The 115,343-nt window shown below is 28.6% G+C and carries 92 protein-coding genes, 21 tRNA genes and 3 riboswitches (1 of these 116 running past the window's edge); of the genes, 14 read left to right on the top strand and 99 right to left on the bottom strand.

Annotated elements, in window-relative coordinates; translation table 11 throughout:
- The 8 genes from lonB to carA form a co-directional block, all read right to left on the bottom strand.
- Positions 1-1,064: the 5' portion of an ATP-dependent protease LonB gene (gene lonB / locus OW763_RS08850; RefSeq protein ID WP_268040745.1), read on the bottom strand. Its footprint begins 616 nt before the window's first position; 1,064 of the gene's 1,680 nt are visible here — the first part of the coding sequence; its start codon is at positions 1,062-1,064; the stop codon falls past the left edge of the window.
- A gap of 128 nt (positions 1,065-1,192) precedes the next feature.
- Positions 1,193-2,485: an ATP-dependent Clp protease ATP-binding subunit ClpX gene (gene clpX, locus OW763_RS08845; RefSeq protein WP_268040744.1), complete on the bottom strand. Its 1,293-nt coding sequence runs from the start codon at positions 2,483-2,485 to the stop codon at positions 1,193-1,195.
- A 19-nt stretch (positions 2,486-2,504) separates the two neighbouring features.
- Positions 2,505-3,089: an ATP-dependent Clp endopeptidase proteolytic subunit ClpP gene (clpP, locus tag OW763_RS08840; RefSeq protein ID WP_268040743.1), complete on the bottom strand. Its 585-nt coding sequence runs from the start codon at positions 3,087-3,089 to the stop codon at positions 2,505-2,507.
- A gap of 138 nt (positions 3,090-3,227) precedes the next feature.
- On the bottom strand, positions 3,228-4,520 hold the full coding sequence (gene tig / locus OW763_RS08835; protein WP_268040742.1) for a trigger factor: 1,293 nt from the start codon (positions 4,518-4,520) through the stop codon (positions 3,228-3,230).
- A 155-nt stretch (positions 4,521-4,675) separates the two neighbouring features.
- The gene (locus tag OW763_RS08830) at positions 4,676-5,458 is read right to left on the bottom strand and encodes a sugar phosphate isomerase/epimerase family protein (protein ID WP_268040741.1); all 783 of its coding nucleotides are present in this window, start codon (positions 5,456-5,458) and stop codon (positions 4,676-4,678) included.
- A 127-nt stretch (positions 5,459-5,585) separates the two neighbouring features.
- Positions 5,586-6,422 carry a hypothetical protein gene (locus tag OW763_RS08825; RefSeq protein WP_268040740.1) on the bottom strand — a complete coding sequence of 279 codons (837 nt, stop codon included), beginning with the start codon at positions 6,420-6,422 and terminating at the stop codon, positions 5,586-5,588.
- Between the two features lie 202 nt (positions 6,423-6,624).
- On the bottom strand, positions 6,625-9,816 hold the full coding sequence (gene carB, locus OW763_RS08820) for a carbamoyl-phosphate synthase (glutamine-hydrolyzing) large subunit (RefSeq protein WP_268040739.1): 3,192 nt from the start codon (positions 9,814-9,816) through the stop codon (positions 6,625-6,627).
- A 23-nt stretch (positions 9,817-9,839) separates the two neighbouring features.
- Positions 9,840-10,925 (bottom strand): glutamine-hydrolyzing carbamoyl-phosphate synthase small subunit, encoded by a 1,086-nt coding sequence (carA, locus tag OW763_RS08815; protein WP_268040738.1) that lies wholly within the window; start codon positions 10,923-10,925, stop codon positions 9,840-9,842.
- A 796-nt stretch (positions 10,926-11,721) separates the two neighbouring features.
- Here carA and pflB point away from each other — a divergent pair.
- A complete protein-coding gene (pflB, locus tag OW763_RS08810; protein WP_268040737.1) occupies positions 11,722-13,968 on the top strand; it encodes a formate C-acetyltransferase in 2,247 nt (748 codons plus the stop codon).
- A gap of 36 nt (positions 13,969-14,004) precedes the next feature.
- On the opposite strand, the gene pyrE is transcribed toward pflB, so the two are convergent.
- From pyrE to OW763_RS08700, 22 genes are all read right to left on the bottom strand, one after another.
- Positions 14,005-14,580: an orotate phosphoribosyltransferase gene (gene pyrE / locus OW763_RS08805; RefSeq protein WP_268040736.1), complete on the bottom strand. Its 576-nt coding sequence runs from the start codon at positions 14,578-14,580 to the stop codon at positions 14,005-14,007.
- 15 nt (positions 14,581-14,595) lie between these two features.
- Positions 14,596-15,492: a dihydroorotate dehydrogenase gene (locus OW763_RS08800; protein ID WP_268040735.1), complete on the bottom strand. Its 897-nt coding sequence runs from the start codon at positions 15,490-15,492 to the stop codon at positions 14,596-14,598.
- Positions 15,485-16,219: a dihydroorotate dehydrogenase electron transfer subunit gene (locus OW763_RS08795; RefSeq protein WP_272507391.1), complete on the bottom strand. Its 735-nt coding sequence runs from the start codon at positions 16,217-16,219 to the stop codon at positions 15,485-15,487. The genes OW763_RS08800 and OW763_RS08795 overlap by 8 nt, the downstream gene beginning before the upstream one ends.
- Before the next feature lie 40 nt (positions 16,220-16,259).
- On the bottom strand, positions 16,260-17,111 hold the full coding sequence (gene pyrF, locus OW763_RS08790) for an orotidine-5'-phosphate decarboxylase (protein ID WP_268040734.1): 852 nt from the start codon (positions 17,109-17,111) through the stop codon (positions 16,260-16,262).
- Between the two features lie 29 nt (positions 17,112-17,140).
- Entirely contained in the window at positions 17,141-18,328 is a 1,188-nt protein-coding gene (locus OW763_RS08785) for a dihydroorotase (protein WP_268040733.1), read from the bottom strand.
- Between the two features lie 61 nt (positions 18,329-18,389).
- The gene (locus OW763_RS08780; protein ID WP_268040732.1) at positions 18,390-18,809 is read right to left on the bottom strand and encodes an aspartate carbamoyltransferase regulatory subunit; all 420 of its coding nucleotides are present in this window, start codon (positions 18,807-18,809) and stop codon (positions 18,390-18,392) included.
- Complete coding sequence (pyrB, locus tag OW763_RS08775) at positions 18,809-19,735, bottom strand: aspartate carbamoyltransferase (RefSeq protein ID WP_268040731.1); 927 nt, start codon at positions 19,733-19,735, stop codon at positions 18,809-18,811. Before pyrB ends, OW763_RS08780 begins: the two co-directional genes overlap by 1 nt.
- Before the next feature lie 390 nt (positions 19,736-20,125).
- Complete coding sequence (locus OW763_RS08770; RefSeq protein ID WP_268040730.1) at positions 20,126-21,508, bottom strand: GntP family permease; 1,383 nt, start codon at positions 21,506-21,508, stop codon at positions 20,126-20,128.
- A 109-nt stretch (positions 21,509-21,617) separates the two neighbouring features.
- Positions 21,618-23,165 (bottom strand): acyl CoA:acetate/3-ketoacid CoA transferase, encoded by a 1,548-nt coding sequence (locus OW763_RS08765; RefSeq protein ID WP_272507388.1) that lies wholly within the window; start codon positions 23,163-23,165, stop codon positions 21,618-21,620.
- Positions 23,166-23,607: 442 nt separating this feature from the next.
- Positions 23,608-24,987, bottom strand: a complete 1,380-nt coding sequence (locus OW763_RS08760) for a GntP family permease (protein WP_268040729.1) — start codon at positions 24,985-24,987, stop codon at positions 23,608-23,610.
- A gap of 103 nt (positions 24,988-25,090) precedes the next feature.
- The gene (locus tag OW763_RS08755) at positions 25,091-26,638 is read right to left on the bottom strand and encodes an acyl CoA:acetate/3-ketoacid CoA transferase (RefSeq protein ID WP_272507385.1); all 1,548 of its coding nucleotides are present in this window, start codon (positions 26,636-26,638) and stop codon (positions 25,091-25,093) included.
- Positions 26,639-27,010: 372 nt separating this feature from the next.
- Positions 27,011-27,436, bottom strand: a complete 426-nt coding sequence (locus OW763_RS08750) for a MaoC family dehydratase (protein ID WP_268040728.1) — start codon at positions 27,434-27,436, stop codon at positions 27,011-27,013.
- Between the two features lie 289 nt (positions 27,437-27,725).
- Positions 27,726-29,105 carry a GntP family permease gene (locus tag OW763_RS08745; RefSeq protein ID WP_268041071.1) on the bottom strand — a complete coding sequence of 460 codons (1,380 nt, stop codon included), beginning with the start codon at positions 29,103-29,105 and terminating at the stop codon, positions 27,726-27,728.
- Positions 29,106-29,148: 43 nt separating this feature from the next.
- Positions 29,149-30,696 carry an acyl CoA:acetate/3-ketoacid CoA transferase gene (locus OW763_RS08740; RefSeq protein ID WP_272507384.1) on the bottom strand — a complete coding sequence of 516 codons (1,548 nt, stop codon included), beginning with the start codon at positions 30,694-30,696 and terminating at the stop codon, positions 29,149-29,151.
- 302 nt (positions 30,697-30,998) lie between these two features.
- Complete coding sequence (locus tag OW763_RS08735; protein ID WP_268040727.1) at positions 30,999-32,753, bottom strand: sigma 54-interacting transcriptional regulator; 1,755 nt, start codon at positions 32,751-32,753, stop codon at positions 30,999-31,001.
- 149 nt (positions 32,754-32,902) lie between these two features.
- On the bottom strand, positions 32,903-33,328 hold the full coding sequence (locus tag OW763_RS08730) for a MaoC family dehydratase (RefSeq protein WP_268040726.1): 426 nt from the start codon (positions 33,326-33,328) through the stop codon (positions 32,903-32,905).
- Positions 33,329-33,537: 209 nt separating this feature from the next.
- Positions 33,538-34,473 (bottom strand): ABC transporter permease, encoded by a 936-nt coding sequence (locus OW763_RS08725; protein WP_268040725.1) that lies wholly within the window; start codon positions 34,471-34,473, stop codon positions 33,538-33,540.
- The gene (locus OW763_RS08720; protein WP_268040724.1) at positions 34,473-35,549 is read right to left on the bottom strand and encodes an ABC transporter permease; all 1,077 of its coding nucleotides are present in this window, start codon (positions 35,547-35,549) and stop codon (positions 34,473-34,475) included. The genes OW763_RS08725 and OW763_RS08720 overlap by 1 nt, the downstream gene beginning before the upstream one ends.
- Entirely contained in the window at positions 35,542-37,074 is a 1,533-nt protein-coding gene (locus OW763_RS08715; protein WP_268040723.1) for an ABC transporter ATP-binding protein, read from the bottom strand. The genes OW763_RS08720 and OW763_RS08715 overlap by 8 nt, the downstream gene beginning before the upstream one ends.
- Positions 37,061-38,176: a BMP family ABC transporter substrate-binding protein gene (locus OW763_RS08710; protein ID WP_268040722.1), complete on the bottom strand. Its 1,116-nt coding sequence runs from the start codon at positions 38,174-38,176 to the stop codon at positions 37,061-37,063. The genes OW763_RS08715 and OW763_RS08710 overlap by 14 nt, the downstream gene beginning before the upstream one ends.
- 91 nt (positions 38,177-38,267) lie before the next feature.
- On the bottom strand, positions 38,268-39,545 hold the full coding sequence (gene guaD, locus OW763_RS08705) for a guanine deaminase (protein ID WP_268040721.1): 1,278 nt from the start codon (positions 39,543-39,545) through the stop codon (positions 38,268-38,270).
- An 11-nt stretch (positions 39,546-39,556) separates the two neighbouring features.
- Positions 39,557-40,129 (bottom strand): xanthine phosphoribosyltransferase, encoded by a 573-nt coding sequence (locus OW763_RS08700; RefSeq protein WP_268040720.1) that lies wholly within the window; start codon positions 40,127-40,129, stop codon positions 39,557-39,559.
- A 127-nt stretch (positions 40,130-40,256) separates the two neighbouring features.
- A riboswitch (purine riboswitch) is annotated at positions 40,257-40,358 on the bottom strand.
- Between the two features lie 215 nt (positions 40,359-40,573).
- On the opposite strand from OW763_RS08700, the gene OW763_RS08695 reads away from it, so the two are divergent.
- The gene (locus OW763_RS08695) at positions 40,574-40,753 is read left to right on the top strand and encodes an alpha/beta-type small acid-soluble spore protein (protein WP_268040719.1); all 180 of its coding nucleotides are present in this window, start codon (positions 40,574-40,576) and stop codon (positions 40,751-40,753) included.
- A 104-nt stretch (positions 40,754-40,857) separates the two neighbouring features.
- Here OW763_RS08695 and OW763_RS08690 read toward each other — a convergent pair.
- The 23 genes from OW763_RS08690 to OW763_RS08580 all read right to left on the bottom strand — a co-directional run bounded on the left by OW763_RS08690 (position 40,858) and on the right by OW763_RS08580 (position 43,842).
- Positions 40,858-40,934, bottom strand: a tRNA-Arg gene (locus OW763_RS08690).
- 21 nt (positions 40,935-40,955) lie between these two features.
- Positions 40,956-41,029 (bottom strand) — tRNA-Gly (locus tag OW763_RS08685).
- An 18-nt stretch (positions 41,030-41,047) separates the two neighbouring features.
- Positions 41,048-41,123: transfer RNA gene (locus tag OW763_RS08680), tRNA-Lys, on the bottom strand.
- Between the two features lie 3 nt (positions 41,124-41,126).
- Positions 41,127-41,201 (bottom strand) — tRNA-Gln (locus OW763_RS08675).
- A gap of 7 nt (positions 41,202-41,208) precedes the next feature.
- Positions 41,209-41,284, bottom strand: a tRNA-His gene (locus tag OW763_RS08670).
- A 4-nt stretch (positions 41,285-41,288) separates the two neighbouring features.
- Positions 41,289-41,364, bottom strand: a tRNA-Lys gene (locus tag OW763_RS08665).
- Positions 41,365-41,372: 8 nt separating this feature from the next.
- Positions 41,373-41,449, bottom strand: a tRNA-Arg gene (locus tag OW763_RS08660).
- A 5-nt stretch (positions 41,450-41,454) separates the two neighbouring features.
- Positions 41,455-41,528 (bottom strand) — tRNA-Gly (locus OW763_RS08655).
- A gap of 6 nt (positions 41,529-41,534) precedes the next feature.
- Positions 41,535-41,609: transfer RNA gene (locus OW763_RS08650), tRNA-Gly, on the bottom strand.
- An 8-nt stretch (positions 41,610-41,617) separates the two neighbouring features.
- Positions 41,618-41,693: transfer RNA gene (locus OW763_RS08645), tRNA-Pro, on the bottom strand.
- 16 nt (positions 41,694-41,709) lie between these two features.
- Positions 41,710-41,785: transfer RNA gene (locus OW763_RS08640), tRNA-Lys, on the bottom strand.
- Positions 41,786-41,793: 8 nt separating this feature from the next.
- A tRNA-Arg gene (locus tag OW763_RS08635) sits at positions 41,794-41,870 on the bottom strand.
- A 6-nt stretch (positions 41,871-41,876) separates the two neighbouring features.
- Positions 41,877-41,950, bottom strand: a tRNA-Gly gene (locus OW763_RS08630).
- Positions 41,951-41,956: 6 nt separating this feature from the next.
- A tRNA-Gly gene (locus tag OW763_RS08625) sits at positions 41,957-42,031 on the bottom strand.
- A gap of 5 nt (positions 42,032-42,036) precedes the next feature.
- Positions 42,037-42,120 (bottom strand) — tRNA-Leu (locus tag OW763_RS08620).
- Between the two features lie 17 nt (positions 42,121-42,137).
- Positions 42,138-42,213, bottom strand: a tRNA-Lys gene (locus OW763_RS08615).
- A gap of 3 nt (positions 42,214-42,216) precedes the next feature.
- Positions 42,217-42,291: transfer RNA gene (locus OW763_RS08610), tRNA-Gln, on the bottom strand.
- A gap of 7 nt (positions 42,292-42,298) precedes the next feature.
- Positions 42,299-42,374, bottom strand: a tRNA-His gene (locus OW763_RS08605).
- Positions 42,375-42,378: 4 nt separating this feature from the next.
- A tRNA-Arg gene (locus tag OW763_RS08600) sits at positions 42,379-42,455 on the bottom strand.
- A 6-nt stretch (positions 42,456-42,461) separates the two neighbouring features.
- Positions 42,462-42,535 (bottom strand) — tRNA-Gly (locus OW763_RS08595).
- Between the two features lie 4 nt (positions 42,536-42,539).
- Positions 42,540-42,615, bottom strand: a tRNA-Pro gene (locus OW763_RS08590).
- A gap of 147 nt (positions 42,616-42,762) precedes the next feature.
- Positions 42,763-43,233 carry a metallophosphoesterase gene (locus tag OW763_RS08585; RefSeq protein WP_268040718.1) on the bottom strand — a complete coding sequence of 157 codons (471 nt, stop codon included), beginning with the start codon at positions 43,231-43,233 and terminating at the stop codon, positions 42,763-42,765.
- Between the two features lie 12 nt (positions 43,234-43,245).
- Positions 43,246-43,842, bottom strand: coding sequence for an XTP/dITP diphosphatase (locus OW763_RS08580; RefSeq protein WP_268040717.1), 597 nt, complete (start codon positions 43,840-43,842; stop codon positions 43,246-43,248).
- A 214-nt stretch (positions 43,843-44,056) separates the two neighbouring features.
- On the opposite strand from OW763_RS08580, the gene OW763_RS08575 reads away from it, so the two are divergent.
- Positions 44,057-45,454, top strand: a complete 1,398-nt coding sequence (locus OW763_RS08575; protein ID WP_268040716.1) for a hypothetical protein — start codon at positions 44,057-44,059, stop codon at positions 45,452-45,454.
- A gap of 275 nt (positions 45,455-45,729) precedes the next feature.
- Here OW763_RS08575 and OW763_RS08570 read toward each other — a convergent pair whose 3' ends face one another.
- From OW763_RS08570 to OW763_RS08545, 6 genes are all read right to left on the bottom strand, one after another.
- On the bottom strand, positions 45,730-47,313 hold the full coding sequence (locus tag OW763_RS08570) for a peptide ABC transporter substrate-binding protein (protein WP_268040715.1): 1,584 nt from the start codon (positions 47,311-47,313) through the stop codon (positions 45,730-45,732).
- A 205-nt stretch (positions 47,314-47,518) separates the two neighbouring features.
- The gene (locus tag OW763_RS08565; RefSeq protein WP_268040714.1) at positions 47,519-48,001 is read right to left on the bottom strand and encodes a hypothetical protein; all 483 of its coding nucleotides are present in this window, start codon (positions 47,999-48,001) and stop codon (positions 47,519-47,521) included.
- 100 nt (positions 48,002-48,101) lie between these two features.
- Complete coding sequence (locus OW763_RS08560; RefSeq protein ID WP_268040713.1) at positions 48,102-48,365, bottom strand: hypothetical protein; 264 nt, start codon at positions 48,363-48,365, stop codon at positions 48,102-48,104.
- A gap of 22 nt (positions 48,366-48,387) precedes the next feature.
- The gene (ligA, locus tag OW763_RS08555; protein ID WP_268040712.1) at positions 48,388-50,391 is read right to left on the bottom strand and encodes an NAD-dependent DNA ligase LigA; all 2,004 of its coding nucleotides are present in this window, start codon (positions 50,389-50,391) and stop codon (positions 48,388-48,390) included.
- Positions 50,392-50,456: 65 nt separating this feature from the next.
- Positions 50,457-52,733, bottom strand: a complete 2,277-nt coding sequence (gene pcrA, locus OW763_RS08550) for a DNA helicase PcrA (RefSeq protein ID WP_268040711.1) — start codon at positions 52,731-52,733, stop codon at positions 50,457-50,459.
- A 29-nt stretch (positions 52,734-52,762) separates the two neighbouring features.
- Positions 52,763-53,062, bottom strand: coding sequence for a YerC/YecD family TrpR-related protein (locus tag OW763_RS08545; RefSeq protein ID WP_268040710.1), 300 nt, complete (start codon positions 53,060-53,062; stop codon positions 52,763-52,765).
- A 275-nt stretch (positions 53,063-53,337) separates the two neighbouring features.
- On the opposite strand from OW763_RS08545, the gene OW763_RS08540 reads away from it, so the two are divergent.
- The 4 genes from OW763_RS08540 to OW763_RS08525 all read left to right on the top strand — a co-directional run bounded on the left by OW763_RS08540 (position 53,338) and on the right by OW763_RS08525 (position 56,181).
- A complete protein-coding gene (locus tag OW763_RS08540; RefSeq protein ID WP_268040709.1) occupies positions 53,338-53,613 on the top strand; it encodes a hypothetical protein in 276 nt (91 codons plus the stop codon).
- A gap of 22 nt (positions 53,614-53,635) precedes the next feature.
- On the top strand, positions 53,636-54,583 hold the full coding sequence (locus OW763_RS08535; protein WP_268040708.1) for a polysaccharide deacetylase family protein: 948 nt from the start codon (positions 53,636-53,638) through the stop codon (positions 54,581-54,583).
- 115 nt (positions 54,584-54,698) lie between these two features.
- A complete protein-coding gene (locus tag OW763_RS08530) occupies positions 54,699-55,505 on the top strand; it encodes an amino acid ABC transporter substrate-binding protein (RefSeq protein ID WP_268040707.1) in 807 nt (268 codons plus the stop codon).
- Between the two features lie 28 nt (positions 55,506-55,533).
- Positions 55,534-56,181, top strand: a complete 648-nt coding sequence (locus OW763_RS08525) for an amino acid ABC transporter permease (RefSeq protein ID WP_268040706.1) — start codon at positions 55,534-55,536, stop codon at positions 56,179-56,181.
- Positions 56,182-56,441: 260 nt separating this feature from the next.
- Here the strand turns inward: OW763_RS08525 and OW763_RS08520 are convergent, their stop codons facing one another.
- Together OW763_RS08520 and OW763_RS08515 are read right to left on the bottom strand one after the other, a co-directional pair.
- Positions 56,442-57,158: a pseudouridine synthase gene (locus tag OW763_RS08520; protein WP_268040705.1), complete on the bottom strand. Its 717-nt coding sequence runs from the start codon at positions 57,156-57,158 to the stop codon at positions 56,442-56,444.
- A 110-nt stretch (positions 57,159-57,268) separates the two neighbouring features.
- Complete coding sequence (locus OW763_RS08515; RefSeq protein ID WP_268040704.1) at positions 57,269-59,344, bottom strand: triple tyrosine motif-containing protein; 2,076 nt, start codon at positions 59,342-59,344, stop codon at positions 57,269-57,271.
- Positions 59,345-59,497: 153 nt separating this feature from the next.
- Here OW763_RS08515 and pulA point away from each other — a divergent pair, with 153 nt between their 5' ends.
- Positions 59,498-61,642, top strand: a complete 2,145-nt coding sequence (pulA, locus tag OW763_RS08510) for a type I pullulanase (RefSeq protein ID WP_268040703.1) — start codon at positions 59,498-59,500, stop codon at positions 61,640-61,642.
- Positions 61,643-61,672: 30 nt separating this feature from the next.
- On the opposite strand, the gene OW763_RS16905 is transcribed toward pulA, so the two are convergent.
- Entirely contained in the window at positions 61,673-62,323 is a 651-nt protein-coding gene (locus tag OW763_RS16905; protein WP_268040702.1) for a phosphatase PAP2 family protein, read from the bottom strand.
- 3 nt (positions 62,324-62,326) lie between these two features.
- Complete coding sequence (locus tag OW763_RS08500; RefSeq protein ID WP_268040701.1) at positions 62,327-62,767, bottom strand: YaiI/YqxD family protein; 441 nt, start codon at positions 62,765-62,767, stop codon at positions 62,327-62,329.
- A 172-nt stretch (positions 62,768-62,939) separates the two neighbouring features.
- Here OW763_RS08500 and OW763_RS08495 point away from each other — a divergent pair, with 172 nt between their 5' ends.
- Positions 62,940-65,336 carry a YcdB/YcdC domain-containing protein gene (locus OW763_RS08495; protein WP_268040700.1) on the top strand — a complete coding sequence of 799 codons (2,397 nt, stop codon included), beginning with the start codon at positions 62,940-62,942 and terminating at the stop codon, positions 65,334-65,336.
- A gap of 118 nt (positions 65,337-65,454) precedes the next feature.
- On the opposite strand, the gene OW763_RS08490 is transcribed toward OW763_RS08495, so the two are convergent.
- The 3 genes from OW763_RS08490 to OW763_RS08480 all read right to left on the bottom strand — a co-directional run bounded on the left by OW763_RS08490 (position 65,455) and on the right by OW763_RS08480 (position 69,223).
- A complete protein-coding gene (locus OW763_RS08490) occupies positions 65,455-66,807 on the bottom strand; it encodes a glucose-6-phosphate isomerase (RefSeq protein ID WP_268040699.1) in 1,353 nt (450 codons plus the stop codon).
- A gap of 336 nt (positions 66,808-67,143) precedes the next feature.
- Entirely contained in the window at positions 67,144-67,956 is an 813-nt protein-coding gene (locus tag OW763_RS08485; protein ID WP_268040698.1) for an alpha/beta fold hydrolase, read from the bottom strand.
- A gap of 70 nt (positions 67,957-68,026) precedes the next feature.
- Entirely contained in the window at positions 68,027-69,223 is a 1,197-nt protein-coding gene (locus tag OW763_RS08480) for a hypothetical protein (RefSeq protein WP_268040697.1), read from the bottom strand.
- Positions 69,224-69,399: 176 nt separating this feature from the next.
- Between OW763_RS08480 and galU the strand changes: the two genes are divergently transcribed.
- Complete coding sequence (gene galU, locus OW763_RS08475; RefSeq protein ID WP_268040696.1) at positions 69,400-70,275, top strand: UTP--glucose-1-phosphate uridylyltransferase GalU; 876 nt, start codon at positions 69,400-69,402, stop codon at positions 70,273-70,275.
- Between the two features lie 29 nt (positions 70,276-70,304).
- On the opposite strand, the gene OW763_RS08470 is transcribed toward galU, so the two are convergent.
- The 20 genes from OW763_RS08470 to OW763_RS08375 form a co-directional block, all read right to left on the bottom strand.
- The gene (locus OW763_RS08470) at positions 70,305-70,802 is read right to left on the bottom strand and encodes a VanZ family protein (RefSeq protein WP_268040695.1); all 498 of its coding nucleotides are present in this window, start codon (positions 70,800-70,802) and stop codon (positions 70,305-70,307) included.
- A gap of 341 nt (positions 70,803-71,143) precedes the next feature.
- On the bottom strand, positions 71,144-72,130 hold the full coding sequence (galE, locus tag OW763_RS08465) for a UDP-glucose 4-epimerase GalE (protein WP_268040694.1): 987 nt from the start codon (positions 72,128-72,130) through the stop codon (positions 71,144-71,146).
- Positions 72,131-72,154: 24 nt separating this feature from the next.
- A complete protein-coding gene (locus OW763_RS08460) occupies positions 72,155-72,397 on the bottom strand; it encodes a hypothetical protein (protein WP_268040693.1) in 243 nt (80 codons plus the stop codon).
- 277 nt (positions 72,398-72,674) lie between these two features.
- Entirely contained in the window at positions 72,675-73,718 is a 1,044-nt protein-coding gene (locus OW763_RS08455; RefSeq protein WP_268040692.1) for a DUF1015 family protein, read from the bottom strand.
- Positions 73,719-73,848: 130 nt separating this feature from the next.
- Positions 73,849-74,805 (bottom strand): ornithine cyclodeaminase, encoded by a 957-nt coding sequence (locus OW763_RS08450; protein WP_268040691.1) that lies wholly within the window; start codon positions 74,803-74,805, stop codon positions 73,849-73,851.
- A 40-nt stretch (positions 74,806-74,845) separates the two neighbouring features.
- Positions 74,846-76,669, bottom strand: coding sequence for an aminotransferase class I/II-fold pyridoxal phosphate-dependent enzyme (locus tag OW763_RS08445; RefSeq protein ID WP_336296888.1), 1,824 nt, complete (start codon positions 76,667-76,669; stop codon positions 74,846-74,848).
- Between the two features lie 179 nt (positions 76,670-76,848).
- The gene (locus tag OW763_RS08440) at positions 76,849-77,673 is read right to left on the bottom strand and encodes a LicD family protein (RefSeq protein WP_268040690.1); all 825 of its coding nucleotides are present in this window, start codon (positions 77,671-77,673) and stop codon (positions 76,849-76,851) included.
- 4 nt (positions 77,674-77,677) lie between these two features.
- Positions 77,678-79,141 carry an oligosaccharide flippase family protein gene (locus tag OW763_RS08435; protein WP_268040689.1) on the bottom strand — a complete coding sequence of 488 codons (1,464 nt, stop codon included), beginning with the start codon at positions 79,139-79,141 and terminating at the stop codon, positions 77,678-77,680.
- 342 nt (positions 79,142-79,483) lie between these two features.
- Positions 79,484-80,890, bottom strand: coding sequence for an O-antigen polymerase (locus tag OW763_RS08430; RefSeq protein WP_268040688.1), 1,407 nt, complete (start codon positions 80,888-80,890; stop codon positions 79,484-79,486).
- Positions 80,891-80,950: 60 nt separating this feature from the next.
- Positions 80,951-82,036, bottom strand: coding sequence for a glycosyltransferase family 4 protein (locus tag OW763_RS08425; RefSeq protein WP_268040686.1), 1,086 nt, complete (start codon positions 82,034-82,036; stop codon positions 80,951-80,953).
- A gap of 26 nt (positions 82,037-82,062) precedes the next feature.
- Positions 82,063-83,271: a glycosyltransferase family 4 protein gene (locus OW763_RS08420; RefSeq protein ID WP_268040685.1), complete on the bottom strand. Its 1,209-nt coding sequence runs from the start codon at positions 83,269-83,271 to the stop codon at positions 82,063-82,065.
- 7 nt (positions 83,272-83,278) lie between these two features.
- Entirely contained in the window at positions 83,279-84,403 is a 1,125-nt protein-coding gene (gene wecB / locus OW763_RS08415; protein ID WP_268040684.1) for a non-hydrolyzing UDP-N-acetylglucosamine 2-epimerase, read from the bottom strand.
- Between the two features lie 3 nt (positions 84,404-84,406).
- Positions 84,407-85,516, bottom strand: coding sequence for a capsular polysaccharide biosynthesis protein CapF (locus OW763_RS08410; protein WP_268040683.1), 1,110 nt, complete (start codon positions 85,514-85,516; stop codon positions 84,407-84,409).
- Between the two features lie 36 nt (positions 85,517-85,552).
- On the bottom strand, positions 85,553-86,596 hold the full coding sequence (locus tag OW763_RS08405) for a polysaccharide biosynthesis protein (RefSeq protein WP_268040681.1): 1,044 nt from the start codon (positions 86,594-86,596) through the stop codon (positions 85,553-85,555).
- Positions 86,597-86,938: 342 nt separating this feature from the next.
- Complete coding sequence (locus tag OW763_RS08400) at positions 86,939-87,598, bottom strand: sugar transferase (RefSeq protein ID WP_268040680.1); 660 nt, start codon at positions 87,596-87,598, stop codon at positions 86,939-86,941.
- A 195-nt stretch (positions 87,599-87,793) separates the two neighbouring features.
- A riboswitch (cyclic di-GMP riboswitch) is annotated at positions 87,794-87,876 on the bottom strand.
- 241 nt (positions 87,877-88,117) lie between these two features.
- Positions 88,118-88,825 carry a tyrosine-protein phosphatase gene (locus tag OW763_RS08395; protein ID WP_268041068.1) on the bottom strand — a complete coding sequence of 236 codons (708 nt, stop codon included), beginning with the start codon at positions 88,823-88,825 and terminating at the stop codon, positions 88,118-88,120.
- 28 nt (positions 88,826-88,853) lie between these two features.
- The gene (locus tag OW763_RS08390) at positions 88,854-89,609 is read right to left on the bottom strand and encodes a CpsD/CapB family tyrosine-protein kinase (protein ID WP_268040679.1); all 756 of its coding nucleotides are present in this window, start codon (positions 89,607-89,609) and stop codon (positions 88,854-88,856) included.
- 15 nt (positions 89,610-89,624) lie between these two features.
- Positions 89,625-90,314 (bottom strand): YveK family protein, encoded by a 690-nt coding sequence (locus tag OW763_RS08385; protein WP_268040678.1) that lies wholly within the window; start codon positions 90,312-90,314, stop codon positions 89,625-89,627.
- Between the two features lie 48 nt (positions 90,315-90,362).
- Complete coding sequence (locus OW763_RS08380) at positions 90,363-91,223, bottom strand: hypothetical protein (RefSeq protein ID WP_268040677.1); 861 nt, start codon at positions 91,221-91,223, stop codon at positions 90,363-90,365.
- Between the two features lie 113 nt (positions 91,224-91,336).
- Positions 91,337-93,889: a hypothetical protein gene (locus OW763_RS08375; protein WP_268040676.1), complete on the bottom strand. Its 2,553-nt coding sequence runs from the start codon at positions 93,887-93,889 to the stop codon at positions 91,337-91,339.
- Between the two features lie 220 nt (positions 93,890-94,109).
- On the opposite strand from OW763_RS08375, the gene galT reads away from it, so the two are divergent.
- Positions 94,110-95,075, top strand: coding sequence for a galactose-1-phosphate uridylyltransferase (galT, locus tag OW763_RS08370; protein WP_268040675.1), 966 nt, complete (start codon positions 94,110-94,112; stop codon positions 95,073-95,075).
- A 120-nt stretch (positions 95,076-95,195) separates the two neighbouring features.
- Here galT and guaA read toward each other — a convergent pair whose 3' ends face one another.
- Positions 95,196-96,728, bottom strand: coding sequence for a glutamine-hydrolyzing GMP synthase (gene guaA, locus OW763_RS08365; protein WP_268040674.1), 1,533 nt, complete (start codon positions 96,726-96,728; stop codon positions 95,196-95,198).
- 130 nt (positions 96,729-96,858) lie between these two features.
- Positions 96,859-98,313: an IMP dehydrogenase gene (gene guaB, locus OW763_RS08360; protein WP_268040673.1), complete on the bottom strand. Its 1,455-nt coding sequence runs from the start codon at positions 98,311-98,313 to the stop codon at positions 96,859-96,861.
- Positions 98,314-98,460: 147 nt separating this feature from the next.
- Positions 98,461-98,558, bottom strand: a riboswitch (purine riboswitch).
- Positions 98,559-98,757: 199 nt separating this feature from the next.
- Here guaB and OW763_RS08355 point away from each other — a divergent pair.
- On the top strand, positions 98,758-99,501 hold the full coding sequence (locus OW763_RS08355; RefSeq protein ID WP_268040672.1) for a tRNA lysidine(34) synthetase: 744 nt from the start codon (positions 98,758-98,760) through the stop codon (positions 99,499-99,501).
- 111 nt (positions 99,502-99,612) lie between these two features.
- Here OW763_RS08355 and groL read toward each other — a convergent pair whose 3' ends face one another.
- Both groL and groES read right to left on the bottom strand, forming a co-directional pair.
- Positions 99,613-101,247: a chaperonin GroEL gene (gene groL, locus OW763_RS08350; RefSeq protein ID WP_268040671.1), complete on the bottom strand. Its 1,635-nt coding sequence runs from the start codon at positions 101,245-101,247 to the stop codon at positions 99,613-99,615.
- 127 nt (positions 101,248-101,374) lie between these two features.
- Complete coding sequence (groES, locus tag OW763_RS08345; protein ID WP_268040670.1) at positions 101,375-101,659, bottom strand: co-chaperone GroES; 285 nt, start codon at positions 101,657-101,659, stop codon at positions 101,375-101,377.
- 352 nt (positions 101,660-102,011) lie between these two features.
- On the opposite strand from groES, the gene OW763_RS16980 reads away from it, so the two are divergent.
- Positions 102,012-102,668: a TIGR01906 family membrane protein gene (locus tag OW763_RS16980; protein ID WP_418921800.1), complete on the top strand. Its 657-nt coding sequence runs from the start codon at positions 102,012-102,014 to the stop codon at positions 102,666-102,668.
- Here OW763_RS16980 and OW763_RS08340 read toward each other — a convergent pair.
- From OW763_RS08340 to OW763_RS08330, 3 genes are all read right to left on the bottom strand, one after another.
- Complete coding sequence (locus tag OW763_RS08340) at positions 102,653-103,360, bottom strand: TVP38/TMEM64 family protein (protein WP_268040669.1); 708 nt, start codon at positions 103,358-103,360, stop codon at positions 102,653-102,655. The genes OW763_RS16980 and OW763_RS08340 overlap by 16 nt on opposite strands.
- Positions 103,361-103,504: 144 nt before the next feature.
- Positions 103,505-104,992, bottom strand: a complete 1,488-nt coding sequence (locus tag OW763_RS08335) for a 4Fe-4S dicluster domain-containing protein (RefSeq protein ID WP_268040668.1) — start codon at positions 104,990-104,992, stop codon at positions 103,505-103,507.
- Between the two features lie 249 nt (positions 104,993-105,241).
- The gene (locus OW763_RS08330) at positions 105,242-106,120 is read right to left on the bottom strand and encodes a DNA-3-methyladenine glycosylase family protein (RefSeq protein WP_268040667.1); all 879 of its coding nucleotides are present in this window, start codon (positions 106,118-106,120) and stop codon (positions 105,242-105,244) included.
- Between the two features lie 199 nt (positions 106,121-106,319).
- Between OW763_RS08330 and OW763_RS08325 the strand changes: the two genes are divergently transcribed.
- A complete protein-coding gene (locus OW763_RS08325) occupies positions 106,320-106,832 on the top strand; it encodes an NUDIX hydrolase (RefSeq protein ID WP_268040666.1) in 513 nt (170 codons plus the stop codon).
- 97 nt (positions 106,833-106,929) lie between these two features.
- Here OW763_RS08325 and gltA read toward each other — a convergent pair whose 3' ends face one another.
- The 6 genes from gltA to OW763_RS08295 all read right to left on the bottom strand — a co-directional run.
- Complete coding sequence (gltA, locus tag OW763_RS08320) at positions 106,930-108,315, bottom strand: NADPH-dependent glutamate synthase (RefSeq protein WP_268040665.1); 1,386 nt, start codon at positions 108,313-108,315, stop codon at positions 106,930-106,932.
- Positions 108,315-109,220, bottom strand: coding sequence for a sulfide/dihydroorotate dehydrogenase-like FAD/NAD-binding protein (locus OW763_RS08315; protein ID WP_268040664.1), 906 nt, complete (start codon positions 109,218-109,220; stop codon positions 108,315-108,317). The genes gltA and OW763_RS08315 overlap by 1 nt, the downstream gene beginning before the upstream one ends.
- A 257-nt stretch (positions 109,221-109,477) precedes the next feature.
- A complete protein-coding gene (locus tag OW763_RS08310; RefSeq protein WP_268040663.1) occupies positions 109,478-110,866 on the bottom strand; it encodes a GntP family permease in 1,389 nt (462 codons plus the stop codon).
- A gap of 451 nt (positions 110,867-111,317) precedes the next feature.
- Positions 111,318-112,865 carry an acyl CoA:acetate/3-ketoacid CoA transferase gene (locus tag OW763_RS08305; protein ID WP_268040662.1) on the bottom strand — a complete coding sequence of 516 codons (1,548 nt, stop codon included), beginning with the start codon at positions 112,863-112,865 and terminating at the stop codon, positions 111,318-111,320.
- 296 nt (positions 112,866-113,161) lie between these two features.
- On the bottom strand, positions 113,162-114,868 hold the full coding sequence (locus OW763_RS08300; RefSeq protein ID WP_268040661.1) for a sigma 54-interacting transcriptional regulator: 1,707 nt from the start codon (positions 114,866-114,868) through the stop codon (positions 113,162-113,164).
- A 197-nt stretch (positions 114,869-115,065) separates the two neighbouring features.
- Positions 115,066-115,343, bottom strand: a 278-nt coding sequence (locus tag OW763_RS08295) for an electron transfer flavoprotein subunit alpha/FixB family protein (RefSeq protein WP_268040660.1), incomplete at its 5' end; no start/stop codon positions are given.

Below are 115,343 nucleotides of genomic sequence, written 5' to 3'. Positions count from 1 at the left end.
ACATAACCAACTTGTGGATGTTCAGGTATATTTTTTTCAGGTCTTGGAGAATATTGCCCATTTTCTATTATCCATTCTACATCTTCAACCTTTATAATATCTCTATTGTCATTTAATGCTATTCCTGATGCAAGCTGCACTAAACTAACAGCTTCTCTACCATTACTTGCATATTTTCCTACCAATTTTTTAGCTTTTTCTTCTATATTAAAACATATCTTATTTATTGCATTTTTAGCTATTTTTTCAACTTCATCCTCAAGCAATGCTCTGAAAAATATTTCTACAGCTCTAGATCTTATTGCTGGACATATTTCTTCTGGATTTTTAGTAGTAGCACCTATTAGCCTAAAATCAGCTGGTAACCCATTATCAAAAACTTCCTTTATATATGCTGGCATATTAGGATCTTCTGAATTATAGTACGCACTATCTAAAAATACTTTTCTATCCTCCATCACTTTTAAAAGTTTATTCATCTCTATAGGATGCAATTCTCCAATTTCATCGATAAATAGTACTCCACCATGAGCTTTAGTAACTGCACCTAATTTAGGCTGTGGTATACCTGCTGTACCTAGCGGACCTGCTCCTTGATAAATAGGATCATGCACAGATCCTATTAATGGGTCAGCAATTCCTCTATCATCAAATCTTACAGTAGTTGCATCTATTTCAATAAACTTAGAATCGTTATTAAATGGTGAATCTTTTCTTTTTTGGGCATCTTTTAATACAAGTCTTGCTGCTGCAGTTTTCCCTACTCCCGGTGGTCCGTATATTATTACATGTTGAGGGTTAGGACCACATATTGCAGCTTGAAGTGCTTTTATCCCTTTTTCTTGACCTATAATTTCTTCAAATGTAGTTGGTCTACTTTTTTCCGTAAGTGGTTCTGTCAATTTTATATTTTTCATTTTTGCTAACTTATCCATTTCTTTCTTACTTTCTTTATTTATAACCATTTTATTATTACTTTGCCCTTTAAGAGCATTAAAAAAATAAAGTCCCATTATAATAGTAACAACTAAACTTACTAAACTTAATGTAGAACTTGTCATCATAAACTATCATCTCCTTCTATATAAAATTAGAAAATTATTCATTCTTCATCTTATATTTTGTTCAATTGGAAATAATATATTCTTATTTTTAAATTTTAAACTAAAAAAACACCCTAATCGGGTGTTTTTTATGCTGTTTCAGTTTCTCTTTTTTTTCTTTTACCTTTTGTTGTATTTATAGTTGGTCTTACTCCACCTTCTGCTAAAACTGTTTCTGGTTGCTTTGTTTTAACAGTTTCTTCGTTAATTATAACTTTTGCAATTTCTGTTTTTGAAGGTAAGTCAAACATTATATCTCTCATTATATCTTCAATTATAGCTCTAAGTCCTCTAGCACCTGTTTTTCTATCTATGGCTTGATCTGCAATAGCTTTTAAAGCTTCATCTTTAAACTCTAATTCAACATCATCCATTAACAATAGTTTTTGATATTGCTTTACAAGCGCATTTTTAGGTTCTTTTAATATTCTAACTAATGCTTCATTATTTAATGACTTAAGAGTTACAACTATAGGTAATCTTCCTACAAATTCAGGAATCAAACCAAATTTAAGTAAATCTTCTGGTAATATAGCTTTTAAAACTTCACCTATATCTTTTTCTTTTTTAGATTGTATTTCAGAACCAAATCCTAGTGTGCTTTTTCTAGTTCTTCCTTCAATAATCTTTTCTACTCCGCCAAAAGCACCACCACAAATAAATAATATATTTGAAGTATTTATTTGTATAAATTCCTGATGAGGATGTTTTCTTCCACCTTGTGGTGGAACAGATGCTATAGTTCCTTCAAGTATTTTTAATAAAGCTTGTTGAACTCCTTCTCCTGAAACATCTCTTGTTATTGATGGATTCTCAGATTTTCTAGCAATCTTATCTATTTCATCAATATAGATTATTCCTCTTTCTGCTCTTTCTATATCATAATCTGCATTTTGAATTAACTTTAAAAGTATATTTTCTACATCTTCTCCAACATAACCTGCCTCAGTTAAAGTAGTAGCATCCGCAATAGCAAATGGTACATTAAGTAGTTTTGCTAAAGTCTGTGCAAGTAAAGTTTTTCCTGAACCAGTTGGTCCCAAAAGAAGTATATTACTTTTTTGAAGTTCCACATCCTCTACATTAACTGTTGAATTAATTCTTTTATAATGGTTATACACAGCAACAGCTAATGACCTTTTGGCTCTGTCTTGACCTATTACATATTGATCAAGATAATTCTTTATTTCATTTGGTTTTGGAAGTGAACTAAGATCTACTTCAGTATTTTCTTCAAATTCATCAGTAATTATCTCTGAACATAATTCAATACATTCATCACATATATACACTCCCGGTCCAGCAATCAGCCTTCTAACCTGTTCTTGACTTTTTCCACAGAATGAACACTTTAATTGTTTCTTATCTTCATATTTAGACATTACTACACCTCACTAAGGTTTATTTCTTTCTCGTTATAACATCATCGATTAATCCATATTCTTTAGCTTCTACAGCTTCCATAAAATTATCTCTTTCAACATCTTTTTTTATTTTTTCTAGAGATTTTCCTGTTCTTTCACTTAAAATTCTATTTAATTTATCTTTAATTCTTAATATCCTTTTAGCATGTATATCTATATCTGTAGCTTGACCTTGAAATCCTCCAAGTGGTTGATGTATCATTATTTCACTATTAGGGAGAGCGAATCTTTTACCCGCTGCACCTGCTGTTAAAAGGAATGCACCCATTGAAGCAGCCATACCTACGCATATAGTAGAAACATCTGGCTTAATATACTGCATAGTATCATATATAGCCATTCCTGCTGTAATTGAGCCACCAGGACTGTTTATATATAAGTATATGTCTTTATCAGGATCTTCTGCCTCTAAAAATAATAATTGTGCAACAATTAAGCTAGCTGTAGTATCATTTACTTCTTCTCCTAAAAATACTATTCTATCTTTTAATAGTCTTGAATAAATATCATAAGACCTTTCTCCTCTATTAGTTTGCTCAACTACCATTGGTACTAAACTCATTTTCTCTCCTCCTTATTCAAATAATATTTCTATTATGATTATCACCTAGTATTTAATATGCTATTCATATTGAATATAATTCATTGTAAAATTAATTGCCAGAAATATTTCTGGCAATTAATTTTTGTACTTACAATATTATGCTATTTCCTTACTACTTTCAACTAAAAGTTTTACAGCCTTATCATTAACTACTTGAACTCTTAGATAATCTTTTTGAGCTTTAAGTATACTATCAACCATTTTTTCTGGTTCATTACTTCCATATTGAGTTGCTATTTCAGTTGCTTTAGATTTTAATTCTTCATCATCAGCTTCTATATTTTCTTCTTTAACTACTTTTTCTATAACTAACTCAGTTTTAACTCTTTTTTCAGCAGTTTCTTTCATATACTCTCTAACTTTTTCTTCTGAGCTATTTGTATATTGATAATATGTGTCAATATCTAATCCTTGATATTTTAATCTCATTTCTAAATCTTTAACCATATTATCTACTTCTTTATCTATCATAGCTTTTGGAATATCAACTTCTGTTTTTTCACAAACCGCTTCAAGAACAGCTTCTTCATATTCAGCTTTTTCTTTTGCTTTATTTGCTTCATCTAATTTCTTTCTTGTATCAGCTTTAAATTCATCCATAGTATCAAATTCAGATATTTCTTTTATGAATTCATCATCTAATTTTGGTAATTCTTTTACCTTTATTTCTTTAATAGTAACTTTAAATACTGCTGGTTTTCCATTTAGTTCTTCTCTTCCATACTTTTCTGGGAAATTTACATTAACTTCTTTTTCATCTCCAGCTTTTAATCCTATTAGTTGATCTTCGAAGTTATCAATGAATGTGCTTGAACCTATTTCTAATGAATAGTTTTCTCCTTCTCCACCTTCAAATACTTCTCCATCTATAAATCCTTTGAAATCTATAACTGCTAAATCACCTTTTTCAATAGTTCCATCTTCTTTAGTGATAATTCTTGCATTTTTTTCTTGCATAGCTTTTAATTGCTTTTCAACATCTTCATCTTGTACAGTATATGAAGTTTTTTTAACTTCTAAACCTTTATATTCATTAAGTTTCACTTCAGGCTTAACTGTTACTTCAGCTGTGTATATAAATTCTTTACCTGTTTCTATTTGTACTATGTCTATTTTTGGATAATCAACTGGTGTTATATTATGTTCTTCTATAGCGTTTGGATATGTATCTTCACAGCAATAATTTATTGCATCTTCATAGAAAACTCCTTCTCCATAATATCTTTTAATTATGTTCATTGGTGCTTTCCCTTTTCTAAATCCAGGAATGTTAAATCTTTTTACATTTTTTTTATATGCTTTTTTCAAAGCTTCATTAAATTTTTCTTTTTCAACTGTTATTTCTAGTTTAATAACATTATTTTCTACATTTTCCATTTTAGTGTTCATTATGTTTTTTCCTCCCAATCACCGTAAATACTTATTTTAACTTCATATATTATAACATACATATTTAATTTTTTACAAACATATATACATATTTTTTTCTAATTAAATTATATACTAAAAAATTTATATTACAATATATTTTCAGAAAAAAGTATTTATGGATTTTTTTTTAGCAATTTTACACTTTTTAGAATTTCATTGTAATTAGAATAGTTATCACTATAAACCTCTATTATACCCATACCTTTATACTTTACTTCTTTTAAATCCGAAAAAATTTTTTTATAATTCACATCTCCTGTTCCCGGTAAAAGACATTGGTTTTTATCGTCTCTATCATTTATATGAAAGTTAACTATATTCTCATTCATTACCTTTATATATTCTTCAATAGGTATTCCAGCCTTATAGGCCTGTTTTATATCTAACGTAAAATTCAATGGATATTTACACCGTTCCTGAAGCATTTCCAAAAAACTAATTTGAGATGACATACACCAAGATACATTTTCTTGAGCAAGCTTTATTCCTATTTCTGAAGATATGTATATCAATTCATTATATATCTCTATTATAAATTCATCATTTAAAAATCTAGTATCAATTTTTCTTATTCCATGAAAAGTATAATATTTTGCACCTAGCTTTTTACCAGCCAAACAAACTTGTTTAAAATACTTAATCATATCATTTCTTCTTCTTTTATAATTATCAAAAATATAGGGTTCAAAAAAAGTAGAAAATGCATGAACTGAATTAATACCAAAGTTATTCTTTTCCTTTTCATATAAAAGCCTATCGACAAACTTCTCACTAAATTCACTAGGACAATTGAAAAAAATTTCTCCTTTATCAAATCCCAAATCTTTCATTAATTTTATACTATCTTCTAAATATACTTGTGGATAAAAACATGCTGATGAAATACCAATTTCCACTGTATTAAAACCACCTTTTATTAAGTTTAGTCGTGATGACACACTAACACTAACTCAACTGCACATGTACGTCTTTTGCATATGCATGTCAACTAATATTACCATATTATTAAAAATTCTAAAACAATTACTTAATTATTTTAATTTGTCCGTCCACTATAACTTCCAAGCCATCTTTTGTAATATTTCCATATTCAATTTGTTTTCCAAAAATCTCTTTTGATGATGATTCAAGATACTGCTCATGTTTGTTAGCACTTATAGTATACTTCCAAATAAACCTTTCCTCTTTTTTATTAAACCAAGGTAATTGAGAAAAATATATTATATTATCATCATCTAAAAATTTAGGATAACTATTCCATATATAATTTGGATTAATTTTTAACCTATCACCTTTTGGAAATACAGTTCCTTTACTAGATATGTACTGTTTTTTTGTAATATCAGTTTTACTACCCTTTTCATCAATAAGTATCATATTTTGCGTATTTTTTTCTATAAGTACTACCTTGTTTTTAGACGGACTTATACTATACTGAATATTTTTAGGATTAACATCTTCATAATTTTTTTTTCCATTATTCATTATAAATATAAGATTAATTTCTTCACCATTAGAAAGCTTTATACTCATTGTCTCTTGTTTTACTTTTTCTTTTATTTCTCCTTTTACTTCTTCTTTTTTTACATTATCCAGTTTACTCTCTTTTTCTTCATTAATATTTTTTTCTTCATTTTCTGAATTTGGAGCTTCATTATTTTTTAATTTAATTATTTTTTCAGAAATTTTTTCTATTTCTGATTTAAAACCTTGAGCAATATTTTTTCCAATATTTTTATTAAACAGTAAAACATAAGTAACCCCAATTATGATTACAGCTACAATCAAAATTCTTCTTCTTTTCTTTCTTTTTCTCATTTTTTCATCATAACCCTTACTAAATATACTTGGTTTTGACATTATCTCACCTCCTAAATTAAATTTAAATTTTGAATATTTTGATGTTTCAAGATAAATATATAGATCAATATGTACTAAATAATCTTTAATGTTCTCATACACACTACTATTCTCTACTTTTATACAAATATTATTATACAAAAAAAGACTTAAGAATTCAAAATTCTTAAGTCTTTTTTTTATTACATATAATTTATATCTACTATTCAGTAAAATAGCAGTTTAAAGACCTGTATTCAATATTTTCATTATCCCTAACAAGCCTTATAGTCTTTAAAAATATTTTTGCAGTATCTATACAAGTGAAAACTGGTATTTTAAATTCAGCTGCTTTTCTTCTGATCTTAAATCCTAAACTAATAGGATTATTTCCCTTAGTTGGAGTATTAATTATTAAATTAATTTTTTCTTCATTTATAAACTTAAACAATTCATCATTTTCTAATATATCACATTCAATATCACTTTCTTTTAAAACTTTACCAGTACCTTTTGATGCATATATTTTAAAGCCTAAATCGTAATATTGTTTTATTATATCTATACCTTCTACTTTATCAACATCCTTAAGTGAAACATATACGGATCCAGTTGTTCTAATATCCATACCTGCTGCTACAAAACCTTTATATATTGCTTTGTTTAAATCATAGTCAACTCCTAAAACTTCTCCTGTAGACTTCATTTCTGGTCCTAAATAGGTATCTACATCTGCAAGTTTTTCATTTGAAAATACCGGAACTTTAACAGCATGTAGCTTACTCTTTTTGTTAAGTCCTGTTCCATAATTCATATCTTTTAATTTATTTCCTAACATAGTTTGTACAGCTATATTAACCATTGGTATTCCAGTAACCTTACTTAATATAGGAACCGTTCTTGACGCTCTTGGATTCACTTCAATTACATAAAGTTCTTTTCCATCAAAAACATATTGAATATTTACAAGTCCAACTGTTTCTAAAGCTTTTGCTATTTTTTTAGTAGTTTCTACTAATTTATTAACTGTATCATCGGTTAGAGTTACATAAGGATATACTGTAATACTATCTCCTGAATGTACTCCCGTTCTTTCGATATGCTCCATAATACCTGGTATTAAAATATCTTCTCCATCAGCTATAGCATCTACTTCTATTTCAGTACCTCTAACATATTTATCTATAAGTATAGTATGCTCGTTGCTTAAACTTATAGCTTCCTTCATATATTTTTCTAGAGCTATTTTATCATATATTACTTCCATAGCACGTCCACCTATTACATAAGACGGTCTTACAATAACAGGATATCCTAATTTCTCCACAACTTCATAGGCTTCTTCTATATTTTCAGCAGAATGTCCTGTAGGTGTCTTTATATTTAATTTTTCAAGTAACTTTCTAAATTTTTCTCTATCTTCTGCGAGGTCTATTGATTCAAAGCTAGTTCCAAGTATATTAATACCTCTTTCAGATAACTTTTCTGCTAAATTAATAGATGTTTGGCCTCCAAATTGAAGTATAACTCCTTTAGGTTTTTCTTTTCTAATAACACTCATAACATCATCAATATACAGTGGCTCAAAATAAAGTTTGTCTGAAGTATCAAAATCAGTACTTACTGTTTCTGGGTTATTATTAACCATAATCGATTCGTAACCAGCTTTATTTATAGCCCAAGCTCCATGTACACAACAATAATCAAATTCTATTCCTTGACCTATTCTAATTGGTCCAGAACCTACCACCATTATTTTTTCATTGTCTGATACTATATTTTCATCTTCACTTTCATAACATGAATAATAATAAGGAGTTTGTGCTTCAAATTCCCCACTGCAAGTGTCAACCATTTTATAAACTGGATAAATATCTTTTATCTTTTTTACAGCCTCTATTTGTCTAACTTCTACATTTGATAATTTACTTATTTGTTCATCTGTAAATCCTAACGTACTTGCCTCGCAAATAAGTTCATCATCAACAACTTTCATTTCTAATCTTTTCTCTATTTTAACAATCTTATTTATTCCATTTAAAAACCACTTATCAATTTTAGTGATTTCATGAATTTCATCTATAGATATTCCTCTTCTTAATGCTTCCGATATAGCGAAGAGCCTTTCATCATCTTGCATTTTGATTTTTGATATTAGTTGTTCATTTGTAAGACTCTCTCCATTATTAAGCCTTAACCCAACAATGTTGCTTTCAAGACATGTTATAGCTTTTATAAATGCACTTTCAAAGTTTCTATCTATAGCCATAACTTCTCCTGTAGCTTTCATTTGAGTTCCAAGTCTTCTTTCTGCTGTATTAAACTTATCAAAAGGCCATTTAGGCATTTTAACCACAACATAATCTAAAGCTGGTTCAAAGCAAGCACTTGAACTTTTTGTTACATAGTTTTTAAGCTCGTCTAAGCTATAACCCATAGCAATTTTAGCTGATATTTTAGCTATTGGATAACCTGCTGCCTTAGATGCTAAAGCACTTGAACGACTAACTCTTGGATTAACTTCTATAACTATATATTTCTTGCTATCAGGATCTAGTGCAAATTGTATATTACATCCACCTTCTATTTTTAAGTTTCTTATAATCTTAAGTGCAGAGTTTCTAAGCATATGGTATTCACTATCTCTTAAAGTTTGAGAAGGTGCTACAACTATACTATCTCCTGTATGAACACCTACTGGATCTATATTTTCCATATTACATACTATAATACAGTTATCTTTTTTATCTCTTATAACTTCATATTCAAGCTCTTTCCATCCTGCTACACTTTGTTCTAATAATATTTGATTTATAGGACTCATTTTTAATCCTAGTTCACATATTTCCCAGTATTCTTCTGTAGTCTCCGCTATTCCTCCACCTGTTCCACCTAGAGTATAAGCAGGTCTTATTATAATTGGAAGTCCATTTTTTTCTAAAAATTCTTTACACTGTTCCATATTTACTGCAATTGTACTTTCTGGAATTGGTTCATCTATTTCTAGCATTAATTCTTTAAAACTCTCTCTGTCTTCAGCTTTTTTTATTGATTCACTGTTAATTCCTAAAAGCTTAACTTCATATTTATCTAATATTCCTTTTTCTTGTAATCCCATTGCTAGATTTAATGCAGTTTGTCCTCCAAATCCAGCAAGTATTCCATCCGGTCTTTCTTGTTCAATTATTTTTTCTACAACCTCTACTTTTAGCGGCTCAATATAAACTTTATCTGCCATATTCATATCAGTCATTATTGTAGCAGGATTACTATTTACTAAAATAGTTTCTACTCCTTCTTCTTTTATAGCTTTACAAGCTTGCGTTCCTGAATAATCAAATTCAGCTGCTTGTCCTATTATTATTGGTCCAGAACCTAAAATTATAACTTTTTTTAAATTTTTATCTAATGCCATAGTTTTACCTCCTAAGTTTTATACTATATTGCTTGTTCTTCGATACTGTTATCCATATTAGAAATAAATTTATCAAACAAATATGCTGAATCTATCGGTCCTGGTGCTCCTTCTGGGTGAAACTGTACCGAAAATACTGGTAAAAACTTGTGCTTCATTCCCTCTACTGTATCATCATTTAAGTTTGTATGAGTAATTATTATATCTTTATTTTTTATACTGTCTCTATCTACAGCATATCCGTGATTTTGAGATGTTATATATGCCTTATCCTTTTCTATATCATACACTCCATGATTGCCACCTCTGTGTCCAAACTTCATTTTATAAGTATTACCGCCCAAAGCAAGTGCAATTATCTGATGACCTAAACAAATTCCAAAAGTAGTCTTATATTTAATTAGCTGTTTAACCGTTTCTACAACTTCTGGAACATCTTTTGGATCTCCTGGTCCATTGCTTAACATTATTCCATCAGGATTAATCTCCATTATCTTTTTTAAACTAGTATTATAGGGAACTACTGTTATATCACATCCCCTATTTTTTAAATTTTCTATTATGTTTGCTTTTGCTCCAAAATCCATTAAAACCACTTTATGTCCTTTTCCTTTTATGTTATATATTTTTTCCGTACTAACTTCCTGAACGTAATTTTTACTAGAATCATAATTTTTAATATATTGTTCCAACTCTGAAATTGTTAAATTTTCAGTTGTAATTACGCATTTCATAGTACCTGAATTTCTTATCTTCTTAGTTATACTTCTTGTATCCAAACCCTGTACTCCAACAATACCCATTTCTTCTAACATTGAACTTAAAGTTTTTTCATTCATAAAATTTGATGGACTTTCACATATTGATTTAACTATAAGTCCCTTTGCATATATTTTTTTAGATTCATTTTCTGTTTTATTAACTCCATAATTTCCAATTAAAGGATAAGTCATATTTATAATTTGTCCTGCATATGAAGGATCCGTAACTATTTCTTGGTATCCTGTCATTGAAGTATTAAAAACCAACTCACCTACAGATGTACCTCTTTTTCCAAATCCCTTACCATTAAAAATTGTTCCATCTTCAAGATATACTGTAGCATTCATTTTATACTACCTCCTTATAATTACAAATATATTCATACCAATTAATTTTATGCATATTTTGTGTATAAATAAATACGGCATTTTCATTTTCCAATATCATTATCCTTGTTTTATAATATTTAACCAAGCTTTTTATTGCTGTATTTATTTTATTTTTATACATTTTGTTTTATATTTATACACAGGTTATCATTTTAAAATTTTATTGTCAATAGCATATATGCACAAAAAAACCTTCTGCTTAAGAGCGCAGAAGGTTTTTATAATCTATTATCTGATTATTAATTACCTTTTCAGCCTCTCTGGACCAAATTAAAGGTACGAACATATTCAATTTTTAAATTTATTTTTGTTAATAATAATAAAAAAACTTCTGTCTAGAGTACAGAAGAATACTGCAATATTTATAAAACTATAATATATAGTCTATAATCATTTACCAGTACCTTATTAGTCTCTCGGACTACTTTAAAGGATTAATGCATTTATTTTGTTTTTACAATTGTATCAAAAATAAATACACATGTCAATGTTTATAGTTTATAATTTAAAAGATTATAAATTATAAACTCTTTATTATTAAATTAAATTTTTCTTAAAATACCGAACATTCAAATTTATTATTATTGTAATATACGTCATGTTTCGTAAGTTTAATATTTTTTTTAAAAAAACATTAACTTTTTTGACTTTTTATCGTATAATCTAAATATAATAACTTATAAGAGTGTACCATATTTTTATGGCTATTACTATTATACTTAAATTTAAAGTTATATAACAAGGAGGTTTTTTAATGTTGAAACATTGGGAAGAATTTAATATTGGCAATTGGACAGAAAACATAGATGTAAGAAATTTTATACAAAAAAACTATTGTTTATATGAAGGTAATGAAAGCTTTTTAACAATTCCCACAGAAAAAACAAAAAAAATATGGAATAAAACACATTCTTTAATTATTGAAGAAATAAAAAAAGGCGTACTTGATATTGAAACAGAAAGTTTTTCAGGAATAGATAAATTTCCACCTGCGTACTTAGACAAAGAAAATGAAGTAATTGTAGGTTTTCAATCTGATACCCCTTTTAAGCGTCTTGCTAATCCATATGGTGGTATGAGAATGGTTGAACAATCTCTAAAAGAATATGGATATGAACTAAAAAAAGGATTGAAAGAAACCTTTAATGAATTTAGAAAAACTCATAACCAAGGTGTTTTTGATGCTTATACACACGAAACAAGAACAGCTCGACACGTTGGATTATTAAGTGGTCTACCTGATGCTTACGGAAGAGGAAGAATAATTGGAGACTATAGAAGAATAGCTTTATATGGAATGGACTTTTTAATAAAACAAAAACATGAAGATTTTAAAAATTTAAAGGGACCTGCTACAGAAGAAATGATAAGACTTCGCGAAGAAGTTTCTGAACAAATAGAAGCTATGAAAAAACTTAAAAATTTAGCAGCTTCTTATAATATAGATATAAGTGAACCAGCTAAAAACGCAAAAGAGGCAGTTCAATTTTTATATTTCGGTTATTTGGCTGGAGCTAAAGAAAACAATGGTGCTGCAATGTCTCTTGGTAGAAACTGTACATTTATAGATATTTACATTGAAAGAGACTTGAAAAACAGTATCATAACTGAAGAAGAAGCTCAAGAAATAATAGATCAATTTGTAATAAAATTAAGATCTATAAGACATTTAAGAACTCCTGAATATAACGAATTATTTGCTGGAGATCCTAACTGGATAACAGAAGCAATTGGTGGAATAAGTATTAATGGAAAACCACTAGTTACAAAAACCGCTTTTAGACTTTTACACACTTTGACTAATTTAGGTCCAGGTCCTGAACCAAACATGACAGTATTATGGTCAGAAAAGCTTCCTGAAAACTTCAAAAAGTATTGTGCTAAAATGTCTATTAAAACTGATTCAATTCAATATGAAAATGATGATATAATGAGACCTATATATGGTGATGACTATGCTATAGCTTGCTGTGTATCAGCAATGCAAGTAGGTAAACAAATGCAGTTCTTCGGTGCACGTACCAACCTTGCTAAAGCACTACTTTATGCAATAAATATGGGTATTGATGAAATGAAAAGAGAAGATGATGGTAGTTTAATAACAGTTGTACCTGAAATACCTGAAATTAAAGATGAAATTTTAGATTATGATAAAATCAAAGAAAATTATTGGAAAGTTTTAGAATACGTAGCTGATCTATATGTTAACACAATGAATACTATCCATTATATGCATGATAAATATGCATATGAAGCAAGTCAAATGTGTCTGCATGATACTAAAGTCCATATATTTATGGCATTTGGTATAGCTGGATTATCTTGCGCTGCTGATTCTTTAAGTGCAATTAAATATGCTAAAGTTAAACCTATAAGAAATGAAGAGGGAATTGCAATAGATTTTGAAATTGAAGGTGATTATCCTAAATTCGGAAATGATGATGATAGAGTTGACGATATAGCAGTAGAATTAGTTAAAAAAGTTTCATCTGAACTAAAGAAACATCCTACTTATAGAAATGCTGAACATACTTTATCAGCTTTAACTATAACCTCAAATGTAGTTTATGGTAAAAAAACCGGTTCAACTCCTGATGGAAGAAAAAAAGGTGAGCCATTAGCTCCTGGAGCTAATCCAATGCATGGAAGAGATATTAACGGTGCTCTAGCTTCACTTAATTCAGTTGCTAAAATTCCTTATAGAGACTGGTGTCAAGACGGTGTATCAAATACATTCTCAATTGTACCAGATGCACTTGGTAAGAATGATGAAACTAGAATAATAAATCTTGTAAATATTTTAGATGGCTATTTCTCTCAAAGTGCATTCCATTTGAATGTTAATGTGCTAAATCCTGAAACCTTAATGGATGCTATGGAAAATCCAGACAAATACCCAACTCTTACAATAAGAGTATCAGGTTATGCTGTACACTTTAACCGACTTACAAGAGAGCAACAGCTTGAAGTTATCAAAAGAACATTCCACAATAATATATAAAAAAAAGTGCCAAAAGGCACTTTTTTTTATATATTATTATTTTATCTTTCTGCTTCCTGGTTTTACATATTCTAATCCTTGCTTACACAATGGACATTCTTCAACATTATAGCTCTTTACCTCAAGTTCTACAGCACTGTATATTGGATATTCAAAATCCGCTCCATTTCTTCTATCTGTTATACAGCAAACACCTATTACTTCTCCACCTAATTCCTTTATTACTTCTGCTGTTTCAAGAGATGACTTTCCAGTAGTTACAACATCTTCTGTTATTAACACTTTTTGACCTGGCTTTATTTCAAATCCTCTTCTTAATGCCATTTTTCCATCTACTCTTTCAGTAAAAATTGCAGGTTTATTTAATTGTCTTCCAAGTTCATAAGCAACAATCACTCCGCCCATTGCCGGTCCTAATACTATATCAACATCTAAATTCTTAACTTTTTCTGCTACTACACTTAATACCTTCTCTGCTTTTTCTGGATATTGCAATAATTTAGCACATTGACAATACTTATCACTATGTCTTCCTGAAGATAATAAGAAATGCCCTTCTAATAATGCCCCTACTTCTTTTAATATTTCTGTTACATTTATGTTATTTGCCATGTTTTATTCCTCCTCTTATAGTATTCCTTTTATTTCACTAATATTTTTAATTCCTTCTTCTTTCATAAAGCTTTGAATTCCATTAATAATATCAAGACAAATATCTGGTTTTATAAAATTTGCAGTTCCTACTTGCACAGCATGTGCTCCTGCCATTATAAATTCTATTGCATCTTCTGCACTGCTTATTCCACCAATTCCTACTACAGGTATATCTACTTCTTTACACACCTCATATACCATTCTTAAAGCAATAGGTTTGATAGCTGGTCCAGAAAGTCCAGCAGATATATTATTAAACACAGATTTTCTCTTTTTTATATCTATCGCCATAGCTTTAAAGGTATTTACCATAGAAATAGAATCTGCTCCAGCTTCACAGCATTTACATGCCATATCAACTATATTCTCTGCATTTGGTGATAACTTCACCATAAGTGGCTTTGAACAAACCTTTTTCACTTCAGATACAACTTTATATGCTATATCTGACTTTATGCCAAAAGCCATTCCTCCATGTTTAACATTTGGACAAGAAATGTTGAGTTCTACTATATCTACATCTATATTATTTAATTTTTCTATTCCTAGTAAATAATCTTCTATAGTACCTCCACCTAAATTAGCAATTATTGCTGTATCCAACTGTTTCATTTTTTTAAATTCATTGTTAATAAAATTATCAACTCCAGGATTTTGTAACCCTACACTATTCATAATTCCGCTAGCAGTTTCGTGTATTCTTATTCCATCATTTCCTTCTTTCTTATTTATGGTAAGACCTTTTGTACAAATTCCACCAAGTTTTGATACATCAAATAATTGTCCATATTCATCTCCAAAACCAAAGGTGCCTGATGCAGCAATAACAGGATTTTTTAACTCTACTCCGCATAAGTTCACACTAATCATTAAAAATCAAATCCCTTCCATCAAAAACTGGTCCATCTTTACATGTTCTTTTATTACCATCTTTAGTTTTACAAGTACATACAAGACAGGCTCCAATTCCACAAGCCATCCTGTTCTCCATTGAAACATATACTGGAACATCTTTTTCTTTACACATATTGATAACTCTTTCCATCATAGGTTCTGGTCCACAACCTATAACCAAATCGTATTTCTCAGGTTGTAACAACTCAGTTATATAACCTTTATGTCCAATATCTCCCATTTCTGTGGATATCTTGACTTCATTTACATTTTTTTCCACATTATCCACAGAATAATCCACAGCTTTAAACCCTGCATATAAATCTATATCACAATCTTTAAGATTTTTTATCAAATAATGCATAGGAGCAATTCCAATTCCCCCTGATACAACAGCAATCTTTCCTTTAATTTTTTCAACATCAAATCCATTCCCTAAAGGTCCCATAATTTGAACTTCATCTTCTTTTTTTAATTTACTTAAAAGATTTGTACCTTTTCCAACAACAGCATATAAAAATGTTATTCCATTTTCATTTAACTCATGTACACTAATAGGTCTAGGAAGAACAAGACCATCTTCCCAACATTTTAGCATATAAAACTGTCCAGATTTAGCTTCAAATTCTCCTTTTACCGTAAGCTTAAATATACCCGGAGAAATTTCTATATTTTCAACAACTCTCTCTTGTGAACATATCATCCGTATTCCACCTCAATCTCTTTTAGTTTGAAATTTAAACTTATCTCAACGCTTTCTGCATCTTTATAACTTCTGCTCTAGCACACTCATCAAATCTTTCTGCACCATTTTCGTATTTTTTATAAGCTAAAAGAATTCCTCTTGAAGAATTTACAATTCCTCCATTACCTTCTTTTAAATAAACCTTAGCTTCTTCTGCCCCTCCGCCTTGAGCTCCAAAACCAGGTATTAAGAAAAATGTTTTATCAAATTTATTTCGTATTTCTTTTCCATCTATAGCAGTAGTACATCCAACTACTCCACCTATAGAAGTGTATCCACACTTACCTGTAACTTCTTCTCCAAGCTTTTGAACCTTTTCACCTACAACTTCATAAACTTTTCTTTTAGCATTACTTTCAATATATTCAAAATCCTTCGAGCCTTTATTTGAAGTTCTTATCAAAACGAAAAGTCCTTTTTCTTTATTCTTAATATAATCCATATATGGTTCTATGCTATCCATTCCCATATATGGGTTTACTGTTATAAAATCAGTTTCAAAATCTCCTTCAAAATGAGCTTTTGCATACATTTCTGCTGTTTTAGAGATATCACCTCTTTTAACATCCGAAATAGCTATACTTCCTAATTTTCTTACATATTCTAATGTTCTTTTATATGCCATTAATCCTTTTATTCCATATGCTTCGTAATATGCTATTTGAACTTTATAACATGCTGTATGCTCTATTGTTGCATCTACTATTTTTTTATTAAATTCAAAAATAGCATCTTCTATGTTAATAAATTTATCTAAAAACCACTTAGGAATATACTCTAAAGAAGTATCCAACCCAACACAAACGTTCCCTTTATTTTCAACCACTTCATATAATTTATCTATTATCATTCATATCCCACCTTATTAGTTAATCTCATCTATTTGCTATATACAGTTTTTCCACCTTTTATTGTCATCAAAATTTCTCCATAAACCTTTTTTTTATTAAAAGGACTATTTTTTCCTTTTGATACAAATTCCTCTGAGCTTATGATGTACTCTTTTTCTAAATCTACTAGAACTAAATCCGCATCATATCCAATAGCAATCTGTCCTTTACTAACTCCCATAATTTCTGCTGGTCTTTTAGACATCAATTCTGATAATCTACTTAATAATATATTTTCTTTTTTTACAAGCTTTGTATAACACACCGAAAAAGATGTTTCTATACCCGATATTCCAGGTGAACCTTTTATTTTATCTTCATAGGTATGTGGCGCATGATCTGTAGCAATAACATCTACAAACCCTTCTTTAATACTCTTAATTAGAAACTCTACATCTTCTTTATTTCTTATTGGAGGATTAACTCTGTATTCCACATCATCTTCTGTTAAAGCCAAATGATGCGGCGTTACCTCACACGTTACACTAGCTCCTTGTTTTTTAGCTTCAATAACATCATGCATAGCCTCTTTTGTACTAACATGTGCCATATGAAGTTCACATCCTGTAAATTTAGCAAGTGATATATCTCTCCAAGTCATCATGTTTTCTGCCATTCTCATATCAATGTTGCTCATTTCTGGATTCTCTGCATGAGATATTACTATTAAGTTTTTATCTTTTGCCTTAATCATAGCTTCAAACATTATCTTGTTATCTGCCACACCTTTACCATCATCAGAAATAAACTTAACCTTTGAATCTATTTTTTCCAAATGACTTAAATCTTTTCCGTCAAGATTTTTAGTAATAGAAACTACTTGATGAGCATCAACAAGTCCTACTTTATTAACTTTATCAATTACATAATTAACTGTTTCCATATCTGAACAAACAGGATTTGTATTTGCCATAAGATTAACCATAGTATATCCACCACGTACTGCTGCCATACTTCCTGTTAATATATTCTCTTTATGAGTAAAACCCGGTTCTCTAAAGTGAGCATGCATATCTACAAACCCTGGTAAAAGTACTTTTCCTTTTCCATCTATAATTTCACAATTTTTATCTAAATTTTTTCCTATTTCAAAAATTTTGCCTTCATTTACATATATATCTCCATAAAAATCCTGTGCCCAATCTACTACTCTAACATTTTTAATTAAAACTTCCATACGTAATATTTCTCCTTTCTTTTAACCTTGTAAACTGATAAACTTTTTAATTATAGATTTTTTATCTATATGATTCATCACAATACTTACATCTATATTCTTTACTTTCTTCGTCTACTAGGTAAAACTGATGAGGAATATTCTTTTCTATAGAAGTTATGCATCTAGGATTTTTGCATTTTATTACATTTTCAACTTCTGCAGGAAGCTTTAGTTTTATCTTTTCTTTTGTTTTCTGGTTCTCAATAATACTAATTGTTATATTAGAATCTATAAGTCCTAATACCGTAAAATCTATATCAATTTTATTTTCTATTTTAATTATGTCTTTTTTTCCATACTTTTTACTACAAACGTTCATTATAAGTGCTACTGAAAACTCTGCTTTATCTAAATCTAGATAGTTAAAAATTTTCAATCCATTTCCTGCTTTTACATGGTCAATTACCACTCCATTTTTGATACTATCTATATTTAACATTATTCACACACCCCCAAAAGTTTAGCCATTAATGCCATTCTAACAAACATTCCATTTCTAGCTTGCTCAAAATAACGTGCTCTTGAATCATTATCCAATTCACATGATATTTCATTGACTCTTGGAAGGGGATGAAGGATAATCATATCATCTTTTGCACTTTTCATTTTTTCTTCATTTAATATATAGCTATCCTTAAGTCTTACATAGTCTTCTTCATTAAAAAATCTTTCTCTTTGAACTCTAGTCATATAAAGTATATCTAAATCACTAATTACGTCTTCTAATTTTTCAACTTCAACAAACTCTATATTATTTTTTTCTAATACTTCTTTCTTTATATAATCTGGAATTTTTAATTCTTCTGGTGAGATTAAAACAAACTTGTTATTTTTATACCTAGATAAGGCTTTCACTAATGAATGAACTGTCCTACCAAATTTCAAATCTCCACAAATCCCAATTGTTTGATTTGAAAATTCGCCTTTTATTCTTCTAATTGTAAGTAGATCTGTTAATGTTTGAGTAGGATGTTGATGACCTCCGTCACCAGCATTTATAACAGGTATTTTTGAATTCATAGTTGCAACTGTTGCTGCACCTTCTTTAGGATGTCTCATTGCAATTATATCCGCATAGCATTCAACAACTCTTACAGTATCTGCTATACTTTCTCCTTTTGAAGCTGAACTAGAACTTGAATCTGAAAATCCTAAAACCTTTCCGCCCAATCTTAGCATAGCAGCTTCAAAACTCAATCTTGTTCTAGTACTAGGCTCATAAAAAAGTGTTGCTAATAACTTTCCTTCACAAATCTTAGCATATTTTTTAGGATTTGCAATAATATCATCTGCCAAATCAAATATTTCTTTAAGCTCTTCTACTGTAAAATCTCTTGGATCAATTAAACTTCTTCCTTTTAACATACTCTTCCTCCTTCTTAGTCTCGCTGAACTAAATTTAAAGGTAACATAAAAAATGCCTTCCCAGATATGAGAAGGCATAAATATACTATATTTATTTACAGCCACAAAATTTCACACAAATCAAAACTACTGGCTGCCATCACCTTCTCAGTATCTCGTACCAAATTAAAGGTATAATTATCATTCGATTTTAAGTAATTTTATCATATAAATATGATAATTGCAATACCTATTTAATAATATTGTATAACAATATTATTAAAATTAGTCATTTACACTTAGTTTAGTTGTCCTAAAACAAGCACCTTAAAATTTTTACCATAATAAAAATCAAAAATATATGAGCCTTAAAATAAGACTCATATATTTTTTAGATAAATATTAAATTTTTTAAGCTTGTAATCCTAAACTTGCAAGTATTAATATAACTACAAGTACACATAATGGAATTACAACTGAACACATTCCAATATCCTTATATGATTGTTTATGTGTTAGTCCACAGATTCCTAATAATGTTATAACTGCTCCGTTATGTGGTAATGTATCAAATCCACCACATGCTAATGTTGCTATTCTATGAAGCACTTCTGGACTTATCCCTGCTGTTTTAGCCATTTCCATATATTGTTCTCCTAATGCTGCAAGTGCTATACTCATACCACCTGATGCTGAACCTGTTACACCTGCTAATACATTAACCGATATTGCTTCTGAAATCAATGGATTACTTGATACTCCAAGGATTGCAGCTTGAATTATACCAAATGCTGCAAGTGATTTTATAACATTTCCATATCCAACCTCTGAACATGTATTAGTTATTGCAAGAAGTGAGCCTATTGCACCTTGATTAACTGTTTTTTTAGTGTCTTTCAATCTATTTAAGTTCAAAACTATAGTAAGTATAATTGCTATAACTAATGATATAATCAAACTCCAAATACCTGTAACTTTTGATAATTTAGTACCATAGTCTGCTAAATATGTTCCATCAGTTCCCGGAAAATATATTCTTCCTAACACAAAATTAAGAACCAACACTACGATTATTGGTAATAATGAAATCCCGAAAGATGGCAATTTGCTTACATCTATTTCATTTATCATTTCATCTGGATGATCTCCATAACCTTCACCTTTTGCTTTAGCTGACTTAGCTCTATAATTTAACCAAAACAAACCGCCGCCGCACATTAATATAGCAGCTATAATACCTAAAACCGGTGCAGCATATGCGTCAGTTCCAAAGTATGGCATTGGAATTGCATTTTGTATTTGTGGTGTTCCTGGAAGTGCTGTCATTGTAAAACTGAATGCACCTAATCCAATTGAACCTGGTATTAATCTTTTTGGTATATCTGCTTCTCTATATAGTTGTGCTGCTATTGGGAATACTGCAAAAGCAACAACGAATAATGAAACTCCACCATATGTTAGTACTGCACATGACAATACAACTGCCATAATTGCTTTATCTTTACCCAATTTATTAGCTATTGCATGGGCAATTGCTTTAGCTGCTCCTGAATCATCCATTAACTTACCAAAAATTGCTCCAAGTAAAAATATTGGGAAATATGATTTAGCATATCCTGCAAAAGCCTTCATAAATATCTCTGTATAAGTTGCCATAATATGAGCACTAGCTCCACCACTCATAATTGCTGCAAACATTGCTAAAACCGGTGCAAGAATAAGTACTGTTATTCCTCTATATGCAAGGTACATCAAAAGTAGTAATGATACTATAACTCCTATAACTCCTACCATATCTTTTATCATTCCTTTCTTATTTTTCTATTATTTCTTTTTTTAATTTTCCATGAAGCATAAATGCTTCATAGAAAATTAAAAATTTAAATATAAAATTTATTATTTTTTACTTAAGTCCCATAAGCTCATTTTTAAAAATTCTTTCATCCATTAACTTAAGATCTTCAGCTATTATTGGTTTAAAGTTCATTCTTCCTAATACATCTTTTTCTAAGTCTACTCCTGGTGCTATTTCAGTAAGAACTAATCCTTCTTTTCTAAGTTCAAATACAGCTCTTTCTGTTATATATAAAACAGGTTGTTCTACTTCTACAGCATATTCTCCACTGAATGTAATTTGTTCTACGTTTTCAATAAACTTATTAGCTCGTCCATCTTGATTTATAACTAATTTTCCGTCATCAACAGCTACTTTTAAGCCACCTGCTGTAAATGTTCCGCAGTAAACAACTTTTTTAGCATTTTGAGTTATGTTAATAAATCCACCACATCCAGCTATTCTTGTACCAAACTTACTAACATTTATGTTTCCTTTTTTATCACATTGAGCTAATCCTAAAAACGCAACATCTAATCCACCACCATCATAAAAATCAAATTGATATGGTTGATCTAAAATACATTCTGGATTTGTAGATGCTCCAAAACTCAAACCACCTGCTGGCACTCCACCAATTGGTCCAGCCTCTACTGTTAGTGTCATTGTATCTCCTATTCCTTCTTCATTAGCTACTGCTGCAACGACTTCTGGAACACCTATTCCTAAATTTACTGCTGCATTTTTAGGTAATTCCATAGCTGCACGTCTTGCTATTACCTTTCTTTCGTTAAGTGGTGCTGGTTTTACATCATTTAAAGGTATTCTTACTTCCCCAACATATGATGGATTATATTCCTCACTAGGTGTTTGCATACTTGATTCATCATCTGATACTACAACTGCATCCACATATATTCCTGGAATTTTAACAAATCTTGGGTCTAAGCTTCCTGCCGCAACTATTTTTTCAACTTGTGCTATAACAATACCACCTGAATTTTTAGCTGCTTGTGCTATTGAAACTGCTTCTAATGTAGCCGCTTCTTTTTCTAAAGATATATTTCCTTTTTCATCTGCATAAGTACCTCTAATTATTCCAACATTTATTGGTAACGCTTTATATAATAAACGTTCTTGTCCATCAATATTAACTACCTTTACTATATCTTCTTTTGTAATTTCATTTAATTTTCCGCCTTCAACTCTTGGATCTATAAATGTTTTTAATCCAACATGAGTAATTGTTCCTATCTTACCTCCTGCAATATCTCTAAACATATGAGTAATTGTTCCTTGAGGAAGATTGTAAGCTTCTATCTTGTTTTCTAATGCTAATTTTTGAACCTTTGGAGCAAGATTCCAGTGCCCACCTATTACTCTAGCAAGCAATCCTTCATGTCCTAAGTGGTTTAATGCTTTATCCTTACTATCGCCTTGACCAGCTGCATAAATTAAAGTTAAGTTTTTAGGACTACCTTCACCTAAAAATTTCTTTTCAATTTCTAAACTAACTTTTTCAGGGTGTCCTATGCCAATGAAACCTTCTACCGCTATAGTATCATCATCCTTAATCATTGAGATAGCTTCTTCAACACTTTTTACTTTTGAAATCATGTTTTAATACCCCCATATTTTTGTTTTAAGTTTTTTTAATATTTTAACTATTAATAATATAGCTAATCTTTTTACCATCATTCCTTTCTTGTTTTTAGTATATAAATCCTATTAAAAATAATTTTTTTAATAGGATTATATTATGCTTCTATAAGTATTGCATTGAGAATATTTAGAATTTTAGTTTTATGGATATGATGTATAATTCATAAATTATGCTTTATTATTAAAAATAAACTAGCACTATTAAATGTATGATATTCTTCTATTCGAAAACATTATAGCAATTATTTTTTTATTTGTCAATAATTGTATTTATTGTAATATACTTTAAAATCGTTTTGTAAAATCCTGATATATTTTTATATCTCAAAATAAAAATAGACACTGAATTAATATTAAATTCAGCATCTATTTGACACACTATAAAATTATATATTTCTTAAACGACTCCCATATTTGCAAGTATTATTACTATTACAAGTACACATAGTGGAATTACAACCGAACATACAGCAATATCTTTATATGATTGTTTATGTGTTAATCCACAAATTCCTAATAATGTTATAACTGCTCCATTATGTGGTAATGTATCGAATCCACCACATGATAATGCTGCTATTCTATGAAGCACTTGAGGATTTATACCTGCAGCTTTAGCCATTTCCATATATTGTGCTCCTAAAGCTTCAAGGGCTATACTCATACCACCTGATGCTGAACCTGTTACACCAGCTAATACGTTAACTGATATTGCTTCTGAAATCAATGGGTTGCTTGATACTCCAAGAATTGCTCCTTTGATCATAGCAAATGCAGCAAGTGATTTTATAACATTTCCATATCCAACCTCTGAACATGTATTAGTTATTGCAAGAAGTGAACCTATAGCACCTTGGTTAACACTCTTTTTAGTATCTTTTAATCTATTAAAGTTTAAAACTATAGTAAGTATGATTGCCACAACTAATGCAATAATCAAACTCCAAATTCCTGTAACTTTTGATAATTTAGTACCATAATCTGCTAAATATGTTCCATCTGTATTTGGAAAATATTTTCTTCCTAACACAAAATTAAGAACTAACACTACAATTATTGGCAATAATGAAAGAAGGCAAGGTGGAAGCTTACTTGTATCTATTTCATTTACCGCCTCATCTGGATGGTCTCCGTAACCTTCTCCTGCCGCTTTAGCTTTTTTAGCTCTATATGTTAACCATAACAAACCACCAACGCACATTAATACACCAGCGATAATACCTAAAGTTGGTGCAGCATATGCGTCAGTTCCAAAGTATGGCATTGGAATTGCATTTTGTATTTGTGGTGTTCCTGGAAGTGCTGTCATTGTAAAACTAAATGCTCCCAATCCAATTGAACCTGGTATTAATCTCTTTGGTATATCTGCTTCTCTATATAATGATGTTGCTATTGGAAATACTGCAAAAGCAACAACAAATAATGAAACTCCACCATATGTTAATACTGCACATGATAATACAACTGCCATAATTGCTTTATCTTTACCTAATTTATTCGCTATTGCATGTGCAATTGATTTAGCTGCTCCTGAATCATCCATTAACTTACCAAAAATTGCTCCTAGTAAGAATATTGGGAAATATGATTTAGCATATCCCGCAAATGCTTTCATGAATATTTCTGTATATGTTGCCATTACATGGGCATTAGCACCATCACTCATTATCACTGCAAACATTGCTAAGATTGGTGCAAGAACAAGTACAGTTATTCCTCTGTATGCAAGATACATTAATAATATAAGTGATATTATTACACCTATAACTCCTACCATTTTGAATACTTCCTTTCTTTATATCTATTATATTTATACATGATTAAATTTCTAGGAAGTATCTATACTCCCTAGAAATTTAATACTTTAAAAAATAATAATTTTATTTTAATCCCATAAGCTCATTTTTGAAAATTCTTTCATCCATTAACTTAAGATTTTCAGCTATTATTGGTTTAAAGTTCATTCTTCCTAATACATCTTTTTCTAAGTCTACTCCTGGTGCTATTTCAGTAAGAACTAATCCTTCTTTTCTAAGTTCAAATACAGCTCTTTCTGTTATATATAAAACAGGTTGTTCTACTTCTACAGCATATTCTCCACTGAATGTAATTTGTTCTACGTTTTCAATAAATTTATTAGCTCGTCCATCTTTATTTATAACTAATTTGCCTTCATCAACAGCTACTTTTAATCCGCCTGCTGTAAATGTTCCGCAGTAAACAACTTTCTTAGCATTTTGAGTTATGTTAATAAATCCACCACATCCAGCTATTTTAGGTCCAAACTTACTAACATTTATGTTTCCTTTTTTATCACATTGAGCTAATCCTAAGAATGCAACATCTAGTCCGCCGCCATCATAGAAATCAAATTGATATGGTTCATCTAAAATACACTCTGCATTTGTAGATGCTCCGAAACTTAAACCACCTGCTGGTACTCCACCAACTGGTCCAGCCTCTACTGTTAGTGTCATTGTATCTCCTATTCCTTCTTCGTTAGCTACTGCTGCAACTACTTCTGGAACTCCTATTCCTAAATTTACTGCTGCATTTTTAGGTAATTCCATAGCTGCACGTCTTGCTATTATCTTTCTTTCATTAAGTGGTGCTGGTTCTACATTATTTAAAGGTATTCTTATTTCTCCTACATATGATGGATTATATTCTTCACTTGGTGTTTGCATGCTTGTTTCATCATCTGCTACTACAACTGCATCCACATATATGCCTGGAATTTTAACTAATCTTGGATCTAAACTTCCTGCAGCAACTACTTTTTCAACTTGTGCTATAACAATACCGCCTGAATTTTTAGCTGCTTGTGCTATTGAAACTGCTTCTAATGTAGCCGCTTCTTTTTCTAAAGATATGTTTCCTTTTTCGTCTGCATAAGTACCTCTAATTATTCCAACATTTATTGGTAACGCTTTATATAATAAACGTTCTTGTCCATCAATATTAACTACTTTTACTATATCTTCTTTTGTAATTTCGTTTAATTTTCCACCTTCAACTCTTGGATCTACAAACGTCTTCAATCCAACATGAGTAATTGTTCCTATCTTACCTCCTGCAATATCTCTAAACATGTGAGTAATTGTTCCTTGAGGAAGATTGTAGGCTTGTATTTTATTTTCCAATGCTAATTTTTGAACCTTTGGAGCAAGATTCCAATGTCCACCTATTACTTTTGAAAGTAACCCTTCATGTCCTAAGTGGTTTAATGCTTTATCTCTACCATCACCTTGACCAGCTGCATAAATTAAAGTTAGATTTTTAGGACTGCTTTCATTTAAAAATTTCTTTTCAATTTCTGCAGTAATCTTTTCAGGGTGTCCTATACCAATAAAGCCTTCTACAGCTATAGTATCGCCATCCTTAATCATTGAGATAGTTTCTTCAACACTTTTTACTTTTGAAATCATATAGTATCCCCCCATAAAAATTATTATTTTTGTTAATTTAAATTTATTTTGTAAATATATTTTTTAATTATAAATATATTTTTTAATTATAAAAATACACTTATAATTATTTTTGATTTATTATACTTATAATAATTAATCTATATTTAAAAATGTTTTTACTTTCGGTAACAAGTATACCAACTATTATATAATATGTCAATTTTTATAATTTCTTCAGTATTTTTATAAATTTAAATAGATTTTTCACTTTTTCTGTAAATTGGATTAGTCATAAATTTTAATTATTCACTTGTTATATTAACAAAAATAAGCGCTTTTATATGTTCACCACATATAAAAACGCTTATTAATCTATACTTTATTTCTATTTTACTTTGATGCTCTTGGAGGCATTACTTTAGCTTTACCATCTATAACAACTTTTCCATCTTGGTTAGTTACAGTTGTTTTAAGAACCAATCTGTTTTTTTCTTCATTTCTTTCTATAACTTCAGCTGTTGCTGTTACTGTGTCTCCCATTCTTACTGGAGCAGTAAACCTAAGTTCTTGACCCATGTATATTGTTCCTGGTCCTGGAAGATACATTCCAAGTACTGTAGAAATTAAACTTGAAACCAACATTCCATGACATATTCTACCCTTGAACATTGTTTTTTCAGATTCTACTTGGTTAAAATGTGCTGGATTTAAATCTCCTGAAATTCCTCCAAATAAATATACATCTGTTTCTGACATAGTCTTTGTAAATGAAGCCTTATCACCTATTTGGATTTGATCTATTGTCTTTCCTATCATAAAAAAAGACCTCCTTTAATTTTTTATTTTGTAAATTTATACATTACATTATTAATTATCAATTTCTTCATAAATATTATTTTTCCTTCTTTTATTAATTATTTACGCAATCTTTTTTGTAAATAAACTTAAAAGGGTAATTAAATGAAGAAATTATATAATTAAAAATTTCAAATGCAAAATGCAAGTTTTATTGTAAACAGCGCCTTAAAATTTCTCAAATAGATAAGGATATGAAACTAATATTAGTTCATACCCTTATCTATTTAAATCATTATATATTTTACTATTAAACTACGCCAAAAGTTGCAAGCATTACTATTACTACTAATGTACATACTGGAATTACAAGTGAACACATTCCAATATCTTTATATGATTCTTTATGTGTTAATCCGCATATTCCTAATAATGTTATAACTGCTCCATTATGTGGTAATGTATCAAATCCACCACATGATAATGCTGCTATTCTGTGAAGCACTTGAGGATTTATACCTGCGGCCTTAGCCATGTCCATATATTGTGCTCCTAACGCTTCAAGGGCTATACTCATACCACCTGATGCTGAACCTGTTACACCTGCAAGTACATTAACTGATATTGCTTCTGAAATCAATGGGTTACTTGATACTCCAAGAATTGCTCCTTTGATTATAGCAAATGCTGCAAGTGATTTTATAACATTTCCATATCCAACTTCTGAACATGTATTAGTTATTGCAAGAAGTGAACCTATTGCACCTTGATTAACTGTTTTTTTAGTATCTTTCAATCTATTAAAGTTTAAAACTATAGTAAGTATGATTGCCACAACTAATGATATAATCAAACTCCAAATACCTGTAACTTTTGATAATTTAGTACCATAATCTGCTAAATACGTTCCATCAGTTCCTGGGAAATATACTCTTCCTAATACATAGTTAAGAACTAACACTACAATTATTGGGATTAATGAAGTCCAGAAAGATGGAAGTTTGCTTGCATCTATTTCATTTACTACTTCATCTGGGTGATCTCCATAACCTTCACCTTTTGCTTTAGCTGACTTAGCTCTGTGTGTTAACCATAATAAACCACCACCACACATTAATATACCAGCAATAATACCTAAAACCGGTGCAGCATATGCATCAGTTCCAAAATATGGCATTGGAATTGCATTTTGTATTTGTGGTGTTCCTGGAAGTGCTGTCATTGTAAAACTAAATGCACCTAATCCAATTGAACCTGGTATTAATCTCTTTGGTATATCTGCTTCTTTGAACAAAGATACTGCTATTGGGAATACCGCAAAAGCAACAACGAATAGTGAAACTCCACCATATGTTAGTACTGCACATGACAATACAACTGCCATAATTGCTTTATCTTTACCCAATTTATTAGCTATTGCATGTGCAATTGCTTTAGCTGCTCCTGAATCATCCATTAACTTACCAAAAATTGCTCCTAGTAAGAATATTGGGAAATATGATTTAGCATATCCCGCAAATGCTTTCATGAATATTTCTGTATATGTTGCCATTACATGAGCACTAACTCCTCCACTCATCAATGCTGCAAACATTGCTAAAACCGGTGCAAGAACAAGTACTGATATTCCTCTGTACGCAAGGTACATTAAAAGTACTAATGATACTATAACTCCTATAACTCCTACCATATCTTTTATCATTCCTTTCCTTATATATAATAAACCTTATTTCTTATTTAAGTCCCATAAGCTCATTTTTGAAAATTCTTTCATCCATTAACTTAAGGTCTTCAGCAATAATTGGTTTGAAATTCATTCTGCCTAATACGTCTTTTTCTAAGTCAACCCCTGGTGCCACTTCAGTAAGAACTAATCCTTCTTTTCTAAGTTCAAATACAGCTCTTTCTGTTATATATAGAACAGGTTGTTCTACTTCTACAGCATATTCTCCACTGAATGTAATTTGTTCTACATTTTCAATAAATTTATTAGCTCGTCCATCTTGATTTATAACTAATTTGCCTTCATCAACAGCTACTTTTAATCCGCCTGCTGTAAATGTTCCGCAGTAAACAACTTTTTTAGCATTTTGAGTTATGTTAATAAATCCACCACATCCAGCTATTTTAGGTCCAAACTTACTAACATTTATGTTTCCTTTTTTATCACATTGAGCTAATCCTAAGAATGCAACATCTAGTCCGCCGCCATCATAGAAATCAAATTGATATGGTTCATCTAAAATACACTCTGCATTTGTAGATGCTCCGAAACTTAAACCACCTGCTGGTACTCCGCCAACTGGTCCAGCTTCTACTGTTAGTGTCATTGTATCTCCTATTCCTTCTTCGTTAGCTACTGCTGCAACCACTTCTGGAACTCCTATTCCTAAATTTACTGCTGCATTTTTAGGTAATTCCATAGCTGCACGTCTTGCTATTATCTTTCTTTCATTAAGTGGTGCTGGTTCTACATTATTTAAAGGTATTCTTATTTCTCCTACATATGATGGATTATATTCTTCACTTGGTGTTTGCATACTTGATTCATCATCTGCTACTACAACTGCATCCACATATATGCCTGGAATTTTAACTAATCTTGGATCTAAACTTCCTGCAGCAACTACTTTTTCAACTTGTGCTATAACAATACCACCTGAATTTTTAGCTGCTTGTGCTATTGAAACTGCTTCTAATGTAGCCGCTTCTTTTTCTAAAGATATGTTTCCTTTTTCGTCTGCATAAGTACCTCTAATTATTCCAACATTTATTGGTAACGCTTTATATAATAAACGTTCTTGTCCATCAATATTAACTACTTTTACTATATCTTCTTTTGTAATCTCGTTTAATTTTCCACCTTCAACTCTTGGATCTACAAACGTCTTCAATCCAACATGAGTAATTGTTCCTATCTTACCTCCTGCAATATCTCTAAACATATGAGTAATTGTTCCTTGAGGAAGATTGTAAGCTTCTATCTTGTTTTCTAATGCTAATTTTTGAATCTTTGGAGCAAGATTCCAATGTCCACCTATTACTTTTGAAAGTAACCCCTCATGTCCTAAGTGATTTAATGCTTTATCTCTACCATCACCTTGACCAGCTGCATAAACTAAAGTTAAATTTTTAGGACTGCTTTCATTTAAAAATTTCTTTTCAATTTCTGCGGTAATTTTTTCAGGGTGTCCTATACCAATAAACCCTTCTACTGCTATAGTATCGCCATCCTTAATCATTGAGATAGTTTCTTCAATACTTTTTACTTTTGAAATCATACTATATACCTCCCTTACAAATTTACTTTTATTCAATTTCTCTACATTACTAATACCTAGCAATATGCATGCCAAAAAAACTGAACCTAGAATCAATCAAATCTCGATACTATTTTACAAATTATAGTTCACTAACTTAGTATATTTTTTAACAAACATTTTTATTATTTTGCTATTTTCGTTAGTATTTTCGTACATTCCACATTTTACGACATTTTTTTTGTTAACCATTCCTAACACTTTGTTTTATTTTATACATATATGTACGTTTTTTCTTACATTTTTAATTTTTTCCCAATATTTTATCTCAAAATATTATGTTTAGCCATTTTTTCATAAAGAGTAGTTCTACTTATATTGAGTCTTTTTGATGCCTTAGTTTTATTACCATTACAAATATTTAAAGCACTGATTAGTGCATCTTTTTCAGCTTTATTTATAACATCATCCAATTTATAAATTTCTTGTTCTTCAACTCTTCCTATAATTTCGTCCGGAAGGTGCTCCAACCCCACTTTCCCTCCATATTCCACTATATTTAACGCCCTTTCAATCACATTTTCCAATTGTCTAATATTGCCATACCATTTATAGTTTTTTAAATACTCCATAACTTTGTTAGAAATACCATCTATTTTTTTATCTAATTTTTTACATATTTTATCTGTCATATATTCCACAAGAATCGGTATATCTTCTACTCTTTCTATAAGAGATGGTATCCCTATAGTTACAACATTTAATCTATAATATAAATCTTCTCTAAATTGTTTTGTCCTAACCATTTCTTCTAGATTTTTATTAGTAGCAGCAATAACTCTCATATCTATCTTATTACTAAATATAGAGCCTACTCTCTCCACTTCTTTTTCTTGAAGAACTCTTAAAAGTTTCACCTGCATATGAAGTGGCATATCTCCAATTTCATCTAAAAAAATTGTTCCTCCATCTGCTAATTCAAATTTTCCTATTTTTCCTTCTTTATTAGCTCCAGTAAAAGCTCCTCTTTCATATCCAAAAAGTTCTGATTCAAGTAAATCGCTAGGAATAGCTGCACAATTCACCTTTACAAAATTACCATGTGCTCTATCACTTTCTCTATGAATAGCATGTGCAAAAAGTTCTTTGCCAGTACCACTTTCTCCTCTAAGTAATACATTTGAATTCGTTAATGCTGTTTTTTTAGCAAAGACTTTAGCTTCAATCATTTTTTTGCTTTCCCCAATTATATTATCAAAACAATATTTAGCACTATTAGTTTGCTTTATCTCTCTTCTATATCTCTGATGCTCTTTTTCTAAATTGCTTATTTTTTTATGCAGCATATTAAAATCTTTTATATTCCTAAACAACACTTTACCTACAGCCCCCTTAACTTTTCCTTTTTCTATTAGTGGTATTCTTGTTGCTATCATATATCTTCCGTTTACTTTTTGAAGCTGAGCCGATTCTACTATGCCCGTTTGAGCTACTATATGCATCCTTGTATTTTGTATAACATCCGAAATATGTTTCCCTATAACATCTTCTCTATCTAATTGTAAAAACTCAGTATATGCTTTACTTATCATAGTAATATAACCTTCTTGATTAACAACAACAATACCATCATAAGCCATTTCTAAAATAGCTTCGAGAATTTCAGATAAATGTTTTTCTTCATTAAATTTTCTAACAACATTCAAATAACGTGTATTATCATAGATTAGTGCAACTGCCCCAAGAATCCTTTTTTCAGCCTTATTAGAATTTATTTTTATCTCATCATTTAACATAGGTATGATATCTATTGTTAATATTTTATTATTTATTTTTATTTTTTTATTTGTTTCCTTTTTTTTAATTTGAATCACTTTCATCATATCAAACTCTGGAAATATATGTGATATGTCTTCCCCAATAACATTTTCGTTCTTTATTCCAAGACTATTTTCTGCCCCTTTGTTAAAATTCATTATTATTCCTTTATTATTAATAACCATAACCCCATCACGAATATGTTCAATTATTGTTAGGAACTTTTTAAAAGAATCATTTGTAACTACCATTTTATGCATATATCTAACCCCTTTTACGATAAACTATATTATAATATCATTTTAACAAATACACATACTTTATTCATCCTTATGTGAAAAAAAACAGTATGCAAAATCACCAAGTGACTTTGCATACTGTTTTCTAAATCATTATTTTTTTAATTATACTACTTTGCTGCTCTTGGAGGCATTACTTTAGCTTTACCATCTATAACAACTTTTCCATCTTGGTTAGTTACAGTTGTTTTAAGAACTAATCTGTTTTTTTCTTCATTTCTTTCTATAACTTCAGCTGTTGCTGTTACTGTATCTCCCATTCTTACTGGAGCAGTAAATCTAAGCTCTTGGCCCATATATATTGTTCCTGGTCCTGGAAGATACATTCCAAGTACTGTAGAAATCAAACTAGAAACTAACATTCCATGACATATTCTACCCTTGAACATTGTTTTTTCAGATTCTACTTGGTTAAAATGCGCTGGATTTAAATCTCCTGAAATTCCTCCAAATAAATATACATCTGTTTCTGACATAGTCTTTGTAAATGAAGCCTTATCACCTATTTGGATTTGATCTATTGTCTTTCCTATCATAAAAAAACCTCCTTTAAGATTAAATAAAATTTATTTACTAACTTTAATATTTTATGTCGCAAAATTCATGCCAATTATAATGGTTTAATTATAAAATCATCAATTTTCATAATAAAAGTTATTCCAAAATTATTTTCTTGTAAAATAAAAAAATAATTTCTTATGAAAATTCACAAGAAATTATTTATGTGATAGATAAAAAATTCAATTTATCTCTCTTCTCTAAAATAAGCATTTCCCAAAGCACGTGGTGGTGCATTTTTTTTATTTTGCTTGAAAGACACAATAACAAGTATCATAATAGTCACCAAATACGGCAACATATCTATTAAATATTGTGACACATGTGATGTTAACACTTCAAATCTGAAACCTATTATATCTAGTCCTCCAAATAAATAAGCACCTACTATAGCTTTATATGGATTCCATGATGCAAAAATAACAAGTGCAACTGCTATCCATCCTCTTCCCGCTGTTACATTTTCTTGCCATGCTGGAATATACACAAGTGAAAGATAAGCACCACCAAGACCACACAATGCTCCTCCTAAAAGTACATTAACATATTTATATAATCCAACATTTATACTTGCAGCATCAGCACACGCTGGATTTTCTCCTACTGCTCTTAGATTTAGTCCCTTATTTGTATTATAAAAATATATTCCTAATAATATTACAATAACATAACTTAAATATATAAACATATCTTGTTTAAAAAATATAGATCCTACAAAAGGTATCTTATGAATTATTGGTAATGAAAAAGGTTTAAAAAAAGCCTTTATTGAATCCGGTGCTGTTTGACCTATTAATCCTTTTCCCAATAGACTTGAAAGACCCGTACCAAAAATAGTAAGAGTAAGCCCTGATACAACTTGATTAGCTCTAAGACTTATTGTTAAAAACGCATATATAAACGCTCCAAAAGCACCTGCTACCGCTGCTGCCAATATAGCAAGCACAGGATTTGCAGATTTTAATCCAACCATAAATCCAAACACCGCGCCAAGAAGCATCATACCTTCAACACCCAAATTTAAATTTCCAGCTTTTTCAGTTAATATTTCTCCTAAAGTGGCTAAAAGCACTGGGGTCCCCGCAACTACAGCTGCACTTAAAAATGATATCATTGAATCCATTATTTTGCCTCCTTTAGTTCTATATCTTTTGTTTCTTTTATTAACACCTTATATTTTATAAAAAATTCACTTCCTAAAACAAAAAATAAAATCATCCCTTGAATAACAAGTGCTGCAGCTTCTGGTATACCAAAAGCAGTTTGTATATATGATCCACCTTGAAGTAAAGCAGCAAAAAGTACTGAAACTATCATAATAATTGGAGCACTCAATGATGCAAGCCACGCCACAATAATAGCAGTATAACCAACTCCTCCTGAAACTTCTACAGATAAAGTGTTACTAACTGCTGATGCTTGAATCATTCCTAGAAGGCCACATAATCCTCCACTTAAAAACACTGCACTTATTATTGTCTTTTTTATATTTATTCCAGCATATTGTGCAGTTTTTTCACTTTCACCAAGAACACTAATCTCATAACCTTTTTTTGTATACTTCATATAAATATACATAATAACAACAAGTACAATTGATATCATCCATCCTATATGTATACCAAAAACCTTTGGAAGTATTGCATTATTTGAAAAATTAGGTATTTTAGGGAATCCCATAGCCTTTGGATCTTTCCATAAATCATATTGAAGATACGCAACCCATTTTAACGCTATATAATTCATCATCAAAGTAATAATCGTTTCATTCGTTCCCCATTTTGATTTAAAAAACGCTGGTATAAACGCCCATATTCCTCCACCTATTATCCCCGCAATTGCCATAAGTACAAGTAAAAGTGGTTTAGGTAAATATTGAAAATTCAAAGCAACAAAAGCTGATAAAAATGCACCCATCATTATCTGTCCTTCTCCACCTATATTCCAAAATTGCATTTTGAAAGCAACCGACATTCCAAGTGAAGTTATCAAAAGAGGAATAGCTTTTATTATAGTCTGTCTAATTTTATAACTGGAACCGAAAGCTCCTTTTATCATAGACATATATATCTTTAATGGATTAAATCCAAACATTAAAATAAAAATACCAACTATTAAAAGTGCAAGGAGTATGGCTATTGTTCTAATTCTTATACTTTGTGCTTTTGTTATCTCACTTTTTTTTACAATTCTAAACATTAACTACATCCTCCTCTAATTTTTTGCCTACCATTAACATTCCAATTTTTTCTTTAGTAGCATCCTTAGAAGATAAAACACCAGTTACTTTCCCATTGCAAAGCACCATAATCCTATCACAAAGTTCTATTAAAACATCCAAATCTTCTCCTATATAAATCACTGAATTACTTTTTTTCTTTTCTTCATTAATTAAATCATAAATTGTATAACATGTATTTATATCTAAACCTCTTACAGGATATGCCATTATCAAAAGCTTAGGGTATAAACTCAATTCACGTCCAAGTAATATTTTTTGAATATTTCCTCCCGAGAGATACTTTATAGGATAATGTATGCTCGGCGTTTTTATTTCTAACTTCTCAACCATTTTTTTAGCCTTATCTTCAACTGGTGTTCTATTAATTAAAAATCCTTTTTGTTTTTGATAATCCTTTAATAAAAGGTTATCAACCATATTCATTGAAGCTACAAGTCCCATTCCAAGTCTATCTTCTGGTATAAAACTCATACTAATTCCCTTGGTTATAATTTCCCTAGGAGTTTTACCAACCAAACTTTCATCTTCAAATATAATATCTCCACTTTTCGTTTTCTGGATTCCTGCTATAGCTTCACATAATTCTTTTTGACCACTACCTGCTATTCCAGCTATCCCTAAAATTTCTCCAGAATAAACATCAAAACTAACATCTTTAAGAATATCTATTTTTTCTTCATTTAACACATTCAATTTATCTACTTGTAAAATTTTCTCTCCTTTTTTGCTATCAAACTTCTTTATAGACAAATCTACCGCTCTTCCTACCATAAGTTCTGTAAGCTCTTTAGGCGATGTTTCTGTCTTATTCAACGTTTTTATACTTTGTCCTTTTCTAAGCACAGTTATTCTATCTGATATATTCATAACTTCATCCATTTTATGAGTTATAAATACAATAGAACAACCTTCTTGTTTCATCTTCTCTACTATTTTAAATAATTTTTCACTTTCTTGAGGTGTAAACACCGCTGTGGGTTCATCTAAAATAAGTATGTTCGCCCCTCTATATAAAACCTTTAATATTTCTAAATTTTGTTTTTCTCCAACTGACATATCATAAACATTTTTTTGTAAATTAACTTCCAATCCAAATTTATCTATAATTCCTTTTATTTTTTTAATATTTTTTTTCTTATTTAAAAATAATTTTCCTTTTTGTCCAAGCATTATATTTTCTACAGCAGTCATATTTTCTACTAATTTAAAATGCTGATATATCGTTCCTATTCCCGCTTTTATAGCCTCTTTAGGAGATGAAAATGTTTTTTCTTTTCCATGAACAAAAATAGAACCGCCATCAGGAGTATACACCCCTGATAGCATGTTCATTAATGTGCTTTTTCCAGCACCATTTTCACCTAAAAGTGCATGAACTTCTCCTCCATGCACTTTTAAATTTATATTGTCATTTGCTATTACCTTACCAAATTTCTTAATTATATTTTTCATTTCAATATACGGAATTTTATTTTCCTGCATTTTTAACACCCTCGACAAACCAATCCATTTTTAGCAATTCTTCATCAGTCATAACCTTGTCTTTAGCTATTTTTTCTTGGCCTTTATTATCTTTTATAGGTCCAACAAATATTTTATTTTCTCCAGATATTATATCTTCTTGAGCTTTTTTAATTTCTCCTTCTGCTCCTTCAGGTGCATTTTTAGTAAGTGGAGCAAGTTCGATTACTCCATCCTTTAATCCACCCCAATAGCTTTCAGATTTCCATGTTCCATCCATTATTGCTTTAACTTGTTTTACATAATAAGGTCCCCAATTCCACACTGGTGCTGTCATATATGCTTTTGGAGCTTTCTTTTGCATATCTGTGTTATACCCAATTGAAAATGCTCCTTTTTCTTCAGCTGCTTGTTGTGGACCTGCAGTATCTTGATGTTGTGCAATTATATCTGCGCCTTCATCTAAAAGTGCTTTTGCAGCTTCTTTTTCTTTTGCAGGATCATACCATGTATTAGTCCATTTAACCTTAACAACTGCATCAGAATTTACAGAACGAACTCCTAATGTAAATGCATTAATACCTCTCACAACCTCTGGAAGTTCATGAGCACCTACATATCCAATTATATTACTTTTAGTTTTCATTCCAGCAACTATACCTGATAAATATCTTGCTTCATACATTCTTCCAAAATAATTTGACATATTTTCAGAAGACATAAATCCAGAACAATGTAAAAACTTAACATCTTTATGTTCTTCAGCAGATTTAGCCATACCATCCATAAATCCAAAACTTGTTCCTATTATAACGTTACATCCTTCATCAATCATATTTTCTATTACTGTTTGAACTTCTGCAGTATCTTCTTTAACTGATTCTTTATATATAGTAGCTACTTTTAATTCTTTCTCTAAATATTTTCTTCCTTCATCATGAGCATATGTATATCCTTCATCACCAACTGGTCCAACATAAATAAACCCTACTTTCACTTCTTTTTTACCCTCTGCACTTTCTTGTGAGTTAGCTGTGTTTTTCTTATTTTCTGAAGAACATCCTACTAAAAATATACTTAGCGACATCATTAGTGTTAGCATTAAAACAATAATTTTTTTCATGGTTTTTCTCCTCCATAATTTAAAATATTTATAATGTTATTTTTATAATATTACTAAAATTTATACTTTTTTAATGTTAATTATCAATTACCTATAGTTCAGGTTCATCTATTTTATTTCCCGCTACATATCTAGCGACTATATTTCTATCATCACCTATATAAATAAACCTTTGTAATCGTTCCTCAATATCTCTATTCACTTCTCCAAGACTACTGTCATCTATAATCAATGCATCAAATTCATAACCTTCTTCAAAACTTCCAACCTTACCAAAAAACTCTCCTCCGCCTTTAGTACCCATATAAAACACTTCTGAAGTAGATAACGGAGTATATTTTTTATTAGATTGAAGCCATTTCACCTTAGACATCTGCACTGATACATTCATAACATTTGCTATAGAAATCTTATGTCCTCCGCTAATATCCGAACCTAAACCTACTGTTATTCCTTTTTCGATAAAATTCCTTACAGGCATAATTCCTGTAGCTACATTTAAATTAGAATTTGGACAATGTACTGCTATAACTCCATTAGTTCTCATTAATTCCATTTCTCTATCAGTACTATATATGCAATGAGACATTACTGTGGGCTGTTGACCAAACAAACCAAATTGATTATATACATCTGCGTAATCTAGGGATTCAGGATATAATTCTTTTACCCATTCAATTTCTGATATATTTTCTGATAAATGAGATTGAACAGGAATATTATATTTTCTAGATATATCTCCAATTCCTTTCATAACTTCAGAAGTACAGCTAGGTACAAATCTTGGAGTAATAATAGGCTTTACTAACTTTGATTTATTAAAATACTCAGCTGCAATCTCTTCTGTATCCTTAATAGATTGTTCACTCTCTTCTCTTAAAAAATCTGGGGAATTCCTATCCATATTTACTTTTCCAACGAAAGCTCCAATTCCTGATTTTATAAATAAATCCAACAATATTTTAGTAGCTTCCTTATGTATACTTCCAAATACAGCTATTCTAGTTGTTCCTTGTCTCCATATTTCTTTTATAACTTTTTTATAAATTTTTGTTGCATATTCTTTATCTTTAAATTTTGCTTCTTCTGGGAAAGCATATTCCTCAAGCCATTCTAATAATTGTTTGTCCATTCCCAATCCTAAGTTAGCATATTGTGGAGCATGAAAATGCAAATCAACAAATCCTGGAATAATTAGCTTGTTTCCATAATCTATTACTGTACAATCTTTATATTCTTGTGAAATTTTTATATCTATTTTTTTCACTTTACCACTTTCTATAAAAACATACCCATTTTTTATAACAGTAAACTCTTTAGGATTTTTAGTAAATATTATATTTCCTTTTAAAATTTTAGTGTCATTCATAAAAGCATCTCCTAATTTTTAAAAACAATCTTTCCATTTCCCATAGATTCTATAATAGCTAAAGATTCTAATTGAATATTTTTTTCCTTAATAATTTCCCTTCCATTTTGGAATCCCTTTTCTATAACAATTCCTATGCCACTCACTTCTGCATTTGCTTGTTTCACAACATCTATTAATCCTGATGCTGCATTAGCATTAGCAAGAAAATCGTCAATTATCAATATCTTATCTTCTGGTTTTATATAATTTTTAGAAACCTTAATTTTGTAAGATTTATTTTTAGTAAATGAAAAAACATCTGCTTCATAATTTTCTTTATCCATATTACTGCCTTCTTGTTTTTTAGCAAAAACTACAGGAACATTAAAATACTGTGCAGTAATACATGCTATTCCTATTCCCGAAGCTTCTATTGTAAGAATTTTAGTTATATCTTTACCTTCAAACCTTCTTTTGAATTCTTTTCCTATTTCATTAAATAATTTAATATCTATCTGATGATTTAAAAAACTATCAACCTTCAATACATCTTGTCCTATAATTTTTCCATCTTTTAAAATTTTATTTTTTAATAATTCCACGATATCTCTTCCTTCCCGAAACATACTTTTAAAATAACAAAAACTCTCTAGTTTATATCTAGAGAGTTTATAAGTCATAATTTATCATCTATAAAAAATAACTATAAAAACATTTTTCATCTATGATAATCTGCCATATAACTCTCGTAGTCGAACATTTTACGGCTGCTCGGTAGAAACACTTAGTCCATATTACTAAACATATACGAGAATGCGAACAATATTAAATTTTTAACTTTTATCATTCGTAGTTATTATTTATATGTATATATTAAATCAATTTAACCTAAAAAGCAATACCTATTTTTTATTTTTATAATGATTAAACCCAATTTTTCCACTAATTCATCAACATATTATTTATAATTCTCCATAACATAATAGTGACAAAATAATAAATCACAATAAATATAATAATTATATATAATAAGGAGGAAACTATATATGAAAAATCTAGTTCCTGAAGCAAAAGTAGGCTTAAATAAATTTAAAATGGAAGTGGCAAAAGAAATAGGAGTTCCTCTACAAGAAGGTTATAATGGTAATTTAACTTCTAAACAAAATGGATCTGTTGGTGGAGAAATGGTTAAAAAAATGGTACAAAATTATGAAGAGAACTTATAATAAATAAATTATAAGTTAAATTAAATCGTTTATAAATAAGGCTTTAAAGAATTAAAAATAATTCTTTAAAGCCTTATGTTATTTACCTTACGTAATGGTTGTAATGGTGCGCCCAGAGGGAGTCGAACCCCCGACCTCCAGATTCGAAGTCTGTCACTCTATCCAGCTGAGCTATGAGCGCTAGACAATCAAAAAATGAAAATGGAGCGGGTAAGGGGAATCGAACCCCTGTGTTCAGCTTGGAAGGCTGACGTTCTACCATTGAACCATACCCGCTTACTTATAAAGTTAAAATGGTGATCCACCGGGGAATCGAACCCCGGACAACTTGATTAAAAGTCAAGTGCTCTACCGACTGAGCTAGTGAATCATTTGGCTGGGATAGCAGGATTCGAACCTACGCATGTAGCAGTCAAAGTGCTATGCCTTACCGCTTGGCGATATCCCAATGTTATTGGGGTGGACGAAGGGACTCGAACCCTCGACAACCAGAACCACAATCTGGCGCTCTACCAACTGAACTACGTCCACCATATGGTGTGCGATCAGGGGTTCGAACCCTGGACCCTCTGATTAAGAGTCAGATGCTCTACCAACTGAGCTAATCACACATGTTTTTTGGTGCGTCTTAAGAGATTCGAACTCCCGGCCCACGCCTTAGAAGGGCGTTGCTCTATCCAGCTGAGCTAAAGACGCATCTTTGGAGCGGGTAAGGGGAATCGAACCCCTGTGTTCAGCTTGGAAGGCTGACGTTCTACCATTGAACCATACCCGCATATATTGGAGCGGAAGACGAGATTCGAACTCGCGACGTTCACCTTGGCAAGGTGACGCTCTACCACTGAGCCACTCCCGCATGTTTTTTGGTCGGGGTGGCAGGTCTCGAACCCGCGGCCTCATGGTCCCAAACCATGCGCGCTACCATCTGCGCTACACCCCGTTATTGTAACTATATATGGTGTGCGATCAGGGGTTCGAACCCTGGACCCTCTGATTAAGAGTCAGATGCTCTACCAACTGAGCTAATCACACATGTTTTTTGGTGCGTCTTAAGAGATTCGAACTCCCGGCCCACGCCTTAGAAGGGCGTTGCTCTATCCAGCTGAGCTAAAGACGCATACTTTGGAGCGGGTAAGGGGAATCGAACCCCTGTGTTCAGCTTGGAAGGCTGACGTTCTACCATTGAACCATACCCGCATATATTGGAGCGGAAGACGAGATTCGAACTCGCGACGTTCACCTTGGCAAGGTGACGCTCTACCACTGAGCCACTCCCGCAAATTTGGTGCAGGTGAAGGGAGTCGAACCCCCACGCCAAAGGCGCTAGATCCTAAGTCTAGTGCGTCTGCCAATTCCGCCACACCTGCACATTTTAAATTTTAAATGGTGATCCACCGGGGAATCGAACCCCGGACAACTTGATTAAAAGTCAAGTGCTCTACCGACTGAGCTAGTGAATCAAATGGCTGGGATGGCAGGATTCGAACCTACGCATGTAGCAGTCAAAGTGCTATGCCTTACCGCTTGGCGACATCCCAATTTTAATGGGGTGGACGAAGGGACTCGAACCCTCGACAACCAGAACCACAATCTGGCGCTCTACCAACTGAACTACGTCCACCATATGGTGCGTCTTAAGAGATTCGAACTCCCGGCCCACGCCTTAGAAGGGCGTTGCTCTATCCAGCTGAGCTAAAGACGCATACTCTGGAGCGGGTAAGGGGAATCGAACCCCTGTGTTCAGCTTGGAAGGCTGACGTTCTACCATTGAACCATACCCGCTTAATGGTCGGGGTGGCAGGTCTCGAACCCGCGGCCTCATGGTCCCAAACCATGCGCGCTACCATCTGCGCTACACCCCGATACTCATCTGCTTAAGAAATTTAAAATTCATCAACTCAGTGCGTTGCTTATTGATTTTTTTATTTCTTTCAGCGACATGAATTATTCTACACTATATTTCATAATACGTCAACACTTTTTTATATTTTTTATATTTTTTATACTTTTTATAACAATTTTATGCTTGGTCGTATTTGTCCATCTTCTATTTTTATTGTTGCAAAACTCCTATGAGCATCTCTTGGAAGCGCAGCACTACCTGGATTTATAAACCAAACCCCATCTTGGAATACAATTTGAGATACATGGGTATGTCCAAATAAAACTATATCTACTCCTAATTCTAAAGCTCTATATTTCAATCTTAATATATTGTATTTAACATCATAATTATGTCCATGAGTAACTAATATTTTAACTCCATTCATCTCTTCTATTCTTTCTAATGGTATTTTAGTATTAAAATCACAATTACCTCTAACATTTATAATATCTTTTTTATAATATTTTTTTATGCAATCAACATCTTGAACATTATCACCTAAATGTATTAATATATCTGTATCTTTTACAGCTTCAGCAATCTCATAAAAAAATCTGTTCATTCTATGTGTATCACTAATAACTCCTATAACCATAGTAAATCCTCCTTATAATAATTCACTAATTTTTTTTTCAAGCTTTTTCAAAGCTGTTCCTCTATGGCTTATAGAATTTTTTTCTTCTGAACTCATTTCAGCGAAAGTTTTCTTAAACTCTGGAATATAAAATAAAGGATCATATCCAAATCCATCTACTCCCATTTCTTTATAATTTATATATCCCTTAACTTCCCCTTGTACTTGTATTTTCTTATTATTATCTATAATCACTTCTATAGCACAAACAAATTTTGCTGTTCTTTTTTCAAGTTCAACATCTTTTAACTTATCTAATAGTTTTTCATTATTCTTTTTATCATTCCCATGTTCCCCACTATATCTAGCAGAATATACGCCTGGATCTCCCTCTAATATATCTACCATCAGCCCTGAATCATCAGCCATAACCATATAATCTCCTACAATTTTCTTTATCTCACTTGCTTTAATATGCGCATTTTCCATAAAAGTTTTTCCATTTTCCTCTATATCAATATCGATTCCTGCTTCTTTTAACGAAACAATCTCAATAGGAAATTTTTTTAAAATTTGCTTTATTTCACTTATTTTATGTTGATTATTACTCGCTACTATCATTTTTTTCATGTTGTTCACCTTTCTCTTCTTACATACTTTAAAAATGTTCTTTTGCACTAACAAATATACTTCTCTCTTCTTTAATAATATTACCTATACTAAATGTATCAATGCCATATTTATTTGGTTTTTATACTAACTCTTTTAATATTTTAAAATATTATCAACTTTTGATAACTTTTTTCATATTATTTATATAAGGATTAATTTAAGGTGGTGCAGTATGCTAAGATATATAGGACCCTTTTTACGAATGAATAAGTTAAGCATAAACCAAATTAGAAGTCAGCTATTTCATCTATCAAAAGAATCAATTAAAGATATTGTATTATATTCAAAATCTGGTATAACAATAGACCTTAAAGATTTAAATTTAAAAAACATATCCAGTACTGATATTAACACATTAAACTTAACTTCTCCACTTTTATGCATATATAAAAGAGCAACTCCATCTCTAAAAATGAAAGATAATACTTTATCTTGGAATGAAAATAAGGTAAAAAAAGTTGTTAACATATCTAGCAACGCTTATATGACTCTATGTCTACTAGAACTTGTTGATTATTATAAAAAATTCAAAAACATAGACTCTACCAAATATGCTTACAGCACTTTACTTATTGAACTTTCAAAAAAACAGCTAGAATTTTATGTATCTTATTTAAGAAATGAAGAAGGTGTTTTTATTGACAAAAAAGATTGTACAGACTCTATAACTGGAGAATTGAGATTCAAACCTAAAAACAAAGAATTCAAATTTTCAGAACAAGCTTTGTTAATGAACGCCTATTATAAATGTTCTACTTACTTGGAAGATAAATTTAAGGAGTCATATAAAAATTTTTCTATGGATATTCTAAATATGTTCATAGAATTTAAAGATGAGCTATATAATACTTCCTTTGATAATAAGTGTAAAACTTGCTTAAATCTAAATATTTTTTATAGTTATTCTAAAATGGAAGATGTTAAACCTCTTCTATTAGATATATTTGATTTATTATATGAAGAATATTCTTCAAAAATATATAGCACATATAATATAGAATATCTATGTTTATTGTACTTAAATTCAACACTTTTATATGAAAATACTGATATATATAAATTTAAAAAAATAGCTGAAAATTTATATAAAGATATTGCTAAATATTATAAAGAAGATTTATCTATATTCATAAAACCTTCTGAAAATAAAGAAATGCAATTTTCTGCAAAAGAAATAATCCTTTATATTTTATCTGGTTTGTATCAGCTTAAGTTTGATGAAGATATTGAAGATATTAATGAAGAAATGATTATAAATATATTTACGAATCAGCTAGTAAACTCAGGAATCATACTAAGCTGGCCTGACGCTCCAACTTTAGATGATATTGAGCGCTATAAAGGTTTTATAGAAAAATCTGAGAATTTATTGGATGAGCAGTACTTTAAACTACCTACTATTGCAACTCCTGAAAGAAATGAGCTTGCTCCAATATTCATTAAATATGTAAATTATAATAAAAGTAAAAAAATTTTCAAGCAAGGCAAACTTACTTTTGATAGTAGAAAAAATTTAAACTTATTTTTCATAATACTCTATTTTTTTAATCACAACTCTAATATCTATTAAAACTCCCTCAAATTAACTTTTAGATAATCGTATAGTAATAATTAAACATGCTTAAACTATATTCAACAGAATATACTAAAAAACAAGTGAAGGAGGTCTCTTAAATTCGATAATTTAGATAATGCAATAACAAATATAAATTGTTCCTATGAGTGTATATATTCTAAAAATGGAAAATGCACATTGAATTATATTGAATCTCTTTCAAACACAATAGTCGATAATAACAAATGTGCTTATTTTACTTCAAAACTATCCAATACTAAAGCCCTTTACTAGGGCTTTAGCTTATTATTATTCACATATACTCTTTTTAAAATAATATTCCCTTTTTTATTTATTTCTATATTTTTTATATAGTTTTTTTTACATACTATATTATCAACAAAGCATATTGGTATACATGGCATATCATCAATTAATATTTCCTTAGCTTTATTTAAAAACTCAATTTGTTTTTCTTTAGTTTGAGCAATTTTTGCTTTTAAAATTGCTTCATCAAATTTATGACTTTTATATCCATATATATTAAATATCGAATCACTTGAATATTTTTCTAAAAAACACATACTAAAATTATATTCTCCTTGATAATTCGAAAGCAAAATATCATATTCACCATTATTTATAACTTTCTTTAATTCATCCTCATTGTATCCTTCGCTACTAACATTTATATTTAGTATTTTTAAAGCCTTTACAATTGAATTTACTATTTTTTTATTAATATCTTTATTGTTAAAATATGCTATTTTTATTTTTTGTCCATTGTATTTACTTTTTTCTAAAAATTTCTTAGCTTTATCAATATTACTATACAAATCTAATACTACAGCTTTACTTTCTTCATTAATATTCTCTGGAATATAATCCACAGCTGCTTCTCCTACCCCTTCTAATTTATTCTCTACAATATCGTTTCTATTTATACAATAATTTATAGATTTTCTAAAATCAGAATTTGTAATTACTCCCCCTTTATATAAGTTGAATTTTAAACTTATCCCTTCGATTGAAGGTGATTGGAAAAATTCATTCTTTTTAATAAATTCATCTATAACACTAATAGGAGGATTCACAATTATATCTGTTTCATTTGCTTTATAATCAGCTACAGCAAAAGCATCCATTTTTTCACTACTTATATGAATTTTTTCACTTAAAACACTTTTTTTATCCCAGTACTCATTATTTTTTATCAAACAAAGCTCATCATTTTCAATAATATTATCTAAATTAAATGGTCCTGAATACATTATACTTGAATATTTATTTTTCCAATCCTCTAAATATTTAAAATCCTTTCTCAATGCATATATAGGTTGACTTAATATCTGCAAAAAATAACTACAAGGATAATTTAATCTTATTTCTAAAGTTTTATCATCTATCGCTGTTATAGCAACAGATTTAAAATCAACTTTATTTTCTACATAATCCTTTGCTCCAAAAATACAATATAATTGTTCCTTATATATATTATTTTTACATATTAATACTTTAGAAAAAAACTCAACAAAATCCTGTGCTTTTATTTTTCTTCCATTACTCCACTTAGCTTTTTCTCTCATTTTAAATGTATAGCACAAGCCATCATCGCTTATGTTCCATTCATAAGCTAATGCCGGTACTATTTCATCATTTTTATCCACCGATATTAGTCCTTCAAATAAACATAAAAGTAAATCCTGCTGTCTAATATTATCATTATCCAACATTAATAAATCCTTTGGTAAAACCCCTATATTATACATTACATATTTCCTAGTACTTATAGTTTGTACTTTTTTCTGTATACATCCACTTGGTAATATTAAAATAAAAATCAAACATATATATATACATAATTTTTTTTTCATATACTAACCATCCATTCAACAATATACTTATATATAGATTATTAACAGTATAAAAAAAAATAAACAAAATTTAATAAATTAACTAATTTTGTTTATTTACTAATACCTAATACCTAATTTCTAATATCTATAAATAACTTTGTCAATTTTCAGTATCAACTTGCTGATATCACACGTCAACTAAAAATATTGATTCGCAATACTCTTATATAGGTAAATACTTATAAAAGTTAATCTTTTTTTGTTTAAATATATAAATTGTTTTTTCTATAATTCCTAATTGTGTCTTCATGAAATAACTATAGTCTTCTAAAGTAACCTTTTTAGGAAAGACAATACGGTGCTGCAATTTATGTATCTTGGCCTCAAATACTCCTGTGGTTATATATATTGCCTTATGTGGATTTACTTTCTTTACTTTGCTTAAGAAACTATTATACTCATCAATAAAAATTATATCTGCTATATGATACTTTAATAAGATTTTCTTTCTTTTACCTATTAGTTCTATTAAAATTACATTATGAGTTTTATCTATAATATTGTATTTAATATTTTTTTCTTTACAATTTCTTATTAATATATTTAAAATAGTATCTATTTTTATTCTTCTCAATCTATACCTAGATTTTGTTATTTCTTTTTTTCTTATTTTAAAATATAATGTGTCCCATATAAAATTCTTCATACAATACAATTAACTCCTTTAACAATAATTATCATTATATTATATGATTATTTACTAAAATTTATATTATAAACATATAAAAAGAGCCTTTCGGCTCTTTTTAATAAATTTCCATAAACATAAAAAACATAGTTCCAAATCCTACAAACATACATAATAACGAATTTACCCATTCTTTATTTGTTATACACAACTGTTTAACACTCCATAAAAGCATTGTTATAATTATACTGCATTGAAAAATATAATAACTATTAAAATGTTCTAAATTTATAAATTGGTACGTTGAAAACATTGTAAGTATTAAACATAAAGTAGTAATTAATACAGAAATCCATGCAAATATGCTTATAATTTTCTTCATAGTACATCCCCCAGATTTATACTTAATTTTTATCCCTAGTCATATTTTCAAATTCATCTTCTGTAATAATATTAATTCCTAATTCTACTGCTTTGTTATACTTTGAACCTGGATTATCTCCAACTAAAACATAATCTGTTTTTTTACTTACACTACTTGAAACTTTTGCTCCAAGTTCTTGTAATTTTTCTTTTATCTCACTTCTTGAAAATGTTTGTAGTGAACCTGTAACAACAACTGTCTTTTCATTAAAAATATTTTTTTCTACTTTTTTTTCTTCAAAATACGGTTTTACACCTAACTGTAAAAGTTCTTCTATACTTTTTAATATTTTTTCATCATTAAAAAATTCTATTATACTATTAGCAACAATATCTCCTATATCTTCTACCAATATTAACTCTTCGAAAGTAGCTTTTTCAATATTTTCAAGCACTTTAAAGCTTTTAACTAAATCAGTACTAGTCTTTTTTCCTACGTTAGGTATTCCTAGTGCATAAATAAAAGATGGCAAATCACAACTCTTACTTTTTTCAATTGCATCTATTAAATTTTGTGCTTTTTTCTCTCCAAATCTATCAAGCTTCAACAAATCATCTTTTTTTAGTCTATATAAATCAGAAATAGACTTTATATCTAACTCTTCAAATAATTGTTCTGCTGTTTTTTCACTAAATCCTGCAATATTCATAGCTTCCCTAGCAGCAAAATGCACAATAGATTTTACAAGCTGTGGTTTACATGAAAGCGTATTTTCACAAAAATAATGAACTCCCTGCTGAACAACTTCACTACCGCAATATGGACAAATCTTTGGAACATCAATCATACTTGTTCCTTCTAAAGATGTTTCTACAACTCCCATTATTTCTGGAATTACATCATTAGAACGTCTTACAAAAACTATACTTCCTATTTTTACACCTTTTCTATTTATGTCATCTATATTATTTAAAGTAGCTCTTCTTACAGTAACTCCACCTATTTCTACTGGTTCTAATATAGCTGTTGGGCTAACTCTTCCACTTCTTCCTACATTCCATTCTACATCTAATAATTTAGTAGTTGCCTCTTCGGCTTCAAATTTATAAGCAAGTGCCCATTTAGGAAATTTCACAGTATATCCTAACAATTCTCTAGTTCTAATATCATCAATAGCCATTACAACACCGTCTATATCATAATTTAGACTGCTTCTTATTTCCTCTATATATTTTATTTCTTTCTGTATTTGCTCTATTGTTGAACATTCTTTTACATAGTCATCCATAGGAAATCCTTTTTCTTTTATAAAACTCAACATTTCTGTATAAGTTTTAAATACATTTCCTTCGTTATATCCTATGTCATAGAAAAATGCAGATAAATTTCTCCTTGCAGTTTCACGAACATTTAAATTTCTAAGTGCCCCTGCTGCACCATTTCTTAAATTTTTGAGAGGAGTTGCCGCTACTTTATTATATTCTTCAAAAGCTTCTTTTGTCATTATAGCTTCGCCATGAATTTCAATTACCGCATCATTATCAATAATAAGGGGTAATGTTTTTATAGTTTTTACTTGTGATGTAATATTTTCACCAACTTCTCCTGTACCCCTACTTGCTCCTTTTGTTAATATTCCTTCCTCATTATATGTACAGTTAATGGTCAACCCATCAAATTTTTTAGTTAAAATATATTTTATAGGTGGTAGTTTATCTTCATGAGTACTGTTATATTCTTTTATCGCCTTAACATTTTTTTTATGCCATTCTTCAATTTCGTTTATACTTTGTGCTTTTCCCAAACTCCAAAGTCTAGCTTTATGAGTATACTTTTCAAATTGAGGCAGTATAACATCTCCAACTCTTTGTGTTGGAGAATAAGGAAGTATTATTCCTGTTTCTTTTTCAAGGTTTACAAGCTCATCATATTTTTTATCATATTGTTTATCTGATACAGTATGGCTATCTAAAGTATAATACTCATATGCATATCTATTTAACTCTTTTACTAACTCTTCAATATCCAGTCTTTTATCGCTCATATATTTCCACCATCCCATTACTTAGTTTAACATTTACCATTAATTTTCTCGATTTTTAACTGAACTTAAAGAAGTTTAATAGGTGCTACATTAAGCATAAGTTGCTTTATACCCATATTATCAAAAGCTATTGTAGCTTTAACATTATCTCCGTTCTTAGAAATACTCACTATAGTACCTACTCCAAACTTTTCATGTTTAACTTTTCTTCCAATACTCACTTCAGTAGAATCAATTTTTTTGCTAGAACCTTTAGTTTCATGTGAAAGTGAACTTGTGTGTTCATCATTTAAAATAGAATTTATAGCTTTTGAGGCCGTTTTTTCTCCAAAACTTAATGCATGAGGTCCTAATTCATTATTTTTATATGTATTATATGAAGTTTTTCTTGAAACACTTGAGATTGTTCTTCGATCTTTTATATTTTCTCTTAAATTAAGTGATATTTCATTTATAAAATCTGATTCTGAATAATTTACCGTTCTTCCAAATATTCTTCTACTATTAGCAGAAGTCATATATAATTTTTCTTTAGCTCTAGTTATTCCAACGTAGCAAAGTCTTCTTGCTTCCTCCATCTCCGCAAAATTATCCATACACTGAGTTCCTGGAAAAATTCCATTTTCCATACCTACCATAAATACTACTGGGAATTCTAATCCCTTAGCACTATGTATTGTCATCATAACTGTTGTATCAGTCTCCCCATCATAATTATCTATGTCTGCTACCAATGCAATCTTCTCTAAAAATGCTGAAAGCGATGTGTCCTCTGATATATTTTCAAATTCTACCGCAGCTGATACTAATTCTTTTATATTTTCTATTCTGCTAATATCTTCTATTTTCCCTGAATCCCTTAATGCTTTTAAATAGCCTGTACTTTCCAGTATTTCTTCAATCAATTTTGATACACTAATCTTGTCCTTAGTTCTGTTAAAAGAATTTATAAGACTTGTAAATTTATTAATAGAATTAATACTTCTTTTTGAAAGACCAGGTATATTTTCTACTTCTAAAAGCACACTATACATGCATTCATCCATGTAATTTGCAAATTCTTGTATCTTGGATACTGTAGCATCTCCTATAGATCTTTTAGGAACATTTATTATTCTTTTTAAGCTAACATCATCTTGTAAGTTATTTATGAATTTCAAATATGCTGTTATATCCTTTATTTCTTTTCTATCATAAAACTTTTGTCCACCTATTATTCTATAAGGAATGCTTCTTTTCATTAAAATATCTTCAAATATTCTAGATTGTGCATTAGTTCTATATAGAATAGCAAAATCCTTATAGCTTCTGTTTTCTTCTTGCATAATCCTTTTTATTTCATTTGCAATAAATTGACCTTCATCCATATCAGAAAAAGCTCTATAAATTTTTATTTTTTCTCCACATGGATTTTCTGTTCTAAGTATCTTATTCTTTCTTTGTGCATTGTTTTTTATAACTACATTTGCTGCATTTAGTATATTTGCTTTTGATCTATAATTTTGTTCTAATTTAATTGTTTTAGTTTGTGGGTAATCCTTCTCAAATTCTAAAATATTTCGTATATCTGCACCTCTCCATTGATAAATGCATTGATCATCATCACCAACTACAAAAATATTTTTATATGCATCTGCTAAAAGCTTCACTAATTCATATTGAGCTTTATTTGTATCCTGATACTCATCTACCATTATGTACTTAAATTTATTTTGGTAAAACTCCAATACATCTGGATTTTTCTTGAATAGCTCTACAGTTTTAAATATTAAATCATCAAAATCAAGTGCATTACTATTTTTTAATTTTTTTTGATATAAAAGATAAGCATCTGCTATTTTATTCTTTCTAAAGTCTTTTTCATTCTGTTTTTTATATTCATCTGCTGTAACCAATTTATCTTTTTGTTTTCCTATTTTTGAAATTATTTCTCTCTCATCTATATCTTTATCATCTATATTTAGTTCTTTCATACATTGTTTAACTAAAATTTTTTGATCAGAACTATCATATATTGCAAAATTCTTATTATATCCTAATTTATCTATTTCTCGTCTTAAAATTCTAACACAAGATGAATGAAAAGTAGACACCCACATACTATCTATATTAATATCAACTAATCGTTTAATTCTTTCCTTCATTTCTCCAGAAGCTTTATTAGTGAAGGTTATAGCTAATATATTATAATAAGGAATATTTAAGTCCTCTATCATATGCGCTATTCTATATGTTAAAACCCTTGTCTTACCTGATCCTGCACCAGCTAAAACAAGTAAAGGTCCATCAATAGTTATTGCAGCTTCATATTGTTCCTTATTTAACAATGATTTCAAATCCACTTTATCACTCCTTTACATTTTCTTATGTATTATTCCCAGCTTATTCTTTCTAATACAATGTTATATCCATCACTTCCATAATTCAGGCATCTATTTACTCTGCTTATAGTTGCAGTACTTGCACCTGTAGCTGTTGCTATCTCTGAATAAGTTTTCTTTTCCTTTAACATTTTTGCTACTTGCAATCTTTGATCTACTGCTTTTAACTCACTTATTGTAAATATATCCTCAAAAAATCTATAACACTCTTCCTTTGTCTTTAGGGATAACGCAGCTTCACAAAAATAATCCATTTCTCTACTTTCTAATTTAGATTTATATTCTGACACAAAATCACTCCCTGATCTTTATGATTTTCTACATATTAAGTTTTCTACATATTAAATTTTATCATTTTAAATCATATTCTTCTATAATAATTTACACATCTTTTTATTTTAATACTTTAAATGCATAAAATCCAATATAAAGTTTAACCATTTATAACTTATCACATTTCACATTTCATTTTTTTACATAATAGTAATATATTTTTATTGTTTTATCTATCCTTTTAATAATATATCTATAAAAAAAAGACAAACTAAGATTATATGGAGGTATTATGATGAACTTAAAAAATAAAACATTATCACTTATTGGAATATTAGTATTTTCTTTATCTTTTTCATATAAGATTTTTATTTCAAAACAAAAATATATAGCTGAATTAGATAAAATTTCTTTTGAAATTGAAAATGAAATTTCTAAAAAAAGCAAAAAAATAACTTCTATTGAAAAAGATATTACTTCTCTACAAACAAAATTGAAATTATTAGAAAATCAAACTACAACTCTGAAAGAAAAAAATAAACATTATAAAAGCCAACTAAATATATAACACTAAAGAAGGTAAAATTATCATGAAAAAACTATTTTCTAACGTCATATTAACTTTTTTAATAATTGCTCAAACATTCTTCATTTTTATAATATCTAATCAATACATTTATGCTACTACCCTTGAAAAAAAAATAAATGACAAAAAAATTTTATTAACTAACCTTAATAGTAAATTAACTAATAATAGTTCAACAAAAGAATCTCTAATAAAAAAACTACAAAGTACTGAAAACCAAAAATTAAAATTATCAAACGAAAATATTAAGTTAAAGAATAAGATATTTCCACATAAATCTTCTACTAAATTTTATATAGCAAATATGCCAAGCGAAAAAATAGCATATTTAACCTTTGATGATGGTCCTTCTAAAAATACTATAAAAATACTAAACATATTATCTCATTATAATGTAAAAGCAACTTTTTTTGTAACTGGTTCTTCATCTAAGTCTTCAATTGATATTTATAAAACTATCGCAAATAAAGGTCATGCTATCGGCAATCATACTTATACCCATGACTACAGTAAAATATATAAAAATGTTGAAAATTTCACAAAAGATTTTACTAAATTACAGGAGCATTTAAAATCTTCTGTTGGAATTAACCCTAAAATTGTACGCCTTCCTGGTGGAAGTAACAATACCGTTAGCCATAAATATGGTGGAAACACTGTTATGAATGATATAACTACCTATTTAATTGATAATGGATATACCTATTTTGATTGGAATATAGACTCTACGGATGCATCGGTTAAACTTCAAAATAAAAATAAAATAGTTAGTTCTGTTTTAAATAATTCGAAAAAAAAATCAGCAATAATAATTTTAATGCATGATGTTTCTATTAAAACAACAACAGTGGAAGCACTTTCTGAAATCATTGAAGGATTACTTAAACAAGGGTTTCAATTTAGAGTTCTTTCTCCTAATGAATATACTACTCAATTTTTAAGGGTCAAATAAAACATTTGACCCTTTTTTATGATTTTACCACTTTACAACTTTACCTTGATAAAGTATAATATAAATAACACTTAACAAAATAAAAAAACAATTTACTTATGGGAGGATATAAATCATGAAAAAAATAAATAAATTATTAACTTTATTAGTAAGTTTTATGTTAATACTATCACTTGTAGGATGTGGTGATAATAAAGGGTCTGAGAAAGATATTGTTAATGAAAATGGAATACCAAATAAAATAATTGTAGGTCTTGATGACAGTTTTCCACCAATGGGATTTAGATCCGAAGAAGATGAAATTATAGGATTTGACATTGATATGGCAAATGAAATGGCTAAACGAATGGGTGTTGAAATAGAATATATGCCAACTGAATGGAGTGGAGTTATTCCATCACTTAAATCTAAAAAATTCACTATTATAATCTCTGCTATGAGTGTATCTGAAGAAAGAAAAAAAGAAATTGCTTTTTCTAACCCTTATATATTAGAAAAACAAGTTATAGTTGTAAAAAAAGATAATACATCAATCAATTCACCTGAGAATTTAAAAGATAAAGTAGTTGGTGTTCAATTGGGAAGTACTAGTGATGAAGCTATAAAACCTCTAAAGAATACTATCAAGAAAGTTGTTCAATATGATAAAAATACCGAAGCACTTCAAGATTTAGCAATTGGACGACTTGATGCTGTTGCAGTAGATGAATTAGTTGCACGATATTATATAAAAGAACACAATGATAAATATAGAGTAGTGGAAAAAGAAATATCAAAAGAACCTATAGCAATAGGTATTAGAAAAGAAGATACCAAATTAAAAGAAAAATTCGATGAAACTCTAAAGGCTATGCAAGAAGATGGAACAATGAGTAAAATATCAAAACAATGGTTTGGTGAGGACATAACTAAAATAGATTAATAATAATCGATTAAAGGAGTGCTATAAAATGGACACTAGGATTTTAAAGATAGCTTTTCCTATTCTTATGAAAGGAAGTATTACAACAATAGAATTAACTGTTATTTCTATAATTTCTGGAACTTTACTTGCATTAGGAATAACATTTTGCAAGATTAGCAACAATAAAACTTTAAATTCATTTGGGAATTTTTACACATGGTTTTTTAGAGGAACTCCCCTTTTAATGCAACTATTTGTAATTTACTACGGACTTCCTCAAGTAGGCCTAAAGTTTAATCCTTTTACTGCTGCAGTAATTGGATTGACTCTAAATATTTCTGCATATATTACAGAAATAATAAGAGCATCTATTCAATCTATCGACACTGGGCAGTGGGAAGCATCTAAAGCTTTAGGATTAAATTATTGGCAAACAATGTTTTTAATAATCATTCCTCAAAGTATTAAACGAATGATTCCTCCAATGTCAAATGAATTTATAGCACTACTTAAAGATACTTCTTTAGTTTCTGTTATATCTATGGGAGATTTAATGAGAAAAGCTCAACAAATGTATAGCACTACCTTTAAACCACTTGAAATATTTTTCTTAGCTGCTCTTCTTTATCTACTAATGACAACAGTATTTACAACATCATTTAAAATACTTGAAAACAAATTTGCATTTGAATAATATAATAAAAAATACTAAAACCACTATCCCGTTGATAGTGGTTTTAGTATTATATAGGGCAGGCACGTCCTGGGGCTGGAGTGCCTAATAATAAAAAGGGGGCTATTCATTCTTTTTATTTCCCTTACAAAAGTAATTATATTAGATATCTTGATAAATTGCAATAGACTTTGCATAATTAATTGTAAACAAAATATTATATTAATCTATATCCTTCATAAATAATTCATATTTTTATTCTTAATGACATATTTATATTATTAAATTTGCTTAAACATCAAAATTTCCTCTTCTGTTAACTCTCTATATTCTCCCTCACTTAAACTTTCATCTAAATCTAGTTTTCCCATTTTTATTCTTCTTAAGTAAACAACTTCTTTTCCTCTAGCTTCAAACATCCTTTTAACTTGATGAAATTTGCCTTCCTGTATTGTAAGATTTATCTCTGAACCATTTTCATCAGCACTTATAATTTCTAGTTTAGCTGGCATACATTTATATCCATCATCTATAGTTATTCCCTCTTTAAAAGCTTTTATGTCATCTTCATCTACAACTTTATTTATCTCTGCATAATACACCTTGTCTACATGATGTTTAGGCGATGTAAGTCTATGATTTAATTTTCCATCATTTGTTATTAAAAGTAGTCCTTCTGTATCTTTATCTAATCTTCCAACTGGAAATGGATCTAAAACTGTATCTTCATATTCTAACAAATCAATTACAGTTTCATCATATTTATCATAAGTTGCTGAGACTACTCCATCTGGCTTATTCATTATTAAATAAATATATTCTCTGTAATTAATAGCTTCTCCATGTACTTTTATAGTATTTTCATTTGGTTCTATCTTCATACTACTATCTTTGACTACTTCTCCATCAACTTCTACTTCTCCTTTTTTAACAAGTGTTTTTATTTCTTTTCTCGAACCATATCCCAAGTTTGATAAAACTTTATCCAATCTTTCCATGTAATTTTCACTCCCTGTTTAGTATTTATATACTAAACTATTTTACCAAAGTTATTCTATACTTTCATAATAAATATTAAAATTTACTAATATTATTTAATATTACTTCTTTATTTTAATTTTATCTCCATTAAAGGATTAATATTTTGTAAAATATTTTCATTTATAATTTCCTCATCAGCCCTTATTTCTATTGTTGAATAATCCTCATATGAACATTTCTTATAACTACTTTTAGCTAAAACAAGAATTTTATACATACCTTTAACAAACGGTATGAAAGTATAATAATTCTTTTTGCTGTATTTCTGTGTTAATATCCACTCACCTTTTTCCATTAAATAAAATTCATAAATAACATCTTTGCCTCCAGTACTCTCAGCTGTAGCAGTGACAGGGTCATTGCAAACGAATTCCAATCTATCACACTTTAATTTAGTATTTGTTATAGGAGGTGCTTCTCTAACTACAATTGTTGCTTCCTTTATGCTGTCAAATTCTTTTCTACTTTCTGTATTCTTAGCACATACTTTTACTACATATCTTCCACTACATTTTGGCTTGAGAATATATCTCTTATTCCTAACATAATCTGTTTCTTCTACTTTATGACCATTTATTTCTAATTTATATTTAAGTAAAGTATCACAGGTATCCTGTGTAATAACATTAAAAACCACTTGCTCCCCCAATAAATAATATTCTTTAGGATCCATCAAAATATAATCAATCTTTGCAGGTATATAATCATAAGCATCAATGTGTATCATTGCATGTGCATCAAATTTTTTATCTGAATATCTATCTTTAACTCTAATTTCAACTTCAAATCTTCCACCTTCTTCAGGAGTAAAATTTGCCCAATTCATCTCTCCATAATTGATTTTTTCCATTTCAATATTATCTTTTCTTACTATAAAACTATATAAAAGCTTAGTTCCACCTTCTGCTATAACTTTAATATTAATACTTTCATTTATTAAAACAGTTTTTTTATTATCTAAAACTACATCATCTATTTTTACTGGTTCTCGTGGTATATTATCAATAACATATTCTATAGAACTTTTCACTTCATACTTATCGCTGCTTGAAACATCCCTTACCAACAAACTTAATTTATATTCTCCTGATTCTTTTGGTATCCACATAAACTCATTAGATTTTATATATCCAGAATCTTCATTTTTATTTCCTTGAATAATAAACCTATATCTAAGCTCTTTTCCGCCGCTTACAATAGCTTTTAGCATAATTCCCTTCCCCATAATTTGTGGAGAGCTTAAATCACTTGTAAAACTCTGAATTTCAATTTGCGTATACGGCTTTACTTCATAATATATAATTGCTCTATCATCGTAGACTTCAGGTGAATACATATCCTTTGCTAAACATAACAATCTATATTTATCGCTTTTTTTCTCTATATAGCTAACCATTTTCTTCGTGGAATAATCTTGTATACACTGAACTTGTCCACTAGAATTAATTTTTATAAATTTGTATAAAACTACTCTATTATCATCATAATCACTATCCACTTCAAAAACTAATTCCTCATCTGTTAATAATTCTGAATTCAAACACCTAAAATCTTTTATTTCAAGTTTTCCTGCTTCAACAATTTCAAACTCTATCTTTTTTGCATCTTGAAAAATTTCATTGGAATCTACTGATTTGCATTGGACTAAAATTTCTTGTAAACCAATTACATTAGCACTCCATATAAAAGTGTTATCTCTACAATAATCCTTGGCAAGTATCCACTTTTCATCTTTTTTTATCATATACCTGTATAAAATCGAACTTTTTTTTGGCTGTACAGTTAACTCTACTTTTTCACCAAGATATAACTTTTCCTTGTTCAAATATATTTTTGTAATTAGCTCATCTTCATTTTCTTCAGTGCTTCCTATTATATATTCTCTTTTAGCTAAATAATCAAAAGGTTTAACACTATCTTCTTTTTTAGCTTGTACCATTAAAAGATACTTTCCATCTTTTTCCGGCTCCCAAAACGCACTATCTTCTTCACTAAAATCCTTAAGTGTTTTCCAAGCTCCATCTATACCTGTCATAAACTTAAACAACAAGCTTTTATGTGGTTTATCTAGTACATTAATTTTTATTTTTGCATTTTTTTCTTGCGGAGATTCTAAGTTGCAACCAATAACAAATTCATCCATTTTCATCATCCCCTACCTATAATCTACCTGTATTATACATTATACTATAATTCCAATATTTGTAAAAGGCATATTTAATTTTTGACTTCTTTTAATTAAAAGTTTATAATTAAAATATTAAAATCCTATTTTTTACATTCTAGGAGTGCTGCTATGTACAATATTTATGCATCTGTATCAGGTTTTAAAAAAATCATAATTAATATAAATAATACTATAACATTTAATATAAATAATCTTAAAATTAAAAATGGTCAAAATTTTATACCTATACTTAATTATTCGACAACAAGTAGCAATGATTTTATACTTTTTTTAAAAAATGAAATTAATATAAAAAATTTGTGTTACATTATTTACGAAGGCGTGCAAATAAAAGCTTCCTATAAAGACTTATTTTTAACCTCTGAATTTAATGATACACTTTATTACGGTGGTAAATTAGGTGTTACTTATACGAAATACTCTTCTACATTTAAACTTTGGTCTCCACCAGCTTCATCCGTATTCTTACTTCTATATAAAAATGGAGATCCTTCAATCAATGAAACTCCACTGAAAATTCCTATGACAGAAAAAGATGGCGTTTGGAAAGTAACTATATATAAAAATTTAGCTAACTATTTTTACACTTATAAATTAACAGTATATAACAATACACAAGAAGCTATAGACCCTTACGCAACAGCTGTAGGAATAAATGGATTAAGAGGCGCAATAATAGATTTAAATGAAACCAATCCTAGAAAATTTAATAAGGATAGTATTCCAACACTTGATAATTATTGCGATGCTATAGTCTATGAAATAAACATACGTGATATTTCAATGAATGAAAGCAGTTGCACAGTTCAAAAAGGGAAATTTTTAGCTCTTACAGAAGAAAATACTATGTATAACAAAAAAACCTCTACATGTTTTTACCATTTAAAAGATTTAGGTATAACTCATGTTCAAATTATGCCTTGTTTTGATTTTAGTTATCTCAGTATAGATGAAAAAAATTCTAAAAATTATAATTGGGGATATAATCCTCAAAATTATAATGTACCAGAAGGTTCATTTTCATTAAATCCTTATGATCCTAAATGTAGAATTTTAGAAATGAAAAAAATGATACAGCACCTACACAAAAATGATATTGCAGTAAATATGGACGTCGTATACAATCATATATTTCATACTACTGAAAACAATTTTGAAAAAATATTTCCTGAATACTATTTTAGATTTGATAAAAATGGAAATTTTTCAAATGGAAGCGGCTGTGGAAACGATATAGCATCAGAACATAAAATGGTTCAAAAATTTATCATAGACTCTGTTCTTTTCTGGGCTAAAGAGTATCACATTGATGGTTTTAGATTTGATTTAATGGGAATTCATGATATTAATACTATGAATTTAATTTATAAGAACTTAAAAAATTTCAATAAGAATATAATGGTTTACGGTGAAGGATGGAATCTAAACACCGAACTACCTGAAAACATTAAATGTACACAAAACAATTCAAAGAAAGCTCCTAATGTGGGCTTCTTTAATGATACAATAAGAGATTCTATAAAAGGAAACATATTTGTTACTAACGATAAAGGTTTTGTAAATGGTAAAAAAAATTTAGAGGATAAAATTAAATTCTGTGTAACAGGGTGTTCTATTCCATTAAAAAATTATAAAAATACTTATATATATCCATACCAATCTATAAACTACACATCCTGTCATGATAATTATACATTATGGGATAAAATTGAATTAACTAATACACACGATACAATCGAAGACAAAAAAAACATGGTTAAACTGGCTAATGGAATAATCTTAACTAGTCAAGGCGTACCTTTTCTTCATTCTGGAGTTGATTTTTGCAGAACAAAACATGGAATAGAAAACAGTTTTAACTGTGATGATAATATAAATTCTTTAAATTATAATAGAAAAACTCAATTTTTAGATGTATATAACTATCATAAAGGCTTAATTAAAATAAGAAAGCAACATTCAGCCTTTAGAATGTATTCTACTGAAGATATTAAGAAACATTTATATTTTATAGAAAACACTCCTCAGAACACTGTAGCATTTATACTGAAAAACAATGCTAATATGGATACATGGAAAAATATATTAGTTATATATAATGCTAATAGATATTCAGTTTCTATTACCGTACCTAATGAAACTTGGATTCAAGTAGTAAATAAATACTATGCCGATACTAAACCACTAAAACTCCTAAATACAGATAAAATAGAAGTAGAAAGTCTTTGTATGAATTTATTTTATTCTTGCTAAGAAGCTTAAAAATATTGATTTACAATATTTTTAAGCTTCTTTTTTATATTTAAACTGTTTAACTTTAGGTATAGTAAATATAAACACATAAAGTACTGTTGAAAGGGTAATCCCCGCTATTACATCAATTACCGAATGCTGCTTTATAAACATTGTTGAAGCACATATAAGTACCATTGCTGTAACTGATAAAAATTTAACCTTTTTATTGTTAGAAAACAATGAACTATTCCAAACCACAGCATTTACAGCCACAGAATTTATTACATGAATACTAGGACATACATTTGTTGGCGGATCTACGGAATATATAAACCCAACCATGCTGGTTAACATATCATTTTGCTGTAATACAGGTCTCATATTTTGTCCACTTGGCCAAATAACAAATATAGCATAGCTTATTCCCATTCCACAAAATATAAACTTAACTAAATTTATAAAATCATTTCTTGATTTTAATCCAAAATATACAAAACCAATTCCCATATAAGCAAACCAAAACATGTATGCCAATATAAAACCTTTTGAAAACGGTATATAATCATCTAATTTGCAATGCATTATATATCTAGGTTCTATAAACTTTTGACATATACAAAAAAATAATATTAATGGTATAAACATAAGTAAATATAAAAAATGTCTGTGCTCACCTATGAATTTTTTAACCACTTCCACTTTTTATTCTCCCCTTTTCATTATAAGCTTCAAAAGATTTTTATATAAACGCTCATTATCATCTTTTGTTCTTTTTTTGGGACTAGATGTTTTTCCACCTCCTCTCCTTACCTTAGCTGATATATGTCTTTCAAATAATAGCCTATCAATATTATCATCACTATAAATATATCCTTTAGGACTTATAGCATAGGCTTTCTTTCCAAGCACCATAGCTGCAACCCCAAAATCCTGTGTTACTATAATATCGCCTTTTTGTGCTTCATTTGCAACCTTCATATCAACACTTTGAAACCCACTGTCAACAACTTTAATAATACTGTAATCACTTCGAATTACATGGTTTATATCGCTGTACATTATAACTTCTATATTATTTTCTTTCGCAGCTTTTTCAATAAGTTCTCTTCCTGGACATGCATCTGCATCAACTACTATTCTCATATTATACCTCCTCATCCTATATTTATTGTACCACATTTGTAAAAACTTAATCATTTTGAAAAATTTATATAAAAACATAACTTTTTTAATTTTAGTATCGTATGTATTAATAGAAGTAACTTGGAATATTTTTCTACAATAACATGAATTAATTATTTAGGAGGAATCATATATGAACAAGAAAAAAATTTTTTCACTTTTATTAACTGCATCTTTACTTTTCAGCTCAACTTCATATGTATTTGCTGCAGATTTTAAAATTAGTCAACCTGAACCAGCTATAACTACAACTCTAACAGCTTCTTCTAATTCAGAAGAAAGAAATGTAAAGATTTCAAAAGAACAAGCTAAAAAAATAGCTAAAGAAAAATTAAAGAAATATTTTGACATAACTATTTCTGAACAAGACTTTAAATGCAACATTAATCTTAACTCTTACACTATTAATAAAGATAATAAAAATTATATATGGCATATGAACTGGTATTCTAATTCCCATAACAGTTCTAAAAATATAAGTTTAACACTAGATGCTAATACTGGTGATTTAATTTCAATGAATAACTATAACTATAATGAAAACAATTCAAGTATACCTAAACTTTCTATTGAAGATGCTAAAGAAATTAGCAATAAATTTATAAAAAATATAAATCCATCTGAATACAAGCTTTGTGAACTTTCAAAAGATAAATGGTTTTCAAATAGAGGTACTTATTCTGACTATAGCTTCAACTATGTAAGAAATATTTATGGAGCTAAATACTACAGTAACTATATTACTGTAACTATTGATGGAGTTACTGGGAAAATAAAATCTTATAATTTCAATTGGGACAAAAACCTTAAAGTTCCTCCTATGCCTAAAATCAATTTAAGAGAAATTGCTGAAAGTAACTTTAAGAAAGAAATGAACATGGAATTAAAATATAAACTTTTGCAAAATAAATATGAGTATCAAAACAAAGACAATACTAAAAATGTTAAATTAGTTTATGAACCATCTATAGAAAAAGGCTATTCTATAGATGCTAATACAGGTAAATTTTTAACATATGATTCAGATAAAAACGTTAATACCCAAACAGCTAAATTAAATGAAACAGAAATTCAAAATTTATATAAAAATTATAAAAAACTATCAAACTATACAAAACCATTAGAAAAGGAAGAAGCTTCAAAATTAATGACAAACTTTGTAAAGAAATTTTATGGCAACGGCTATACTATTGAAAATTTAAGTTATTCAGAAAATGATAACAGCTATAAAAGTACTGAAAAGAAAACATGGAGAGCAAGCTTTACAAAAAAAATAGAAGTAACAAATCCTAAAACTAATAAAAAAGTATCTAGAACATTAGGCGGCAATATAACGCTAAACGCATTAAATGGACAAATATTACGTATTAGCAACTATTTATCATCATATTATGACTATGATAAAAATTTCACTCCTAAATTCACTTGGAATGAAGGTTATTATAAAGCTGTTGATTTATTAGGAGAACATTATGGTGATAAAATAAAAAATTTAGAACTAAATCTAACTCACACAGAAACAATATATAAAGAAAATGATCAAAAGAAACCTGAAAGATATTATCGTTACTACTTTACAAGAAAGGTTAATAATTTATTATATGATAATGATAATATTTATATAGAATTTGATACTAAAACTGGACAGTTAGTTTCTATGCGATGTTCTTGGGATGATGATATAAGCTTCAAAAATCCTAATAATAGTATTAGTATAGCAAATGCTAAAGATTCTTTTTTCAAAAAATATAAACCTGAATTAAGATTTATAATGAAAAATACAAGTAATGATAATAAAAATCCAAAAATGGAATTAAAATTAGTATACGTTTTGGACAGTCCTAATGTTTATATAGACGCCTTTAATACCAATATATTAAATAGATATGACGGTGAAGAAATTAAATTTGATATATCCCATTTTCTTAATGAAATCAAAGAAAGCAAATATGAAAAAGAAATAACTATTTTAGCATACTCAGGTTTAGTTGATACTAAAGATTTCACATTAAAAAAAGAAATTAAAAACATGGATTTAATTAAAACTCTAGTTGATGCTCTTGGATACACTCCTTATATTGTAGATAGAGTAGAAACTTATAATAAATCATCTGCTTTAGAAAATTCAAAATCTGATTCAGCTGATACTAACGAAAGTGCTCTTACTAATGAAGATTATTTAAAAATGGCTAAATATTATGGTTTTATAGATGGTGATATTAAAAATTTCAATTTTGAAAAGAAAGTATCAAGAGAAGAAATGTGTAAAGCTCTAATAAAATTTTTAAATTATGAAAAAATAGCAGAATGTAAAGATACTTTTGCCTTAAACTTTGAAGATGGAAACAAAGTATCTAAAGAAAACTACGGATATGTATCTCTTGCAAAAGGATTAAAATTAATAGAATTAAATAATAATAAATTAAATCCAAAACAAACTGCAACAATGGAAGATTTAGCAATTGGATTATTTAGAGCACTTGAAAATAAAGAAAGTAGTCGTTTTTATCCTTATCCTTTATACAGATAATAATTCTAGATTCTAAAAACAGTTGAAAATTCAAAGTGAAAAGTTGACAGTGATTGTAGTTTTGCATTCGCAAAACATCATTCACTGTCAACTTTCAATTCTCAACTTTCAACTGTTTTTATTTAAGTTTTGCTTCAATAGAAGCTTTCATATCTTCATATCCTGGTTTTCCAAGTAAAGCAAACATATTCTTCTTATATGCTTCAACTCCTGGTTGATTAAATGGATTAACCCCTAACATATATCCGCTTAATCCACATGCTTTTTCAAAGAAATAAACTAAATATCCAAAATAATAAGGAGTTAATTCTGGTATATTTATTATCATATTAGGAACTCCACCATCATTGTGAGCAATTACAGTTCCTCTAAATGCTTGATTATTAACAAAATCCATATCTTTTCCTTCAAGGAAATTTAAACCATCAAGATTTTCCTCATTTGCTTCAATAAAAATTGATTTTCTTGGTTTTTCAATGTTTAATTGAGTTTCAAAAAGATTTCTGATACCTTCTTGAATATATTGTCCCATTGAATGTAGATCTGTTGAAAAATCTGCTGCTGCTGGGAAAATTCCTTTACCATCTTTTCCTTCACTTTCACCATATAACTGTTTCCACCATTCTCCTGTGTAGTGAAGACATGGTTCAAAATTAACCATCATTTCGATAGTTTTACCTTTTGCATACAATGCATTTCTAGCTGCTGCATATCTATATGCTGTATTATTTTCTAATTCAGGTACACTATATTCTTCTCTTGCATCAGCTGCACCTTTCATCATTTCTTCAATATTTACTCCTGCTGCAGCAATAGGAAGTAATCCAACTGGAGTTAAAACTGAGAATCTTCCTCCAACATCATCAGGAATTATAAAAGTTTCATATCCTTCTGAATCAGCTAAAGTTCTTAGTGCTCCTTTAGCTTTATCAGTTGTAGCAAATATTCTTTCCTTTGCTCCTTCTCTTCCATACTTCTTTTCCAATAAATCTTTGAAAATTCTAAATGCTATTGCAGGTTCTGTAGTAGTTCCTGATTTTGATATAACATTTACTGAAAAATCCATATCTTTAACAGTTTCTATTAAGTCTGCCATATAAGTAGAACTTATATTATTTCCTACATAAAATATTTTAGGAGCTTTTGTTTTATCCTTTGAAATCACATTATGAAAAGTATGTGTTAACATTTCTATAGCCGCTCTTGCTCCTAAATATGAACCACCAATTCCTATAACAATAAGTACATCTGAATTACTTTTTATCTTTTCTGCTGATTTTTGTATTCTAGCAAATTCATCTTTATCATAATTTACAGGTAAATCTATCCATCCTAAAAATTCACTGCCCGCTCCACTTTTTTCGTGAAGCACATTATGAGCTGCTGTAACCATTGGTTGAAGCTGATATACTTCATGTTGATTTAAATAAGGTTTAGTTTTTGATAAATCTAATGATAAACTGTTGGACATACATTGACCCTCCAATAAAATAAATTTGATTATTGTTTATTAATAAATGAAATTTTAATCTATTTATGAATAAAGTTCAAGTTATACTATTAATATCAAAATCTAAAACTTAAAGTTTGATATCAATAACAATGTACAATATTTATTTTTCCCTTATTTCAACGTATATTATCCTAATTATTCTTTATCTAATATAACTACTATAATTTCTAATCTATTAAAAAATTTTAAAGGTGTTCAACTATTTTTTAACTTGTCCTTATAATTATCCATTTCCATATTTTATCATAAATTATATTTTTTATCAAAACTTATTCATAAAAAAGTTTAAATCTTTTACTTATCCAACACAAAATTTTCAACAACCTTGATAAATTTATCGGTATCTTCCATAACTAATAAATGATTGCATCCCTCAAATTTTTCAACTCTTGAATTAGGTATTTTGCTATTCAAATATTCTGAAGCTTTATTAGGATATAAAGTACTTTTTTCACCATATAAAATAAGAGTTGGAACATTAATCTTCGATATGACTTCTCTATAATCTGAATTTGCCATGGCAACCCACATTGAAAGCAAGACATATGGTTCATTAGCCATACTTCCTTTTATTATAGCCTTAATCTGTCTTTCATCTAGATTTGAAGCAATATCTTTTGTAAACCTTTCTACAAATCCTTTCCAATCACAGCACAATTCAGACATTATCTTTAAATTTTCTTCATGTGTAAGCTTTCCATCATAAATTCCTAGCTTCCACTCCTCATCACTTATAAACTTTGGAGTCATATCTATTATTACTGTTTTATCAATTCTTCTGCATCCAAACCTCTTTATATACTCAAATAGAACCAAAGCTCCCATTGACCATGCAATTAAAGTAACATCTTCTAAATCTAACTTATCCATAAGTTGTTCTAAATCCTCAGCACATCTTTTCATTGTAAATCCATTTTCAGGCACATCTGACTGACCATGTCCTCTTAAATCATATATTATAACTCTAAATTTTTTGCTTAAATAATGTGCTGGTATAGCAAAACTTGCTTTATTTGCTGCCCACCCATGAATAAACACAATAGTTTTTCCTTTTCCCTTTTCTGTATAACAAATATTTGTATTGTCATCTGTTAAAATATGCGGCATATATTATTCTCCTTAGATTTACACTTCCATAACTCATATAATCTTCATGAATTTTTATTGTAAATCATAATTATTTTTCTAAATCCCCTCTAAGCTTCTCTGCATTATCCATATCTGTATTGCTATATAATGAATTCTTAAATTTCTTTCTTTGTTCAGGAGGAAGAGTTTTATATATAGATTTGACCCTTTTAACATTTCCCCAAAAATTATAAGATGGATTTGCCATTAAATTATCTACAGTAGAAGACATTATATCCACCATTTCTTTTTCTTTAGCTGTAGTAACACTGCTTCTAATTCTGCCTAAATCACCTTTAGCCTTTGCAAGGGATTTCTGTATTGACTCATCTTTCTTCTCTTTATTAATTTTTTCTTCTACTTTAGGATTATTATTTTCAGAAGGTTCTTTTATTATTTTATTAATACTATCTTTTACTTCTTTATCTTTAGAATTTTTAGCTATGTTTTTTAAACCTTCATCAATCTTGTCCAATATTTTTTTATTATCTAAATTATTAATATCCTTTTTAGCTTTTTCCACAATTTCTATTGTCTTTTTTATTTCTTGTTTATTCCCCTCATCTTTAACTTTTGATTGTAACTCTTTTAAAGATTCACTAGTTTTATCTAATGTAATTTTAATATTTTCTTGTTTCTTTTCCTCTTTGTTGTTTTTCTTTATTGGAATTAATGGTTTTACAGAAAGAAATAATTTATCTCCATTAATTTTGACATCCCTTATATCATCTTCTGAAATATCTCTATTTAATTTAATATTATTATTTTCTACAATAACCTTACCAGCAAGATATTTTTGTATATTATTTAACACCATATTTTTAGAAAGCTTTAGTTTACCTACTTTAAAGTATTCTGGTTTATATATTAAATTTTTTTTATCATATATAAGTTCTCCTTTGGTTGATAAAACTAAATTTAATTTTTTATATTCCACAGGTACAAACATTATTATCTTATCATTTAAAATATTAACATTAAAATCTTTTACAATTAAACTTCCCTTTTTTATAGGTTCCGTAAAATAAGAAGAAGTAATATTATTAATATCCTCTTGTGTTAACTCTAATTTCCCTTCATTTTCAGCAGCTTCTCCTAATATACTTAATAAACTCCCAGCCGCTGCCTGATTATTCGCAGTATATTTATAATCTCCTTTAGAAAATATCAAATAAGCAAAAACACCTATTATACAAACTATAAACAATATTATTTTTAGTACAACATTTTTCACTTTTTTCTTCATTTTAGTTCCTCCAATCTTACTATATTCATGTTTAATTTTATCATTTCTACCTTTAATATTAAACCATAACTTATAGTACATATTTTTCTTTTATTTGGAGGGTATTTGGGAGTTATTGTAGAATATAGTACATTGCAGTTGATTTATAAATTATTTTAAGAATGAAGGTGCTAGTAATGAAAGTAAGAAAAGCAATAATACCTGCTGCAGGACTAGGAACAAGATTTTTACCTGCAACAAAAGCACAACCAAAAGAAATGCTTCCTATAGTAGACAAACCAACTATTCAATACATAATTGAAGAAGCTGTGGCATCAGGTATAGAAGAAATATTAATCATAACTGGAAAGAATAAAAGGGCAATAGAGGATCATTTTGATAAATCAGTAGAACTTGAAAATTTATTAACTGAAAAAAATAAAACTGAGTTATTAGATATGGTAAAAAGCATCTCTAATCTAGCAAACATCTATTATATAAGACAAAAAGAGCCTAAAGGACTTGGTCATGCTATAAATTGTGCAAGAACCTTTGTAGGTAATGAGCCTTTTGCAGTTATGTTAGGCGATGATATAGTAGACAGCAAAACCCCCTGTTTAAAACAGTTAATGGACTGCTACAATGAGTATAAAACAACTATTTTAGGAGTTCAAGAAGTACCAGAAGAAGATGTTTCTAAGTATGGAATAGTAAAAGGACTTCATATTGAAGATAGAATATATAAGGTTAAAGACCTTGTGGAAAAACCTGCTCCTGAAGAAGCTCCTTCAAATGTTGCAATACTTGGAAGATACATAATAACACCACGAATATTTAACATATTAGACAATACAATTCCAGGTAAAGGAGGAGAAATCCAACTTACAGATGCATTAAAAACATTGATTTCAACTGAAGCAATGTATGCTTATAACTTTGAAGGGGAAAGATATGATGTTGGAAACAAAATGGGCTTTTTAAAAGCCACTATAGAATTTGCACTTAAAAGAGAAGATTTAAGAAAACCATTTGCTGAATATCTTTCTACATTAAACTTTAACAATAAAGAGTAATTTTAATTTTTAAAATTACTCTTATTAATTTAAAACTTATTATAAATTACATAATATATAAAATAATATATAAATGTTCCTGATACACTTCCACTAAAATCTATTACAATATCTTTTACAGTAGAACTTCTTCCAGACACAAAGCTTTGATTAAACTCATCTAATACTGCTAAAAATAAACATATAAAGAAAATATAAATCAAAGCTTTTTTCCCTTTAAATTTAAAAGAAAAGAATGTAATTGAAATAAAAATTGCTAAAATTAAATACTCCATAAAATGAGCATTCTTTCTAACTAAAGCATTTAAATCCTTATTTATGTATTTTTTTGTATTTTGAACTATATCTATATTTTTAGTTTTTTCTTTTATAATTCTTGTTATAGCTTTACTTTGTTTTTGAGATATATTCCCTACATTGTTTGAATTATAAAATATAAACCCAATCCAAAGTATACATCCAATAACACATAATAGTATAAATATTTTCTTTAGTATAAATAAAGTATACTTAACATCTTTTTTCATAACAATTATGCTCGCCTTTCTTGTATAATATATTCCAATTTGTTAATAATTACATTATATCAGAATATAAATTATTAAAACTATTTTAAATTTAAAATCCAGCAGAACTTTTAAGAACTACTGGATTAATATTTATAATAAAGTATTCTAGTAAAATTATCGATAATAATATGTATTAGCGAATTTAAAATAACACGGAGGTTATTATGAAATATATTATACCTTTGATTATATTTATAATTATTGTAATAATTACAACCTTAGCATTATGTAAAGCTGCTGGAAAAGAAAATCCTACAGATGATAATTATAAAAAATAATTTAGAACACTATCAACTCTATTACTTTTTATATCCATCAGGATGATTTTTATGCCAATTCCATGCTGTCTCAATTATTGTTTCTAACGAATCATACTTTGGTTCCCAACCAAGCTCTTTTACAGCTTTTTTAGATGATGCTATAAGAATAGCAGGGTCTCCTGCACGCCTTGGTGCCTCTTCTGCTTTTATATCTATGTCAGTAACTCTTCTTACTGTATCAATAACTTCTCTTACAGAAAATCCTTTTCCATTTCCTAAGTTATAAATTTTACTTTCCCCACCATTTTTAAGTCTTTTTAATGCTAAAAGATGAGCTGAAGCTAAATCACTTACATGTATATAATCTCTTACACATGTTCCATCTTCAGTGTTATAATCATTACCAAATATCATTATTTTTTCTCTTTGTCCAAGTGCCACTTGAAGAATTATAGGTATTAAATGTGATTCTGGTCTATGATCTTCTCCTATTTTTCCGCTTATATGTGCTCCTGCTGCATTAAAATATCTAAGAGCTGTATACTTTATTCCATAAGCATTATCACACCACTTAAGTATCTTTTCAACTGTTAATTTTGACTCTCCATAAGGATTTGTTGGAAATGTCTTATCTTGTTCTAATATTGGAATATTCTCTGGCTCACCATAAGTTGCTGCTGTAGAAGAAAATACTATATATTTTACGTTATGATCTTTCATTGCTTCAAGCAAATTTATTGTTGAACCTACATTATTATTAAAATATTTCAGTGGATTTTCTACACTTTCACCTACAAGAGAATCTGCAGCAAAATCTATAACTGCTTCTATATTATTTTCATTAAACACTTTATCTAATATATTTCTATCTCTTAAATCTCCTTCATAAATTTTACCACCTAATACTGCATCTCTATGTCCTTTTTGAAAATTATCTAATATTACTACTTCTTCTCCTTGTTCAAGAAGCTCTGCTACCATATGGCTTCCTATGTACCCAGCACCGCCACAAACTAAAATTGACATTAAAATCTCTCCCATTATATTAATTTAAATATCTAATTCTTCCCCATTTTTGTCCATCTCTAGTCCCATATATAAATAATTAACTCCTTCATACCACAACTTTGTATCTTCCTGCTCCAAAATATCATATACTTTTGAGTTATAAAAATTTAATAAAGCTTGTTTTTTCGATATGCCATGATTTTTAGCGAACCGCTCTGATACTTTTGCTACTTTTAAAGGAATAAATATATGAACATTTTGTTGTGTTACTTTTGGCAAGCTCATAAATATACCTCCTGATAATTAATAAATTTTAGGTATTTTAAATCTTTTCTTGAACAAAAACTACACTAAAGATTTATTCTTATTTTCTTATATTGTACCTTATGCTCTACTATATCTTTTTGTTGACACTTTTTCCATTTAGCCCTAAGGGTCTGACCATTTTACGAAGGAAGGTTTCGCCTGACTGAGCTTGCTCATGGTATTTGCGAGGGGAGCTTCACTTTCCGAACTTGCTCTAAAATTGCGACATTTTTCGAATTTTCACTGACCTATATTACTAATATTTCTTAAATATTAAAAATGATGGAAACTTAGGTTTAAACCATGTTGACTTTGGAGGCATTATGCAGTTATTATTTGCACACTCAACAAATTCCTCTTTTTCTAATGGATATGTTTGAATTAAAACATCTTTTTTATCTGATGATAATTCATATTTTTCCAACTCACTATCTGATATATACTTAAGTTTTCCAGTATCAAAAATACGAAAAGCTTGTGAAATAATTTGTGTATTTAATCGATAAATATCATTATTCCAAAATGCATCAGAATTTAAGTCTATCAGATTAACTACAAAACTGTCGCCATTATAATTTATACGTATTTTCCCTTTAGAAAGAGAAGTTTTTGATGGAAATATATCGAATCTATTGTAAATAAACTCTCTAGCTTTATCAAATAATTGAGCATCAATATTGGGAATAATACGATGAATTGGTAAAATATCTAAATACTCAAAACTAATTAAACATGATAAAACTGAATTTTTAAAACTAGATAAAGAAGTTGTATATAAACGATGATGTCCATCTGCAACATATAACTTTTCAACTTCTAAAAATTCCTCCGATATCTTCTGAGCTTCTTTACCACAAAATACATAAATTTGTATATCTTCCAACATAAAGTAATCTATATACTTCTTCTCTTCAATATATGATAAATAATTAACCTTTTTTTCATGTGCTAATAATACTGGTGCAACTTCGCAATTGTAACCATGCAAATTACTTAGCATCCCCTGAATTGTATCTGGTAAAACTAATTCATGGCATTTAATTCTACCACTATCATACTCATCAATAGGGATATCACATACCACACCATAGATATTCTTATATTTAAAAATATAAATTGCATTATTAAAATTTTTAATTTGTTGAGAATTTAAAGCTTCTTTTTCTTTTCTTGTTAAAAAAAGAGTTCTTTTATCTAATTCTATTTTATTATTCTTAACATTAGCTAAATTGATAAATTCAGAATCGTATATTTTCCCACTGATATTTATATATGATTGTTCTAGCATATTAATTTGCATATGCTTCACCACCTTAATTTTTTATATAGGGTTGTTACATAACTTATACCTTTTTTCAAGTCGCTCAACGCTCCAAAATCAATTTTACTTTTTAAATCATTCACATAGAATTAGTAAATATTAAAATCAGTTATATCCAAAATTTATCTTTAGGAGAATCTAAAGATATTTCTTGCCCAACTTCTTTTAATTGAGCAATTTGATAAATTTTTTCTGCAAAATAAACATCATGCATTGAAAGTCCAATATTATATATAATAATTCTCTCTTCATCATTCATTCTTCCTTCAGCATCGCCACTAAGAACATCTGAAATTTCAGCAAATTTTTTGAACTGATTAAAATATTTAAATCCTTTAACGTGGTCTGTATCATCAGCATATACTTTATCAAAGAACAGGTCGCAATTCATGAATCCTCTTGTATGAATTGGTACAACTAAACATCCTTCATCAAAACAGTTATCTTCACATATATCTTGAGCAAAATAAGTGACAGAAGATATGATAATATCACTTCCTTTTACAACATCTTCATATGAATCACATAGAACAAATTCAATATTATCCGAATTAGATAAATTTTTTATATACTCTTGAAACAATAAATGCTGGTCTTTATATTTCATAAGTTTTAATAAAATTTTCCTATATGGGAATAATGAAAGTAAAACTTTCAATGTAGCTCTCGCTTGATTACCTAAACCTATAATCCCAATCTTATTAAAATTTTTTTTACCTAAAAGCTTAATTGAGTGTGCAGCAACTGCACCAGTGCGCATAGTAGTAATATAATTACCATCCATTAAGGCCTTAATATTACCTGTCTTATAGTCATATATCATAATTTGGCTATCCAACGCAGGTTTTCTTGATGGATATCTCGTTACAACTTTTATTCCCCCGCCATTATATTGAGGTAGCAAGGAAGGCATAACATTATAAAATATTCCTTCTGTGGGTCTCATACTAATTTTTGATGGTAATATCACATTACCTTTATCTTCTAGCATATTAGATACCCATTTATAACACTGAATAGGTTCTATGTTTAAATCTATAATATCGTAATGTGTAAAAATCTTCATTTTTTCTCCCTTAAAAAAATATATTTATATACATACTATTTTATCCCAAAATCTTTTTTAGTGCTTTTATCAACTTATCATTCTCGTTTGGTCGTCTAACAGCCACTCTAATAAACTGACCATTAAATCCTTTCTTTTGAGATAGATCTTTTATAAATATATCATGTTCATCTAACAAAATTTTTGTTAATTCTTTAGCTTGATGAGATTCTAGGACTTCACATAATACGTAATTTGCTTGTGTTGGTACTACTCTCAAATTCTCAATTTCTGAAAGTTTTTTAATATACTCTTTTCTAACCTTCTTAAATTTATTCATTGCATTTTGATAATCACTCTTATACTTTTCAAATATCTGCATATAAAATTCAGCAAATGAGTTAATATTCCAGATAGAAACATCCTTTTTAATAAAACTAATTATATCTAAGTTATTAGAAGCCAACACCCCTAAACGAAGCCCAGGTACACCAAAAGATTTTGAAATACTTTTTACTACTATTAATTTTGGATAACTTTGCAATATATCTTCATTAATAAGTGTAGTTTCTTCCTCTTTATCAACGAAATCAACAAATGATTCATCCACAATAAAAGTAATACCTTTTTCTTGTGCCCACTTTGCAATCTTTAAAATACCAGATTTTTCTATATAATTACCTGATGGATTATCAGGATTGATCAATACTAAAGTAGAAATATCTTTTTTGTCATAAAAGCTTATCAAATCATTAGCTGAATAAGTATAATTATTGTTATCAGAATAATACGCCACAATATCTTCTGGATTTCTTCTATTAGGATATTCTTCAAATGTAGGTAGAATAACGCCTATTTTTCCTTCGAGTTTTTCCATCAATGATTTTATTAGCTCAGCTGCACCATTTCCTACAACCACTTGGTTTTTATGTATTCCAAAATACTTAGCAGCCAATAAACTATTAACATCCATACCTGATGGATAGTCACAAATCAATCGTTCAAATTTTGCCTTGATCTCATCTAATAATTTTGGTGTTGGATAAAATGGATTCACCAAATAACAAAAATCTATCAAACCTGGATATCTCCAGTATCCACCATATCTGCTCTGAATTCTAGTTAGTTTGTCTTCAGTAGAAGTTGCAAAAATCGACTCAGCAATATCAAGATCTTGGATATCATCTATTTCGTACCATGATTCATCATCTAAAATTGTAGCTTTTATTTCTGGTTTATCCAATAGTGTTATAACCTTTAACACTTGCTCATAATACTCATTATCACCAAGGGCCTTGCTATATGCCTCTAAAAATGGCACATAATGTGTATTAGAAAACTCTTTACTAAACTTATATATATTAACTGTCTTATAATAATTTTGAATATCAGCAAATTTAAAGTGTTTTTTATCCAAAAAATTCTTGATGTTATTACCTTCATCTAGAGTAACAACTGTACCATCCATCCAACTTTCATATTTTGCTACTAAAGCCAAACTAGGATACGGATCCTCAATTATCTTTTGTAATACAGAATCTTCAAATATTAAATCAGATTCAAGCAATAGCGTATCCTCCTTTAATAGGTAGTTTCTTGCCAAGTAAAGAGAATATATATTATTAGTTTTATAGTAAATCTCATTATTTACATAATTAATGGGAGTATGAATATTTAGAGTTTCTACATACTCCTGTAGCTCTTTTCCTTTGTAACCAATAACAATTGTTATGCTAGATAAATTTAATCTATCTAATTGAGATAACATTCTCTCACTCATAGTAACACCATTTACTTTTACCATACATTTTGTATTATCATTTGTTAATTCTTTTAGGCGTTTTCCCATTCCTGCTGCTAAAATAATTGCTTGCATTTTATTCATTCCTTTCTTCCCTAGTTTTACTTATTAGCTAGTAAAATCATTTTTTTCCACTAACGCTATCTTATTTTTCTTAATATTAGCTAGATTAATAATTTCTGAATCCTATCTTTTTCCACTAAGTATATATATTTTTCTAGCATGTTAAATATATCATTCACCTTCTTGATATATTTAACAAACTATTTTTTCCATGGATATTCATAAATCTCAATACCTTCTATATGTTTCAACTCATCTTGTTCCCTTTTACTTGGTGGAATCATATAATTTTCACCATATTTTTTACACAGTACTTGATGATAGTCTACAGGAATTTTGTAAACTCTATTTTCAAACTCTACTTCTTTAAAATTATTATAACACTCATTTGTAAAAAGTTGAGAAACATGCATTGGCCAAAAGTATGGATTAAATGTCCAACTTTCTCCATTTTTATTTTTAATGATATACTTATCAATTATTTTTTTACTTACTTTTTTAGTAATAAATATTTTCATGAATTTAAAAATATAAAATCTAATTTTATGTTTTCTTTTATAGTAATTTGATGAAATATCATGTGTATGACATCTAGTTAAAAAACTAATTAAGTACTTATTCATATGGGTATATTTTTCTTTTAAAACAGGTATGTATGAAAATATATCAATAAAGATTTTTTCATCAAAATTTGAAGTTTCAATATATTTACTAGGTATTATTTTGCTTGGTTTATACATAACTTTTATAGGTATTCCCCACATTTCATAATTACTTGTTCTCCCATCATGAATTTCAATGTTACTTGGAAGCTTGTCCTTTAATTTAGGTACTATAAATTCTAAATCTTCTTGCTTCATAGCAATATCTATATCGTCATCCCACGGTATAAAACCCTTATGTCTAATAGCTCCTAATAAACTTCCTGAATCTAACCAATAATCCACATTATATTTTTCACATACTTTTACTACCTCATCTAAAATATACATTTGTATTTCTCTTAGTTCTTTAATATCAAACATAAAATTATCCTCTCTGCTTTAATTTATTATTAAGAAAAATATTCATTTTATATACATAATTCCAAACTATTTCGTTTTTTAATAATAACGAAACTATTAAAAATATAATTGTAGCTATTATACCTAAAATTACTGTTGTAATAATAGATTTTCTTAAATAATTACTCATTATTAAAACAATAGTTACTGTAATTATTGAAGCTCCTAAATTAATTAATAAATAATTAATAATTTCTTTCATATTTAATTCTGGTAATTGAATAGTCATTTTATAAAACAAATACCAAGTTGAAATAAGTTCTACTGTTAATAAAGAAATAATAGCTCCATAAATACCAAAATGCGTATCCAATAATACATTACCAGTTATCATAAAAATAAGTATAATATTTGATAGTTTTACTACAAAACGTTCTTGTTTTAATGGTATAAAAAGTGCATTAGTAAGAATTCCTCTTAGTGGACGTGTAAACGCAATTACAGCCAGAATTTGCATATAAAAACCCACACCCTCGAAATTTCGCCCAAAAAACCATGATGAAAATAAGGGTGAAACACTAATAATCCCAGCTACAAAATAAAATCCTACGGTAATACATGCTTTTAGAGAAATATTAAACATTTTGATAAACTCTTCCATCTTATTTTCAGAAATATAGAAGGACATTCTAGGTAGTAAAACCATACCTACAGAATTTATTAATCCAACTGCAATATTTAATATTTTTTGTGATTGCTCATAAAAAGCTACATTTTCTATATTAGAAAAAATGCCCAATAATGTTTTATCTAAAGATACAAATAAAACTGTTGTAATACTGGGTATAAAAAACCATAAACTTTTTTTCAAATGTATAATAACATTGCTCATTTTAAATATAGGTTTTAATATATATTTTTTTAATGAAAATAATAATCCTAAATTTCCAACTAAATAAACTAAAACATTTAGAAAAACATATCTATTCAGTTGATGCTCTTCTTTTATAAAAATAAATATTAAAACTGTTAAGCTACTTCTAAGTATAGTATTACGAAGAACAACCTTATCAAATTCTTCAATCCCAATAAAAAACCATGAAACTTGTGTAAAACTAAAACATATCATTATTTGCCAAAGCATTAAAGTATTAAAGTATTTATAAAATAAAAAATAATTCACAATAATAAATAATCCACTAGAAACTATGGTCATAATAAATTGCATAATCCATAATTCCCAAAATGTTTGATTCCTTTTATCTTTAGATGATTTTACAAATGCAATTTCTCTACTCCCGTATGATTCGATACCAAAATATGAAATATAAATAAATATATTAGTTATAGAACAAGTATAACCATATATGCCTATACTTGTTCTATTAAATATTCTGGAAATATATGGAATTGTAATTATAGGAAGTAGTACTATAAATATTTGATATAAGCCATTGTATATAATATTTTTTTTTAATTTCTTGTCCATATGTATTTTCCTCTCAAAATTTCTCGAGTAATAACTGTAGTACGCTAAATAAAAATACAATTATATATGCTTATTTTGCAATAAATTATATGTTTAAAATTTTATTATAACTAAACGATAACTTTAAGTTACTATTATTACACACGCTGTCATTATGGAATTTAATAACTTGTACTAATTTATCTTGCAGTATCTATTTATATAAATATAAGCTTTCACCACTTATTTATCTAAATACATCCCATATGTTATTTGGGATTTAATTAATACTACAATTCTTTTATTCTAAATATCTGCATTTTTTAAGTTTTTAATATATTTTAAATTTATTACTCTATACTTTTAAAGAGGCTCTTTATTCCATAACACCCCAATTATTTCATCTATAATTTTAGGTGTAAAATGTATTGCAAAAATAACACCTGATAAATAAGCTATTCCATTCATTAAATCTCCTCTCATTAGAAATATTAAATGAAATGTAATATAAAATGAGATTACTTCATAGTATCCCCCAATCTCAAAATATTTTTTACATGTAATCCCTAATTTTGCAAGTACTAGTGCAAATAGTATCATTCCAATTAAACCAAAGTTTATATATCCTTCTGATGGAAAAGGATTAGATAAATTATTAAACCACATTCCATAATAATTAATTAAATAATTTCCTATTACTATTCCAGTAGATTCTGGTTTATTGTTCCATATATTCCTAGGAATAAAAAATAACATAGAGCCTAACAATTGATGTCCTTTTGTTATTCCATTATTTTTTACAAAATCTACAGTCGCTATAAAATTTGACCATGCATCATAATGTAATGTGTTAAATTGTTCTGAATAATTAATATTCATTATCCCTTTAATTATTTGTACATTACCATTTATAATATCCCTTAAACCATATTCAGAATGTGTTATAATAGTACTTGCAGGGAAAAAAATTATAAATAATATTAATAATTTTAATAAAAATTTTCTTGTATTTAATTTTTTTCTATTTAAATAAAATAAAATAGTAAGATATAATGGTCCTATTGCATTTCTTTTTTCTAAAAACGGATTTTTTATAAATGCAAATAATAAAAAGAAAACAACTAAATTAATTAAAACTTTTCTATTCTTAAATTTGTTTTTATAAATATACAAATAATATGTAAATAAGAAAAATGGTAACATAAAGAAATATTTATTAATTATAAGACTAGTACTTTTATTCATGTTATCTTCAAATTCACTCGTTCTAAAAATAATTTTTTTCAAAATATCCGGTATATATATAAGTAACACTATTAAAAACATTATAGTAATAACTAATGACACAGTTTTATAACTTACAATTAAATCCTCATTATATATATTTTTATCAAAATTTTTATTTAGTAATATAAATCTAAAAAAATTATAACTAACTAAAAAAATACATAAGTATATATTTACTCTTATTATTAATCCATTATTTATTGGAAAAGTATTTGGCAAATACCCTTGTTTCAATTGAAAAATTGGAGCTATAATAAAAAACAAAACATAAAATAATATTAATGTACTTTCAAAATATAAAAATTTTCTTTTACATATATAGGCAACCATCAATGAAATAATCAATATATTTAATAAAAATGACCCATAAACACTACTAATCCCAAGTGTAAAAATAGCAAACATATTTAGTACTATAAATATTAGCAAACTAATAAAAATATTTTTAAAACCATTTTGTTTATTTATCTTTATGCTCTTCATCTACATCAAATCCTCTATTTATCTTATATTAGAACCCAAAATCATTTATATCAATCATCCTTAGTTATAATCTAACTTTACAAATATGTCATGAATGTTATTTATATAATTTTCTTGTTGAAGGTATTGATTTATCTTGTTATAATTATTTTCAATAATTTCTTTGTAATTATCTCTATTAAAATAAAGTTTATTTATAATATTTATGCTTTCAATATAATTATCATATTTAATAAAAAAACCATTTTCTCTTTCTACTATTAAATCCGGTATTCCTGCATGTTTAGTTGTAATAACAGTCATTCCATTGCCCATCGCTTCAATAATAGAGATAGGTTGTCCTTCTTTAGGATATCTAGTCAAAAGCATAAATATATCACTTTCTTTTAATAAATCACTCTTCTCTTTTCCTAATACTATTCCTTTATACTCAACAACATCTTCAAGGTTATTTTCTTTAATAAAATTTATAAACCATTCTTTATCTTTTTTATTGTAAAATTTTCCTGCAAAATTAAATTTTAAATAATCAATGTTTTTTTCTTTAGCTAATTTAGCAATATAAAGTACATCTTTATACCCTTTGCTCTCAATAAAATTACTTAAATACAATACATTTAATTTGTTTTTACTTTTAATATCCTCTAGTTTCTTTTCAAACTCTTCATCACTAATCAAAAATTCATCATCTACACAATTAGGAACAACAAAAATCTTTTTCTCGTCTATCATTCCTTCAAATATATATTTCAAAGAATTACCTAAAACTATTACTCCATCTAATCCCTTAATTGCTTTATAATTTAATTTTCTTTGAATCTTTCCACACTCTTTTTCAATAAGAGTTCTATAATATCCACCATGTAAATGAATTAAACATTTTTTATTTTTTCTTCTAATAGTTTTTAAAATTATTAGATCTCTTATATTTCCACCTTTACTTTGAGCAATTGTAAAATAAAATAAATCTGCATCACTTTTTCTTATTTTATTTAAATTACTCAAAAACTTTTTGTTATCAGTAATATTCACTTTTTCAAATTCGTAATCATCCTTCAACCATGAATTATATAGTGTATCTACTGCCTTAGATAAGCCATGTATTGGAGGTGGAAACTGAGCTATAACGCATATTTTCTTTTTCATATTAATCACCTTTAATTTTTTATATTTTACAAACTTCCTAATAATTTCTTAACAATATGATTTGTTGTTAAATTATTTCTTAAATACTCATTTCCATTTTCAGACATTTTTTTTCTACCTTGTTTATCTATCATATAAATAAGATTATTTTTATAGCTTTTTAAGTCTCCGTATAAACTACACTTTCCAGATTTATATTCTTCTTCAAGAAGCTTTCCGTAATCAGTGTGTGCATCAACACATGCTAATATTGGTAATCCAGCTTCCAGATAACTTAACGTTTTTGATGGAATATGTGGAACTTTTAAATCCCCATCAAGATTAATCAACCCAATATCGCATTGTTGTAGTGCAGCTTCATATTTTTGGCTTGGAATCCTATCAATTATTGTTACATTATGCAATTGTTTTTCAATAACATATTTTTTTAACTTTTCTTTTTCTGTCCCATTACCAATAAGTAGAAAATGTAACTTGGGATATTCATCTTTTATTTCATTAGCAAGTTTCAAAAGAAAATCTAGGCCTTGTTGAATCCCTAACACCCCACCAAAAATAGCAACAATTTTACCTTCTAATCCATATTCTTTTTTAAAATCAATTGTATTTTCTTTACGTTCACGAATTGTACGCCAATTTGGTAAATAACATAGTTTTTTCGAATCAACTTCTGGTAAATTCACCTTAACATATTCAATGTTTCCCGCTGACATACATCCAATTTTATCTGCCAAATTATATAATTTTATTTGTTGATATCTAAAATAGTAGTACATCGGTTTTGGTAATACTCCCATATTCATTGCCATTTGTGGAAACATATCTCTTAATAATAAATATGTTTTAGCCTCTGGATTTCTTTTTTTTAAATATGAAACTATTTTATACATTCCAGGAATAATACTAATTGGTACAATCAAGTTAAATCGAACATTCGAGAAAAACTGTTTTATTGCTTTTTTATAGTAATAAGGAATTAATTCAGTTGTAATTCCCTTTTCAATAAAGTTCGTATTAAAATATTTTGTTGGCATTTTTACACGTAAAACTTTAACACCTAACTTTTCTTCCACAAATGTAGACTTTTTAACTACATCAGCGCTAATATAATCCTGAATAGTTACTACATAAACATTGTATCCTTGTTTTACAAATTCTTCTGCTAAATCAGAGTACAAATTTTTTTCCTTTTCAATATTGGGAAACAGTACTTGAAGCATTAAAATATTTTCCATATTTTATCTATTTCCTCCAAATAAACTTATTTATTACTGATGTATAACCTTGAATAATATTAACAACCTTAGTTGAAACATTAATATCTGTGTAATCATGCGCTTTAACTAATTGTTCACCTAATTGCTTTTGTTTTGTTATAACTTCAATAGCTTGAATTATACTATCAAAAGTTATTCCACCTAAAATAACTGATCCCTTATCTATAGCTTCCGGTCTTTCAGTACTTGTTCTTATAGATACTGCAGGAAATCCCATTATATTTGATTCTTCTGCTAATGAACCACTATCTGATAGTACACAGAATGAATCTTTTTGAAGTTTATTATAATCGTAGAATCCAAAAGGTTTTAACTGTCTTATATTTTTATGAAATTTAATACCTTTAGATTCTATTCTGTTCCAACTCCTAGGATGAGTTGAATATACAACTGGCATATTATAAGTTTTTGCAATTTCATTCAATGCATCTATCAAATTTTTGAAATTATTATCATTATCTATGTTTTCTTCTCTATGTGCACTTACTAGAATATATTTACCCTTTTCTAGTCCTAAACTCTCCAATACATCACTTTCATCTATCTTATTCATATATCTATTAAACACCTCTGGTAATGGAGAACCTGTTACAAAGGTATATTCTTTTCTCATTCCTTCTGATAATAAGTATCTTCTTGCATGCTCTGTATAAGCCATATTAACATCGCTTGTAACATCAACTATTCTTCTATTAATCTCTTCTGGTACATTCTGATCAAAACATCTATTTCCAGCTTCCATATGAAATACTGGAATTTTTAGTCTTTTAGCAGATATGGCACTTAAGCAACTATTCGTATCTCCTAATATTAAAATAGCATCTGGTTTTTCTTTATTTAACACTTTATAAGAAGCTGCTATAATGTTTCCCATAGTCTCACCCAAATTGTTACCTACAACTCCTAAAAAATAATCTGGCTTTCTCAAATCTAATTCTTTAAAAAACACATCATTTAAATTATAATCCCAATTTTGTCCTGTATGAACTAATATATTATTAAAATATTTATCACACTTTTTTATTGTTTCACTTAATCTTATTATTTCTGGTCTTGTTCCTACTATCGTCATTACCTTCATTTTATTCATAAATTAAACCTCCAAGAAATATGTATCTGGTTTTTGAGGATCAAAGCATTCATTTACCCACATCACTGTAACCATATCAGTATCACCTATATTTACAATAGAATGTGTATACCCTGTAGGAATGTCAACTACTTGAAGCTTTTCTCCTGAAACTTTATATTCTATAATTTCATCTGAATCTATCTTTCTAAATCTGATTAATCCTTCTCCACTAACTACAAGGAATTTCTCATTTTTTGTATGATGCCAATGATTTCCCTTTGTAATTCCAGGTTTTGAAACATTTACTGAAACTTGACCTCTGTCAAGAGTTCTGATAAATTCAGTAAAAGCTCCTCTGGCATCACAGTTCATTTTTAAATCATATGAAAAGTTATCTTTTGGCAAAAAACTCAAATATGTACTATAAAGCTTTTTAGTAAGTTCATCTTCCATATTAGGTATACTTAAATTTTTTCTACTTTCTTTAAAGCTTTTTATTTTATCTGCTAATTCCCCTAACTTTATATGATAAACAATAGGTATAAAGCAATATGTGTCTTTCATGCTTTCATTACCTTCTAAGGCTCTTATAAATTCATCTACCACATCATCTATATAGCACAAAGTAATTTCTGCATTAGTATTATTAATTTGAATATCTAAATTTCTTGCTATATTGTAGCAAAATGTAGCTACCACCGTATTATAATTAGGTCTACTCCATTTTCCAAAAAGGTTAGGTAATCTATATACTAATACCTTAGCTCCTATTTCTTCACTATATTTAAACAATAAATCTTCTCCAGCTCTTTTGCTTCTGCCATAAAGGTTATCCTTATCAGCTTGTATAGATGAAGTAATAAGTATTGGTGATTTATTATTATGTTTTTTTAATTCTTCTAAAAGTTCAGATGTAAATCCAAAATTTCCTTTCATAAATTCTTTTTCATCCTTTGGACGATTTACCCCTGCAAGATGAAAAACAAATTCACAGTCTTCTGCATATTCATCTAATAAAGATTTATCTGTATCTATATCAACCTTTAGTATATTTTTATAACCTCTATTATTAAGTTCTGCAATAAGATTTTTACCTACAAAACCTTTTGCTCCTGTAACAAGTATCTTCATTAACTATTCCTGCCTTTTCTAATTTATTACATATAATTATTTAGTAACGGCAACTTCCTTTATAGCCTGCCACAGTCCTAGTTCTTCCTTTATGTAGTCAAGTTGCAAAAGTTTTTGCTTAATTTGCTCTACATTAAGAATCTTGGTATTATGAGAATTATATTCATTTTCTGTAGAAAGCTTTTCATTTCCCTCCACAAAATATTTGTCATAATTAAGATCTCTTTTATCTGCTGGAACTCTAAAAAATTCTTCCATATCCTCTGCATGAATATATTCTTCTTTTGTTAATAGTGTTTCATATAACTTTTCGCCATGACGAGTTCCTATTATCTTTATTTCATTGTCTGCATGAAAAAGTTCTTTCACTGCTTGAGCTAAATCTCTGATAGTTGAAGCTGGTGATTTTTGTACCATTATGTCACCTGTTTCTCCATTTTTAAATGCAAATATTACAAGCTCAACAGCCTCATCAAGACTCATAAGAAATCTTGTCATATTAGGATTAGTTATAGTTAAAGGCTGATTGTTTTTTATTTGCTCTACGAACAGTGGAATAACAGAACCTCGTGATGCCATAACATTTCCATATCTTGTACCACAGATAATAGTTTCATCATCTGATACTGTCCTAGACTTTGCCATAAACACCTTTTCCATCATAGCCTTAGATATACCCATAGCATTTATTGGATAGGCTGCCTTGTCTGTTGAAAGACATATTGCCTTTTTTACACCATATTCTATAGCAGCAGTAAGAACATTATCAGTACCTATTACATTTGTTTTTACCGCTTCAATAGGAAAGAACTCACAGGATGGTACCTGCTTTAAAGCTGCTGCATGAAATATATAATCCACACCATGCATAGCATTTTTTACGCTAGCTAATTCTCTAACATCACCTATATAAAATTTTATCTTATCATTTTTGTATAACTTTCGCATATCATCCTGTTTTTTTTCATCACGAGAAAATATACGAATTTCACCTATATCTGTATTTAAAAATCTTTTAAGTACTGCATTTCCAAAAGAACCTGTTCCACCTGTAATTAATAAAACCTTATTTTTAAACATCTAACTTCCTCCAAACTATAATCTCTAAAGTCTTATTTCATAATTCCTAGTTCATAACTCATTAATTATTGTCTTTATATCAGCATGCATAATCTTATTGTTTACTTACCGCCTTGCCCTTTTTCAACACTATTAACTACTAGAGCCATTTTTATAGCTTCTGGTCTTGTGCCAAATATAGTCATAACTTTAATCTTATGCATATTTTCCATCTCCTCTTTAGATAACCAGATTTTTACCCATAACTATTTAATCCTTAATTATTAATATATTAATTTTGTCTGTTTTGTTTTAAATTTACATCTTAACTATCAGCTCTTAATTTTGCACTTTCAACTGCTTCTACGCTGCATTCTCATCCCCAAACAATACCTTAACTGTCTTAAAGATAAGCTTTATATCCACCCAAGTGCTTCTCTGTTTTATATACTTAACATCAAGCTCCATCCATTCTTCAAAATCAACATTGCTTCTTCCACATACTTGCCAATAACAAGTTAGTCCTGGAGTGGCCATCAATCTCAACTTCTGATAATCAGTAAACTGTTCAACTTCTTTAGGCAAACTAGGTCTAGGCCCCACTAAACTCATTTCTCCTTTTAACACATTAATTAACTGTGGAAGCTCGTCAATGCTTGTCTTTCTTATAAATTTCCCTACTTCTGTTACTCTAGGGTCTTCCTTAATCTTAAACATAGGTCCTGACATTTCATTTTTATCTTTAAGCTTGGTCAATTTTTCTTCTGCATCAACACACATGGATCTAAATTTATACATATTAAACTTGTCCCCATTTTTTCCAACTCTCTCTTGCGAAAAAAATATAGGACCTTTAGAATCCAACTTAATAGCTACAGCTACTAATAATAATGGTATAAATAAAACTATAATTCCTAAGAGTGAGCCTATTACATCTATTATTCGCTTTATAACAAAATAGACTTTATTTTTTTTAAAATCATTTTTTATTCTTAACTCTTTATCAATTTGTAATTCTTGCATAGGTCACCTCCACAGTTTATATACATCAAAATATTATTTTTACTTATTTTTTTAAACTTTACTTTTATTTACAATCCTCTTCCAAAATAAACCTAAGTCTAAAACTATCCTGTCAGCTAAATTACCGCAACAAAACAAATCACAGAAAATCCTCCTACTCTACACTCTGTAATCTATAATTTGTTTATATTCTAATTCGGCAACCCAGCTACCATAGTTTTAACCTTAGGCCTGAAGCTTTGCGTCCCCACCTTTTGATGAGTTTGCTATTATCGTTATTATTATCTTTTAGCTTATAACAAATTTTATTTTTGAAATTTTCTATTTCTTGTATTTTATATTTATTAATTAAATTACATATAATCTTATTATTTTCTATTTAGTATTACTTTTTCCTCATATGTAATTTAAATTACTTTTGTCCATGTATTAACAATTATAACAAATCAAACAACAAAATAAAAGCAATAAATACCCAATATTCGGTATTTATTGCTTATTTGTTAACCCTTTAACGAGCTATCTCTTAAATATAGAAAAAATGCTCTTTTTTACTTGTATTTTACTGTTATTATTTGTTATATTTCCATTATTTAATAATTCATCATAGTTTGATAATATTTTTTTATACAATATTTGATTATTTTCTTTTATAAATTCAAGTCCATCTTTTATTTTAGGAGCTCTTTTTCTATTTGAATGAGCATCACTACCTATGAAATCACAAATTCCATTCTTTATTAAAGTCTTTGCTGATTTTTGAACTTTTTTCCCATGTAGCCCTATAATACTACTTGAATTTATTTGAAATAAGCATCCTTCATTTATAAAATCATTTAATATACAAGGGTCTTTATATACATATACATATCTTTCTGGATGAGCTATAATTGGAACAACATCAAGCAATCTCAATTCATATATAGTATCTAGTGCAAAATCCGGAAGATTATCCATTGAAAATTCTATAAGCATATATTTTGTACCATTAAGTCCGTTTAGTATTCTTTGCTTATATAAATCAATAGTATATTTATCTAAAAAAATTTCTTGACCAGGATATATTTTTAGAGCAATATTTTCTTGTTTTGCTATTTTCTTTAAATCATTTACCTTATTTACTACATCCTCATATGCATTTTCATAATGGTGCCTATAAAAATGAGGAGTGGCAATTATTTCTTTTATGCCATCTCCTTCAGCTATTTTAATCATATCCAAAGTCATTTTTATATCTTTTGCACCATCATCAATATTAGGTAGTATGTGACAATGGATATCCTTCATCTCTCTTTGTTCTCCCCTTAGTTTTTTTATTTCTTCTTTTCTTTTTAGATTTATTATCATCATCTCCATAGTAATAATAATATCCGTAGCCATATCCCTTACCACTATTAAAATCTGCCTTTGTTAAAATTGCTCCTAGTATGTTAGCTTTTACTTTTAAAAGGAGTTCCTTTGCTCTTAAAGCAATTTCTTTTTCTGTTGTTCCTGACGCTATTACTAAAAGCACTCCATCTACTAATGTAGATAAAACTTGAGCATCTGTAACAGCAATAACAGGCGGACTATCTATAATAATATGATCAAATTCTTTTTTTGCAGTCTCCAAAAAATCTTTCATCCTTTTAGATGAAACCATTTCAGCAGGATTAGGAGGCTTGGTTCCTGAAGTTAATATGTATAAATTATCAGAATACTGTTTAACAGCTTGATTAAGGCTTATCTCTCCTACCAAATAATTTGATAATCCATATGCATTTGATAGTTTGAATTTTTTATGCACTGTAGGTTTTCTAAGGTCACAATCTATAATTAAAACCTTTTTATCAGATTGAACCATAGAAATAGCTAAATTTGCAGCTGTAGTAGACTTTCCTTCTCCAGGACCTGCACTTGTTACTAGTATGGTTTTAAGTTCATTATCAAAGGATGAATATTGTAAATTGGTTCTAAGGGTTCTAAAAGCTTCAGAAGCTACAGATTTAGGGTCCCTTTCTAAAATTAACACTATATGTCGCCTCCTTTATTCAGCTTCATGCTCTGGTATTATTCCTAACACTGGAATTTCTAAATATTTTTCTATATCATTTTGAGTTTTTATAGTATTGTCCATATATTCTAATATAAAAGCTATACCTACTGATACCATAAGTCCTAAAAAGAATGCTATAGCAATATTTAAAACTTTTTTAGGTTTTACAGGATTCTCAGGTAATTGAGCCTTGTCCACAATTTGAACATGACCATTAGGTATGATTTTAGGCGCCTTTTCCATAAAAGCTGTTGTTACAGCTTCTACTATTTTCTTAGCTTCCTCAGGTTCTTTATCTTGTATTTTTATATCTATTATTTGAGTATCGGCTTGTGGTATTACCTTAAGATTATCTAAAAGTTCTTTAGAAGTCATATTAAGATTTAATTTCTTTATAACATTTTCTGCTACTTCATGAGTTTTGGCAATTCTAACGTAGCTTTTTACTAATTTTTGATACATTACTACATCTGAAGAATTATATGTAACCTTTTGATCTTGTACTTCTGCTGTTTTTCCTATAAACACGCTTAATTTAGCTTCATAAACAGGAGTCAATACAAAAAAGCTTATAATTGCTGCTGCAATAGTAGTTATTAAAGTAATTCCTACTATTAGTTTTAATCTTTTTCTTAATATTTGAAAAAGCTCTCGTAAATCTAACGTTATCTCTTCTTCCATTTGCTTTCCTCCATTGTATAACTTTACATATTTTAAATATTATAATTACTATATTATTGGAATCATATCCCTAATGTCTATTCCAAATATTTTAATTAAATCTTGTATTTCTTCTAATCCTATATATTTTATTACCGCTGTTTGTAAATCCTGTTTTTCGTATTTTCCTAAGTTATTATACAGTTTTTTAACTTCTTCAACTTCATTACTATAATCATAATTAGCATCTTTAAGTATTTTTCCTATACAATTATCTATTTTTCTGATTATAGTTTTTTGACTTTCTAAATCTAAATATTCTTCAACTTTAGGTAATTTACTTTTTATTTTTTCTAATCTAGCTATTGTTTCTTTTGACACCTTTTTGTTTTCTGAGTCTTTATCTTTATCATCGTCTTCATTTTTTTCATCGTTTTTGTTTCCTGATTTTTCTTTTTCACTACTACCTGAACTACTTGAAGTATTATTCTCTTCTTTTATTTCATTATTTTGTTTTTGCTTTATTAACTTTTCTATAATTTCATTATTTTCAAGATTTACATTATAAATTGATTCAGATATTTCTTTTTTGTTTAATTCTTTTATAACTTCATTTAAGTTAAAAAGTTTATCTCCTTCATACTCTAAAAATTTCTGTGTTATTTCTTCATAACTAACATATTTTCCACTATCATCATGAAGCATATATATTTGACCTGATTTAACTCTGGATAAAAAATCTTTATACAGAATATCGTGTTCATTACCTTCACTTTTTAAAAATGAATCTATAAGCACACTCATATCATATTTATATAGATTATTATTTGCCTTTACTACGTATCCATCTACTCTTGCAAAAGCTGTTATACTAAAAAAGCCTGTCATCGCAAAGGCTGTTAACAAACAGCATAATATTTTTTTCTTCATTTTAATTCCTCCTAGAGATTAACTTAAAATCAAATATTACATTCATATTTTACATGAAAATGAGTTAGCCATAAAATGGTTAACTCATTTTATTATTTTAAAGTTAATCGTAGTTAGTTGTTAACCCCAATTTCAAATTTTTCTTCATTTGAAAACTCAATTGTAATTCTTTTTCCTTTTATCTGTGATAGATTCATATCTTTTATACTATCAACACCAAAAGCATCTTTTACATTTTCTATGTCTATTTTATTTTCTTTACTATCATATACTGTTGTATCACCTATTGTAACCTTTGTAAGTTCTTGTCCTGAAATTTTTAATTTTAAATCTTCTGGTATATTGTATACGCCATCATCTGGTTTAAGCTCTGAAGCTAATGTGTCATAATCTTTACCTCTAATTGCTTTAATAAATGCTGCAAATATTCCTTCTTCCTTTAAATTATCAGCCGTATTGTTATATCCTTTTTTCTCTAATACCTTAATAGCTTCTTCTTTAAAGTCTTCAATATCATTTTGATATTCTGATTTATATCCTTTTAAATTACTATACATTTCACTTGCAGCTTTTATTTTATCTTTTTGACTGTTTGTTAGTGTTAATTTTGATACTTCTTGTATATCTGCTATAATCTTATCTATGTCGTCATTCTTATCTAATATATTTTTGACACTAATTAAATTATATTTATCATTTAATTCATTTATTCTATTGAATAATCCAACTACTGTTCCATCTTCTTTTTCTGAATTTATTTCAATTTCTATTGATTTATTTGAACTATTATAATCTTTAATACTTATGTACTTCTGTATTTTATTAATATTATTTATATTTTCACTACTTAAAATTTCTTTTACAAAATCACTTACAGGTTTTTCTTCTTTTTCTTCTATTGCCTTTTGTTCTTCTACTGCTTTTTCAAAGGCTACTTTAATTTCTGTTATTGCTTTAAAATCTTTACCTACTAATTTTTCATTAACTTTATTTTTATGATTTAACTTATTGTAATCAGTTAAATTTATCTTTAATATACCTTGATTATCTGATAATAATTTTTCGATTTCATTAGATTCTGCTGCATTAATAGCATCTATTACTACTTTTCTTTCTGTATTTTTAGTGTTTATTGCAACTTTTAAAGCACCATTATCTACACCATCTATCTTTGTATTTTCATCTACGTCTAAAACTAGATTTGCTATTTCATCTACTGTAAGTGAATCTCCATTACTATCTTCAAATTTAATACTTGAATCTTCACCTGCTTTAAGTTTTCCAATTATTCCATTTTCGTCAACTACTAATGTAATTGGAGTACTTACTTCTAAGTTATCAACTACTGCTTCTACTTTTACTGCTGCTTTTAATGGAGCTTTAATATCTAATACTGTTCCATTAGCTTTTATTTCTATTCCAGCTTTTTCTCCCATTTGAGCTGATGAATCTATTTGAACACTTGGTTTGTTACCATTAGCACTTCCTACTGTAATAGGTACATTTATTGAACCTTTTAATACAACTGGATGTATTGAATCTGCTGATGGCTCTATTCTAATACCATCTTTTAAATCTGCATCTTTACTAATGTTTAAACTTCCTCCATTTGGATCTTCAAATACAAACTGTGATGAAGCTAGTCCATTTTGATTCCATGTGCTGTTACTTACATCCTTAACTTGAATTTTCCCTTTAACATCAGCATTGTTATTAACTGTTGCCTTAGGTGCTTTTACACTTAAGCTACCATCTATTGTTAATTTATGGTATTTATTTCCAATGTTAACATTTGATGCTGACATAGTATCTATTTCAATATTTGCTTTTAAATTATATTCTCCATTGGATATAATATTTACACTTCTATTAAAATTAATATTTTCTCCAGAACCAATATTACCAGCTATAGTTATATCTTTTATATTTGAATTACTTGCAGCACTTTGTAACTGTTTTATAGTACTTACCGTTGCTGTTGTAACAACATCATTATGGTTATGACTGCTGTGACTTGATCCACCGCCTGAAACATATGATACTTTCTTATAACTACCAGAAATAGTTTTTATTGTATCAGCTTGTACATCATCTATATAAACTTTGCCATCTTTTACAGTATCTATTATTAAACTTCCTTTAATTTTTGCATTTTTTAAAGTAACATTATTACCTGTTACTTTTACATCCATTTTTATTTCTTTGTCTTTAAAATCTAATGTTACATCATCCTTTACTATGTTCATAACATCAACAACTTTTCCATCTTTAATTTCTCTTTCATAAACATAATCAGGAGATTTTTCTAATTTCTTTGCTTTTTCTATAGTTTTATTAAAATCAAATTTTTCCTTTTTTTCATCTGCATCAAGAAAGGCATTAGCTACATCTTGATAATCTACATATTTTTCAGAATCATCATGATATCCATAAATACCATGTTCCTTTACATTATTAGAAAAATCTTTAAATAATAATTTTTCCCCTTCTTTTTCACTTAAGAAAGCATCTACTAACTTGTCCTTGTTGTATTGGTATGTAACATTACTTTTAGTATCCTTTACAATATACCCATCCACCATTGCAAACGCATTGATAGTAAGCCCCATTGTAACAGTTGTAGCAGTAACTAAAGCTATTAATGCTTTTAATTTACCTTTCTTCATTTTCATTTCCTCCCATTTCATAAATATAATAATTTAAACATAATTTAATATTAAATTCATTTTATTGTTTGACTGTAATACTATATCATACATTATATATCTTACTGTAATTGTTGTAAATTACCAAATATCATTTTTTATTCATATATAAACAAATCTTGTAGTATAATAAGATTTGTATTTATAAAAATATGCAAGGGATTTATACAAGGAGGAATCTATGAGCAGCTTAAGATTTGATAAAATAAGTGGAAACTCCGTAATAATAAATGAAAATAGACGTAATAGACCTCATGATGTAAATAACACTATTCAAAATACTGAAATAAAAAACAATCTAAATACTTGTCCATTTTGCCCTGGGAATGAAGAAAAAACTCCAAAAGAAATATTTCATATTGGTGAACCTTGGAGTTTAAGAGTTATGCCTAACAAATTTCCTATTATTGAAAATAAGTTTAAAGACACAGCAAGACAAGATTTTAATATATATAAAAATCTTACTGGAGAACATTATGTAATAATAGATTCTAACAAACATTTTAATTATCTGCATAAAATGAATATTGATGAAATCAATAATTTAATTGCTTGTTATAAAGAAAGCATAGAAAAATTGTATAATAATAAAAGCATAAAATACGTACAACTATTTAAAAATTATAGAATTGAAGGTGGTGCTTCTTTAGAGCATACTCATTCACAGATTATTTCTATGAATTTTTATCCTGAAAATGTAGATGAAATAATACAAAACTCTCAAAAACATTATAAAAAAAATAATAGCTGTATTTTTTGTGATTTAATAAATTACGAACTAAAATCAAAAAAAAGAATAGTATTTGAAAATAAAAGCTTTGTTATTATTACCCCATATGCTTCTTTCTATCCTTATGAAACAGCTATCTATCCAAAAGAACATTCAAGCAGCTTTACTTCAATAGATAAAGAAAAAATATCAGATTTATCTGAAGCATTAAGTTTTATCTCTAAAAAGCTCTATAAAAATTTAATGGACCCAGCATATAACCTATATTTTAATAATCTTCAATATGAAAATACATATTTTCATTGGAGTATAAGTATTACTCCCCGTATTACTAAACAAGCTGGTTTTGAACTTTCTACAGGAGTTATGGTAAATGAAATTTCTCCTGAAAAAGCTAGAGATATATTATCTCACTAAATAATTTATTGGACTTATTAAAGCTAGCAGAATTGTTTTAACTCTGCTAGCTTTAATAATATATTTAAACTTTAACTTATATTAACTTGTTTTAATCAATCATCAACTATATTTTCACTATTATTCCCACTCAATAGTAGCTGGTGGTTTAGAAGTTACGTCGTAAACTATTCTGTTTACTCCTTTAACTTCGTTAACTATTCTTCTTGAAACTTCATCTAATATTTCATATGGTATTCTAGCCCAATCTGAAGTCATAGCATCTGAAGATGTTACTGCTCTTAATGCTATTGTATGACAATATGTTCTTTCATCTCCCATAACTCCAACTGAACGAATATTAGGTAGACATGCAAAGTATTGCCAAATCTTTTCTTCTAGTCCTGCTTTTGCAATCTCTTCTCTGAATATTGCATCTGCTTCTCTTGTAATAAATAATTTTTCTTCTGTAATTTCTCCTAGAACTCTAATTGCAAGACCAGGTCCTGGGAATGGTTGTCTCCATACAAGTTTGTGAGGAATTCCAATTTCTTCTCCTACAGCTCTAACTTCATCCTTAAATAATTCTCTAAGCGGCTCTATTAATGAGAATTGCATATCTTCTGGAAGTCCACCAACATTATGATGGCTCTTTATAGTAGCTGAAGTATCTGTTCCACTTTCAACTACATCTGGATATATAGTTCCTTGAACAAGAAAATCTATTTGTCCAAGCTTATTTGCTTCTTCTTCAAAAACTCTTATGAACTCTTCTCCAATTATTTTTCTTTTTCTTTCTGGGTCACTTACTCCATTAAGTTTTCCTAAAAATCTCTCTTGAGCATTTACTCTTATAAGATTTAGATCAAATTTTTCTTTAAATACTTTTTCAACTTGATCTCCTTCATCTTTTCTAAGTAAACCATGGTCAACAAAAATACAAGTAAGTTGTTTACCTATTGCTTTATGCACAAGAACTGCTGCAACAGATGAATCAACCCCACCTGATAGTGCACAAAGAACCTTTTTATCTCCTACTAGCTCTTTTATTTCTTTTATCTTTTGTTCTGCAAAAGAAGTCATTGACCAATCACCATGTACGTCACAAACATTAAATAAGAAATTTGAAAGCATTTTTTGACCAAATAAAGTATGTTCAACTTCTGGATGGAATTGAACTCCATATATTTTTCTTTCAGCATTTTCCATAGCTGCAACTGGACACTGATCTGTAGTTGCTATTATTTTAAATCCCTCTGGAACTTCAGATACATAATCTGTATGACTCATCCAAGATTGATCTGCTTTCTTTATTCCATCGAATAATACTGAAGTAGAATCTATATTAACTTCTTTCTTTCCATATTCTCTTATATCAGGACTTTCAACTTTTCCGCCTAAAGTATAAGCTGTTAATTGATGTCCGTAGCATATTCCAAGTATAGGAACTCCCATATTAAAAATTTCTTTATCTATCTTTGGAGTATTTTCTCCATAAACACTACTAGGTCCACCTGTGAAAATTATACCTTTAGGATCTTTTTCTTTTATTTTTTCAATTGAAGTCTTATATGGTACTATTTCACAATAAACATTATGTTCTCTAACTCTTCTTGCTATAAGCTGATTATATTGTCCGCCAAAATCTATTACTAAAACTAATTCTCTACTCATATTTACCTCCAACCACTTACTTTAATATAGATTTTCTGATACATCAGAAAATTATCATTCACTATCAATTCTCAACTATCAATTCTCAACTTTCAATTCTTAACTAAAGAAAATTGTTTTGCAATTTTCTTTAAGATTGTACACTATAGTTTGGTGCTTCTTTAGTCATTGAAATATCATGTGGATGACTTTCTCTTAGTCCAGCTGAAGTTTGAACCACAAATTTAGCATTTTCATATAAATTAGTAAGTGTAGGTGCACCTAAGTATCCCATTCCTGAACGTATACCACCTATTAATTGATATAATGTATCTGCTAAAACACCTTTATATGGTACTCTTCCTTCTACTCCTTCTGGAACAAATTTTTTATTATCTTCTTGGAAATATCTATCCTTACTTCCACATGCCATTGCTGCAAGAGATCCCATTCCTCTATATACCTTATAGCTTCTTCCTTGATATATTTCTACCTCACCTGGTGCTTCCTCACATCCAGCAAGAATTGAACCCATCATAACAACCTTAGCACCTGCTGCAAGAGCTTTTACTACATCTCCTGAATATTTTATACCACCATCTGCAATTACTGGTATATTATATTTGTTTGCTTCTTCAACACAATCCATAACAGCTGTAAGTTGTGGAACTCCAACACCTGCAACAACTCTTGTTGTACAAATAGAACCTGGTCCTATACCAACCTTTACACAATCTGCTCCTGCATCAATTAAAGCTTTTGTAGCTTCTGGTGTTGCAATATTACCCGCAATAATTTGAAGTTCTGGATATTTATCTTTAACTTGTTTTACAGCTTCTAATACTCCTCTAGAATGTCCATGTGCAGTATCAATAGTTATAACATCAACATTAGCTTTAACTAAAGCACCAACTCTATCCATAATATCTTTTGTTACCCCTACTGCTGCTCCACATAAAAGTCTTCCTTTTTCATCTTTTGCGGCATTAGGATATTTTCTAACTTTTTCTATATCTTTTATAGTTATAAGACCTTTTAGATTATTATCTTCATCTACTAATGGAAGTTTTTCTATTCTATGTTTCTTTAATATATCTTTAGCTTCATCTACAGTTGTTGCCTCTGATGCAGTTATAAGATCTTCTTTTGTCATAACTTCATCTATCTTTTTGCTGTAATCTGTTTCAAATAAAATATCTCTATTTGTAATAATTCCAGCTAATTTTCCTTCTACTGTTATAGGAACACCTGAAATTCTATATCTTTTCATTAACTCTTCTGCTTCTCCAAGAGTATTGGAAGGTGCTAAATAAAAAGGATCTGTTATTACTCCATTTTCCTGTCTTTTAACTTTATCTACTTCGCTAGCTTGTCTTTCTATGCTCATATTTTTATGTATAATTCCTATTCCGCCTTCTCTTGCCATAGCTATCGCCATTTTAGCTCCAGTAACGGTATCCATACTTGCGCTCATTAGTGGTATGTTAAGTTCTATTTTGTTTGTTAAATTAGTTTTTAAACAAGAATCCTTAGGTAAAATTTCTGATTTGTTTGGTATTAATAATACATCATCAAATGTATATCCTTTTTTAAAAATAACTGCCATTTTAATCAACTTCCCTTCAAAATTATTTATATAAGAATGTTGCCTCGCACTTTTCTTAGTTTATGTCAAAACATCATCTTTTATTGCCTATAAAAAATACATTAATCCATTTTATATAAAATATAAAAAGTGGGATTAATGTATACAAAACACATCAACTCCACTTATAGTCGGAATTTTACGGCTTCCGGTAGAGACTCCTCGCCATATTCAAGGTATATATAAGCGTATCTAAATGATATTGACTTTATTTTTTTATTAAGTATTATTTTATTTTATGTTTTGAATTTTGTCAATTATTTTTTTACTTTTTTTGATAATAAACTTGCATAGCCATAGCAAATTTTGTAGTATAATGACTTTATATAAATTAAACATCTTTAAAAAATAATAATTTAAAGATAAGATAGATATTATTTTGAGGATTTCTAAAGGAGGATAAGCATGATACGCTTTAAAAAAGAATATAACGTATTATTTTTAAAATATATTAGGCGTTCTATAGAAGACTACTATATGATAAAATCTGGTGACAAAGTTGCTGTAGGACTTTCCGGAGGTAAAGATAGCATTTTTTTACTTTTTGCCCTTAAACTTATACAAATGACATCAATAAAAGATTTTGAAATTATAGGAATCAATATAGATTTAGGATTCAACACAGATATTTCACCTTTAGAAGAGTTTTGCAATAAAAATGGCATCCCCATTATAATTGAAAAAACTGATATAGCAAATATAGTATTTAATGATAGAAAAGAAAAAAAACCTTGTTCATTATGTTCTAAACTTAGAAAAGGAGCATTAATCAGAGTATCTTTAGATAACAATATTAATAAAATTGCTCTTGGACATAATAGTGATGATGTTATAGAAACACTTTTTATGAATGTTTTAAAGGTAGGTAAACTTGGAACTTTTCATCCTAACATATATTTTGAAGATAAAAATATTAATATAATAAGACCTCTTATATATATTAAGGAAGATGTAATCGAAAACTTAACAACCACATATAATCTTCCAGTAATAAAAAGCAACTGTCCAAAAGATAAAAAAACCACAAGAGAAGAGATGAAAAATCTACTAATAAAATTAGAAAAAATATATCCTGATGCTCAACAAAAAATAATAACTTCTTTATCAAATGTAGATTTTAAAAATTTATGGAAACAGAAAAACAATTAATAGTTAATAGCTATAAATAATATAAAGTTTTTATAATTAAAGGGATTTTTGCCTATCGCAAAAATCCCTACTTTAACTATTAACTCTAAACTTTTAATTTTTAACTGTATTTTAGTACATTCCGTCCATTCCCATTCCGCCCATTCCTGGTGCTCCAACTGGTGGTTGATTCTTTTCTGGCATTTCAGCCACAACACATTCAGTTGTTAAGAATGTTGAAGCTACTGATGCAGCATTTTGAAGAGCTGATCTTGTAACTTTAGTAGGATCTACTATACCTATTTGAACCATGTTTGTATATTGTTGTTTTAATACATCAAAACCTATACCTGGCTCGCTCTTTTTCACCTTATCAATTATTACAGAACCTTCAAGCCCAGCATTTTCTGCTATTTGTCTTACTGGTTCTTCAAGTGCTCTTCTAATAATATTTACTCCAACTTGTGAATCTGCATTATCCATAGTTATTTTTTCTACTTCATTTACAGCATTAACATATGCAGTACCACCACCTGCAACAATTCCTTCTTCAACTGCTGCTTTAGTAGCTGCAAGAGCATCTTCTATTCTTAATTTTCTTTCTTTAAGTTCAGTTTCAGTGGCTGCACCAACTTTAACTACTGCAACACCACCTGCAAGTTTAGCTAATCTTTCTTGAAGTTTTTCTCTATCAAATTCTGAAGTAGTTTCTTCGATTTGATTTTTAATTTGATTTACTCTATCAGCTATAGCACTTTTGTCTCCTTTACCATTAACTACTGTGGTATTTTCTTTAGAAACTTTTACACTTTCTGCAGTTCCAAGCATATCTAAAGTAACGTCTTTTAAATCTCTTCCTAATTCTTCTGCTATAACTTCTCCACCTGTTAAGATAGCTATATCTTGTAACATTTCTTTTCTTCTATCGCCAAATCCTGGAGCTTTAACAGCAACACATGTAAATGTTCCTCTTAGTTTATTAACTACTAATGTAGCTAAAGCTTCTCCTTCTATATCTTCAGCAACTATTAATAATTTCTTTCCTTGTTGAACTATTTGTTCAAGTATTGGAAGAATATCTTGAATATTGCCTATTTTTTTATCAGTTATTAATATATATGGTTCTTCTAAAATAGCTTCCATTTTTTCTGTATCTGTTACCATATATGGACTTAAATATCCTCTATCAAATTGCATTCCTTCAACAACATCTAATTCAGTTGCCATTGTTTTTGATTCTTCTACAGTGATAACACCTTCATTGCCTACTTTTTCCATAGCATCTGCAATTAGCTTACCTATTTCTTCATCAGCGGCTGATATTGCAGCAACTCTAGCTATATCTTCTTTTCCATCAACTTGTTTTGAACCTTTTTTGATTTCTTCTACTGCACATTCAACTGCTTTTTTAATTCCTTGTCTTATTAACATTGGATTTGCACCAGCAGTTACGTTTTTTAATCCTTCTCTTATGATTGCTTGTGCAAGTAATGTAGCAGTTGTTGTTCCATCTCCAGCTACATCATTTGTTTTTGTAGCAACTTCTTTAACAAGTTGAGCTCCCATGTTTTCATATGGATCTTCAAGTTCTATTTCTCTTGCTATGCTAACACCATCATTTGTTATAAGTGGTGCACCAAATTTTTTATCTAAAACAACATTTCTTCCTTTAGGTCCTAAAGTAACTTTAACTGTATCAGCTAATTTATCTACGCCTTTTTGCATAGAACGTCTTGCTTCTTCACCAAATAAAATACTCTTAGCCATTTTTAATTACCTCCTATATTTAAATAGTATCTGTTTCTTAGTAATCTTCTTATATACTGACTTTAAACCTAAAATTGCCAATATCTAATTTTTAAACTTTATGTAAAATAAAGCCTATTTGTATTATTTATTCAACTGCTGCCAATATATCATTTTGTCTTAATATTGTATATTCTTCTCCATCAAGTTTAACTTCTGTTCCTGAATATTTAGAAAATAATACTTTATCTCCAACTTTAACTTCCATTTTAACTTCTTTTCCCTCAACAAATCCGCCTGGTCCTACAGCAACTACTTCAGCTTCTTGTGGTCTTTCTTTAGCACTTCCTGGTAAAACTATTCCGCTTTTTGTTGTTTCCTCAGCTTCTAATCTTTTAATTACAACTCTGTCTCCAAGTGGTCTAATTCTCATATAAACCCCTCCTCATATATTTATATAATATTCATATAAAATTATTTTTATATTTGTTAGCACTCATTAAAGTTGAGTGCTAATACAATTATTATGATAGTTTATACAATATTTAATATCAAATTCCACTTTTTGACTTCACAGATTATTTAAGCTCATTATATTAGATTATCTTAAAATATTAAGCCAAATCATCTTTTTTCTACCATTTACTATATATTACACCATATAAAGAAAGTTCGACATACTTTTTGCTTGAAAATTGAGAATATTGCTTCGCACTTTTCTTATAGTGACTATTATTTTTATTCTATGACAATAATGATTAATAATGTTTAATATTTAAAAGGAAGTGAGATTATTGAAAAAATCTAACCATTATATATATCAAATATTACTTACTATTTGCATCTTATTGTTGTTTCCTATATTAAGTCTAAAATTTACACTAAATTTTAAACCACTATATTATTCAGATGTTGTATCATTAAATATTTCTCAAATTTCTAATTTAGATACTAATGAAATAAAATTAAATTATGATTATATTATAAATTATCTTCAAAACCCTAATAATAAAGAATTTGAATTACCTACATTACACTATTCCGACAAAGGAAAAATTCATTTTGAAGAAGTAAAATCTATATTTAACAAACTTAATTTTATATTTTACATATTAATTTTCATTATTCTGATAACTTTATCTTTAAATTGGAAATCTATGAACTTTAGTTTTTTTAAATGGAGTTCTATTTATTTATTATTTATCCCTTTAACTCTTTTACTAGCTTTTTTAATAAATTTCGATAAAAGTTTTACATTTTTTCACAAAATATTCTTCAATAACGATTACTGGCTTTTAGATCCTAAAACAGATCCTATAATAAACATATTGCCACAAGAATTTTTCTTTCATTGTGGAATCATAATAGTTTTTCTTATGTTTATATGGAGTTTTATACTTTATTTTGTTTATAGAAAACTTACTAACTATTTTTCTTTTTGATGTTTGCTTATTATCTGTACTATTATTGTCTCTCCCTTTAATACTCCAATAATAAACAAAGCACTCATCATTATTGCAATAAATATCAACATTTTAAAATTACCTGTTAATATCTTGGAACCAAAATAAGCTGATATTGCTATCCCTGGTATCCTTCCCAAAGTAGAATATAATGCAAACTCCTGTAATGATATGTTTGAAACCCCACAGATATATCCAAAAACATCTTTAGGTACTCCCGGAACAAGATACAATAAAAATATTACAGTTTTTTGACTCCCTAGCTCTAAAATTTTTTCAATAAAATTAAATTTATTTTTTGACACTATTTTTTCTACAAAAGGCTTTCCAAATCTATTAGAAATTAAATAAACAATAATACTTCCTGTAACTATTCCTAAAAGTGATAGTATGCTTCCTATAAATGTTCCAAAAATATATCCTCCTGCTATTTGAACAACTTCTCCTGGAATAAAAAATGCAACCACTTGTATTATTTGAATTCCACAAAATACAAATACATTATAGACTCCATAAGACATTACATACTGTTTTACTTTTTCAGGATCTTTTAACACATCAAAATATTTATAATAATATTGATATCCTGAAATTATGAAGAATATTAGTATAAATATTAATATAATATATCCTTTATATTCTATAATTTTATTTTTTATATTTTTTAGCATATTATCTCCCTTATTTAACTACACCTCATTTTATAATAAATATACTATATTGTTTGATTAAAATTCTTTAATTATGAGTTTAATTTTAATTAAAATAAAAGAGCGAGGTGTTAATTTTAAATTAACACCTCGCTCTTTTATTCATTATTTCTCTAAATTAATTTCTTTAAATTCTTCTAATTTATCATTTTCAATTATTGATTGTTTTTTAGATTCCTTAGTAAATTTATTCAAAGATTGTTTTGTCTTATTTTTATAACATACTGCAACAGGTCCACCAATACATCCACCTTCACATAACATACCTTCTATGAAATTTCCTGGCAGTTTACCATTTTTAGCAAGAAGCATGTATCTTTTTAGATTTTCTTTACCGCTTATTTTAACCGGTTTAAATTCTACATTTAGCTTCTTATCTTTTATAACATTTTCTATTGCAGCAGAAAGTCCTCCACCTTGAGCAAATCCTCTTCCAAATGCTGAAGCATCTTCTATAATCTCATCTTCGCATTTTTCTAGATCAACCTCATATGCTCCCATTATAGCTGCTATTTCTTCAAAAGTTAATACATAATCAATTATTCCATTTACTTCTTCTCTTACCATTTCACTTTTTTTAGCAGTACAAGGACCAATAAATACAACTACAGCATTTTTATCCTTACTTTTTATTAGTTTTCCAGTGGCAACCATTGGAGAAACTGTATTTGATATTTTATCAACTTCATCAGGGAATTGTGTTTCAATATATGCTACAAAGCCTGGACAACAAGAATTAGTCATATATGTTTCTCCCTTTTCCATTCTTTCTACAAATTCCATAGCTTCATGTATTGTCACAGCGTCTGCTCCCAATGCAGCTTCTACCACATCTTCAAATCCAATATTTTTTAATGCATTCTTAACTTGTCCAACACTTACTTCTTCTCCAAATTGTCCTGTTATTGATGGTGCTATAACTGCATATAATTTTTTATCTGAATCCAACCCTTTTATAACTGGTACTATATAACTTTTATCAGATATAGCTCCAAATGGACATGCTTCTACACAAGCTCCACAATTTATGCAATTTTCTCTATTTATAATAGCTCTTCTGTCTTCATAATGTATTTGAATAGCACCTGTTGGACATACTGTTTTACATGGTCTCATAACCTCTGACACAGCATTATAAGGACAAGCTTTTTTACATAATCCACATTCTCTACATAAATCTTGATTTATATATGCTTTACCATTTATTCTTGTTATTGCATTAGCTGGACATACTTCCATACATTTATGTTGAATACATCCCCTACAAACTTCTGTAATAGTATATTTATTTATAGGACATGTATCACATGCTGCTTCTATAACATAAATTATTTCATCATTTTTATCTTGAGAATGTACATATTCAATAGAATTTGCATCAGCAATATATCCAGCAGCAAGCTTAGCTCTTTCCTTTACAATAGCTCTTTCATGATAAACACAGCATCTATATTTAGGCTTATTCCCTTTGATTACTTCATAAGGAATTTTGTCTATTTCATTTTGTGTAAATCTACCCTCTTTTGCTAAAACAGCAACATTTTTTAAAACTTCATATTTTAACTTTCTTAAATCTGTTTCAAATTTTATCATTTATTTCCCCCCGTTTGTATATAGCTAAGAATTATTCCCTCAATTTATTTTCTCAATATATAACCTCAATAAAACAACGTTTTAAGCAAGTTTTTATAAATTTAACTTTCATTAGTATTATAACAGATGACTTTTCAAAAGTAACGAAAAATATTGTAACAGATACATATAAAAAAAGTAACAGTTTGTTTATTTATTCATAAAAATACAAACTTTACGTTTTTTCTTAATTTATACTATTTTTTTTAATTATATTCTTATATCATTTTCTCTAGCATAATAAAATAAATACTGTTGTGCAAATCCTGAAAATTCTCCAAATTTATTTCTTGCGAATTCTCTTATTTTTTTTAAAGATACATCTGGTGCTAAATAAAAATGCTGCATAGCTCTTTTAACCCATATATCCACAGGAAATGCTGAGTATTTTTTCATAGAAAAAAGCATTACACAATCTCCCACTTTGGGTCCAACCCCACTTAATTTTTGTAATTCTTTGTGGCACATATCATCATCTAGATTCTTAATATAATCAACATCTATTTCTTTATTTGAAATTTTATTTATTGTATCTTTGATATACTTACCTCTAAATCCTGTTCCACATTTTTCGAATTCTTCTATAGTACAGTCTTTTAATACCTCAACTTTAGGAAAAGTATAGTATACCATATCTTTATATATGATTTTTTCTCCCCATTGCTCTGAAATTTTATTTATAACTTTTTTTATCATTGGTATTCTATTATTAGCTGATATGATAAAAGATATTATTATCTCAAATGGTTCCTGATTAAGTATTCTGATACCGTTCCCAAATTCTATAGATTTTTTTAAAATTTCATCTTTACTTAAAATTTCTTTTATAGACGAATAATCTCTATATAAATCAAAATATTGGCACCATATATTTTGAAAATCTTCCTCATTAGTATTATATATAATTACATCATTACCTTTTTTCTCTACTTCAATTACTTTGTTAAAAGCAATTCCTATGTAATTTCCATTTTCCTGCCTTTTCCATCTAAAACATTGTCCACAATCAAAAATATGAGTAAGTTCAAAATTTCTTACATCTTTAATTATTATTCCATCTTGAAATTCTTCTACATAATTAAAATCCATTATATATACACCTCCTTCACCTTATAAGAATATTGCGACGCGATATTCTTAATTATAAGAAAAGTGCGTCGCACTTTTCTTATTTTAACTCTTACTTTACTTTTTATCCATACTTTCATTGTTAAATTCTATTAATCTGTTTATACTATTATTATAAATTTGTTTATATTGGAAAATTTACATAAAAGGAGAATCTAAAATGGAAGATAAAATAATTTATGATGGTTGGCTAAAATTATATCATAGACAATTAGAAGGTAAAAAATATGATATTATAAAAAATTATGATGCTGTTTCAGCAATAATTTTAAATGAGTTTAATGAAATTTTGCTAGTAAAACAATTTAGACCTTCAGTAATGACTAATACATTAGAAATTCCTGCTGGATGCATTGATATTCCTGGAGAAGATATAAAGGAATGTCTAGTACGAGAAATAAAAGAAGAAGCAAATATAACCTTAACTACAGATGCTTTAGAAAAGATCATCTCATATAAACCTATAATGGGTTTTAGTAATAGTACTATGCATATATTTAAAGCTAATGTGAAAAAATCATGCCTTAAACACACCAAAATTAATAATGATGATGTAACAGAAGTACAGTGGATGCCTTTTAATGAATTTGAAAAAAACGTGCAAAACACTAAAATATGCGACAGTAAAAGTGTACTGGCTTACTATTATTTAAAATCGTCGATTGAAAAATAATTTTCTAAACCATTTAATTTAGGCATCTGAAAAAATAACAAAACATATAATGCTAGAAATACATTTCACCGCATTATATGTATGTTTTTAATTTAAACTATTTCTTTAATAAATGTTCATGAATAGCTTTTGCTGCTTTTTTTCCTGCCTCCATAGCAAGTATAACTGTAGCCGCTCCTGTTACCGCATCTCCACCTGCATATACTTTTTCTTTTGAAGTCTTACACGTTTCCTCATCTACTACTATACATTTCCATTTATTTATATCTAAACCTTCTGTTGTAGATGGTATTAATGGATTTGGAGAAGTACCAAGAGACATTATAACCATGTCTACATCTATAATAAATTCTGAACCTTCCATAGGTATAGGTCTTCTTCTACCAGATTTATCCGGTTGTCCAAGTTCCATTCTTATGCATTTCATTCCTTTTACCCATCCATTTTCATCTGATAAAATTTCCACTGGGTTAGTTAATAAATCAAAATTTACTCCCTCTTCTTTTGCATGATGTACTTCTTCTACTCTGGCTGGAAGTTCTTCTTCTGATCTTCTATATACTATATGAGCTTCTGCTCCAAGTCTTAAAGCTGTTCTAGCTGCATCCATAGCAACATTTCCTCCACCTACAACAGCAACCTTTTTACCTATTTTAACTGGTGTTGCATAATCTGTTCTATAAGCTTTCATTAAATTTACTCTTGTTAGAAACTCATTAGCTGCAAATACTCCATTTAAATTTTCACCTGGTATACCCATAAATTTAGGAAGACCAGCTCCTGACCCTATAAAAATTGCCTCATAATGTTCTTCTTTTATTAATTTATCTATTTTAGCAGTTCTTCCTACTATAACATTTGTTTCTATTTTAACTCCTAATTTTTTTATATTTTCAATTTCTGACTTAACTACTTTATCTTTAGGAAGTCTAAACTCAGGAATTCCATATACTAAAACTCCACCTGTTTCATGTAATGCTTCAAATATAGTAACATCATAACCTTTTTTAGCTAAATCCCCTGCACAAGTAAGCCCTGCAGGTCCACTTCCTATTACTGCTACTTTTTTATTTTTCTTAGGCTCTGTGTCAGTAAGATTTATATTATTTTCCCTTGACCAATCTCCTACAAATCTTTCAAGCTTCCCTATTGATACAGGTTCTCCTTTTATACCAAGTACACATTTACCTTCACATTGGGTTTCTTGAGGACATACTCTACCACATACTGATGGAAGTGAACTATATTTTGCTATAACCTTTGCAGCTTTCTCAAATTCTCTATTTTTAACATGTTGTATGAACAATGGAATATCAATTGATACTGGACATCCTTTTACACATAAAGGATTTTTACAATTAAGACATCTGCTTGCTTCAATTACAGCTTCCTCTTCTGTATATCCCAAACACACCTCATTAAAATTTTTGGCCCTAACTTTAGGATCTTGTTCTTTAACAGGTACTTTTTTCATTCTATCCATTATTCTTCACCTCCGCAGCAACCACATCCACCATGATGGTGATGATGTTTATCTTGATTTGGTTCTTCCATTTTCAATTTTTCTCTTCCTTCTTCTGTCTTATACATCGCTTGTCTTCTCATAGCTTCATCAAAATCTACTAGATGCCCATCAAATTCTGGTCCATCTACACATGCAAATTTAGTTTCATTTCCTATTGTTACTCTACAAGCACCACACATTCCCGTACCATCAACCATAAGAGGATTCATACTCACTATCGTTTTTATACCATAAGGTTTAGTAGTAAGTGCTGCATACTTCATCATTATAATTGGTCCAATCGCAACTACGTAATCATATTTTTTTCCTTGATTTTCTACTAGTTCTTTAAATTTTTCTGTAACTAGCCCCTTAGTTCCATAAGAACCATCATCTGTTGTTACATATACATTATCTGCTACTGCTCTCATTTCATCTTCTAATATTAACAATTCCTTAGTTCTAACCCCCATTATTACATCCGATTTCATTCCATTGTCATGAAACCATTTTACCTGTGGATATACTGGTGCTGCCCCTACTCCACCTGATATAAATAATACTTTTTTATTTTTTAATTCTTGTATATCTTCATTCAAAAATTCAGAAGGTTTTCCAAGCGGTCCTACAAAATCTTGAAAATATTGTCCCTCTTCATATTTAGCCATTTCAATTGTTGAGTATCCTACTGCCTGAAATACTATAGTCACTGTTCCTCTTTCTCTATCATAATCGCAAATTGTAAGAGGAACTCTTTCTCCTTTTTCATCTGTCTTTACAATTACAAATTGTCCCGGCATAGCCGTACTTGCAACTCTTGGTGCTTCTACATCCATAAGATAAATATTTGGTACTAAAACTTTTTTCTTGATAATTTTAAACATTATTACACCCCATATCATTTTATATAAATATTATATTTATTCATATATAATTTATTTAATTATTTACTATTATAATTAATAAAAATGTCTTAGTAAAGATAACTTTATATAAAATTTTTTTCTTATTAGTAATAAAATACATATATTTTAAATTGTATAATTATACATGCTATCAAATTTAAATACAAAATAGCTGTTGAATTTAAATTGAAATTCAACAGCTATTTTTATATACTATAATTTATATTGAAGAATTCTTATGCTTGAATACCCAAACTTGCAAGTATTAGTATTATAACAAGAGTACCAATTGGAATTAAAACTGAAACTATTCCTATATCTTTATAAGATTCTTTATGTGTTAATTGACATATTCCAAGTAATGTTATAACAGCTCCATTATGTGGTAAAGAGTCAAATCCTCCACATGCTATTGTTGCAATTCTATGAAGAACTTGTGGATTTATTCCAGCTGCATTTGCCATCTCTAAATATTGTTTTCCTAGAACTGACAATGCTATAGCCATACCACCTGATGCAGAACCTGTTATACCTGCTAATACATTACAAGATATTGCTTCTGCAATTAACGGATTACTTGATATTCCAAGCATAGCATTTTTTACAATAGCAAATGCTGCAAGAGATTTAATAACATTTCCGTATCCAACCTCAGATGATGTATTTATAATAGCAAGCAATGAACCTATTGCACCTTGATTACAACTTTTCTTAACATCTTTTAATCTCTTAATATTTAAAATGATTGCAACTAAAATTGAAATTACTAGAGCTATAATTAAGCTCCACATACCTGAAACCTTTGATAATTTAGTAGCATATTCTGATAAATAAGAAGCATCATAAGTTGAACTACCAAAGAAATATTTTGATATTACAAAGTTTAAAACTAATACTAAAATTATTGGAATTATCGATATACCAACTGATGGTAATTTTGATATATCCATATCTGTTACATTTTCATTTAAATGATCTCCATAACCTTCTCCAGCTTTTTTAGCTTTATTAGCTCTATGAGTTAACCACATCATTGATGCACCTAACATAATAGCTGACGCAATCAATCCTAACACTGGCGCAGCATATGCATCTGTTCCAAAGTATGGCATTGGTATTGCATTTTGTATTTGTGGTGATCCTGGAAGTGCTGTCATTGTAAAACCAAATGAACCTACCGCAATTGAACCTGGAATTAATCTTTTTGGTATATCTGCTTCTCTAAATAAAGATACTGCTATTGGATATATAGCAAAAGCAACAACAAACATTGAAACTCCACCATAAGTTAATATTGAACATGATAGTGCAACTGCTAATATAGCCTTATCTTTTCCTAATTTCTTAGCAATAAAATGTGCAATAGACTTTGCTGAACCTGTGTCATCCATAATTTTACCAAAGATAGCCCCTAGCATAAACACTGGGAAATATTTTTGAGCATATCCTGCGAATGCTTTCATAAATATTTCTGTATACGTTGCCATCACATGAGCACTAGCTCCTCCACTCATTAACGCTGCAAATATTGCTAGAATTGGTGCAAGAACAAGTACTGTTATTCCTCTATAAGCAAGATACATTAAAAGCATTAACGATACTACTATTCCAATAACTCCTATCATTTTTTATTCTCCTTTCTACGCTTTTGTTTTTTGTTTTGATACTCTAACTAAAGTTAATCAATTATATTACTTGATTTATAAATATCTTTATTTCTATTTTTATTTTTAAGTTTTATAAGTTTTAATTTATATATTTTATATTTGTAAGTTTAAGTTTACTATTTTTAAAATTTGTAAGTTTTGGTTAGATGTTTCGTAAGTTTTAGTTTGATTTTTTTAATTTATATATTTTATATTTGTAAGTTTTGGTTCAATATTTTAAATTTATAAGTTTCAGTTGGATGTTTTCGTAAGTTTTATTTTAATATTTTTTAATTTTTGTATTTGTAAGTTTTGGTTCAATATTTTTAATTTCGTAAGTTTTTATTAGATGTTTTTGTAAGTTTTTATTTATAAAATTTATAATATTGTAACTTATTGATTCTTTGTTTTAAACACTTCTTTTTTACTATTATTTAAGTCCCATAAGTTCATCTTTGAAAATTCTTTCATCCATTAATTTAAGATTTTCAGCAACAATTGGTTTAAACTCCATTCTTGCTAATATATCTTTTTCTAAATCTACTCCTGGTGCTATTTCAGTAAGAACTAATCCTTCTTTTCTAATTTCAAATACAGCTCTTTCTGTTATATATAAAACGGCTTGTCCTACTTCCATTGCATATTCAGCACTAAATGTGATTTGTTCTACTTCTTTAATAAACTTATTCACTTTTCCTTCTTGTGCTATAGTTAATTTTCCATCACCAGTAGATATTTTTAATCCACCTGCAGTAAATGTTCCGCAATACACAACTTTTTTAGCATTTTGAGTTATGTTAATAAATCCACCACATCCTGCTATTTTGGGACCAAATTTACTAACATTTATATTTCCTTTTTCATCACATTGAGCTAATCCTAAGAATGCAACATCTAATCCACCGCCATCATAAAAATCAAATTGATATGCTTGATCTAAAATACATTCTGCATTTGTTGATGCTCCAAAATTAGCTCCACCTGCTGGCACTCCACCAATCGGACCTGCTTCAACAGTTAATGTCATTGAGTCACCTATACCCTCTTCATTAGCCACTGCTGCAACACCTTCTGGAACACCTATTCCTAAGTTTACTACTGAATCCTTTGGAAGTTCCATAGCTGCACGTCTAGCTATTATCTTTCTTTGATTTAAAGGCATTTTTTCTACAGCACTTAGTGGAATTCTTGTTTTTCCACAGAACGATGAATTAAATTGTTCTACGAAAGTTTGTGGAGCTGTAGAATCTACTACAACTGCATCTACATATATTCCTGGAATTTTAACTAGTTTAGGATCTAAGCTTCCATTTTGAACTACTTTTTTCACTTGCACTATAACTATTCCACCAGAGTTTTTCGCAGCTTGTGCTATTGAAATATTTTCTAGTGTAGCTGCTTCTTCTTCCATAGTTATATTTCCATTTTCATCTGAATAAGTTCCTTTTAATAAAGCAACATTTATAGGTCTAGCCTTGTAAAACAAACGTTCATTTCCATCAATATTTACAAGTTTAACTATATCCTCATCATCTTTTGCAACATCATTTATTTTACCACCTTGCAATCTTGGATCTACAAAGGTTTTTAATCCTACATGAGTTATTGTTCCTATTTTTCCTGCAGCAATATCTCTAAACAAATGAGATATTGTTCCTTGTGGAAGATTATAAGCAGCTAATTTATTTTCTAGCGCTAACTTTTGAAGTTTTGGTGCAAGATTCCAGTGACCGCCTATAACTTTTGTAACTAAATTTTCATGTCCTAAACGATTTAATCCTTTATCTTTTCCATCACCTTGACCCGCTGCATACATTAATGTTAAGTTTTTGGGACTACCTTCCTCTAAAAATCTTTTTTCAACTCCAGCAATTACAGTATCTGGATGAGCAATTCCAAGAAAACCTCCAGTTGCTACTGTATCTCCATCTTTAATCATGGCAACAGCTTCTTGAACACTCTTTACTTTTGTAGCCATATAAAATTCCTCCTTCACATCTATCTACAATTTTATAATTAGCAATATCCATGCCAACAATGTTTTATTTTTAACAAACCTACCAATACTCTATTATAACTAGCTATCTATAATTTAAAAACACTATGTATTTAATAAAATTTAACTATTTTATCGAAAAATGTCTTGATTTGCAGACATTTTATGGTGAATTTCAAAAAATAATGTAGCATTTTTCATACACTAGAAAATTTTCATTGCATATTTGTATGAAAAATGCTACATTGTTATATAATTATCCATCTATACTATTTTATTTATACTAACATATTATGTTTATTCATTTTTTCGTAGAGAGTACTTCTACTGATATTAAGCATTTTGGCTGCTTTTGTTTTATTTCCATAACACATTGTTAATGCATTTATTATGGCATGTTTTTCTGTTTTATTCAAAACCTCATCCAAACTTTCAACCTTTTGATTAAAAACAATACCAGTAATCTTTACTGGAAGGTGCTCAGGTGAAATCTTCTCTCCGTCTTCTACTACATTTATAGCTCGCTCAATAACATTTTCTAATTGTCTCACATTGCCTTCCCATTGATAATTTTTTAATAATTTTATAGCTTCATTTGAAATTCCATTTATTTTTTTATCTAATCTCTCACATAGTTTATTAATTAAATAACTAACAAGTAAAATAATATCGTCCTTTCTTTCTTTTAACGGAGGTATATTAATTTCAACTACATTAAGCCTATAATAAAGATCTTCTCTGAATTCTCCTTTATTAACCATACTTTCTAAATTTCTATTTGTAGCAGAAATAATTCTTATATCTATCTTTTTGGCACTATTTGCTCCTATTCTTTCAACTTCTCTTTCTTGAAGAACCCGTAAAAGTTTAGCCTGCATTTTTAATGGCATATCACCAATTTCATCTAAAAAAATAGTCCCTCCATCAGCCAATTCAAATTTTCCCATTCTTCCTTCGATATTAGCTCCAGTGAACGAACCTTTTTCATATCCAAAAAGTTCCGATTCAAGTAATTCATTTGGAATTGCTGCACAATTAACCTTTATAAAATTTTGTTTTGAACGCTTACTTGTATTATGTATAGCATGTGCAAAAAGTTCCTTACCTGTACCGCTTTCCCCTTTAAGCAATACACTTGAATTGGTACATGCTGCTTTTCTCGCTAAAGACTTAGTTTCTTCAATTATCTCACTATCGCCTACTATATTTTCAAAAGAATAAATTGCCTTACTTATTTGTTTATCTTTTTTATTTTCAAATTCTTTTTCTATTTTATTTATTTTTTTATAAAACAAATTATAATTTCTCGTATTTCTAAACAACACATTCGCTACAGCTCCTACAATTTCTCCATTTTCTATTATAGGTATACGTGTTGCTATAATATATTTGTCATTAATTTTTTGAAGCTCAGTGTTTTCAACTCTTCCTTTTTTAATAACTATATGCATTCTTGTATTATCTATAACTTCTGTTACATGCCTTCCTACAGTCTCTTTTTGATCTACTCCTAAATATTCTGCATATGACTTACTCATAAGTGTAATTATACCTTCTTTATTAACAGCCACAACTCCATCATATGTTCTTTCTAATATACTTTCTAATTCTTTAATATATTTTTTATTTTTATTAAGCTCTTGCAATAACTTATATGTATTCATATTTTCAAAAATAAATATGATTGCACCAACAACTTTATTTTCACGTTTAATTGGTATAGTACTAGATATTATTTTTACACCATTAATTTCTACAAGCTCATATTTTTGTCCAATACCACTATCAATAACTTTTTTTGCTTTAAATTGAGGAATGAAATCAGAAATATATTTTCCTAAAATCTTATCAAATTTAATATTTAAAATACTCTTAATCTTTTCATTATAATTGGTAATTTTACAGTTACAATCTAAAATAATAATTCCATCTTCAATATTTTTCAACATAACCTCAAATTTTTCATCATAATATTCATTCATCATAATAGTTAATTCCCCCCTTTAAAATAGAGCTTCTATCATATATTATTTTATCAAATTCAGATATTATAATCACTATATAATTTGTGAACTTAATTTAATAAAAAAAGAAGTTATACAAATAAATGTACAACTTCTAGTATATCATATAAATATTAACTTATTATGGTATAAACTTCATTATAATATATACCTTAGTTCTATTGTTCCATTCCTTTAATTTGAGCTGTTAATTCTGGAACTATTTTGTTTAAGTCTCCTACTAATCCTAAATCTGCAACATGCATTATTGCTGCATCTTCGTCTTTATTTATAGCGATTATATAGTCACTATCTTGCATTCCTGCTAAGTGTTGGATTGCTCCTGAGATTCCGCATGCAATGTATAATTTTGGTCTTACAGTTTTTCCTGTTTGACCTATTTGTAATGCATGGTCTATCCAGTCGTTATCTGTAGCTGCTCTTGATCCTGCTACTA

It is taken from the genome of Clostridium aestuarii (genome assembly GCF_026735135.1).
Classification (GTDB): Bacteria; Bacillota; Clostridia; order Clostridiales; family Clostridiaceae; genus Clostridium_H; species Clostridium_H aestuarii.
Note: the sequence above shows the minus strand (reverse complement) of the source record. Positions and strands in the feature narration are given on the sequence as shown.

Excerpts from the sequence above, each read along its gene's own strand:
- clpX (WP_268040744.1), bottom strand. The coding sequence starts at position 2,485 with ATGTCTAAATATGAAGATAAGAAACAATTAAAGTGTTCATTCTGTGGA.
- clpP (WP_268040743.1), bottom strand. The coding sequence starts at position 3,089 with ATGAGTTTAGTACCAATGGTAGTTGAGCAAACTAATAGAGGAGAAAGG.
- tig (WP_268040742.1), bottom strand. The coding sequence starts at position 4,520 with ATGAACACTAAAATGGAAAATGTAGAAAATAATGTTATTAAACTAGAA.
- OW763_RS08825 (WP_268040740.1), bottom strand. The coding sequence starts at position 6,422 with ATGTCAAAACCAAGTATATTTAGTAAGGGTTATGATGAAAAAATGAGA.
- carB (WP_268040739.1), bottom strand. The coding sequence starts at position 9,816 with ATGGCATTAGATAAAAATTTAAAAAAAGTTATAATTTTAGGTTCTGGA.
- carA (WP_268040738.1), bottom strand. The coding sequence starts at position 10,925 with ATGAATGCTACAGTATATCTTGAAGATGGAACAATTTTTAATGGTAAG.
- pflB (WP_268040737.1), top strand. The coding sequence starts at position 11,722 with ATGTTGAAACATTGGGAAGAATTTAATATTGGCAATTGGACAGAAAAC.
- pyrE (WP_268040736.1), bottom strand. The coding sequence starts at position 14,580 with ATGGCAAATAACATAAATGTAACAGAAATATTAAAAGAAGTAGGGGCA.
- OW763_RS08800 (WP_268040735.1), bottom strand. The coding sequence starts at position 15,492 with ATGATTAGTGTGAACTTATGCGGAGTAGAGTTAAAAAATCCTGTTATT.
- OW763_RS08795 (WP_272507391.1), bottom strand. The coding sequence starts at position 16,219 with ATGATATGTTCACAAGAGAGAGTTGTTGAAAATATAGAAATTTCTCCG.
- pyrF (WP_268040734.1), bottom strand. The coding sequence starts at position 17,111 with ATGATAATAGATAAATTATATGAAGTGGTTGAAAATAAAGGGAACGTT.
- OW763_RS08785 (WP_268040733.1), bottom strand. The coding sequence starts at position 18,328 with ATGGAAGTTTTAATTAAAAATGTTAGAGTAGTAGATTGGGCACAGGAT.
- OW763_RS08780 (WP_268040732.1), bottom strand. The coding sequence starts at position 18,809 with ATGTTAAATATAGATAGTATCAAAAATGGAGTGGTAATTGACCATGTA.
- pyrB (WP_268040731.1), bottom strand. The coding sequence starts at position 19,735 with ATGTTAAAAGGAAGAAGTTTAATTGATCCAAGAGATTTTACAGTAGAA.
- OW763_RS08770 (WP_268040730.1), bottom strand. The coding sequence starts at position 21,508 with ATGGTAGGAGTTATAGGAGTTATAGTATCATTACTACTTTTGATGTAC.
- OW763_RS08765 (WP_272507388.1), bottom strand. The coding sequence starts at position 23,165 with ATGATTTCAAAAGTAAAAAGTGTTGAAGAAGCTATCTCAATGATTAAG.
- OW763_RS08760 (WP_268040729.1), bottom strand. The coding sequence starts at position 24,987 with ATGGTAGGAGTTATAGGTGTAATAATATCACTTATATTATTAATGTAT.
- OW763_RS08755 (WP_272507385.1), bottom strand. The coding sequence starts at position 26,638 with ATGATTTCAAAAGTAAAAAGTGTTGAAGAAACTATCTCAATGATTAAG.
- OW763_RS08750 (WP_268040728.1), bottom strand. The coding sequence starts at position 27,436 with ATGATAGGAAAGACAATAGATCAAATCCAAATAGGTGATAAGGCTTCA.
- OW763_RS08745 (WP_268041071.1), bottom strand. The coding sequence starts at position 29,105 with ATGGTAGGAGTTATAGGAGTTATAGTATCATTAGTACTTTTAATGTAC.
- OW763_RS08740 (WP_272507384.1), bottom strand. The coding sequence starts at position 30,696 with ATGATTTCAAAAGTAAAAAGTATTGAAGAAACTATCTCAATGATTAAG.
- OW763_RS08735 (WP_268040727.1), bottom strand. The coding sequence starts at position 32,753 with ATGCATAAAATGGTAGTTACAAATGATTCTTTTAAAAAGTTCCTAACA.
- OW763_RS08730 (WP_268040726.1), bottom strand. The coding sequence starts at position 33,328 with ATGATAGGAAAGACAATAGATCAAATCCAAATAGGTGATAAGGCTTCA.
- OW763_RS08725 (WP_268040725.1), bottom strand. The coding sequence starts at position 34,473 with ATGGATTCAATGATATCATTTTTAAGTGCAGCTGTAGTTGCGGGGACC.
- OW763_RS08720 (WP_268040724.1), bottom strand. The coding sequence starts at position 35,549 with ATGTTTAGAATTGTAAAAAAAAGTGAGATAACAAAAGCACAAAGTATA.
- OW763_RS08715 (WP_268040723.1), bottom strand. The coding sequence starts at position 37,074 with ATGCAGGAAAATAAAATTCCGTATATTGAAATGAAAAATATAATTAAG.
- OW763_RS08710 (WP_268040722.1), bottom strand. The coding sequence starts at position 38,176 with ATGAAAAAAATTATTGTTTTAATGCTAACACTAATGATGTCGCTAAGT.
- guaD (WP_268040721.1), bottom strand. The coding sequence starts at position 39,545 with ATGAATGACACTAAAATTTTAAAAGGAAATATAATATTTACTAAAAAT.
- OW763_RS08695 (WP_268040719.1), top strand. The coding sequence starts at position 40,574 with ATGAAAAATCTAGTTCCTGAAGCAAAAGTAGGCTTAAATAAATTTAAA.
- OW763_RS08585 (WP_268040718.1), bottom strand. The coding sequence starts at position 43,233 with ATGGTTATAGGAGTTATTAGTGATACACATAGAATGAACAGATTTTTT.
- OW763_RS08580 (WP_268040717.1), bottom strand. The coding sequence starts at position 43,842 with ATGAAAAAAATGATAGTAGCGAGTAATAATCAACATAAAATAAGTGAA.
- OW763_RS08575 (WP_268040716.1), top strand. The coding sequence starts at position 44,057 with ATGCTAAGATATATAGGACCCTTTTTACGAATGAATAAGTTAAGCATA.
- OW763_RS08570 (WP_268040715.1), bottom strand. The coding sequence starts at position 47,313 with ATGAAAAAAAAATTATGTATATATATATGTTTGATTTTTATTTTAATA.
- OW763_RS08565 (WP_268040714.1), bottom strand. The coding sequence starts at position 48,001 with ATGAAGAATTTTATATGGGACACATTATATTTTAAAATAAGAAAAAAA.
- OW763_RS08560 (WP_268040713.1), bottom strand. The coding sequence starts at position 48,365 with ATGAAGAAAATTATAAGCATATTTGCATGGATTTCTGTATTAATTACT.
- ligA (WP_268040712.1), bottom strand. The coding sequence starts at position 50,391 with ATGAGCGATAAAAGACTGGATATTGAAGAGTTAGTAAAAGAGTTAAAT.
- OW763_RS08540 (WP_268040709.1), top strand. The coding sequence starts at position 53,338 with ATGATGAACTTAAAAAATAAAACATTATCACTTATTGGAATATTAGTA.
- OW763_RS08535 (WP_268040708.1), top strand. The coding sequence starts at position 53,636 with ATGAAAAAACTATTTTCTAACGTCATATTAACTTTTTTAATAATTGCT.
- OW763_RS08530 (WP_268040707.1), top strand. The coding sequence starts at position 54,699 with ATGAAAAAAATAAATAAATTATTAACTTTATTAGTAAGTTTTATGTTA.
- OW763_RS08525 (WP_268040706.1), top strand. The coding sequence starts at position 55,534 with ATGGACACTAGGATTTTAAAGATAGCTTTTCCTATTCTTATGAAAGGA.
- OW763_RS08520 (WP_268040705.1), bottom strand. The coding sequence starts at position 57,158 with ATGGAAAGATTGGATAAAGTTTTATCAAACTTGGGATATGGTTCGAGA.
- OW763_RS08515 (WP_268040704.1), bottom strand. The coding sequence starts at position 59,344 with ATGGATGAATTTGTTATTGGTTGCAACTTAGAATCTCCGCAAGAAAAA.
- pulA (WP_268040703.1), top strand. The coding sequence starts at position 59,498 with ATGTACAATATTTATGCATCTGTATCAGGTTTTAAAAAAATCATAATT.
- OW763_RS08500 (WP_268040701.1), bottom strand. The coding sequence starts at position 62,767 with ATGAGAATAGTAGTTGATGCAGATGCATGTCCAGGAAGAGAACTTATT.
- OW763_RS08495 (WP_268040700.1), top strand. The coding sequence starts at position 62,940 with ATGAACAAGAAAAAAATTTTTTCACTTTTATTAACTGCATCTTTACTT.
- OW763_RS08490 (WP_268040699.1), bottom strand. The coding sequence starts at position 66,807 with ATGTCCAACAGTTTATCATTAGATTTATCAAAAACTAAACCTTATTTA.
- OW763_RS08485 (WP_268040698.1), bottom strand. The coding sequence starts at position 67,956 with ATGCCGCATATTTTAACAGATGACAATACAAATATTTGTTATACAGAA.
- OW763_RS08480 (WP_268040697.1), bottom strand. The coding sequence starts at position 69,223 with ATGAAGAAAAAAGTGAAAAATGTTGTACTAAAAATAATATTGTTTATA.
- galU (WP_268040696.1), top strand. The coding sequence starts at position 69,400 with ATGAAAGTAAGAAAAGCAATAATACCTGCTGCAGGACTAGGAACAAGA.
- OW763_RS08470 (WP_268040695.1), bottom strand. The coding sequence starts at position 70,802 with ATGAAAAAAGATGTTAAGTATACTTTATTTATACTAAAGAAAATATTT.
- galE (WP_268040694.1), bottom strand. The coding sequence starts at position 72,130 with ATGTCAATTTTAGTTTGTGGCGGTGCTGGGTACATAGGAAGCCATATG.
- OW763_RS08460 (WP_268040693.1), bottom strand. The coding sequence starts at position 72,397 with ATGAGCTTGCCAAAAGTAACACAACAAAATGTTCATATATTTATTCCT.
- OW763_RS08455 (WP_268040692.1), bottom strand. The coding sequence starts at position 73,718 with ATGCAAATTAATATGCTAGAACAATCATATATAAATATCAGTGGGAAA.
- OW763_RS08450 (WP_268040691.1), bottom strand. The coding sequence starts at position 74,805 with ATGAAGATTTTTACACATTACGATATTATAGATTTAAACATAGAACCT.
- OW763_RS08445 (WP_336296888.1), bottom strand. The coding sequence starts at position 76,669 with ATGAATAAAATGCAAGCAATTATTTTAGCAGCAGGAATGGGAAAACGC.
- OW763_RS08440 (WP_268040690.1), bottom strand. The coding sequence starts at position 77,673 with ATGTTTGATATTAAAGAACTAAGAGAAATACAAATGTATATTTTAGAT.
- OW763_RS08435 (WP_268040689.1), bottom strand. The coding sequence starts at position 79,141 with ATGGACAAGAAATTAAAAAAAAATATTATATACAATGGCTTATATCAA.
- OW763_RS08430 (WP_268040688.1), bottom strand. The coding sequence starts at position 80,890 with ATGAAGAGCATAAAGATAAATAAACAAAATGGTTTTAAAAATATTTTT.
- OW763_RS08425 (WP_268040686.1), bottom strand. The coding sequence starts at position 82,036 with ATGAAAAAGAAAATATGCGTTATAGCTCAGTTTCCACCTCCAATACAT.
- OW763_RS08420 (WP_268040685.1), bottom strand. The coding sequence starts at position 83,271 with ATGGAAAATATTTTAATGCTTCAAGTACTGTTTCCCAATATTGAAAAG.
- wecB (WP_268040684.1), bottom strand. The coding sequence starts at position 84,403 with ATGAATAAAATGAAGGTAATGACGATAGTAGGAACAAGACCAGAAATA.
- OW763_RS08410 (WP_268040683.1), bottom strand. The coding sequence starts at position 85,516 with ATGAAGATACTTGTTACAGGAGCAAAAGGTTTTGTAGGTAAAAATCTT.
- OW763_RS08405 (WP_268040681.1), bottom strand. The coding sequence starts at position 86,596 with ATGTTTAAAAATAAGGTTTTATTAATTACAGGTGGAACAGGTTCTTTT.
- OW763_RS08400 (WP_268040680.1), bottom strand. The coding sequence starts at position 87,598 with ATGCAAGAATTACAAATTGATAAAGAGTTAAGAATAAAAAATGATTTT.
- OW763_RS08395 (WP_268041068.1), bottom strand. The coding sequence starts at position 88,825 with ATGACTTTGGATATGATTAAAATAGCTGAAGGAGATGGCATAAAAGAA.
- OW763_RS08385 (WP_268040678.1), bottom strand. The coding sequence starts at position 90,314 with ATGGAAGAAGAGATAACGTTAGATTTACGAGAGCTTTTTCAAATATTA.
- OW763_RS08380 (WP_268040677.1), bottom strand. The coding sequence starts at position 91,223 with ATGAAGAAAAAAATATTATGCTGTTTGTTAACAGCCTTTGCGATGACA.
- OW763_RS08375 (WP_268040676.1), bottom strand. The coding sequence starts at position 93,889 with ATGAAGAAAGGTAAATTAAAAGCATTAATAGCTTTAGTTACTGCTACA.
- galT (WP_268040675.1), top strand. The coding sequence starts at position 94,110 with ATGAGCAGCTTAAGATTTGATAAAATAAGTGGAAACTCCGTAATAATA.
- guaA (WP_268040674.1), bottom strand. The coding sequence starts at position 96,728 with ATGAGTAGAGAATTAGTTTTAGTAATAGATTTTGGCGGACAATATAAT.
- guaB (WP_268040673.1), bottom strand. The coding sequence starts at position 98,313 with ATGGCAGTTATTTTTAAAAAAGGATATACATTTGATGATGTATTATTA.
- OW763_RS08355 (WP_268040672.1), top strand. The coding sequence starts at position 98,758 with ATGATACGCTTTAAAAAAGAATATAACGTATTATTTTTAAAATATATT.
- groL (WP_268040671.1), bottom strand. The coding sequence starts at position 101,247 with ATGGCTAAGAGTATTTTATTTGGTGAAGAAGCAAGACGTTCTATGCAA.
- groES (WP_268040670.1), bottom strand. The coding sequence starts at position 101,659 with ATGAGAATTAGACCACTTGGAGACAGAGTTGTAATTAAAAGATTAGAA.
- OW763_RS08340 (WP_268040669.1), bottom strand. The coding sequence starts at position 103,360 with ATGCTAAAAAATATAAAAAATAAAATTATAGAATATAAAGGATATATT.
- OW763_RS08335 (WP_268040668.1), bottom strand. The coding sequence starts at position 104,992 with ATGATAAAATTTGAAACAGATTTAAGAAAGTTAAAATATGAAGTTTTA.
- OW763_RS08330 (WP_268040667.1), bottom strand. The coding sequence starts at position 106,120 with ATGGATTTTAATTATGTAGAAGAATTTCAAGATGGAATAATAATTAAA.
- OW763_RS08325 (WP_268040666.1), top strand. The coding sequence starts at position 106,320 with ATGGAAGATAAAATAATTTATGATGGTTGGCTAAAATTATATCATAGA.
- gltA (WP_268040665.1), bottom strand. The coding sequence starts at position 108,315 with ATGGATAGAATGAAAAAAGTACCTGTTAAAGAACAAGATCCTAAAGTT.
- OW763_RS08315 (WP_268040664.1), bottom strand. The coding sequence starts at position 109,220 with ATGTTTAAAATTATCAAGAAAAAAGTTTTAGTACCAAATATTTATCTT.
- OW763_RS08310 (WP_268040663.1), bottom strand. The coding sequence starts at position 110,866 with ATGATAGGAGTTATTGGAATAGTAGTATCGTTAATGCTTTTAATGTAT.
- OW763_RS08305 (WP_268040662.1), bottom strand. The coding sequence starts at position 112,865 with ATGGCTACAAAAGTAAAGAGTGTTCAAGAAGCTGTTGCCATGATTAAA.
- OW763_RS08300 (WP_268040661.1), bottom strand. The coding sequence starts at position 114,868 with ATGATGAATGAATATTATGATGAAAAATTTGAGGTTATGTTGAAAAAT.